This window comes from Enterococcus sp. BSD2780061688st2 D3 (genome assembly GCF_005844145.1).
Classification (GTDB): Bacteria; Bacillota; Bacilli; order Lactobacillales; family Enterococcaceae; genus Enterococcus_B; species Enterococcus_B durans.
In genome coordinates this window covers 1-84,988 of record NZ_SPHN01000014.1, presented here as the reverse complement: position 1 = coordinate 84,988, position 84,988 = coordinate 1, and the positions used below count along the sequence as shown (strand labels likewise).

Genomic DNA, 84,988 nt, shown 5'->3' with positions numbered 1-84,988 from the left:
GATTGAACGGTATAAGCTTCGTCCGCATGTGCAGATGTACCCATAAAGAATAGAGCGCCGGCAGCCAAAGTTGTTCCAAAAAGTAATGTTTTAAGTGATTTCATGTAAAATCTCCTTCGTCGTTTTAAAAAGTATTTGTTGTGTTCAACGAGGAATACTTTAACACGTGGAAATATTTCATAGGTAATAGCTTCATGACACTTTGTGACAAATCTACGTTTTTTGTAACAAACAGGTTATCGGAAAATGTGAATTAAAATGAGAAAAAAGTCATAAAGTTTTATTATAGGGGCGGATGTAGGCTATTAAAATTAGAAAGTAAATAAAGATAAAAGTTCAATAAAACACTTTTTTTCTAAAAAAAATGAGTAAAAATAGTCAAAACAGCGTATTTTTTTTTTAATTTGAAGGAGGATGTTACAATGAAAGAAACAAGGAGGCGATGATATGAGTAATAGATATTCAAAGATAATGGTAGCGGTGGATGGATCAAAGCAAGCGGAAAAGGCATTTTTGGAAGCCCTTGATTTAGCGAAAGATAATGAAGCAGAGTTAATCATTATTTCAATTATCAACAAAGTGGAGTTGACTCATAGTGCTTATGCCTTCTCAAAGATCTATGCAGAAGAGAAACAAAAGATCGAAGTTGAAATGTTAAAAAAAATCCACGATGCAAAAGAATATGGTTTGACTGAAATCCATGCAATTGTTGAGACAGGTGATCCACGACACTTGATTGGTACTGTTTTTCCAACACAAGAAAATGTGGATTTGATCGTGATGGGGGCTACTGGAAAAGGTGCAATCCAACAAGCATTGGTGGGATCGACAGCTTCCTTTGTCGTTGCTCATGCCTCTTGCAGTGTATTAGTAGTGAAATAAAAGAGGGAGGGAACTATCATGGTACGTCCACAAGAAGTAAAGGCACCAAAGGAAAAAATCGAAGTGCTTGCTATTTTAGAAGATGGGACGAAAACGAGAAAAGGCTATTCCGTTGCTTTAGTCAAATGGTATGCAAAAAAAGCAATCGCTATAAGATGGGATGGGGAGGATGCACAGGACAAAGGATTCCCAGTAACAGTAAATGGGTACCATCCTGCATGGTTCGTTTTACCAGATAAATTAACGGAACTTTATAGTAAAGATTACAAAGAATTGATCAGTACGATGCGATTTATTGAGGATTTGGACAAATAGAAAAGAAGAATGTGGGACAAATCTAAAAATCAGGTTTGCTACAGATTCTCGAATAAACGGTGGGAGCAGAAGCAACTCCTTCGGGAATAAGCCAAAATTCACAAAAATTTGAAAAGCATTTTTCGTGAATTTCTTCTTATTTCTCGGAGTTAAACACTTCTGTCCCAACCTCGCTCTTTCAGGAGTAAAAAATGAAAAAAGGTTATTTGGGATGAGTAAACTATATGAATCCAACCTTAAATCTAGCTTAAAAAGAGTTCGTTTTAAGAATGAAAAAATCTATTGTTATACGTAAAAAATAGTTAGATGTCTTGGATCAAACAGGCCCATCCAACTATTCTTTGAATTTGATATATATTACTTTTGCTGTTTATATAAGTAGTAAATCCAAAGAATCAGAAGTAAAGAAGATATCAATAGTCCTGCGGTATTCTTCATCAGGACAATGGGCGTTTCCCAATGTCGAAAGGAAAAGATTTGATAAGTGAAGTAAGCGCAAGGGAGGCTGGCAATTAAAATGGAAAATTTTTTCTTCGTCCATTTTATGTAGTAAAAAAGGATGCTCAACATGATAAAAAAAGGAATATAAAATATCAGTTGTCCGATTGCAATCATATAACGCCTCCTATTATTTAAAATCCCTGATACAAAATAACACTTTGTGAGATTATACGCAAGCGATACGTGGAAGTTTTCTTTATAAATGTTGTTTTTTTCATTCTTTTGATTATCTCCTCTGTTCTTGCTATAATTGTGTCGAAAGAAAGGATGAAAATTTCATGGATCAAGTAATGTTAGAAGTCGATTTACATTTAGTAAACAATATCCGCGTCATTTACTATCTTGTAAGTAACAGCGTAGAAAAGAGAGTATTAATCAACAAAATCAACGGGATATTAGCAAAAAAAGATGTTCATCATTTTAGTAATGGAGAAGATAGCTATTATAGTATTCCAGTTGAGAAAGTACTTTACACAACGGTGAATGTAAGGAAGGATCTCGACACAAAAACAGTCCACGACCCAATTTTTACCACTTATTGATGGGGAACGGAGGAAAACGATGAATCCATATGAAGCACTTATCCAGGATTTGATTGATGGGAAAATTGAGAAAATAGATGTCAATAGAGAAGATGTCATGCTCTTTCGTGAAGCATGGCTTAAATTAGAGGATCGTAAATATGTTGTAGGTAAAGCGCTGCTCAATGGCAATGTAACTTATCATTATGATCCAACACGTTTATACTAAGTAAGCTGCTCGAAATAATCAGTACGAAAAAAGAAGATCCAACTGCCACAAAATGTTTCCTAATTTGTGGCAGTTGGATCTTTTTTGTGGAGATCGGGTTGTACATCTGTCTGTTTTTTGTTCTATTTCATCATACACACCATCTTTTTGACAACAAACATCTGAATACATTTGTTTTTTTATGGAGTATCTGCTATTTTCTGAGCCAAAGTATGAGAGAAAATTACAACCATAGACGGATGAGCCTTTGCTTTTTTATTTATATAATGGAAAAGTAATCAACTAGGAGGGAAAAAATGAAGGTATTAAAGATTTTAGTCGGCATTGCTTGTATGGCTGGTGTTATGTTATTTGGTTTAAAAATATATACGCAACATTCTCATAGCGAGATGGCAGGAGTAATGGATCAGCTAAATCCCCTTGTGACTAGGGGAGAAGTATATGTGAAAACCACGAAACCTGAAGAGGTCAACTCTTACGGTACAGCTAAATATGTCCAGACGGCTGCCGACAGTGACGGAAATGAACGGACAATCGAATATAATGGCATTTCCGTTTTAAAAGAGAACTGCTATTTAAAAATCACGAATAAAGGCGCACACGTTGAAACATACGAAGAAATAGACAAACAAGCAGTACCAGAAAAAGCATTAGCAATTATTGGATAAACTATATTTTTATTATGTAAACCTATGGATGGGTAAATCATAAAATCGTTGTTTTTTGAAAAAACAAGCCAGATCATCTAAGAAATAGACGAAGCTATTTCGGATGATCTGGCTTGTTTCGCGTAGTGGTGTGTTTTTCACTATTTTTATTGGGATGGCAGGGTTCGAACCTACAATTGCTTGATTCAGAGTCAAGTGCCTTACCAGTTTGGCTACATCCCATTCAATCAACAAAAATAGTTTAGCACTTAATTAAAAAAACGCAAGTTATTAATCTTTTGTGTAGAGCACTTCTTTAAGTAGGACTACTCGTTTCTCTATTTTTTTGATCAAACTGGACGGAAGAGAAATCAACGTTGCTGCAGATAATACTGTAGTAAGAAGCAGATATTCTTCCTGTTGGTTGCCGAGTATTTGATAAATTGTAGCTAAGCGTTCAATATACTCAAAGCGCGTATAACCAGTTCGAGTGATCAAAAATTTTAAAAGATCGATCGCTTTTGAATAGTCTTTCTCAGAATAATAACTGAGAGCTTGACGATAAAGTTTTATTTCCAGCTCATTGAGAGAAGCAGGGCTATAGCGGTTTGTCCATTCTTTTACTGATACTTTTCGTTGAACATTCCCTTTGGTATCTCTAACAAAAATAATCGGCATGTCATTTGGGTCTATCTTTTTATGAATAAATCGTTCCATTTCCCTTGCTCCTTTCTCTTTTTCTTTAGCTAGAGTATAAGATACTTTCAAAAAAAATACTAGCTTTTCTTTAAAGTCAGCATTTGGCCGCCCATTGCCGTAAAAATTTTATTAAAATCGTTTATTGGAACAGCTCGATTTTTTTCTCCATAAGGATCATTGACATAGATCGTTGTATCGTCATAACCTGTGACCACACAAGCGTGTATCAAAGGGGTTACTTTGACTTCACCATTATTGGTTGTCCATGTTGTGAAATCACTGTCAGTAGGTACCTGAAAATCAATAGTGACAGAAGTCCATACAGGTTCTTCTTTTTGCAACGCTTTTCTGATATCTTTTAAGGTCGCATCTGTTTTTGGTTCAGTATAATAATCTGTGCCGACGATTTCTTGAGCTAAAGCAGCAATAGGAGGAACATAGACGCCCATTGCCCAATCGCCGCCAGTAATATCACCAACGAAGCCTTCATTTGGATCACCGTGAGTACCGTCTGCATTGAAGACAGGGACATAAGTCAACTGATCTGCTAATTGGTTTTTCGTCGTAGTGTATCCATAATAAGCTAAAAGCATCGAAAGGGAAGTTACTTCACATCCATTTTCTAAAGCGGGTGCATCAAATTGATTTTCTAAAGGAACATCAAGCAAGACTTCTTTTTTTTCTTTTGAGGAGGAACTGCTGACTTGTTCTGCTGTGGAGAGAGAGGCTTTCTCACCCTCGTTTCGATGCAGAACATAGTACGTGCTAGAAAGAAAAATCAATGCTAGACTACCTAAAAACATGATTTTTTTTGCGTGTTTTTTTTTCATTAGAATACTTCCTTCGTCTAGTCTGTCCTATAGTATAATGGTTTTTATTTAAAAACAAATGAAATTTGACTTTTCTAATTAAAAAAGAACAAGTTTCCCTTAAGAAATAACGATTGTTCTGTAAAATAAATAAAATATTTTGACTTGCCAACTGTTTTAATTGTGAAAACGAAATCAATACGCTATAATGCCAATAAGGTTAAAGAACAATTAATAAAAAACGAACTTTTAAAGACAATGAAAATTGAGATAGTACTACTACTTTTTTTGAGGATTATTCGTCTGTAAGAGTTTTAGCAGTTTAGGAGGATTTTGATGACGGAAGAAATGATCAATTTAGGAGAGCAATACTCATGTAAGCCAATCGGGTTTACACAGACAGTCGTTGGCGAAGTAGTTTCAAAAATGACAAACTGTGCCGTAGTCAAAGTTGCTCAATGCGCTTCTGAGGACCAAGATTTACTAGAAGAAAAAGCCAGTATGGTTGTGGCAAAATATGATACATTTGAATAAGAAAGAAAATATGGACATGCAACAACAGGTTTGATGCTGCAAGTCCTTTTACTATGTAGAGGTTTATTTCTTTTTCTGGATGTGAGAAAAGGAAAGAGGTGTAGGTAAATGATTAGTCTATTTACGATATTATTGTTTTTGTTTGTACTAGCGATGTGCTTGTTTCTTTGGCTTGTCCGCAGAGAAATCATCTATAAGACAGTTAGAAATCGCTGGGTATATTTAGTGGTGCCTTTCTTAGCTATATTAGTGTTATGGTTTACACTTATCAGTGAACCAAGTGTAGATGATTTAGCGAAAGGGATTTTATCAGCATTAGTCTTCATCAGTTTTCTACTCGATAGTCGGGGGATAACGGAAGAAGGGTTAGTGTTAAATAGTTTTGATAAGCGAGGAGTGCCGTTTTCTGAGATCAACAAGATTGTTCTTTATCAGCCCAAAGGTTCAAACGAAATCAAAATGAACTTTTTTCGTAATGGTTGGCGGGGTCCACTAATGAAATTCTCTGTTTCGATGGAAGAATTAGTTTCTTTTTTAGCGCAACATCTAAATGAGGATGCTGAGATCGATATCATGATCGATTCAGATGAAGGATAGTGTGTTGTTGTGAACAAGCATAGAAGAGATCATGATTTAGAAATGACCTTAAAAAAGCTAGGTAGTTACGGTTTTCGTAACTACCTAGCTTTTCTTTAGGATGCTTGTTTAGTCAAATACGCGGAAACGATCTTCGTCATTCATGTATTCTTTTTCGCCAGCAGGTGTTTCTGGTGAACCGAATACTAATTGAGCGCGTAATTTCCAATTTGAAGGGATGTCCCATTCTTTAGCTACAGCATCATCAATTACTGGATTGTAATGTTGTAAGTTAGCGCCTAGTCCTTGGTCTGCTAATGCAACCCATGTATTTGCAGTAGCGATCCCGTTTGATTGTTCTGACCAATCTGGGAAATTATCTGCATATAATTCAAATTGTTCTTGAAGTCCTTTGACTACATCAGTGTCTTTAAAGAATAGAACAGTTCCGTATCCGTTTTTAAATCCGGCTAATTTGTTTTGTGTGTTTGGGAATGCTTCAGCAGGTGTCAATGGACGAAGTGCTTCTTCCGTCATTTCCCATAGTTTTTCATGTGCATCGCCAAAAAGAATCACTGCACGAGTAGACTGTGCGTTGAACGCTGTTGGGCTTTCTTTGATTGCTTCTTTGATCAATGCAGTTAATTCGTCATTAGATAAAGTGACATTACGTCCTAAATGATAGATAGAACGACGGTTTTTCAATGTATTTGTAAAAGTTGTCATGTTAAAATCTCCTTTGATTGCGTAGTGCATATTTTTTATGAGTACAAAAAGGAGTATATCATCTTACAAAAAGTAAGTAAAAAGAAATGCTCAGTAAAAAGAAATAAATTTTTTCTCTATGAAAAATGAATCGAACACAATAAATAAGGGAACGGTTACATTGCGATTAAACGAACTTCAATTCGCTTTTTCAAGATTGACATCTATATAATTATTAAATTCGTATATGTTTTTTCTTATTATTTTCCAATCGTTTTTTACTGATTTTTATAGAAAATAAGTATATATTTCTAAAATAAGTTTTTTAGCTATTTTTTTCGGGAAGTGTATATGTTATTTTCTGAAAATTTAAAGAATTGGGGTATAGATTATGGAAAATCAGCAAGACAAAGGCTTCTTCGGCCAGCCGAAGGGGTTGTCAACACTGTTCTTTACTGAAATGTGGGAACGATTTAGTTATTATGGTATGCGTGCATTACTTATCTACTATATGTACGATACTGTTACAAACGGGGGCCTTGGATTACCTCGTGCGTCAGCATTGGCGATCATGTCCATTTATGGTTCATTGATTTATATGTCAAGTATCGTTGGTGGTTGGGTTTCTGACCGCGTTCTAGGTGCGAAACGGACAGTGTTTTTCGGTGGTATCTTCATCATGCTTGGACACATCGTTCTTGCTTTGCCATTCGGAGTTTCTACATTGTTTATTTCAATGGCTTTGATCATTATTGGTACAGCCTTTTTGAAACCAAATGTTTCGGGAATGGTTGGGCATCTCTATTCGAAAACAGACTTGCGTCGTGATGCAGGTTTCTCTATTTTCTACATGGGGATTAACTTAGGTGCGATGATCGCTCCAATCATTGTAGGAACGCTTGGTCAAAATTATAACTACCATTTAGGTTTTTCACTAGCTGCTATCGGTATGTTCTTCGGTTTGTTGCAATATGTGATCCAAGGACGTAAAACGTTGGATGGTGTTGGAACAGTCGCACCAAATCCGTTGTCTCAAGAAGAACGTAAAGGATTTATCCGCAACTTAGTGATTGCGTTGATCGTTATCGTAGCTATTTTTGGTGGTGCACAAGTTACAGGACATTTAACAATTGATTTCTTTATAAATACAATCAGTGTCTTAGGTATTTTGTTGCCGTTGTACTACTTTATCAAAATGTTGACTTCAAAAGATGTAACAACAGATGAAAAACCAAAAGTTTGGGCATACATCCCACTATTTATTGCAGCAATCATCTTCTGGTCACTACAAGAACAAGGTTCTTCGATTTTAGCGTTGTTTGCTAGTGAACGTACACAATCTACATTGTTTGGAATGACTATTCCAGCAAGTTGGTACCAATCATTGAATCCGATCTTTATTTTTGCACTAACACCAGTATTCGTTACGTTATGGACAAAATTAGGGAATCGTCAACCGTCCACTGTGGTTAAATTCTCTTTAGGACTACTATTTGCAGGGTTGTCTTTCTTATTGATGATGCTTCCAGGTATGCTTTATGGAACATCTGGTAAAGTTAGCCCATTATGGTTGATCGGTAGCTTCTTGATCGTGGTTATCGCTGAATTATGCTTATCACCAGTCGGTTTATCTGCGACAACAAAACTTGCACCAAAAGCATTTGAATCGCAAACGATTGCCATTTGGTTCTTAGCTGATGCTTCATCGCAAGCAATCAATGCGCAAATCGCTCGTTTCTACACACCAGGTACAGAATCAATGTACTTTGGAATTGTCGGTGTGGTAGCAATCGTTGGAGCTGTTTTACTCTTTACGATCAAAGAACCAATCAAAAAATTGATGGGATCAATCCGTTAATCCATAAACATTAAAAAAAGAGGCAGTCGTTTATCGATTGTCTCTTTTTTTATTGTTCAAAATAGAGATGAAAGAACAAATGTTCACTCATTTTTGCTATAATAAATAAGAAACGGAATTCGATCATTAAGGAGGAGGAAAATGACTTTACAATTTATTCTTGGAACGAATCGGAAGGATCATCGCGCCACGTTGATCGCCGAAGCGGTGGAGTGGCTGGCGCAAGAAAAAGACCATCAAGTATTTTTCCTTGTACCTAATTATAATAAATTTGAACAAGAGCAAGAGATTTTGGCGCAGTTGCGTAAAGAAAATGGCAAGGAAACTTTCAGCACAACGAACGTTCAAGTCTTTAGTTTTTATCGTTTAGCTTGGTATCTGTTAGCACAAACGACTCTATTGTCTGGCAATGAGCTTTCAGAAGCGGGGTCGGCAATGATCTTACGGCAAATATTGGAAAAAAACGAAGAAAAATTAACGATTTTTCGTGGGGAAATCAATAAAAAAGGCTTTATTCAACAATTGCAGGATCTTTACAATGAAATGCGTGTGGGAAATATTTCTCCAAGCGATCTAGTTCTTTTCAAAGAGGAGAGAACACCAAAGGAAGAAGACCAGCAATTGAAATTAAAAGACCTCCAGCTTATCTTCTCTGAGTTCGAGGAGGAATTGATGAAGCGGGCGCTAAAGTTTGAAGATACTTTGACTGTTTTAGCGAGTTACATGAAGACGCTAGATATGAAAAATGTCAAATTTATCATCAGCGGTTTTTCTCGATTGAACGCACAGGAATACCAATTGTTGCAACTCATGATGGAAAAAGGGCATTTAGTCGTGGATCTGGTACTTGATCGGCCTTATATTGCCGAGATGCCAGAAGTACTGACTTTATTCCATGAAACTGGAAAACTGTATTTTCAGTTGATCACTAGCGCAAAAGAACGAAAAGTGCCGGTTTTTGTTGAAAAATATGCTGTCGATCGAGCACTGCCACCTGCATTGCAGAGTGTATTAACGGTCTGGGAAGATACTTCAAGCAATAAAAAAGCCAAGCCGATAAAACTGGGGCAGCAAGAAGACTTGCATATATGGGAGGCTGAGAATCCAACTGAAGAAGTCAGACAATTAGCTGTTGAGATCCGCCGATTAGTCAGTGAAGAAAATTATCGTTATCGCGATATCCAAGTCTTGACGAAGGAGATGGGGCTTTATGCGAATCTGCTGCAACCTATCTTTAAAGAAATGGCGATCCCTTACTATGTCGATGAAGATCAGCTGATGGAGAATCATCCGCTCATTGAATGGATCAATAGTTTGTTTGCATTAGATCGTTATGCGTATCGTTTGAATGACATCATGCGTTTTTTCAAAACAGAGCTGTTCATCTGCCGACAAGATGAGGTACTTGATTTAAAAAATTGGCAGGTGATGCGAAACCAATTCCGCACAAAACTGGATGTGACAGAAAACGTTGCATTAGCATATAACTATCAGGGAACTTATTGGACGAAAGAAAAGGACTGGCAATTTGTTTCCTATGATTTTGAAGCGGAACAATTAGAAGACGTTCAAAAGTTAGAAAAACAATCAAACGAGATCCGCCACTTCTTCAAAGAAATGGTTCCTCCTTTTTTTGAAAAAATCAAAGAATGTAAGACTGGACAAGAAGGTGCGTCCGTCTTTTACCAATTTTTAGTTCAGAGTGGTGTCCAGCAGCAATTACTGTTTTGGCGCAATCAGGAAATCGAACGTGGGAATCTAGCAGAAGCAAGGAACCATGAACAAACATGGGAAGCATTGATCGATCTATTGGATGAATATGCGTTGATCTACGGAGAAACACCATTTGATTGGAGCTTGTTCCAAGAAATCATGTCTAGCGGATTAGAGAATTTAAGCTATGGGAAGATCCCAACGGCAATCGATCAGGTCAGAATCAACCGTTTGGAACTTGTTCGGCCAAACCAGGCGAAAATCACTTTTGCCATTGGCCTAAATGATCAAGTTTTCCCTGATCGTCATGAAACGAAAGGACTGCTTTCAAGTGAAGAAAGAGAAACACTGAACGCAAGATTGGGAGAAGAACAGTTTCTATTTGATCCAGCTAAAGAAACGATGTCCTTCGAGCCTCTACAAGCCTATTTCGTCTTTTCTTCTGCTACGGAACGTTTGTACTTGAGTTATGCGGAAAGTTACGATACGAATACATTGAAAATGTCTCCGTATCTACGTCGTATCCTTGAATATTTAACGATCCCAATCGAACGAAAAGAACATCTCCACTTGGATGGCGATCCTAGTTGTTATGTCGGCACGTATCGAAGTGCGATCAATATCATCAATGGTGTCTATCGTTTAGCTAAAGAAGAGAAACAACCACTTGCTGCTTACTGGCAGGAGTTGCGGACTGTCGTCTTACAGTCGAGATGGCGTAATTTTGCTTTGCGTATTTTCGAAAGCCAAGATCATTTAAACGTACCTGTCTCACTGCCGCAAAAGATGGCAGAAGAGCTTTATGGCAAGGAAATCTATACGTCGATTTCCAGAATGGAGAACTTCTATAATTGCGAGTACAAATACTTTGTACAGTTTGGGCTGAAACTCAAAGAACGGATGGTTTATGGCCTAACGCCAGCGGCTACTGGAGATTTTTACCATGAGTCGCTAGACCGTTTCTTCAAATTGCTTTTCTCAAATCAGTTGTCATTAGTTGAAATGACGGACAAACAGCGAAAAGAATTTACGGAAAAAGTACTGCAGGAAGTGTTTGGCGAATTACGTTTTGAGATTCTGGATAGTTCTGCCCGTATGAATTACATTCGTTATCAATTGGGGCAAACGATTCAAAAAGTAGCTTGGGCGTTGCAAAAACAAAGTAGAAATACTGGGTTGAAACCATTGCAGACAGAGATTTTATTTGGTCAAATCGCAGGTGCAAATGGTATCCCTGGCTTAGAACTTCCGTTGAACAATGGCGGGAAATTACATGTACGTGGAAAAATCGATCGAGTGGATGTCGCTGTTGAAGAAGCAGAAACATGGTTGAGTGTCGTTGATTATAAATCTAGTGGTCGTTCCTTTGATGTGACGGAAGCATATTATGGGATGGCAATGCAATTATTGACCTACTTAGATGTGGCATTGATGGATGCGGTCCGTCTCACAGGCAAGGCAGCTGTTCGTCCTGCAGGTTCCTACTATCTGCATGTCCATAATCCGGTACTGACGGATACTAACGAAGTAGAAAAAGACACATTGAAGAAATTCAGCTATGATGGTGTGTTTGTCGATGATCCAGGACTGTTGGAAGTGTTGGACCATTCTTTAGAAGCTAAAGAAAATTCTTTGATCTACCCAGTGAAAAAGAATGCGAAGGACGAATATCAAAAAGGAAGTTTCAGCAAAGATAAATTCTATACAGAAGAAGAGTTGCAGCTTTTTATGGCGCATAACCGAGCGAATATGCGTTTAGCGGGAGACAAGATCACATCTGGTGAAATCAAGCTGAATCCAGCATATAAGGACAAAGAACGAATTGCTTGTCAATTTTGTCCGTTTAGAAGTGTATGCACATTTGATGTGATGCTGAAGGAAAACAACTATCACCGCTTAGAAAAATTGAACAAAGAAGAAGCACTGCGTAGAATACTAAAAAGGAGCGAAGAAGAGTGAATCAAATTCCTTTAAAACCAGAAAATGAAAGATTTACCGATGAACAATGGCAAGCTATTTTTGATCAAGGAGACAACTTGCTTGTTTCAGCTTCAGCAGGTTCTGGGAAAACAACAGTACTTGTACGCAGAGTCATCGAGAAATTGAAGATGGGGGTCAATCTGGACGAGTTGCTGATAGTGACGTTTACCGAGGCGGCCGCACGAGAAATGAAGGAACGAATCCAGGAGGCACTACAAGAAGCAGTCAATACAGAAAGTGATCCCATTCGACAACAGCACTTCACTAAGCAGTTGGTCCTATTGCCAACGGCCAATATCTCAACATTGCATGCGTTCTGTCTGACAGTGATACGCCGTTATTACTATTTGATCGACATTGATCCGGTTTTTCGAATGTTGACAGATGAAACCGAAACGATCTTGATGAAAGAAGATGTCTGGGATGAATTACGAGAGGCGTTCTATGCTGAAAATAGGGAAGAATTTTTCCGATTGACGATGAATTTCTCGAATGATCGTTCAGATGATGGCCTAACCAATCTGGTCTTTTCACTTTATGAATTTGCTCGTGCGAATCCTGATCCAGAAGAGTGGTTAACAAAGTTAAGTGAGAGTTATCGCTTAGAGAATGGACTCGCTGATTCTGACCTATACAAAACACAGCTTCGTCCGCTGATTTTAGCTGATATGCATCAATGCGTGCAACTGTATGAGGAAATGGTGCAATTAGCACAGGAAGAAGGTCTTGAAAAAATGTACGATCAGGTATCTGGTGAAAAAGGCCAGATACAAGTGATCTATGAATATCTGTTACAAGACAAGATTCCAGAAGCCTACTCTGGATTAGAGGCGCTGACATTCACAACGTTTAAAAGTAGTCGGAAAGCCGAATTGAAAGAACGCTCTGCTGAGGTCAAAGAGTTAAGAGACCGTGCAAAAAAAATCATTCAGCAACTTGGTAAAAACTACTTTCCTGTGTCACCAGAACAAATGGAAGAGTTGACCCAAAAAGCATATCCGTTAGTGAAAGAAATGACAAAAGTCACAAAGGCATTTATGAATGGTTTTAGCCAGCGTAAACGTGAAAAAGGGCTATTGGATTTCAATGATCTAGAACACTTTGCTTTACAAATATTAACGAAAAAAACCGATGATACATGGTTGCCTAGCGAAGCCTCCGATCATTATCGCAAGCAATTCAAAGAAGTCATGGTGGATGAGTATCAAGATGTCAATCAGTTACAAGAAGCCATTCTTTACTGGTTGCGTGAACCAAATGAAACAAACGGTAACATGTTTATGGTAGGGGATGTCAAACAATCCATTTATTCGTTTCGTTTAGCAGACCCGAGCCTATTTATCCAAAAGTACGAAGCCTTTTCTAAAACAGAAGGCGGACGCCGTATCGTTTTAGCAGAAAATTTCCGTTCCAGAAAAGAAGTACTTTCATTCACAAATTTAGTCTTTGAACAAATCATGGACCCAGTAGTAGGTCAGATTTCGTATGATGATGCGGCAAAACTTGTTCTTGGTTTTCCTGATTTTCCAGAAACTGAACAATTTGAACCAGAAATATTGATTTACGAAAAAGAACAGGAAGAAACGACGATCGAATTGCCAGTGGATGATATTTTAGAAGACAAAACAGAAGGCGAATTGTTCATGACTGGATTGAAGATCCGCCAATTGATCGATGAAAAATTCATGATCTATGATAAAAAAATGAAAAAAAATCGACCTATCGAGTATAGAGATATCGTTCTTTTGACCCCTACAAAGAAAAATAATCTGACGATTTTAGAGATATTCAAGACATTTGATATCCCTTTGGAAATGAATGACGCCCAGAACTATTTTCAAGCAACAGAGATCCGAACGATGGTCTCTTTACTGCAATTGATCGATAACCCTTATCAGGACATTCCTTTAGCATCTGTTTTACGTTCACCGATCGTTGGATTGATCGAACCAGAACTTGCTCGAATTCGTTTAGCAGATCGGTCACATACGTATTATGAAGCTGTTCTTGCCTATCAAGCTGAACATACAGACGAACTTGCAGATAAGCTGAATCATTTTGGTGAACAGTTGGAGATATGGCGCGAACTAGCCCGCCGTTCTTCCATTACAGATCTTTTATGGTCTATCTATTATCAGACAGGTTACTTAGAATATGTAGCTGGGTTGCCAGCCGGGGCGCAACGCCAAGCAAATCTCTATGCGTTAGTCGATCGGGCAAAATCTTATGAAAAAAGCTCATTCAGAGGTCTTTATCAGTTTGTACGATTCATCGAAAAAATGCAGGAAAAAGACAAAGATCTTGCAGAGCCAGTTCTTGCATCTGTAGATAATGCAGTGCGTGTCATGACGATCCATGCAAGTAAAGGGTTGGAATTCCCAGTTGTTTTTCTATTGGATATGACAAAACAATTCAATCTCCAAGATTTAAGAAAAAGATATGCTTTTGAAGAAAAACTAGGGGCAGGTATCCGATACATGGATCCTGATACGCGCGTTCTCTACGACACATTGCCCTATCAAGCAATAAAATTAGCCAAACAAAATAAATTATTGTCTGAAGAAATGCGTAAATTATATGTAGGATTGACACGTGCCGAACAAAAACTGTTTATCGTGGGTTCTTACAAAAATAAGGAAGAAACGTTGAAAGTCTGGTCAGAAGTGGCTAACCAGACCTCCCTTGTTTTAGAGCCGTCGACTCGTTTGAAAGGAAAAGGCAGTTTGCTGAACTGGATCGGTTACAGCTTGATGCGTCATCCTAAAATGAAGGAATACGCGGAAGATACAACGGTCCATAATCAGTTGGGACAGTCGGAAAGCCGCTTTTCGATCACATGGATGAAGCAACAAGATATTGTAGAGAACCGCCAATCATTGGCAAGTGAGACGAAGAAAGAACTTGAATCAGTGAAGGTAGATCAAACACCACTTCAAGAATCATTGAAAGCCCGTTTAGCTTACAGTTATCCTTACAAAGCATCGACCCAGACAACAAGTTACCAATCCGTTTCAGAAATCAAGCGTTTATTTGAAGATCCAGATGATACGTCTGATTCCAAACTAGTTTGGGAAAACAATGAAAAACGGAGATATAATCAGCAATTCCGTTACACACAAGACACTTTGGCTGAGCCGAAATTCTTACAAAAAAGCCAAAAAATATCTGCTGCTTCTATTGGAACAGCTACGCACTATTTATTGCAGTTGCTTCCATTAGAGATGCCAACGAACGACTCCATCCGTTCTCTCTTAGAAGAGTTGGTCGCTAAACGGCTAGTCGATGAAAAAGTCGCTAAAAAAATCGATCTTTCTGGTATTTTGTGGTTTTATCAGACTGACCTTGGGAAACGGTTGGTGCAACATAGCGAACTAGTGAAACGAGAACAGCCATTTTCGATGCTCTTGTCTGCTGATCAAGTGTTCGATCAGTATCCAAATGAAGACGATGAATTGCTGATCCATGGGATCGTCGATGGCTACATCGAATTTCCAGAGTTTATCGAGTTGTATGATTTCAAAACTGACTATATTTCAAATGGTGAAAATCAAGCGGAAATAGAAAAAATCGTCCAAAAATATCAAGGACAATTGAATTTATACAAAAAAGCTTTGTCAGAAGCACTAGACAAACCAGTGACAAATGTGTATCTTATTTTATTGGGTGCGAAGAAAATAATAAATCTTAATAAATAATAATAATTGAGCAACTGCGACTTACACTTTGTAAGTAATATGCTATACTCTAAAAAAGAGGTGAGTAAGATGGAGCTAACACAGACAGAATTCACTCTATGTCCTAAATTTGAAAAAACTTTTTCGATATTAGGAAAAAAATGGAATGGGTTGATTATCGATGTATTGCTCGAAAACGGTCCGCAACGCTTTGTTGATCTCGCAGCGAAAATACCTATGGTGAGTGATCGCGTTTTAGTTGAACGATTAAAAGAGCTCGAACGAGAACGAATCGTCACAAGAAACCTTTCATGTAATGATTCTGGTCGTTCTGAATATATGCTGACTGAAAAAGGCGCAGATCTCCAAAAAGCAATGGTCCAATTGCAAGTTTGGAGTGAGAAGTGGGTCACTGAGGAAGAATGCAGTTGATTTTGTTTAGAAAATCTTGTAAACTAACGTTAGTTGAATAGATAAAGAACGATGACGAAAAAGAGTAATTTGGATAAACCTGACCAGGGAGATCTGTCATAGACTGTAAGCAGATCCTGTGTTTGAAAAATGAAGTTCACTTTCCGAGTTCGTCTGATGATCCAGACCGGCAATTGTCGTTAAAGAAAGTAAGTGTACGGTTTCGACCGTAAATTAGGATGGTAACGCGAAGACCTCGTTCCTTTACAGGAATGAGGTCTTTTTTTGTATTTGAATTTTGAAGGAGGAAACAGGCAAATGTCTTTACAAGCACAACTAGAAAGCTTGAAAGAAGCTACAATCGTTAAAATCACGACTGCACAAGATTTGAAAGAATTAAATCAAATCCGTATAGAAACTTTAGGAAAAAAAGGACCCATCACTGAAGTCTTACGTGGAATGAAAGATCTTAGTCCAGAAGAACGTCCTAAAGTAGGGAGTTTTGCAAACGAGATCCGTGACCTCTTAACAGCTGAAATCGAGCGTAAAAAACAAGAATTAGAAGAAGCTGCATTAAATGCTGCATTAGAAAAAGAAACGATCGACATTACTTTACCAGGTCGTCAGGTAAAACAAGGAACACGTCATATTTTGACACAGATCATGGAAGAAATCGAAGATATTTTTGTGGGAATGGGTTACCAAATCGTTGAAGGAAATGAAGTGGAATCAGACCATTACAATTTCGAACGGATGAATTTACCGAAAGATCATCCAGCCCGTGACATGCAAGATACTTTTTATATTTCTGAGGATATTTTGATCCGTACGCATACTTCACCTGTCCAAGCACGTACAATGGAAAAACATGATTTCTCTAAAGGCGCACTTCGAATGGTCTCTCCAGGAAAAGTTTTTCGTAGAGATACAGATGATGCAACCCACAGCCACCAGTTCCATCAAATTGAAGGACTAGTAGTTGATAAGAACGTTACGATGGGTGACTTAAAAGGAACATTAGAAGTCGTAATGAAAAAAATGTTTGGAGAAGACCGTGAAATCCGCTTACGCCCAAGCTACTTCCCATTTACTGAACCTTCTGTAGAAGTAGATGTGAGCTGTTTCAAATGTGGTGGTGCTGGCTGTAATGTCTGCAAACACACTGGCTGGATCGAAATCTTAGGTGCAGGGATGGTTCACCCGAATGTCTTGGAAATGTCAGGAATCGACCCAGAAGAATACTCTGGCTTTGCTTTTGGCCTTGGACCAGATCGAGTGGCAATGTTACGTTATGGTGTCAATGATATCCGTAATTTCTATCAAAATGACTTACGTTTCTTAAGTCAGTTCAAAGGGGAGTAAAAAAGCATGTTAGTTTCTTATAAATGGCTAAATAAATATATCGATCTATCAGCAGTTTCACCAAAAGAACTGGCTGATAAAATGTCTGTGACAGGGATCGAAGTAGAAGGAATCACTGTTCCAGAAGAAGGTTTGAAAAAAATCGTCGTTGGTGAAGTCATGGAGTGTGTGCCACATCCAGATTCTGACCATTTGTCGATCTGCCAAGTAGATATCGGTGAAGAAGAACTGTCACAAATCGTCTGTGGTGCACCAAATGTGAAAAAAGGGATTAAAGTGATCGTTGCTTTACCAAATTCACGCATTGCAGGAAATGTAAAAATCAAAAAAGGAAAAATGCGCGGACAAGTATCAAATGGAATGATCTGTGCGTTACAAGAAATTGGTTACTCTGATAGCGTCGTTCCTAAAGAGTATGCAGAAGGAATCTATTATTTGCCTCAAGATGCGGTCAATGGAGAACCAGTCTTTTCTTACCTTGATATGGACGATGCGATCATTGAGCTGTCGATCACACCAAACCGTGCAGATGCGTTATCTATGCGTGGAGTTGCCTATGAAGTGGGAGCAATCTATCGTCAAACACCGAAATTTGCAGATGAAAAACTAGTTGAAGTTGCGCGTAAAGCAGCCGATAAAATCGATGTAACCGTAGAGGATCAAGAATTAGTCCCTGCCTACCAGATTCGGATCATTGAAAATGTCAAGATCCAACCAAGTCCGCAATGGTTGCAAAATCTATTGATGAATGAAGGCATTCGTCCAATCAATAATGTCGTGGATGTCACAAATTATATCTTGCTCTTATTTGGACAACCGCTTCATGCATTCGATTATGATAAATTAGGTTCTAAAGAAATCGTTGTTCGCCATGCAAAAGACGCAGAAACAATGGTCACATTAGATGGAGAAACTCGTAATTTGACACCAGATAATCTAGTGATCACAAATGGAAAAGAACCAGTTGCATTAGCTGGTGTGATGGGTGGCCTTGACTCTGAAATCACAGAAACAACGACAACAGTCGCACTGGAATCTGCCTTGTTTGATCCAGTTTCGATCCGTCGTACAGCAAAACAATTCAATTTGCGCAGTGAATCTTCTGCACGCTTTGAAAAAGGAATCAACAAAGCAACGGTTGGTGAAGCAAGTGATGTTGCTGCTGCCATGATCCAGTCACTAGCAGGAGGAGAAGTACTAGAAGGTGCTGTCAAAGGTTCTGAATATCAAGCAAATGAAGTAGAAGTATCGATCACATTACCGCGAATCAACCAATATCTAGGAACAGCATTAACAGTAACTGAAGTGAATGAAATTTTTGAGGCATTAGGTTTCGGTTATCAAGTGACCGGGGAAACTTATATGGTCGTTGTTCCACCTAGACGCTGGGATATTCAAATCGAAGCTGACATCATCGAGGAAGTTGCTCGGATTTACGGCTATGATCGTTTGCCTTCTACATTGCCTAGCGGAGCAACTGTCGCAGGAAGTTTGACGAGTGAACAAGCAGCTACACGTAAGATCCGTACTTTATTAGAAGGTAGCGGATTAAGTGAAGCAATCAGCTATGCATTGACAACAGAAGAAAAATCTCGCCAATTCACAACAAAGGAATCACAGATCACAAGACTGGACTGGCCAATGAGTGAAGAACGTTCTGTCTTAAGAATGAATTTGATCAGTGGTCTATTGGATAATGTCAACTACAATGTGGCAAGAAAGAATAGTGATGTAGCGTATTATGAAGTAGGTCGTGTCTTCTACCAAGAAAATGATCCGTTGACACACTTGCCACAAGAAGTGAAACATGTTGCTCTAGCCTTGACAGGGACATGGCAGGAAAAGAGCTGGCAAGAAAAACCTGAAACAGTTGATTTTTATACGATCAAAGGTGTATTGGAAAACTTGTTTGAACAACTAGCAGTGGCAGATGAAATCTCTTATCAGCCAACTACTACCATGAAAGACATGCATCCCGGAAGAACTGCGGAAATCTATCTAGGAGAAACGTATCTTGGTTTTGTCGGTCAAGTTCATCCAAACACAGCAAAAGCATATGATATTCCAGAAACATATGTAGCGGAATTCGATTTGTCTTCAGTAGTTTCAGCCGCTCAAAAAGGGATCACCTTCCAAGCAGTGACGAAATTCCCAAGTGTGACACGTGACATTGCAATGTTAGTGAAAGAAACAGTAACAAATCAAGAAGTAATGACTGTCATTCGTGCAGCAGCAGGGAAATTTTTAACGAATATCCAATTGTTCGATGTCTATCAAGGACAAAATATCGAACCGGGATATAAATCGTTGGCGTACAGTTTGACGTTTACGAACCCAGAAGCCACAATGACTGATGAAGAAATCAATCAAGCGATGGCTAAAGTAGAGAAAAAACTGACCGAAACAGTCCAAGCAAATATTCGATAATAAAAAAACAATGACTAAATCAGTACGATTTAGTCATTGTTTTTTTGTTTATCCGATTAATTGAAGTAGTTGATACCCATTGCAGTTTTGACTTCTGCTAATGTTTTCGCTGCTACTTTTGCGGCTTTTGCGCTTCCTTCACGAAGAATCGCCATGACCGCATCTGGATCTTTGGCTAACTCTTCACGACGGGCGCGGATCGGCGCGAATTCTTCTTCTAAAACATCGATCAAGTAACGCTTGATCTTCACATCACCAAGTCCGCCACGACGATAATGAGCTTTCATCTCTTCGATTGCTTCTTTATCTTTTCCAAAGACATCTAAATAAGTGAAGACCATATTTCCTTCAACTTGTCCAGGATCTTCGACATGAATATGATTTGGATCAGTATACATACTCATAACTTTTTTCTTCACAACATCAGCAGGATCAGAGATGTAGATTCCGTTGCCTAATGATTTACTCATTTTTCCGTTACCATCAATACCAGGTAAGCGACCCATTCCTTTAGGTGGAAAAACACCTTTTGGTTCAACTAAGACATCACTGTACGTATGATTGAAACTTTGCACGATTTCTTGTGTTTGTTCCAACATTGGTTTTTGGTCTTCACCTACAGGAACTAGATTTGCTTTGAAGGCTGTGATATCAGCTGCTTGAGAAACGGGATAGATGAAGAACCCAGTGGGAACACTTTCACCGAATTTCTTTTGTTCAATTTCTGTTTTGACTGTAGGGTTACGACGCACACGACCTACGCTGACTAGATTCAAATAGTACATCGTCAACTCTGCTAATTCTGGTATTTGAGATTGAATAAAGAGTGTAGATTTTGCTGGATCAAGTCCTACTGCTAAATAATCGAGTGCAACCTCTAAGACATTAGAAGATACTTTTTCTGGGTTTTTAGCATTATCAGTCAATGCTTGCATATCAGCGATCATCACAAATAGTTGATTGTTCTCATCTGCTTGCATGTCGACACGTGTTTTTAATGAACCAACATAATGGCCTAAGTGTAATTTTCCTGTTGGTCGATCGCCTGTTAAAATAATATTTTTCAAAAAAGACACCTCTTTACGATTTCTAAGACTAAGCACTTCATATCTTACCGTTTTTTAGAGGAAGACACAACAGTTGCCAATCAAAATTCAAGTAAAATAGAGAAAAAAACGGTAAGATAGTCAAAGACTTGCTGGAAAAAGTATCTAGGAAAGTTTCAAAGAAACTTTACAAGTTGCTTACCTATCAGATATAATATGTTCTATTATATATCTTTAAAGGAAATCTTACTAAATAATAATGGGAGTGTAATGTGATGGCAATGATTAAATTTGATAACGTAGAGAAATACTACGGCAAATTCCAAGCTTTGAAAAACATAAACCTTGAGTTTGAGAAAGGGGAAGTCGTCGTTGTCATTGGTCCTTCTGGATCTGGGAAGAGCACTATGCTTCGATGTATCAATGGATTAGAAATGATCACTTCTGGAAAGCTGTTGATCAATGATATCGATCTACATGATAAAAAGACAAAGTTAACAGAAGTACGTAAAAATGTTGGGATGGTTTTTCAACATTTCAATCTTTATCCAAATAAAACTGTGTTAGAAAATATCACTTTGGCACCAATCAAAGTGTTGAAACAAGATCAGGCAAGTGCTGTAAAAAATGCAGAAAAATTTTTGAAGAAAGTCAATATGTTAGATAAAAAAGATTCTTATCCATCAATGTTGTCTGGTGGTCAACAACAGCGTGTAGCGATTGCTCGCGGACTTGCGATGAATCCTGAAATGCTGCTTTTTGACGAGCCAACTTCTGCACTTGATCCAGAAATGATCGGTGACGTTTTGGATGTTATGAAAAAATTAGCACATGATGGCATGTCAATGATCGTGGTTACTCACGAAATGGGATTTGCTAAAGAAGTAGCAGACCGCGTGATTTTCATGGCTGATGGAGAAGTGTTAGAGGACAGTCGTGATGTGAAGAATTTCTTTGAAAATCCAAAAGAAGAGCGAGCAAAACAATTCATCAGCAAAGTAATCAATCATTAATCATCAGTAGGAGGAATAAGATGCGTAAAAAATCGATTATTCGTTTATTTTTCCTTTTAGGGCTCATGTTTCTGGTATTGACTGGCTGTAAAGGAAAAAGTGTTGCAAATGAAAACATATTAGAACGTAGTAAAAAAACAGATACGATCGTTTGGGGCGTAAAATATGATACCCGATTGTTTGGTATGATGGACATCAAAAGCAGCAAAGTAGAAGGCTTTGATATTGATATTGCTAAAGCAATCACTGAGAAGATTCTAGGCAAACAAGGGAAAGCGGAATTTGTGGAAGTGACATCTAAAACACGTATTCCCCTATTGAAAAATGGGAACATTGATGCAATTATTGCGACGATGACGATCACGGATGAACGAAAAAAACAAGTTGACTTTTCGGAAGTCTATTTTGATGCAGGGCAGTCATTACTTGTTAAAAAAGGAAGTCCAATCAAAAGTGTGGATGATTTGAACGCGGATACAACGGTATTAGCGGTTAAAGGTTCAACTTCGGCCATCAATATCCGAAAACATGCGCCAGATGCAAAGATCCTTGAACTAGAAAACTATGCAGAAGCTTTTACAGCGTTGCAGTCAGGTCAAGGGGATGCGATGACAACAGATAATGCTATTTTATTAGGGATGGCAGATGAAAATCCTGAGTACACTTTAGCTGGAGGAGCGTTCACGAATGAGCCGTATGGGATTGCGATCAATAAAGGGCAGAAGGATTTCTTGGATGCTGTCAACAAAGCGTTGAAGGATATGCTTGCAGATGGCACGTATGAAAAAATCTACCAAAAATGGTTCCCAGGTTCAACGCAAGGGAAAGTGGATTAAGGAGGAAAAAGAATGGGTGAATTGATACAAACATACGGATCCACCTTCGTAGATGGATTTAAAATCACGATTTATTCAAGTATCTTAGCCTTGTTATTCAGCTTGATCATCGGTACATTGATGGCAATTTTCCAATTGTCGAAAAACAAACTAATCAGCGGTTTAGCAAAAGCTTATGTTGAATTTTTTAGAAATATTCCATTATTGATCATTGTGATGTTTTTCTATGTCGTTGTTCCTCTCTATTGGATCAGCTTTGATGGATTCCAAGCAGGAACGATCGGTTTGACAATCTACACATCTGCATTTATTGCAGAAACAGTGCGTTCAGGGATCCAAACAGTGCCAAAAGGTCAAACAGAGGCTGGATTGTCCGCGGGTCTTACTTATTCGCAGACGATGCGTTATATCGTTTTGCCTCAAGCATTTAAGATCGTGGTACCGCCGCTTGGCAACCAGTTTATCAATTTAGTAAAAAATTCTTCGATCTTGGCCATTGTTGCCGGCTTGGATCTAATGTACCAAGGAGACTTGATTGCGAGTGAAACATTCAATACATTCGATACGTATATCATTGTTGGGCTCTTTTACTTAGTGATTACTTTGCCATTGTCTTATTTGATGGTTTATCTTGAAAAAAAATGGGCAGTTCGTTCATAGAAAGGGGAGAACAGAATGGATTTTAGTGGCGCTTTTTCATGGATGAATATCCGCTTTTTATTAGAAGGACTAAAAGTCACGGTAGAAGTATCGTTGTTCTCGATCGTTTTTAGCTTTTTGATTGGCGGTTTGACGGGGGTCATCCGTTTCTCGAATATTCCTTATTTTTCAAAAATCTTAGGATTTGTGATCGATATCATACGAAATCTACCGTTATTGCTGATCATCTTTTTCACGTATTTTGCTTTACCGCAGATTGGAATTCAAATGAATATCTTCTGGTCAGCTGTTGCAGCATTAACGATTTTTGAATCTGCCATGTTATCAGAAATTTTTCGTGCCGGGTTGAATGCTGTTCCTAAAGGACAAATGGAAGCGGGGCTTTCTACAGGACTGACTTATGTTGAAACCATGAGAACCATTGTCTTACCGCAAGCCTTTAAATCAATGATTCCTGCTATCGTCAGCCAATTGATCTCATTGATCAAGGACACTTCTTTAGCGGTGATCATTTCATTACCTGAATTGACACACCAAGCACGAATCATCTACGGGCAAAACACGAATTATGTCTTACCGATGTTCGTCGCGATGACATTCATGTACTTCGTTGTTTGTTATGCATTATCATTGCTTTCTTCTTATCTAGAAAGAAGCAAATACAGTTATTAAACCAAAATCTAGGCTACCACAAGCTTTAAAGAGAAGCATAAATGCACGATCATTAGAAAAAACCGCTATTCGTAAAACGGGTCATTTTACGAGTAACGGTTTTTTTTGAATGAAACACATGTGAAATTTACTTTAGTAGCGACAAAAGTTATTTTGCAGTCAAGCTTAAGTTATCGATTTTTCTTAATAAGTTTTGTTTTGACATCTTTTCTAAAAAAGTAAGTAGCATTATCTCTGATAAAATGGCAGAATATAACCAAAAAGCGATCAGAGATTTCACTAAGTCTAATTGGATGTGAGGAGAAGCAGAAATGGAGATACAGACGAAGCGTCTCAGCATACGGAAGTTTGTTTCTGGAGACATCGATAGCTTTATGGACTATCGAAACAATGTTGACTGGATGCGTTATCAAGGGTTTAAAGGAAAGTCAAAGGCGTTCTACGAAGCTGAATTACTTCAGGATGTCTCTTTGGAAAAAGGGCTGCAGCTTGCAATCATTCATACAGACAAAAAGCAGTTGGTGGGGGATATCTATTTGAGAAAGGAAAATGATACCTATTGGATCGGGTATACTATTCATCCACAATATGCCAGAAACGGCTACGCATCAGAAGCAGTGACTGGAACCATAAATTGGGTCATCGATCAAGGAGGCAAGGTGATCAAGGCGGGTGTTTTACCAGAAAATGATGCTTCAATCAGATTGCTTGAGAAACTTGATTTTACTTATGAGACGAAAATAGAGGACGAATTGATTTATACCTATAACTTGTATCAGCGGTGACCAAAATCTATATCTAACCATGTTATATGTCTGTTGGCAAACCTGATTTTTAGATTTGTCCCACATTCGGTTTTCAAATAATAACTATAGAAATAGCGGACACCAATCAAGAATGTAGGACTTGAAAAATAAGGGCAAAAAGTCCACAATAAGGAAGATAGAATTTATTGAAAAAAGGATGATACGAGTGACTGATAAGCGCCCAATCGGTTTTATTGATTCAGGGGTCGGCGGCTTGACCGTAGTGAAAGAAGCCTTGAAACAATTGCCAAACGAAAATATTTTATATATGGGAGACACTGCACGTTGTCCTTATGGTCCAAGGCCCGCAGAGCAGGTCATCAAGTTTACGTGGGAAATGACAAACCATCTGGTGGAGCAAGGAATCAAGATGTTGGTGATTGCTTGCAATACAGCGACAGCGGTTGCGTTGGAAGAAATCAAAGAAACGCTTCCCATTCCAGTTATCGGAGTGATCCTACCTGGAACAAGAGCGGCAGTGAAGAAAACAAAAAATAAAAATGTTGGTATCATTGGTACACTAGGAACGGTAAAAAGTGGTGCGTATGAAACAGCCCTTAAAGAAAAAGTACCGGAATTAGTAGTGACTAGTTTGGCTTGTCCGAAATTTGTTTCGGTAGTCGAAAGTAATGAGTACCATTCATCAGTGGCAAAAAAAATAGTAGCGGAAACCTTGACACCGCTTCTCTCTAAAAATATCGATACGCTTGTTTTAGGATGTACACATTATCCATTGTTGCGTCCGATTATTCAAAATGTCATGGGAGAGAATGTTACACTGATTGATTCAGGAGCTGAAACAGTAGGTGAAGTATCCATGTTATTAGACTATTTTGAAATCAGTAATTCGCCAAAAAATGGCAGAGAGATTTGTCGATTTTATACAACAGGTTCTGCGAAACTTTTTAAAGAGATTGCAGAAGACTGGTTGCCGATCGACCATATAAAAGTAGAACATATTGATCTAGGAGGAGTATGAGACATGCGTCATGATGGAAGACAGGCACAGGAGTTAAGAAAAGTAACGATCCAAACAAATGTTTTTAAACATCCGGAAGGTTCTGTTATGATCAGGTTTGGTGATACGACTGTTGTATGTTCTGCAACGGTTGAAACCAGTGTTCCTCCTTTTTTGAGAGATACCGGTACAGGTTGGGTCACTGCTGAATACAGCATGCTTCCTCGTGCGACGAATACGAGAAACCGCAGAGAGAGCAGCAAAGGAAAATTATCAGGTCGAACGATGGAGATCCAACGTTTGATCGGTCGTTCTTTGCGAGCAGTCGTTGACCTAGAAAAACTAGGAGAACGTAGTATCATTGTGGATTGTGATGTTTTACAAGCAGATGGCGGGACGCGTACAGCAAGTATCACAGGTGCGTTTATAGCATTGAAACTAGCTGTCGACAAATTGCTTCAAGAGAAAAAATTAAAAGAAGACCCTATCAAAGAACACTTAGCAGCAATCAGTGTAGGGATTCTTCCAAATGGAACCTGTGCAACGGATTTAGATTATGAAGAAGACTCTGCTGCATTGGTGGATATGAATCTCGTGATGACTGAATCAGGAAAGTTTGTGGAGATCCAAGGGACTGGTGAAGAAGCCACTTTTGATGGCGAACAATTGAATGAAATGCTTTTTTATGGAAAAAGTGCGATTGAACAGCTGATCTTGGAACAAAAAAACAGCTTGTTTACTCCAGAAGTGTCAGATACTTTGGAAAAAGACAAGACAATCGTCATCGCTACTAGAAATGCAGGAAAAGCAGAAGAGTTCAAAGCGATGTTCGGTAAAGAAGGATACGAAGTGAAGACATTGTTCGACTATCCAGAGTTGCCAGATGTGGAAGAAACGGGTTCGACATTCGAAGAAAATGCACGCTTGAAAGCGGAAACGATTGCTCATTTACTGAATCAACCTGTGTTAGCAGATGATTCTGGATTAAAGGTGGATGCTTTAGGGGGAATGCCAGGCATCTATTCGGCACGCTTTGCAGGGGAACATAAAAGTGATGCTGGAAACAATGCAAAACTCCTTTATGAATTGACAGAAGTACCAGATGAAAAAAGAACTGCCCAATTTCATTGTACGTTGGTTTTTGCTGCACCAAACAAGGATAGTTTAGTAGTGGAGGCAGAATGGCCAGGGAAGATCGTTAGGATTCCGCAAGGTGAAAATGGGTTTGGTTATGATCCGTTATTTCTACCAGATGGGTCTGATAAAACAGCAGCAGAATTACCAAGTGAAGAAAAAAATAAAAAAAGCCATCGTGCGCAAGCGATGAAAAAACTAAGCAAACAATGGAAAACATGGCTGGAAGGTGGGAAATAAGTGCGGTATTTAGTAGTAAGTGATAATCATGGCGATCGAGATATCTTAGTACAGCTGGTCGAACGTTACCAAGGAAAGATAGATCATTTCTTCCATTGTGGGGACTCAGAATTATCAGCAGAAGATGTGTTGTGGAATGTTTTTAATGTCGTTCAAGGTAATTGTGATTTTGGTCCAGGATACGAAACAAAGCAATTTATCGATACAGGGGTCGATAAAATATTGATTACTCATGGACATCTAGCGAATGTCCGTTTTGGCCTGACTCAGTTAGCGATGGCAGCTAAAGAACTAGGAGCAAATATGGTCTTTTTTGGACATACTCATCAAATCGGTTGTGAATTTGACCAAGGCATTCTCTATTTAAATCCTGGCAGTATTTCACAGCCTCGTGGCCCAATCCAAATCCCATCGTATGCAATTATTGATAGTACAGCAACCAAAATAGAGGTACAGTACTATAATCGTGCACACCAACCAGTAGAGGAATTGGCATTTACGTATGCACGCTAACTTAAAATTCTCTAATTTTTGCTAAAAAATCAATTGATTTTATGATTTGTGCATCCGTTTTCGGTAAAATAAGATTGTTGAGTGAAATAGAAATGGAGGGCATCCGATGATTGGACCTATTGTAAGAGATTTATTACTACAAAATCAGGAGACTTTTTTGATTCCTGCTGAAAATGTAGCAAATGTGATGTATCAACATCCTTTATCACATGGGTTGCTCGTTTTATCGAAAGTTGGCTACACGAAGATCCCTGTTTTAGGAAAAGATGACCGTTTTGTTGGATTAGTTAGTCTATCCGATGTGGTGAACAAGATGATCGACCTTCAAACGATCAGTATGGATCCTTTAGAAGGGTTGACAGTAGCCGATGTGATGGAGACAAATGTTCCAACGATCGACGAGAACTGGGAACTAGAAGATGTCTTGCATTTGCTGGTGGATTCGCCATTTTTACCAGTTGTGACAGAAGAAAAAGTCTTTAAGGGGATCATTACCAGAAAAGAATTATTGAAGGCTGTGAACTATATGGTTCATGAATTAGAGCGTCGGAACATCGTCTCTCCTAAAGTAGAAGAATTAAAAGAGAAAATCAATATCGTCAGTTAGACGAATGAGTAAAAATAAGGCAGTCGACTTTCTACCTTAAATGAAAAGTGTTTCAAAAGCACCCACTGAGAAGCTGATTCTCTGAAAAAGTAACTTATTTCAGAGGATTCAATTTTCTCAAAGCGCTTTTGAAACACTTTTTTGGTATAAAGATGAGTGAGGCAAGAGTAAAGTCACGTTTTTGCTTAAGCTGCTTTTACTAGAATGACAAATCTAGATTATTTTAAAACGATCGGTGTATTAGGGATCGTAAAGCCAGCAGCAGTGAGCTCTTTGACATAAGAGCTTAGAAATTCTTCTTTTAACGCAAACTGTTTCCCATTTAACACGTAGCAAACCGTGCGGATCGCAAAGTTACTGTTCCCTAGATCAACTAGACCAAAAATCTCTGGTTGTGTTTGTAGTTCATCATTGTATTTTTCTGCTAAACGTGTATTTACTTGTTCGATGATACCGTAGATACGGTCATATCCTTCTTCTGGAACGATCCGAATATCTAATAAAACTTGCATATTTGCCCGTGAAAGATTGCTGATCGTTGTGATATTACGGTTAGGAATAAAATGGACTGTTCCATCCGTTGCTTTTAGCTGCAATGTTCGAATACCGACAGAAACAACTGTTCCTTCAATCGTCAAGTTCGCCAATTTTACATAGTCACCGACATCCATTTGCTGTTCCATAATAATGAAAAAGCCTGTGATGACATCGCTCATAAATCCTTGCGCACCTAACCCGATAGCAACCCCGGCAATTCCAGCTCCTGCTAATAGTGAGCCAATTGGAACACCGATCACTGATAAAATCGCATAGATGAAGAAGAAACCCATCGTATAATGAAAAATGGTATTTAAAAGACTGTGTAACGTTTTTAAACGACTCTCGTTAAGAACCGTCTTTTTAGCATACTGTTTAAATGATTTATCCATCAGATATTTTCCGATCCGATTGATTATGCCAAATAAGATGATCAAAAAGACTAAATAAAGTCCTTTTTGGATAAGTGTGGCTAGAATCCCATCCCAATCGATCCCGTTCCAAAAACGTTGAAAGGCATTTACCTGGTTTGCTGCCTGTTCCGTCAATGTTTCTCCTGTAGAAGTGGTAGATGAAGCAGTAGCTAATTGTAAAAGCATAAAATCCCCTTTTCTATACTATTTGATGTACTTGTATTGTAACAATAACTGACACAAAAGAAAATCTCCATGAAAATATTTTAACGGGATATCTTAATTTCAGAAATTCACAAAAATTCAAATGACAAATAACAGTGATAGTGCTAAAATATTCAAAAAGCAATGATTGGTGGAATGAATATGCAATTGGATTGGAATAATTTGGGATTTTCATATATTAAAACTCCTTGGCGCTATGTAGCAAAATGGAAAGATGGGCAATGGGAAAAAGGGGAGTTGACAGAAGATAATTATTTAACAATCCACGAAGGTTCTCCAGCGCTTCATTATGGACAACAATGTTTTGAAGGATTGAAAGCTTACCGAAGAAAAGATGGAAAAGTAAACTTGTTCCGTCCAGACCAAAATAGTCAACGTTTGAATCAAAGTGCAAGACGGCTATTGATGCCGATGGTACCAGAAGAAATGTTTATCGATGCGGTCAAACAAGTCGTTAAGGCAAATGATGAATTTGTGCCTCCATACGGTACAGGAGCCACTTTGTATTTACGTCCCTTATTGATTGGGGTAGGAGAAAACATTGGCGTCCATCCAGCACCAGAGTACTTGTTTGTTGTCTTCTGTACACCAGTAGGCGCATATTTCAAAGGTGGATTGAAACCAACAAAATTTATCGTATCTGATTATGATCGTGCTGCGCCAAAAGGTACAGGAGCTGCTAAAGTGGGCGGTAACTATGCCGCAAGCCTGTTACCAGGAACTGAAGCGCAGGAATTGGATTATTCTGATTGTGTCTATCTTGATCCTGCTACCCACACAAAAATCGAAGAGGTAGGGGCTGCGAATTTCTTTGGGATCACGAAAGATGGTCAATTCATTACGCCACAATCACCATCTATTTTACCAAGTATCACGAAATATTCTTTGTTGCAACTAGCAGAAGAACGTTTGGGCTTAAAAGCCGTTGAAGGGGATATCTTTATTGATCAGTTGGATCAATTTGCAGAAGCAGGCGCATGTGGTACAGCAGCTGTCATCTCGCCAATCGGTGGTATTTACTACGAAAACAATCTTCATGTTTTCTATAGTGAAACGGAAGTCGGGCCTGTGACAAGACGCTTGTATGATGAATTGACAGGCATCCAATTTGGCGATGTAGAAGCGCCAGAAGGGTGGATCCAAGTGGTGGGATAAACCATTTGAAAAAAAATCTAATAAAAAAGGAAAGAATCCGCATCATACGGATTCTTTCCTTTTTAGTTAGATGGCTAAGATAAATGAACACCTTTATCAACATAGATGATATCACCGATCATCCCGCTTGAAAGGGGACTGATCAAGAAGGCGCAGGCGTTCCCAACTTCTTCGATCGTAACACCTTGTTGGTCAGGTGTACGTGATTCAGATAACTGGATCAGTTTTTGGTAATCTTTCACACCAGTAACGGCTAATGTTTTGATTGCTCCCGCAGAAATGCCGTTGACACGAATCCCTTTAGGTGAGAATTCTGCTGCCAAGTAACGGATAGCGGCTTCTAGTGATGCTTTGGCGATCCCCATCATATTGTAATTTGGTATCGCACGTTCTGATCCTAGATAAGACATGCTGACGATTCCACTGTTTGGTGCAAGATACTTTTGCGCATATTTTGAAACAGCAATCAAAGAATAACTGCTGATATCTTGCGCTAATTGATAACCATCTCTGGAAATATCAGATACGTTACCTGATAGTTCTTCTTTATTGGCATAGGCGATGGCATGCACCAATCCATGGATCTCTCCAGCGTATTCACCGATCGCGTTCATCGCTGTTTCGATACTTTCATCACTTGCCACATCACATTCAACCGTAAATGCGTCTTCACCGACTAACTTAACCAATGATTTTTTCATTCGTTCATTTTGATAAGTATAGATGATTTCCGCACCTTGTTTCATCATCGCTTCAGCACAGCCCCAAGCAATACTACGCTTATTGGCAACTCCCATGATGACGATTTTCTTTCCTTCTAAAAAAGACATATTGACACTCCTTTGATCCTAGAAAAATTTGATAGGTCGTAATAATGAAAAAATAAATGCAATAAATAACCTCTTGATTTTCTATTATTAGGCAAAATGCTTTGATTGTCAAACTATTTTTTTACAGAATAAAAAAAGATTGCTAAAACTTTAAGAATATGATACTTTGATAATCAAAGTAATAAACTAGGCGTTTAGCCGGAAGAGGGAGTAATTTATGTCTTACGTATTATCAGCCACAGAAGTGATGGACTTGATTCCTAATCGCTATCCAATTTGTTATATCGACTATGTAGATACTTTGGAACCAGGGAAAAAAATCGTTGCCACGAAAAATGTAACGATCAATGAAGATTTTTTCCAAGGACATTTTCCAGATAATCCAGTAATGCCAGGCGCATTGATCTTAGAAACCTTAGCGCAAGCAGGCTCTATCCTTATTTTGAAATCGGAAGAATTCTTGGGTAAAAGAGCGTATATCGGAGGGATCAATAAAGCGAAATTCCGTCAAAAAGTAGTCCCAGGTGATGTGATGAAATGCCACTTTGAGATCACAAAGATGAAGGGTGCGGTGGGAACAGCGTTATCCGCAGCATATGTCGATGACAAAAAAGTATGTGAATGTGAATTTACATTTATCGTTAATAAAGATGCTTAAGTAAATAATAAATTTTTTTAAAGAAAAAGATAGGAATGGAAAGAGGAGTGTCAAAAAATAAGAAAGTAATTGTAGAAATGAGATATTTGTTTTTATGAATACGACTTATTATTGGCATAATTTCTTCTAGTTCTGTCATCACATTAGATTGAAAAAGGGTGGGTCCAAAGCAATTTTGCTTTTGACCCACCCTTTCGTTTATTTTGCTTCTTGTAAAATATTGATTTTCTCGATCTTGATATCTTCCTTCGGTTTATCCGAACTATCTGTTTCAGTAGCGGCGATCGTGTCAACGACATCCATGCCTTCAATTACTTGTCCGAAGACAGTATATTGACCATCTAATGTAGGGTAGCCACCTTTTTTATAAGCATCGATGATTGCTTGAGGATAGTCATCTTTTAAAAGTCCGTCATGGACATCGTCAGAGTTTTGGACGATAAAGAATTGACTGCCGTTGCTATTCGGGTCTTGGCTGCGAGCCATTGATAGGGCACCACGGATATTGTAAAGCTGGTTTGAGATCTCTGTTTCAAAGCCTTTGCCCCAAATGCTTTCACCGCCAGTACCGTCACCTTTTGGATCGCCTCCTTGGATCATAAAGTCTTTGATGACTCTATGGAAAGTCAACCCGTCATAATAGCCATCTTTGGCATGGGTCATAAAATTTTCTACGGCTTTAGGTGCAAGTTCTGGGAATAGTTTGATTTTGATCGTCCCTTTATTTGTGACCATCTCAACCAAATCTTCATTAGTTGCTACTTCATTTGTCAATTGTGGCAAAGTCAAAGAATTAAGATCTACGCTTTCTTTCGTGCTAGTTTCTGTTGTTTTTTCAGTGGAGTCATTTGTAGTTGAAGAAGAACTCTCTGAATTATTTTGTGTACAACCTGCGAAGAATAGTAAGGTTGCTGCTAATCCAATGCTTAAAAATACTTTTTTTGCTTTCATTTTTCTTTCCTTTCAAGTTGAAATTATTGTTATCTATAATGATAACAAACTATGGTACGAATACCTATCTTTTTACCTATAAAATTTTCGTTAAATTTTCTTTTAGAGGAAAGGTGTAGACCATTTGAAGCGCTTTTGTTATAATGTAAGTGGATACAAAAAGAAAACACAGGGGGATTTTATTGATGGGAAAATTAGGTATTTCGATCTATCCAGAACGTTCAACTTTTGAAAAGGATAAAGCCTATCTTGATTTAGCACATAAATATGGCTTTAAACGTGTTTTTACAAGTCTACTTCAAATCGATGGAGATAAAGAGCAAGTCTTAGCTGATTTTACTAAAGTCGTGGAGTATGCTAACAGCTTAGGAATGGAAGTAATGGTGGATATCAATCCAGCCTTATTTGATCAACTTGAGATATCATACGATGATCTATCTTTCTTTGATAAGATGGGCGCTTATGGCATTCGCTTGGACGTAGGATTTACTGGTGCTGAAGAAGCGAAGATGACGCGTAATCCTTATGGCATAAAAATTGAGATCAACATGAGCTCAGGAACGAACTATGTGGACAACATCATGAGCTATTCACCAAATACTTCAAACTTGTTAGGTTCCCACAATTTCTATCCTCATCGCTATTCTGGGTTAGGGTATGATCACTTTGTTTACTGCTCAGAAAAGTTCAGAAAGTATAATTTAAATACAATGGCTTTTGTGAACTCACAGGCTGCTGATTTTGGGCCATGGCCAACACAAGATGGTTTATGTACGCTAGAAGATCACCGCGACTTAGAGATTTCTACACAAGTCAAACACTTGATCCTGACAGGACTGATCGACGATATCTCTATTGGAAATGCTTACGCAAGCGAGGCTGAACTACAGGTGATGGCAGAAGCATTCCAAGCAGATTATCCTACATTGAAAGTTGATGTGGCAGAAGACATCACAGAAGATGAACGAATTTGTTTGTTCGACAATCTGCATAGTTATCGCGGTGACCGTTCGGAATATATCCTACGATCAACGATGACTCGTGTATATTACAAAGACAAACCGTTTCCTGCGCATAATACTCGTGATATGACCCATGGAGATGTATTGATCGATAACGTAGGGTATGGCCAATATAAAGGGGAAACACAAATTGCGCTGAAAGAAATGAAAAATGATGGACGCGTGAATGTTGTTGGGCGCATTGCTGATGATGAATTGTTCTTGTTAGATTTCTTGAAACCATGGTCAAACTTCAAATTGATCGAAAATAAATAGTTGGCTTTGATACGAAAAAACAACCGCCAATGGACGATTAAAATTATACAATTCATAGTCCGGCCTTCACTAAAAAATGGATAGAATAGATGAAAAGGCATCTCATGTTATCCCTACGATCAAAGTGGGTGTATCATGAGGTGCCTTTTTTAGGAGAATAGCTACTGGGAGGAAGGCATCTAGCGGTCCTCTTTTTGCGAAAACAACTGTTTTTCATAGTTTTTTTCTAGTTGTGCGTTTTGCCAACGTGTTTCAAAGGCCTTTCTTTTTAGTACATGTAAATTATTTTTTTGATAAAAGAGGAAAAAGTTTTTCATCTGATTTCTGATTTCATCGCTTAAACGGGGGTTATTCATCATTGTTTCACTAATTTTTTGATGCATGGTTTTTGTAGAAATGGGCCAAGTGATGATGTTTGTTTTTTTAGTATTTCTTGCCCAGAGTGCATATTGCAAGCCAAATTGGGATTGTTTAAGGTAGCAATTTCCGACCTTTTGTTCTTCTTTGAATAGGTAATCCAGTGGTCTGTGGGATTGGGCAATCTTGAGTAATTTCTTCTGGATAAAAAATTTCTCGTCGTGTTTTAAGTCGGGCATAAAAGCACTAGCGTTTAAATAAGTTGCTAATTGATGGATCTTTTTCATTGGAATAATAAAACGATGAACCGGAGCTGTGTGCTTCAAAGGATAACTTAGGTGATACCGTGCCAGAGTATCAACAAGGTCGACATGTAATGATTCATTCTCTTTCTTTGTACAAACGAAGCAACAAGTGTGACCACTGTATTTTGATACATTGAATCCTGCTGGAAAAAGTAGGAAGGAATGTTTGTTTTCCGAATCTAACTTGGAAAGTGCTTTTTTTAAAAGCTGAACACTAGGATATACAGAAATACTTCGATAAATTGACTTAGCCACGGTCAACCGATTTTTTTTCTCGACAAACTTTCTTGAGTGATCATTCTTAATTATATTAAAATAGATAGAATAAAGTTCTTTGAGATCATCTGGGTGAGGGGTTAGTCGATTTTCTACTAGATCAAGAACTTGGTTATGTATTTCCAGCATTCGGTAACTATAATTGGGATCTTTGCGATAGGTGGCAGTAATGGTTTCGTTCCACGCAGTCGCGTCAGTTAATTTAGTATCCATAAGATCACTCCTTTTTATTCTAGCTTAACACCAAAAGAAAAGCGGGCAGAACTTTCTTTGATAAAAAACGAAGAATATGATCTATCTGTTATCAAGCTATCTGATTTTATTAGGTAGGCTTGCATCTATGGGGCTGATTATTTATACTGATTTTAGAAAAGAGTGTTGGAACATTGAAATAAAGGAAGGTATGACATGAAACTTTGGATCAAAATAGCCATAGGAATCATCATAGTGATTATCGTGGCATTATTATTTGCAGGAAATTATTTTTATAATTACGCAGTCGTACCATCTGAAAAAGATTTTTTAGAAGACGACACACCAGGTACATCACAGGTAGTGAAGGAAACAGAAGCACAAAAATGGTTCAATGACAAAGAAAATCGCAGTTATTGGCACCTTACTTCAAAAGATGGCTTGAAACTTTCAGCCATTTATCTACCGGCAGCAACAAAAAGTGAGAAAACAGTGATTGCCGCTCATGGCTATATGGGCAACGCAGAAACAATGGCAAATTACGCAAAAATGTTCCATGATTTAGGCTATAACGTGTTAGTCCCAGATGCCCGCGGCCACGGAGAAAGCGAAGGAGATTACATTGGATTTGGCTGGCCAGAACGAAAAGATTATGTCCAGTGGATCCATCAAATCATAGAAAAAGAGGGGCCATCGCAAAAAATCGTTCTTTATGGTATCAGTATGGGAGCAGCTACTGTTATGATGACTAGCGGGGAGAAACTGCCTAATAATGTAAAAGCAATCATTGAAGATTGTGGATATTCTTCCGTTAGCGATGAACTTAGCTATCAATTAGATGACATGTTTCATCTGCCGGCATTCCCATTGATCCCAGTGACGAGTTTAATGACGAAAGTCAGAGCAGGGTATTTCTTTGGCGAAGCTAGTGCGGTCGATCAGTTAGAAAAAAATAAGCGACCAATGTTATTTATTCATGGGGATGCGGACACCTTTGTTCCTTATGAAATGTTGGACAAAGTATATGATGCAACGAAAGGGCCAAAAGAGAAATACGTAGTCAAAGGTGCTGAACACGCAAAGGCGTATTCGATCGATCCAGAAAAATACCAAACGGTTGTAAAAGACTTCTTAAATAAATATGTCCAATGATTTTCAGTTAAAATAAAATTTTTGTAATCCGTGTGCTTGAACGGAATAAACGAAAGTTTCTCCTAAAATCAACAAATGGTACTAAGCCGAATGATCCCAAGAATGTTTCTTTTTGGTGATTGTTCGGCTTATTTTTTTATAGTTGAACACTTCATCGAGATGCGCAAGAAATGAGGTGGAGACAAAAGTCGTTTAGATCTGTCCCACTCTCGTAGATCAAATGAAACTGAGATTGGTTCGATCTGTCTGTGATATATATAAAAGAAACATGTATAATCAAACTTATTTTTACTCCATACAAGACGTTTTTTTATGTGTTAAGGATATTTTTAACATGAACAGTCACTTTGTTGTTATTCTTTTAGTATAAAAATAGAAAGCGAGGGGGGATCGAGTGGGAGAAACTCAAAGAAATAAATTGTCGGCGGTGTAGAAAGTGTCAAACAATCGCACTATGGGGATAAGTGTGAAGAGTAGAATTCGAGGGATTCGGTAAAAAGTCGACTAGTTGCTGTTGAGTGGCTAATCGTACGATCGGATGAGGAGAAAATCGTTGAAGGGTAAAAATTTCAACGATCCGATTCGATCAAGATAAAAAAAGTGAAATAGTTAAAATACTGGTTACTTAGTTGTTTATCACTAGCAAGCTTTACGTTGTAGACAAAAGTATCGATTTATTTTCTTGCGAAGAAGATAAGTAGATGCCTTTGTCTTTTTTTGTATGTACTCCAACCAAGGTGTTTAAGAAATGATCATAGCTAGTAACTGTTTCTAGTAGTCGATCGTCTATTTTTCCATAGGTTATCTGCTAGGCTTATTCAAGGTGTAGCTTCTAGAGAAAACTAAATTTCCAGATGAAAATAAAAAAAGGACTATTTGTTTGGTATTACAAGATAAACTAGTAGTCAGAAAACTACATTAAACGTTGGAAAATATGCGAAGTATACTAGTGGTCATGATTGAAGGAACAGCGAGCCACTGATAAAATATAGAGGAGGATCCAAATGGATGAGAAACCTTTGTTAGGAAAAAATTATCAAGTATCGGAAAAAAGACAGAAAAATATAGAAAAAGAATCCTTGAAAGAAAAATATCAGTATCAAAAAGCTTTAAATAGAAAAACTATCTCTCGCGAACAGAGGAAAGCGGAGGAGGAAACAAGGCTTTTTTTTACTGAATTATTCCAGAAGGATGAAGGACCTGAGAAAATCGAGCAGTATCATGCGAGAATGGTAGGTTTAGCGTGTAGTAAAAGTGAGAAGCAATCGTTTGTTAACGAAGAGTTTAAATCTTATTTATCCTATTGGGCAACTCTATTTAAAAACGGTAGCTTAACAAAAGACGCACTAAATCCGATGAATACTCCAAAAATATTGTTTCACCTATTGAGTGTTTCGCTAGAGAAGAGTGCAACGTTTTTAACAAGTAAATATGGAACCATTCGTTCTTTATATGAATTGAGTGCAAATACCAAATCTTCATTTTTAGTTTATCCAGCTTTTTTCACGTCTGAAAATACTAACAGGGGGAAAGTAGGTGGCGTCGTTATCCGTAAGATCGATGCCATCAACTATGAAATAATTGTCATAGATAAACATAATACTTATTTTAAGGATATAAGGAACAAAGAGTTAGAAAAATTTTTATCACAGGGACCTAATGTTGCTCTAACTAGGTATCTTGTTCCAACCGTTAGAACACATCTTATAGCAGATCTGTTAACGTCAACAAGACAGAGCAATAATAAGTTTTCTACATATGATGGATTGGATAAGATAAGCGTACAGAAAGAATTTCGAAAATACGAAGAGGTAGATACCGTGGATAAAGGCGATATCAAAAATTTTGAATGTGCAGTAAATTATGCAGTTTGTTCGGCGATTTTTAATGAGGAGTTGGTAAAAGAACCGCAGATGCTTTCTCTTCCAGAAAACATTCAAATCATCCATCAACTAGTTATTGATCATCTTACAGGCATCGAAAAAAATTCCCCGACATTTACAAGCAAACAGAAAAATAATCTAGCAGCAGCGATAAAAAATATAAAGGCATCTGATCTTTCGTATGAAAAATCCTTTAGTATTCATGAAAAAAAGCAAATAGAGGAGAAAAAACTTAGTGCATTCCAAAAAAGTATGAACACAAACAAAAAACATCGGAAGTTGCCTGCTAAGTCAGGTGGAATAGACAATCCAGCCTTTTATGAAAAAGCACATTCAAGTGATTCACCTACTATTTAGTAGAGGAAAATGAACAGGCAGAACAAGCAGACAATCAGCAAAAAAAGTAGCGTTTCTACACAAAGTCAGGTTATAAAAAAAAGATCAGTCAGTATTAGTGTAAAAAAAAAGAGTGCGTGTGACAAAACTAAAAATCAGTTTTGCCACAGACTCTCGAATAAACGGTGGGAGCAGAAGCAACTCCTTCGGAAATAAGCCGAAATTCACAAAAATTTGAAAAGCAATTTTCGTTAATTTCTTCTTATTTCTCGGAGTTAAACACTTCTGTCCCAACCTCTCTGTTTATGTCATTATTCAATTAAAATTAAAGGTTTGCAAATTTTTCTAATAGACGAATCATTTGGCAAGTGAAGCCATATTCATTGTCGTACCAAGCAACTGTTTTCACTAATTGGAAATCACCTGCTGTAGTTACTTCAGTTTGTGTTGGGTCAAAAATTGAACCTTGAGTCGTTCCGATAACGTCACCAGAAACGATTTCGCGATCGTCATACCCAAATGAAGGATTATCAACAGTATGTTTCTTGATTGCTTCGTTGACTTCTTCAGCAGTTACTTTTGTTTTTAAGATTGAAACTAATTCTGTTAATGAGCCATCAACGACTGGAACACGTTGTGCATGTCCTTGAAGTTTTCCTTGTAATTCAGGAATAACTAAGCCGATAGCTTTTGCAGCACCAGTTGAGTGAGGGATGGTGTTATCTGCTGCAGAACGAGCAGCACGTAAGTTACCACCTTTTACTGGGCCGTCTAGTAACATTTGTGTAGAAGTATAAGCATGGACAGTTGTCATTGTTCCTACTTCAATTCCAAATTCATTATTTAAAAAGTAAGCCATTGGTGCTAAGCAGTTTGTTGTACAAGAACCAGCAGAAATGATTTTGTCATTTGCATCTAACGTATCATCATTTACGTTATAAACGATCGTTTTCATTGCTCCAGCTGGTGCAGAGATCACGACACGTTTAACGCCTGCGTTCAAGTGGGCTTGTGCTTTTTCTTCAGAAGTGTAAAAACCAGTACATTCTAAAACAATATCGACACCATTTTCTTTAACCCAAGGGATCTTACTTGCATCAGGTTCAGCATACACGCGTGTAGTTTCACCATCAACTACGATTGAGTCTTCTGTTGCAGTAACTGTACCTGGATACGTACCGTGTGTTGAATCAAATTGTAACAATTGAGCCAACATCGTTGGGCTAGTTAAGTCATTGATTGCTACTACTTCAATATCATCTGATACTTCTTTGATACGGCGGAACGCCAAACGTCCAATACGTCCAAATCCATTAATACCTACTTTTACTGTCATAATCAAAAGTTCCTCCTTTATTTGGAGATTGTCGAATGCCCAATCTTCATTAATACATCTATTATTTTCCTCCTGTTGTTTTCATTTGTCAAAAAATTATACTTACAAAAGTAAAGTAACCTTAATTATTTCCGTTTTTGAGTCTTCGCAAGTAAGTAGGCAAGTCAAATCAGAGATAAAACAGACAAAAGGGAGAAACTTTGGCTGAAAAGATGGACAAAATGGCTTTTCACCGATAAAATAAATAGGACTTTTGTTTATTGTGGAAATTCAGGCAGTCAAGTAATTAAATATAAATAAATTAATAGGAGGACTTAAAGATGTCCATGTTTTTAGATCAAGTGACGATCGATGTGAAAGCCGGTAAAGGCGGCGACGGAATGGTGGCATTCCGCAGAGAAAAATATGTACCTGATGGTGGTCCTGCTGGCGGTGATGGCGGACACGGAGGTGCGGTGATCTTAGTTGTTGACGAAGGATTACGCACATTGATGGATTTTCGTTTCAACCGTCATTTTAAAGCTCAACCTGGAGAAAACGGGATGAGTAAAGGCATGCATGGCCGTGGATCAGAAGATACGTATGTCAAGGTGCCACAGGGAACAACAGTGAGAGACGCAGAAACAGGCGCTTTACTAGGTGATTTGATTGAAAATGGTCAAACGCTTGTTGTAGCAAAAGGTGGCCGCGGCGGTCGCGGAAATATCCGATTTGCTTCACCAAGAAATCCAGCACCTGAAATCGCCGAAAATGGCGAACCAGGTCAAGAAAGAAAAATCGAATTAGAATTGAAGGTACTGGCTGATGTAGGTTTGGTTGGTTTTCCTTCTGTAGGTAAATCTACACTTCTTTCAGTGATTTCTTCAGCTCGTCCGAAAATCGGTGCGTATCATTTTACGACCCTTGTTCCGAATCTCGGCATGGTTACAACTAGCGATGGCAGAAGTTTTGCAGCCGCTGATCTACCAGGTCTGATCGAAGGAGCTTCTCAAGGCGTTGGGCTGGGAACTCAATTTTTACGTCACATTGAACGTACGCGCGTTATCCTACATGTGATCGACATGAGTGGAATGGAAGGAAGAGATCCATACGAAGATTATTTAGCGATCAATCATGAATTATCTTCTTATAATCTACGTTTACTCGAACGTCCACAGATCATTGTTGCAAATAAAATGGATATGCCAAACGCTGAGGAAAACTTGGCAAAATTCAAAGAGCAATTGAACAAAGAAAAAACAGACGAGTTTGCAGATGACATTCCTGTTTTCCCAATTTCAGGCGTGACTAGAAAAGGAATTGATCCATTATTGAATGCAACAGCGGATCTACTTGAGGTTACACCAGAATTTCCTCTATATGATGAAGAAATCGAGGAAGAAACAGTACAATATGGCTTTAATCCAGATGAGCCAGAATTCAAGATCGACCGTGATCCAGATGCAACTTGGATCTTATCTGGTGAAAAGATCGAGAAATTGTTCCAAATGACAAACTTCGACCATGATGAAACAGTCATGCGTTTTGCCCGTCAATTACGTGGAATGGGTGTCGACGAAGCATTACGTGCTAGAGGAGCTAAAGATGGCGACCTTGTAAGAATCGGCGAATTTGAATTTGAATTCGTTGAATAATGATAGATTGTTTCAAGTAATAAAATAATAAAAGTTTGTTTTTGAGTATCTAAAGAGTGAGAGAAAAGTAGATTTGCTTTTTTCTTGCTCTTTTTTGTTATTTTTAAAGGGTATTTCTTTTGTTTTTTTGAAATAAACGGTAGAATGAATAAAAAGAAGAAGGAGTGTTTTCGATGAATAAACGAGTAATCATTTTAAATTTTCCTGTAGAGAGTCAAGCCTATCAAGCGTTTTCTGAAATCAAAAAATTCCATGCTGCTCGTTCGATCAAAGGAGAGCAAATGGCAGTCATCCGTCATGAACCAAACGGGGCCCATCAATTCAAAATTGAAGATTTTCTAGATTTTACAGGCAACAACAAATCATCCACTGGCGGATTGATCGGCATGTTGGTTGGCATTCTGGGAGGACCACTAGGGATTCTGTTAGGCTGGTTTGCTGGCGGAATGATCGGAGCAACACAAGACGCGAAAGAAATCAAAGATGCACAGACAGTTTTCGATTTTGTAGGAAGTAAAATCGGTGAAGGTACGACTGGGCTGATTTTGATTGCTGAAGAAGAAGACAACCGTCCATTGAATCAATTAGTGACAATGGAATTAGGGGGAGAAATCACTCGTTTGGACTACGATGATGTAGAAAAAGATGTCCATGATGCCCGAGAAGTCGAGGATAAAGCAAAAGAAGCTGCCAAGAAAAACTGGCAAGACAAACATCCTCAACAGGATGCTGATTCCGATCATCCAGCTGAATAACGATGAATGTGAGACAAATCTAAAAATCAGTTCTGCTACAGACTCTAATTCTGGATAAACGGCGGCCAAAAGTCAGGTTTTCGGAAATTTCAAATAAAACGAGAGTGGGACAAAAGTAAGAAACACTTTTGTCTCATTCTTTAAAAACGAATAAACGGTGGGAGCAGAAGCAACTCCTTCTTAAATAAGCCGAAATTCACAAAAATTTGAAAAGCAATTTTCGTGAATTTCTTCTTATTTCTCGGAGTTAAACACTTCTGTCCCAACCTCGTTTTTTTCTCCAATTTCTCAAACCTAAACGATTTTTGTCTCGACCTCCTTTTCGATTTTGGTTTATTTCTTATGTTTATTGAAGCATTTCAGACTTTCGGTTGATTATCAGTTGATTTTCCCATAAAATTAATAGGGAACTTAAAGAAAGTCAGGTAGATTATGGAATTACAATTTTTAGGAACAGGAGCAGGAGTACCTGCTAAACATAGAAATGTGACAAGTATTGCATTAAAACTCTTAGATGAAAGAAATGAAGTTTGGTTATTTGATTGTGGGGAAGGAACACAGATGCAGATCTTGCGTACGAGTATCCGCCCACGAAAAATCGAAAAAATATTCATCACCCATTTACATGGAGATCATATTTTTGGATTACCTGGTTTACTTAGCAGCCGCTCTTTTCAAGGGGGAGATACACCGCTTGAAATATACGGACCTAAAGGAATCGAAACGTTTATCAAAACTTCTTTAGCTGTTTCGCAAACTCGATTAGGTTATGCGTTGAAATTTATTGAATTGACTGAGGATCAGCCAATCTTTGAAGACCAACAATTTTCTGTTTATACAAAGAAACTGGATCATGGCATCGATAGTTTTGGCTACCGGGTCGTGGAGCATGACCATAAAGGAGAATTGCAAGTCGACAAACTGAAAGAATTAGCTATTCCAGCTGGACCGATCTATGGTAAGCTAAAAAAAGGTGAAACAGTCACTCTTGATGATGGACGGACCATTGATGGCAAAGCATTTGTGGGACCGGATAAAAAAGGTAGGATCGTCACGATTTTAGGCGATACTCGAAAAACAGGTAATTCTGTCCTTCTTGCTCAGGATAGTGATGTACTCGTTCATGAAAGTACATTTAACAAAAATGAGGAAAAAATGGCGCGTAATTATTACCATTCAACTACGCATCAAGCAGCGGAAATCGCGAAGGAAGCAAAAACTAACAAATTATTATTGACACATATCAGTGCTCGTTATTTAGGCAAAGCAGCATTGGAACTTGAAAATGAAGCAAAAGAAATCTTTCCTAATACGTTGATCATGAAAGATTTTGAAACAATTGAAGTACCGTTTCGTGAGGAGGAATAGGTGTGAATCTAGAAGATAAAGTAGTGCTAGTAACAGGTGGTTCTGGAGGATTAGGCGCTCAAATTTGTTATGAAGCAGCAAAACAAGGGGCAATCGTCATCACATGTGCGAGAAGGATCCAGATGATCGGCGAAGTAAAAGAAGAATGCAAAAGATTGAGTGGAACAGAGGCTTATGCTTTTCAAGTAGACGTCAGTGATCCCGATAGTGTCGATGCATTGTATGAAAAAGTAATGGATGAAGTCGGTCGAGTCGATGTGTTAGTCAATAATGCTGGCTTCGGTATTTTCGAAGATTTTCTAAGCTTTGATTTAGGTAAAGCGTACGACATGTTTGAAGTGAATGTGTTGGGAATGATGGTCTTGACTCAAAAATTCGCACTTGATATGGCTGAGCGAAGACAAGGGCATATCATCAATATCGCTTCGATGGCTGGCAAAATGGCTACGGCTAAATCAACGATCTATTCCGCTACGAAATTCGCTGTTTTGGGATTTTCCAATGCATTGAGATTAGAATTGAAACCATTAGGCGTAGCCGTTACTACTGTCAATCCTGGGCCTGTCGCTACAGATTTCTTTGATAAAGCAGATCCTAGTGGCAGCTATTTAGAAAAAGTAGATCAACTTGTTTTGGATCCAACCAAATTAGCGAAAGCAATCGTTCGTAATATGAAATATCCGAAACGTGAAATCAATAAACCAGTGATCCTTGAAATCGCAGCTAAATTTTACACGCTCTTCCCAACAATTGGCGATTATTTAGCGAGTGGTATTTTCAATAAGAAGTAGGTGAAGAAAAGTGAAAAAACAAAGTGGTGTGATCATCGGGTTTCTCCTTGTTTTAGTCATCGTACTATTTGCGGTATTGAATAACAAAAACGTGCCTGTTAGTTTTGGTGTTGCTTCGTTTTCTGCACCGCTGATCCTAGTCATCATAGGTTCTGCGATCATCGGCGCATTGATTGTTTTTGTCACCGCCTCAACGACATTATGGCAACAAAAAAAACAAATCAAACAGTTGACACAAGAACTAGCTGAAGCCCAAAAAGATGTGGAAGCAAAAGTGAATGAGGCAAAAGAAGAACAACAGCGTGAATTCAGAAATGAACGCGCAGAACTTGAAGCTGCTTATCAAGCAGAACTGCAAGCAACGAAAGACCAACTGCAACAGTTGCAAACACCAAAGGAAAATAATACGCCATCACCTAAACAAAGCTATAATTATTTTGATTGATCGGTTTTATCATGAATGTTTAGGCTAAGAAAATTGATAAAGACTATTTCTTGTGAGGCCCGAAAAAGTTTTAGGATTCCTTCCTCTTTTCGGGCTTTCTTTTTGTTTCTTTCTTCTTTTTTTTAGCGTTTTCCTTTGCTATAATAACTAAGTTAGGAGTGAGAACGTGAGACAAGCAAACTATGATTGGAAGTTAAGTGATACGGAGCCTTCCGCATCCTTTCTCCAAATGATCGAAAAACAAGGTATCTCTCCTTTTATCGGCAAGTTGCTATGGCAACGCGGTTATCGAGAAGAAAAGGAATTACAACGATTTTTAAATCCAAAAGAACAATCTCTTTATGATCCTTACTTGATGCACGATATGGACAAAGCCATCAGTCGGATTCAAAAAGCTGTGATCGAGGGAGAAAAAATCTTGGTTTACGGCGACTATGATGCAGACGGAATCACTAGCACGACAGTGATGAAAGAGACATTAGAATTATTAGGGGCCGATGTCGAAACGTTTTTACCCAATCGTTTTCTCCATGGATACGGTCCAAATCCTACTGTATACAAAGAAAAAATCGAAGCAGGAGTCCAATTGATCGTCACTGTCGATAATGGCGTAGCAGGGAATGAGGCTGTTTCCTATGCACAGGAAGCTGGGGTGGATGTGATCATTACAGACCATCACGAGTTACCTGATCATTTACCAGAGGCCTATGCCATCGTGCATCCCCGTCATCCAGAAGGAAATTATCCTTTTCCGGATCTTGCTGGAGTAGGTGTAGCTTTTAAAGTGGCCACTGCTCTACTAGAAGAACCTCCGGCTGAATTCTTAGATTTAGTTGCTATCGGTACGATTGCCGATCTGGTTTCGCTGACGGATGAAAACCGTGTGCTAGTTTCTCTAGGTTTGGATGCTATCAAGTACTCTGAACGCATCGGATTACAAGCACTTTTCTCAGAAAGTGGCGTGAAGGCGAAAGAGGCAGATGAAACAATGATCGGTTTTTCGATTGCACCTCGATTGAATGCCATCGGTCGTATGGGTGATCCAAATCCAGCTGTGGAATTATTGGCTACTTTTGATGAAGAAGATGCAGCGAGACAAGCCAAGAAACTAAATGAAATCAATGATCAAAGAAAAAAAATAGTGGATGACATCGCTCAGGAAGCACTAGGGATGATCGACGAAACGAATCAGATCCATTTACTTGCACACCCTGGCTGGCATGAAGGTGTTTTGGGGATTGTAGCTGGTAAAATCATGAACCAAACAGGCAAACCAACTATTGTTCTGGGTATAAAAGAAGATGGAACAGCTAAAGGGTCTGGTCGCAGTGTTGACGCGCTGAATCTATATGAAATGTTGGATAAGATGCGTGATTTATTTACATTCTTCGGAGGGCACCATGCAGCTGTCGGTCTAACGATGCCAAAAGAAAATATCTCAGCTTTACAAGAACGCATGAATCATTATGTTGTAGAACAAGGAATCGATTTAACTAAGGGTCCTGCTTTAAGGATTGATGAAATCTTGACACCAAAGGATGCAACAGTAGAGTTGATCGATGCCTTGAAGTTACTCGCACCATTTGGAACGGATAATCCGGTTCCGCAGTTTCTATTCCGTCAGACTTCAGCTGAAAATGTAAAAAGGATCGGTACAGCGCAACAACATTTAAAATTAACGTTAGTAGACGATGGTGCACAATTGGATGCTGTTGCCTTCGGATTTGGTAGTGAAGAAAACGAACTATTGAATAACTCCATTGATGTGGTGGGGAAACTTTCAGTCAATGAATGGAATGGCCGCAAGAAACCGCAGTTGATGGTGACGGATTTTGGCGTCAATGGTTTCCAGATATTCGATTGGCGTTCAAAACGGTATAGAACCCTAACCGAATTCAAAGAAGATATCTTTTACTTGGCTTTTGAAAAAAATTCTCTTAAAGAGTTGAACAAGGAAATAAGAGAGAAGATCATACTCTTTGAAAGCCTTGAAAAGACGAAAGAGTTAATTGAAGGAAAAAATTACCACGCATTGCTGCTCGTTGATTGTCCCACTGATCTCCTTGTTTTGGAAGAAATCCTTACGTTTGGTTCATTTGATCGAATGTATTTATTAGGGGTTTCCCATGATGAAGCGTATTTAAATGGTGTCGGTACAAGAGAACAGTATGCGAAATTGTTCAAATTGATCCATACGCAAGATAAAATCGATATCCGTTATAAGTTAGAAGCAATTTCAACCTATTTGAAAATACCACAAAAATTATTAATTTTTATGATTCAGGTGTTTTTTGAGTTGAAATTTGTTACAATAGAAAATGGCGTTTTACAAAAAGTCGAAAAACCTGAAAGTCATCCATTGACTGAAAGTCCGCTTTATCAGCGGCGACTTAAGAAGATCAAAGTGGAGGAATTTTTACTATTGAGTGATATTCCAACTATTAAAAAAAGGTTAACAACCTAGGAGGAAACAAAGAGTGGATTTAAAAGATTATATTGCAAGCATTCCTGATTACCCATCAAAAGGAATCATTTTTCGGGATATCTCCCCACTTATGGCAGATGGAGATGCCTACCGCGAGGCCACAAAACAAATCGTGGACTATGCAAAAGAAAAACGAATTGACATGGTAGTTGGACCTGAAGCTCGCGGATTTATCGTTGGTTGTCCGGTAGCCTATGAAATGGGCGTTGGTTTTGCTCCAGTACGTAAGAAAGGCAAACTTCCTCGTGAAACGATCGAAGTAACTTACGGTCTTGAATACGGTACAGATACATTGACGCTCCACAAAGATGCAATCAAACCAGGGCAACGCGTATTGATCTGCGATGATCTACTAGCGACAGGTGGTACGATCAAAGCAACGATCGACTTAGTGGAAGAACTAGGTGGTGTTGTAGTTGGCTGTGCATTCTTGATCGAATTGATGGAACTAAAAGGCCGCGAAAAAATCGAAGGCTATGACATGATCACATTGATGGAATACTAATCTGATCGATCATTTCATGGCTCATGAGAAGGCATTATTTCTTTATTTGACCTTTAAGATAGCTTATCCTGAATAGGATAAAAACAATGCTCTCTGAAATAAGTTAGATCGTCTGAAAATAGGTTGTGCTATTTTTAGACAGTCTGGCTTATTTTTTTTGATGATCAATAAGGATCGCAGTCTTTATTTCAGATAAAACCATGAAAATAAAGGATTTTAGTAATTCATTGCTTGTAGATTCATTTACGTAGCAACACTTATAGAAATCAAAATAGCAAGTGAAACAGTGCTTGTTTTTTCCCAGAAAATAATCTAAATTTAAAGAGAAGTGTATGGCTCTGATCATGAATGGAAACTAAGGTGAATCAGGGGCTATGTAAAGGTCGGGATGTTTCTAAACCCATATCAATGAAAATAAAATCTAGATAATGAAAGGAGACTCTATGAAAAGATCGAATTCCAAATCTATAATAGCCATATTCGTTGGTTTGTTCCTTTTGATAGGAGTGATAGAATTTGTGTTTAAAAGAAATCATTCATTTATCCTTTATACTAGTTATTTTGAGTATTGGCTAGGCTTTACCGCTATGAATGCTCTGCCTATCGGTAAAGGCTGGGAAAAGTTGAGATATGTCATTTTAGTCTTCTTAAGTTTTTATCTGCCGTTAAAGATAGGCAGTTTTTTAAATATTACTGGATTAACGATCACGTTGAATGTGTATCTGGTTGTTTTGGGAATCGTGCTTTTGGTATTTGGTGGCCTATTTTTTCAGCGTAGAATGCATAGAGCCAGTTGACGCTATTTCATAGTATTGGTAGGTATATATAGAAGTAGCTTCGGATATGTACAGCTTCATAAAGACGTAAAAGATACTATGAAAAGAGATCGTGCATGGGAAAACAGATTCGAGTAAAGTAACGTGAAAGTAAATTCACTTAATATGTAAACAGGAAATGAATCCATGTCTAAGTGTTAAAAAAGGATCTCACGAAACAGCTAAAATGACTGTTTCGTGAGATCCTTTTTTTCTCTGCGATGCAAAGAGAAGACCTGATAATACAAGAGACTTTCCTAAAAGAATAAGCCTACTTGGTTCATTAGGAGTGTCTGGAACTGTAGTAGGATTCTTGATAAAAGGGATCATCATGATGCCGACGTCGTTCAGACTGACGGTATTTCTTTTCATCCCACAACATGAACCACAAAGCAAACAACGGAACAAACACTAAAAGTGCTGGTCGAATACCAAAGTTACCAATAACAATACCTAAGAATAATACCATTAATACCAAGCCAAGACGTCTCATTGATTTCATGATTTCTCACCTCATTATTTTATGCGAACAAAAGTTCGTATTTATAGTATACGAACTTTTGTTCGATTTGTAAAGAGGGAAGTTGAAAAAATGAGCTACACCTTTTTACGGCACAGCTCATTGCTTTTATCTATTTCGAAAATTCATAGCATTCTAGTAAATATGACTGCGGTAAAGACCTACTACGCGGCCGAGAATGGACACTTGATCCAAAATGATCGGTTCTAACAAATCATTTTCTGGCTGTAGTCGGAAGTGGTCTTTTTCCTTGTAGAATCGTTTGCAGGTTGCTTCATCTTCTGCTGTCATGGCAATGACGATATCACCGTTTTGTGCAGTTTCTTGTTTACGGACGATCACGTTGTCTCCGTCTAAAATGCCTGCATTGATCATACTTTCGCCACGGATCTTTAACATGAACAAACTTCCTTCTTCAGAAGAAAGATTAGGCGGTACAGGGAAAAAATCCGAAGCATCTTCGACTGCTAAAATCGGCTCCCCAGCAGTAACCACCCCAAGTACGGGAATCGTGGAAGGTCGAACCCCGATTTTTGCCAATCCTTGTTTTGTCAATTCGATTGCACGAGGTTTTGTTGGGTCTCTTTGGATAAAGCCTTTTTTTTCAAGCCTTGCTAAATGGCCATGTACAGTAGAGGTAGAAGAAAGCTGAACGGCTTCCCCGATCTCTCTTACAGTTGGTGGGTAACCTTTTCGAGACACTTGTTCATGGATATATCGTAAGACTTCGATTTGTCTAGTTTCAGTTTGTCGGGCCACAAGGTACACCTTCTTTCAATTAATAACTAAATCATATCATATAAAAGGTCTTGTTTCAAACAAATGTTCGTATTTATATTAGTTTATCTAGTTGTTTTTTTTCCGTTTTTTATATAATATGAAGTAGAGTAAAAGGAGGTCTCCATATGCTATCACCCGAAAAAATCGAGCGAATCAACGAATTGGCTCGGATAAAGAAAGAAAAAGGCTTATCAGAAGCGGAAAAAAAAGAACAATTAGAGTTAAGAGAAGAGTATTTAAATGCCTTTCGCTCGGGAATGAGACATCATATTGAAGGAATGAAAATCGTCGATCCTGAAGGAAATGATGTCACACCAGATAAATTAAAAGAAATCCAGAAGAAAAAAGGCTTACACAACCGGAAAAACAACTTTTAGTAAAAAATACTAAAAATCATTGCTTTTTCTAGTGGTATCTTATAAAATGGTATGTGAGTAATAAAGGTAAAAAAAACCTAAATTAATAGGAGGGGTTATTTTGTTTGACAAAATCGACCAACTTGGCGTAAACACGATTCGTACATTAAGTATTGAAGCAGTTCAAAAGGCAAATTCTGGACATCCGGGGCTACCGATGGGGGCAGCACCAATGGCGTATGCACTATGGACAAAACATTTGAAAGTAAATCCGACTACTTCTAAAAACTGGGCGGATCGTGATCGATTCGTATTATCAGCTGGTCATGGTTCTGCGATGTTGTATAGCTTATTGCATCTGGCTGGTTATCAAGTTTCGATTGATGATTTAAAACAATTTCGTCAATGGGATTCAAAAACACCAGGACATCCTGAAGTGAACCATACAGACGGTGTCGAAGCAACTACTGGTCCATTAGGTCAAGGTATTGCGATGGCTGTAGGGATGGCAATGGCAGAAGCACACTTAGCAGCAACATATAACAGAGAAAACTTCAACATCGTGGATCATCACACCTACGCTATCTGTGGTGACGGCGATTTGATGGAGGGCGTTTCTCAAGAAGCTAGCTCAATGGCTGGTCACATGAAACTAGGAAAATTGATTGTTTTGTATGATTCAAATGATATTTCTTTAGATGGCCCAACGTCAAAAGCTTTCACGGAAAATGTAGGGGCTCGCTATGAAGCATATGGCTGGCAACATATTTTAGTCAAAGATGGCAATGATCTTGAAGCAATCTCTAAAGCAATCGAAGCTGCTAAAGCAGAGACAGACAAACCGACATTGATCGAAGTAAAAACAGTGATCGGGTATGGATCTCCGAAAGAAGGTACTTCAGCAGTTCACGGAGCGCCAATCGGTGATGAAGGAATCAAGATGGCAAAAGGCGTCTATGGTTGGGAATATCCAGACTTTACAGTTCCTGAAGAAGTAGCTGCTCGTTTCCACCAAACAATGGTGGAGGAAGGCCAAAAAGCAGAAGCTGCTTGGCATGAAATGTTCAAGAACTATAAACATGCGTACCCTGAATTAGCGCAACAATTTGAAGATGCGTTTGCTGGGAAGTTGCCTGAAAACTGGGATGCTGACTTACCATCTTATGATGAAGGTAGCAGTCAAGCAAGTCGTGTATCAAGTAAAGAAGTGATCCAAGAGCTTTCTAAAGCAGTACCAAGCTTCTGGGGCGGTTCTGCTGATCTATCTGGTTCAAACAATACGATGGTCGCAGCAGACAAAGATTTCACTCCTGAACACTATGAAGGACGTAACATTTGGTTTGGTGTACGTGAATTTGCAATGGCATCAGCGATGAATGGTATCCAATTACATGGAGGCACACGTATCTATGGTGGTACATTCTTCGTATTCGTTGATTACTTGCGTCCAGCCGTTCGTTTAGCAGCTATCCAGAATACACCGGTAATTTATGTGTTGACACATGATTCAGTTGCTGTTGGTGAAGATGGACCAACCCACGAACCAATCGAACAATTGGCATCTGTAAGATGTATGCCAGGGGTTCACGTGATTCGCCCAGCTGATGGAAATGAAACTCGTGCAGCTTGGAAAGTCGCAATGGAATCAACGGATACACCAACGATCTTAGTATTGAGTCGTCAAAACTTACCTGTACTTCCAACGACAAAAGAAGTTGCGGATACAATGGTGAAAAAAGGTGCATACGTGTTATCACCAGCAAAAGGAGAAACCCCTGAAGGTATCTTGATTGCTACTGGTTCCGAAGTAGATTTGGCTGTAAAAGCACAAAAAGAACTTGCTGATGCTGGCAAAGATGTTTCTGTTGTTTCAATGCCAAGTTTTGATCTTTTTGAAAAACAATCAGCGGAATACAAAGAAAGCGTCTTGCCAAAAAATGTCAAGAAACGCGTAGCAATTGAAGCTGCTGCTTCCTTTGGTTGGGAACGTTATGTCGGCACAGAAGGAACAACGATCACGATCGATCATTTTGGTGCGTCTGCTCCAGGAAATAAAATTCTTGAAGAATTTGGCTTCACTGTTGAAAATGTCGTTCGTACATTTGAACAATTATAAAAAATACTGTCATATATTTGGCTCAAAAATAATCCGTGTTTGAATCCTCTATTTTCTAATGTGTTTTAGAATGATGAGTTGACGTCCAAACACTGAGAAAAAACTATCGACCGAGATTCTGCACAAATCCTCGGTCGATAGTTTTGTGTTCATAAGGAAAGAGTCATCAATGTAGTTCTTGTGTGCGAGTAGATGATCAGCAAGGGTGGCTCGTGTGAGAATCAAGAAATGGTGAAAACGGCATGATTGGAGATGGCAAAAAACAGGAAAACTTTGTTCATCAAGGGAGCCGAATACTAGAAAACTTGACAAATGCTTCAAATTAGATTAAGTTGTTTCTTATCGCATCAACAGAAGGTGTTCGGTATTCTGTTTTACGATCGATTTATATTACGGAATATTTCGCTAATGTTACTTAAAGATTACAAAAAGTAAATTTATTAAGATTAGTTTGAGTTTCCTGAAATTTAAAAGTATAATTTAATTAATTAAGTTTGTTTAAAGATAGAAAATTTTATTTAGAGTTTTTTATTTTTTTGAGGAGGAATTCGAATGCAAGAGCTGAAAACCCGCAGTGCCCGACACCAGAAAAGTAAAAGAACTTTGGTGATCAATAAAAAGGCAATTGCTCCTTTAGTAGGAACAACATTGCTCGTTGGGCCAATGATGGTTACAGCAGCACCACAACATGTACGTGCAGACGAACAAGCGCCGCAAAATACAACTGATCCTCAAGCGTTTATCAATCAAATTGGTTGGTCTGCTTCAGAAGTGGCTGCAAGTAATGACTTGTACGCTTCTGTAATGATAGCCCAAGCATTATTGGAAAGTGCTTATGGAACTTCAGGATTATCCAGTGCTCCGAATTATAATCTATTCGGTGTAAAAGGTAGTTATGGTGGGCAGGTTGTTTATATGGCTACGCAAGAATATATTGATGGACAATGGGTAACGATGAATGAACCTTTCCGCAAGTATTCTTCTTATTGGGAGTCTTTCCAAGATCATGCGAATGTTTTACGTTCGACTAGTTTTTCAACTGGCGATTATCATTATTCTGGCGTATGGAAAAGCAATACGACTAGTTTCTATGATGCGACTGCCTATTTGACAGGTAGATACGCGACTGATCCTGATTATGGTACAAAATTGAACTCATTGATTAATACGTATAATTTAACTCGTTTTGATACACCATCTACTGGATCAACATCGTCTTCAACAAGTACTACGACGACAACAAGTACAACCACAACGACGACAACGAGTAGCAAATCAACTGCATCTTCTGGTGGTACTTATACGGTCGTTTCAGGGGATACTTTATGGGATATCGCCCAAAAGTACGGAATGTCTGTTGACGATCTAATGGCCAAAAATGGAATGTCGATGTCCAACTATTCTTTACTAGTCGGTCAAGAGTTGAATGTGTAGCTTTACTTATTATTTATAAGCAAAGAAATATCTAAAATGATATTTCTTTGCTTTTTTGTATTATAATAGGAAAGACGAATTATTCGCCAGAAGCTTCTGATTTGTATTATGATAAAGAAGAAGACGAGATGAGGAGGAATATACACATGACACAATTATATCATTCAATTACAGAGTTGATTGGGAGAACCCCAATCGTCAAGCTAAACCACATGGTTCCTGAAGGGTCAGCAGAAGTTTATGTGAAACTTGAATTTTTTAATCCTGGCGGCAGTGTAAAAGACCGGATCGCATTAAGTATGATTGAAAAAGCAGAACAAGATGGAATACTGAAACCTGGAGATACGATCATTGAACCAACCTCAGGTAATACTGGTATTGGTTTAGCCATGGTAGGGGTAGCTAAAGGGTATAAAGTGATTATTGTCATGCCTGAAACGATGAGTATGGAACGTCGGTTATTGATGAAGGGCTATGGAGCAGAATTGATTTTGACTCCAGGATCAGAAGCAATCAGTGGGTCGATCAAAGAAGCAAAACGCTTAGCAGAAGAACACGGCTATTTCATGCCACTTCAATTTGAAAATCCAGCGAATCCAGCGATCCATGAAAAAACAACAGGACATGAAATCCAAGAAGCTTTTGGCGTCAATGGACTAGATGCGTTTGTAGCTGGGATCGGTACAGGTGGAACAATCACTGGGGCAGGTAGAGAGTTAAAACGAGTATATCCATCAATTGAAATCGTTGGAGTCGAACCTGCTGAATCTGCTATCTTAGAAGGGAAAGCAGCGGGACCACATAAAATCCAAGGAATCGGTACAGGTTTTGTTCCTGGTACACTAGATACCTCTGTTTATGATAAGGTGGTTGGCATCAAAGGTGACGAAGCAATGGAGACTGCGAGACGTGTTGGGAAAGAAGAAGGCATTTTAGTCGGGATTTCTTCTGGAGCAGCAATTGCAGCGGCACTCAAAGAAGCTGCACTTTTAGGAAAAGGCAAAAAAGTATTGGCTATCGTTCCTGATAATGGAGAACGTTATTTGTCTACACCGTTGTATCAAGAACTTTAATAAAAAAGATAGTTGATGATAAATAAGTGTTTAGGATAAAATAATAGAGTCAAAGGCGTAAAAAGAGGGATTCATTCTTGATTTACGCCTTTTTTCGCAATATTTTAATTATTTTGAAATTTCTTTTCACGAAAAGTAGATTTTAAAAAATAAAAATAGTATGATAAGACGAGAATAACAACTTTGGGGTGTTTAAAAAATGGAGAACAAAATAGTCGAAGAAGCAATTGGTAAGTTAAAAAAAGAAAATATACGAATTACACCTCAGCGGTACGCGGTGCTAGAATACCTGATCGAACATCATTCTCATCCAACAGCCGATGAGATTTATCGAGCTCTGGAGCATCGTTTTCCAAATATGAGTGTCGCAACTGTATATAACAATTTGAGATTGTTTACCTCAATCGGGTTCGTACAAGAGATGAAATATGGGGATGCATCTAGTCGATTCGATTTCAGTTCAAAACGTCATTATCATGTCATTTGTGAAAACTGCGGGAAAATCGTGGATTTCCATTATCCTGGCTTGGAAGATATCGAAATGGCGGCAAGTCGCTTAACTGACTTCGAAATCAAAGAACATCGTTTAGAATTATATGGTCTTTGCCCAGAATGCAAGGGGAAGTAGTTTTGGGTTGCTTAGGACAGTAAACAAATATGGATGAACCAAGTTAAAAAAGCTAGTTTGACAAAAAAGTCACTAGCTTTTTTTATTTTTTTCTTAATCATTCACAAACTAAAGGACGATTGTGTGTTTATTCACATAAGTAGAGCTATTAAATCAGTGTTTATCTAAAAGAATGCTTGCAATACAACAAGCTTATCCTTGTGAATTCACAAGCATTAAACTGTTGTATCCGTTTTATTTTTGATATAGTGAAGCTTGTCAAAGGACAAAACGTTAATCGGAGGGATTCACATATGAAAGTTGTAGTAATTGGCTGCACACATGCAGGAACAGCAGCCGTAAAAAGTATCTTAAAAAATCATCCAGAAGCAGATGTTACGGTATATGAGCGAAATGACAATGTTTCATTTTTATCCTGTGGGATCGCATTATATGTTGGTGGTGTAGTAAAAGACCCAGCCGGTTTATTCTATTCTAATCCTGAAGAGCTTCATTCTTTAGGGGCAACTGTAAAAATGGAACATGATGTCACTGATGTAGATACTGAAAATAAAAAAGTGACAGCGAAAGATTTGAATACGGGAGAAGTTGAAACCGTTTCTTACGATAAATTAGTCATGACTACAGGTTCATGGCCAATCATTCCACCAATCAAAGGAATCGAATCAGAAAACATTCTGTTATGTAAAAATTATAATCAAGCGAATGAGATCATTGCCAAGGCTGAAGAAGCAAAACGCGTAGTGATCGTAGGTGGAGGCTACATCGGGATCGAATTGGTCGAAGCATTTGTTGAATCAGGTAAACAAGTGACATTGATCGATGGACTTGATCGTATTCTTAACAAATACCTTGATAAACCATTCACAGATATCCTTGAAAAAGAACTTGTCGATCGAGGTGTCACATTAGCCTTGGGAGAAAATGTTTCTGAATTTATTGCAGATGACAACGGCAAAGTAAAACAAGTTGCAACACCAAAAGAAACATTTGATGCAGATATGGTTATTCTATGTGTTGGGTTTAGACCGAATACTACTCTGATCAAGGGTAAAGTAGATACATTGCCAAATGGTGCCATTAAAGTGAACGAGTACATGCAAACGAGTGACCCAGATATTTTTGCGGCTGGAGACTCTGCGGTAGTGAATTACAATCCAAGTGGAACACAAAACTATATTCCTCTTGCTACGAATGCAGTACGTCAAGGTTTGCTTGTAGGGAATAATCTAACGGAACATAAAATGGCTTATCGTGGTACACAAGGTACGTCAGGACTTTATCTATTTGGGTGGACGATTGGTTCAACCGGTGTGACAAAAGAAAGTGCACCTATGAATAATCTTGATGTAGAAGCAACTGTCTTTGAAGACAATTATCGTCCTGAGTTTATGCCAACGACTGAAAAAGTCATGATGGAATTAGTTTATGAAAAAGGAACGAACCGTATCGTTGGCGCTCAATTTATGTCTAAATACGATATTACGCAATCTGCGAATACGATGTCGTTAGCTGTTCAAAATAAAATGACCGTCGAAGATCTAGCACTTTCTGACTTTTTCTTCCAACCGCATTTTGATCGCCCTTGGAACTACTTGAACTTATTAGCTCAAGCAGCTCTTGGCGAAATTGAAACAGCACAATAGTTAGAAGGCACCTGTGTATTTTTTCGTTTTAGTTAATGATGAAGGGAGGCTAGGACAGAAGTGTTTAACTCCGAGAAATAAGAAGAAATTCACGAAAATTGCTTTTCAAATTTTTGTGAATTTCGGCTTATTTCCGAAGGAGTTGCTTCTGTTCCCACCGCTTATTCGTTTTTAAAGCATGAGATAAAAGTGTTTCTTACTTTTGTCCCATGCTCTTCTTTTTTTAAAATCAGGGGAGTGTGACGAATTAGTTGTTTTCTAAAGGATTTTCTGCCAAAATAAGTAGAGAAAGACAACTCATGGATAAACGAACATGGATCGTCAAGAATGATTGATGGGGAGGAATAGTAAGATGGAAAAAGAATATTTTGTACAACAAGAGGCATTTATGGAGGATTATCAACAATTAGCGGCGCAAAAAGATGTGACGATTGAGTCGCTAGCGGATAAGATAATCAACCAATTGAATCAGACACAAGAAGATTATTATGAGATGCCTGCAGAAGAAGCAAAGGATGGCGTATCTCACCGCTTCCCATTTTCTCGCCGTATCTATTCAGATGAAAATGATGGAACGTTGAACACAGAATATACTTACGAAGGCGAGCCCTATATTTTACAAACGGAAGATGATTTTTAAAAATAATGCTTTTAGCTATAGCTAAGCTAGGGAATCGATTGACCCATCTATTTCAAAAAAACTTTTGAAATAGATGGGTCAATTTTTATAGAAATCAGAACAACAAATCCATTTTATTTATTCCGAAAAGTGAAAAGGTGCAAAATAAAAACAAAAAAATTAAACACATTAACCAAGGGGATGGTCACTTGCTTCATTTAATTTTTTTACGTATACTGAGAATGAAGCGGAGGAAAAACCATGTTGAACTTAGAAAATTATTTAAAATCAGGTCAAACGATCATATCGAATTTATTGCTAAAAAATTATCATCGGATTGGACTCCAGTCAGAAGAATTTTTATTTATATTGCAGATACACATGGCACAGCTAGAAGGTGATTCATTTCCAGATCTGCAGATGATTGCTCTAAACATGGGTGTCAAGCAAGACCGTATTTATCAACTATTGAATCGATTAGTCAGCAATGGCTTTATAAATATCAAAACAGAAACGATCGATGGAAAGAAAGTGGATCGCTATGACCTTTATCCGATATATGATGTTCTGGGAGATTTTTTGGAAAAACAAAGTCGAAAACTAGAAGATATGAGTCAGGAGAAAGAAGTCCAGTCTGTCTACCAGATGTTTGAACAAGAGTTTGGGCGGCCTCTGTCTGCGATTGAATTTCAGCGGATCGGTCAATGGCTTGAAGAAGATCATTACCAACCGGAGATCATCAAACTAGCATTGCGTGAAGCTGTCTTGAACCAGGCGTACAGTTTCAATTATGTAGATCGGATTTTGTTGTCTTGGGAGCGTAAAAATCTCAAGACAAAACAGCAAGTAGAGGAAGATCAAAAAAGAAGAAAGCAACAGCTTTTGCAAAAAGAAGTGGACTCATCAAATCAACAAGAAGAGGAGCTTCCCAAAGTATCATTGAAAAACTGGTTGGAGGACTAATATGTTAAGTAAGCAGAAAACCATGGAAGCAATTGAAAAAATGTATCAGATGTTTCCTGAGGCTCATGGTGAATTACAACATAACAACCCTTATGAATTACTGATAGCAGTCATCTTGAGTGCCCAAGCCACTGATGTTTCTGTAAATAAAGCAACTCCTGCCCTGTTTGAGGCATTTCCTACGCCTGAAGACTTAGCGGCTGCTTCGGTTGAAGAAATCATTCCTAAAATCAAGACGATCGGCCTTTATCGAAACAAAGCAAAAAATATCAAAGCATGCGCACAACAACTGATCGAAAACTTTGGCGGTCAAGTGCCAACTACTAGAGAAGCATTGGTATCACTGCCTGGAGTAGGACGGAAAACAGCCAATGTTGTCCTTGGGGATGCATTCGGTATCCCAGCGATTGCTGTCGATACACATGTCGAACGAGTGTCAAAACGTCTGAGAATCTGTAAGTTGAACGCTTCGGTACTAGAAGTAGAAGAAACGCTCATGAGAAAAATACCAGAAGACTTGTGGGTGAAAACACACCATACCTTGATTTTTTTTGGCAGGTATCATTGTACGGCAAGAAACCCGCGTTGTGAAGTATGTCCGCTACTGGATATGTGCCAAGAAGGTAAAAATAGGATGAAGTTGCATAATAAAGCTAAGTCATGAAGATCGAACGATAAAAATCGAAGGAATGTGGGGCAAATCTAACAATCAGGTTTGCTACAGACTCTCGAATAAACGGCGGGAGCAGAAGCAACTCCTTCGGAAATAAGCCGAAATTCACAAAAATTTGAAAAGCAATTTTCGTTCATTTTTTCTTATTTCTCGGAGTTAAACACTTCTGTCCCAGCCTCTCTCAAATAAACGGCGTCCAAAAGTCAGGGTTTTCGGGAATATCAAAAAAAGAGGTTGGGACAAAAGTAAGAAACACTTCTGTCTCAACCTCTTTTTTTCTCCAATTTCTCAAATCGAAACGACTTTTGTCTCGACCTCATTCGATTTGCATAAACAGTAGCAACAGACTTATTGAAACCATGTTGTCTGCTTACCTTATATGTAGAGCAAAATCCAGGGATTCGCATTGTTTTTTGCGAATCCCTGGATTTTATTAAGCATATCATCCAGCTGAACTGCCACTAGCTTGTGATTCATTCGCATTACTTGACGGCGTCGTTGGCTCAGAGGACTCTTGTGGTGCCGATGAGCTAGATGCCGGCGGAGTGCTGCTTGATGATGAAGGTGCAGTACTTGATGATGTTTCACTACTACTTGATGACTCAGAACTCTGACTAGATGTCGTGCTTTCTGTTGAACTTTGAGTCGTAGTACTTTCAGTAGTAGAAGATGTTGAACTTTCTGGTATTGTAACAGTCGAAGATGGAACTGTACTTGACGGTGTGGTTCTTCTTTGCGTATTGTTCACTTGATCTCGATAGTATAACTCGCCACCATAGCGAACAAGTCCACTTGGCATTTCCCAATCTTCATTTGTCACATTTGCCGATACATATTTCATCAATTCTCTATAAACATCTGAAGCTACATGAGAAGATTCGGATGTTACAGGCGTTAGCTTCTCGTTGTATCCAGTCCAAACAGAAATCGCATAATTTGGTGTGTAGCCGGCAAATAAAATATCAGGATACACGCCACTCGAAAGACCTATTTTTGCATATTCCTCATCGGTATAGTTAGATGTCCCAGTTTTTCCAGCTTGGAAAAGTCCAGGGATGAGTGCATTCGATCCAGTTCCTTGTGTAATCGTATCTTTTAGGATATCAGTGACCATATAGGCTGTTTCTGGTGACATGGCAGTTTTTCCTTCAGGTTCATACGTTTGTTCAGTACCATCTTGGAAGACGATCTTATTGACATATTGTGGTTTATAATAGGTTCCGCCGTTGGCAAAAGCAGCGTAGGCAGCAGCCATTTTCAGTGATGATGCACCATATTTTGTCCCATCTTGTTTTTCTGTGTTACTTGAGATTGCATTTGACTGATGGATCGTACTGTACTCGATGCCCAGATCCTTCAAGAATGAGCTTACTTTATCAGAGCCGACTTCATTAAATAGTTTTACGGCAGGAACGTTTCTAGAAAGATATAATGCTTGTCTTAATGTGATTGTACCTAGATAGCTGTTATCCCAGTTACCAACAGGAGTCGAAGTTCCTTCGTAGTTATAAGGAGCGTCAGTAATCATTTTTCCAGTTGAGTATTTTAAATACTCGAATGCAGGGCCGTAATCAGTGACAGGTTTCATTGTAGAACCGAAATCGCGTGAAGTATTCACTGCTAGATTCATTCCAAGAGTCACGTCATCTGCAACATGGCGGCCACCGATCTGTGCTTTCACTTCTCCGGTTTTGGTATCGATCAGTGTCGATGCAACTTGCATTTTGTCGTCCGGGTAATTGACGTATTCATCCGTATTCACAATGTTATAAAGTTGTTTTTGTGCATCTAAATCTAAATTCGTATAGATATCTAGACCGTCAGTATAGACATTCTTATCCGTTTTTTCTTGGACCTCATTAATGACTTCTTTTACGTAGTTATCAACGATTTTTGAATTATCTGCCTCTTTTTTCAATTCTTGGAGACCTTCATTTATCGGTGTATTGACCGCATTGTCATAATCGGTTTGAGAAATCTTGTCATTTTGCAACATCGTGTACAAAACAGTATCACGACGCTTCTTTGCTTGCTCAGGATACTGATAAGGGTCATAAGCAGATGGTGCTTGCGGCATTCCAGCCAATAATGCAGTTTGTGGCAAAGATAAATCGCCTAGCTTCTTACCAAAATACATCTCTGAAGCAGTTTCCATGCCGTATAGTCCATTTGACATATATACTTTGTTCACATAATAAGTCAATATTTCTTGTTTTGATTTTTTCTGTTCTAACCTCACAGCCATCCAAGCTTCTTGTGCTTTTCTTTTTAATGTTTGGTCAGAAGCGTTTGTCGAGAAGTAAGAAAGTTTGATCAATTGTTGTGTCAAAGTACTACCTCCTTGCAGTCCGCCAGAAGTAAAGTTTGAGACAGCAGAACCAATGATCCGTACAGGGTCGATCCCGATATGTTTATAAAATCTTCGGTCTTCGACAGAAACGATTGCATTTTCTAGCGTCTTTGGTAATTCATTTGCAGAAATCTTTTCGCGTTTTTCTGCACCTAGGTCTTCGAACAGTTCACCATCTTGGGTATAAAGTTTAGAAGAGACGGTGGCGTCTAACGCATTGTCAGTCAATGCAGGTGCATCCTTTGCGTAGAACCAGAAAAGTCCGACTCCCGCTAAAAATGCTACGCATACTAGTGACAGCACGATCAGAAAGATTCGTGCAATCAGGCTTTTCGTATTTTTCCTAGGTTTTTTTCCAGACTTCTTCGGTCCTTTTTTAGAAGAAGGGGTATTGCTACGTCTGGAAGTTCTAGTTTGTTCATTTGCCATTCTTGTGTTCTCCTTCAATAGTTAGTGTTGAGAGATACTGATCGACTGCATCTAAATAAGGGATACGTGGCGAAAAGCCAGTTTGGATCTCGATCCCCACATTTTCTATCAAAGAGAGCGGCAGAGATTTCCTACCGTTTTCCTTTTGAGCATGCCAATAGTCGATCAGGTGTGTACTATTTAAATAAAAGCAGCGCTTCAAAGATGAAAACCATAATAAGACAAAACAAATCCCATTTTGTTGCAGACAAGCTTCCATATGGCTGATTTGATGCGCATGAAAGTTTTTAAATGGAAAAGAAGTTTTATTCTTCGTTTCTTTTGCTTCAAAATCCAAATAGAAACCTCGATATACACCGTTATAATCTGTTGTGGAAGCTTGGGTGAAATATGCTTCCTTAATAACAGCGGCGCTACGTCGAGGATAATCTACTTTAACGATTTGTATTGGTGTTGGTTTTTTATGGATAACAGCTATTTGGCGTGCAAGGTAATACTCATTACTTTCGTTGATTGCTTCTTCAAAACGCATACCTCGATTGCCGAATTCTATCGGTGCTTTTCTTTTTTCTTGAATTTTCTCTTCTAAAGAGGCATTCTTATGGTATGGTTGGCCATTCGGATAGCGTAAAACCATTTTAATCACACTCCTAGGCCATATTATAGCAAAAAAGGCGAGAGAAAGAAAAGGAAACTGAGATGGATAGTGTAAAAGTCATTTACTTTTCGGGATATCGGAGTTTTGAACTTGGTGTATTTAAAGAAAATGATCCCAAAGTAGCAGTTATTAAAAAAGTCTTAAAAAGAGAGATCCAGCAATTAGCAGAAGAAGGCTTGGAATGGATCATTGTAAGTGGGAACCTTGGTGTGGAATTGTGGGCAACGGAGATCGTAGCAGAATTGAAACTTGATTACCCCGAGTTGCATCTAGGGATCATTTATCCTTTCATGGCATTCGGTAGCAATTGGAATGAAAACAATCAAGAGAAGAAAAGACTAGCAGAACAACTTTCTGACTATGTTGAAGCTGTAAGTCATCAGCCCTATCAGTCGCCAAGTCAATTAAGAAATCACACCCGTTTTCTCCTTGAACACACAGATGGTTGTCTATTGATTTATGACGAAGAATTTCCTGGGAAAACCCAGTATTTTTTAAGGGATGCAGAAAAATATCAAGAAGAACATCCCTATGAAATTCGTTTGATCAGTATGGACGATTTACAAAATTTCAGTGAATAAATGAGATAGTGTTTGATTTATCAATATTTTTCCGATACAATGAGAAAGTAGAAATGTTATTATGTAAATGAGAACTAGAGGTGTAAATATGGCGAACTTGGTTTATAGTCCTAAAGACATTTTACAACAAGAATTTAAAACAAAAATGCGTGGATATGACCCCATTGAAGTCGATGAATTCTTAGACAATATTATCAAAGATTATGAAACTTACAGCAAAGAACTCCTTGCTTTACAAGAAGAAAACGATAAGTTGAGCGCAAAAATCGCTCAATTATCAAAAACTCAAGGAGCTGCTCCAACACGGGTGCAACAAACTGAAACACCTAAGAGCACAGCAGTAACGAATTTCGATATCTTGAAACGTTTGTCAAATCTTGAACGTGAAGTTTTTGGAAAAAAATTGGATCAACAAGCAGCAGTAAAAGTTTCCCAACCAAATCCAAATAACTACACAAATGTAAGTGATGACGATGATAATGAAAAAACTCGTCAATTCTAACAAATGAACGATCTTTGCGGTTTTCGGGTAATCGCGGTCTGACTTGATCAGGCTGAGGAAAGTCCATGCTCGCACAGACTGTGATGTCTGTAGTGTTCGTGCTTAGCGAAAAAATAAGCTAAGGTACTCTTTCGGGAGTAACGGCAGGAAAACGGGCTAAGGTCATATGACTATGCTTTAGTATCCTTGAAAGTGCCACAGTGACGAAGCGAATAGGGAAACTTATTCGGTGGAACGCGGTAAACCCCTCGAGCGAGCAACCCAAACAACGGTAGGGGCGCTTTTTGTCGGGGAATTAAGAACGAGACAAAAGGGCAGGTTAACTGCAGATAGATGGTTACCACGTTCTCCTTTCTTCCCTGAAAAGGAGGACGTACAAAACATGGCTTACAGAAAACCGCAATAAAACAGGGAATACCTTCCAACCATGTTGTGAAGGTTTTTTTAACATTTGAGATTAAACTTTCGTTTTGATTTTTCAAAAGCTGGACGAATCGTTCAGCTTTTCTTATAAATAAGGAGAATGATATGGACATTAATAGAGAATTTAATCTTGTGGCGACGGCTGCAAGCGGCCTAGAAGCATTGGTCGGAAAAGAGTTACGTGATTTGGGAATCGAGTGCGAAGTCGAAAATGGGAGAGCCAGATTCAAAGGAACGATGGAAACGATCGCGACAGCCAATTTGTGGTTGAGAACTGCGGATAGAGTAAAAATCGTTGTTGGTGAGTTTGATGCGTTTACTTTTGATGAATTGTTCGAGAATGTGAAAGCTTTACCATGGGAAGACTTTCTTCCACTAGATGCCGAATTCCCAGTGGCGGGCAAATCGATCAAATCGAAGCTTTACAGTACCCCCGATTGTCAGGCAATCACTAAGAAAGCCATCGTTGATCGTCTACGTACGTACTATCATCGACCAGCTTCAGTGCCATTAACGGAAACAGGTGCGCATTTTCAATTAGAGGTTGCGTTGTTGAAAGACCATGTGATGATTACTTTAGATACGACTGGACCAAGCTTGTTTAAAAGAGGCTATCGTTTGGAAAAAGGTGGCGCGCCGTTAAAAGAAAATATGGCAGCTGCCCTAGTGATGCTGACGAATTGGAGAAAAGACCGTCCATTTTATGATCCCGTTTGTGGTTCTGGAACGATTTGTATCGAAGCAGCATTGATCGGTCACAATATCGCACCTGGATTCAACCGAGAATTTGCCTGTGAATCATGGGATTGGTTCAGCAAAGAAGTAATGAAAAATGTACGAGCTGCAGCAGAAGAAAAAGCAGATTATGACATCGAACTAGATATCACTGGCTCAGATATCAATGGCCGAATGATCGAAATTGCTCAGGCAAATGCTGAAGAGATCGGTTTAGGGGATTCAATTACCTTCAAACAGCGAGCAGTGAAGGATTTTAAGACTGAAAAAGAATATGGCGTGATCGTTGCAAATCCTCCGTACGGGGAACGTCTTGGAGAAGAAGAAACAGTTAGACGTTTGTATGAAGAAATGGGCGATGTTTTCCGACCACTCAAAACATGGAGCAAGTATATTTTGACAAGTGATCTTGCCTTTGAAGAATATTACGGACAAAAAGCAACAAAAAAACGTAAATTATATAATGGTGCTTTGCGTACGGATCTATTTCAATATTGGGGAACGCGTCCTCCAAGAAAAAGTAAAGAAGCGTAAAAAATAAAAATGGATGTTTGGAGGAATTAGTAATGAAGGAAAAGGAATTGCTACAAGAACTAAAAGAAATCAATCTACTGCAACAAGCCTTAGGGATTTTGGATTGGGATATCCAAACAGGGATGCCTGAAAAGGCAAGTAATGAGCGAAGTGAAGTAAATAGCTATCTCTATAGTATTTATTTCTCAAAAAAAATCGGTCCTAAAATCAAAGAAGCCATTCATTACTTTTCTGAACATCCTGATGAATTGTCTGAAACAGGAAAAGTCATCTTTGAAAAAGTGAAAGAAGACTATGAGTTAGAATATAAAGTGCCAGAAGAACTGATGACGGCATTAACTGCTGCAACTTCTAGCGCTCAAGTTCAATGGCAAAAATCTCGTGAATCGAAAAAATTTACGGATTTCCAACCAGCGCTAACAAAGAATATCGAATTGACAAAAGAATTGATTCCTTATTGGAAAAAAGACGAAGCAACGGACTATGACGTTTTGTTGAATCAATATGAACCAGGGATGACCGTTGAGATCTTAGATCGGGTATTTGATCAGTTAAAAGCGGGAATCCTCAAGATTCGTCAAACCATAAACGAAAAAGGACAAGAACCACGAACGGATTTCCTTACGCGTAAAATGACAAAGGCACAACAAGAAAAATTCGTAGTCGGTGTCATTGAGCAATTAGGCTATGATTTTTCAAGAGGCCGTTTAGATGATACGATCCATCCTTTTATGCTTGGTATCAATCATAATGATGCACGGATCACTACACGTTGGAATGAGCATGATTTCAAAATGGCAGTTTTTGGTGTGATCCACGAAGCTGGTCATGGGATGTATGAACAGGATATCGATGAAAAATATGCATATACGCCAATTTATCAAGGTACATCTATGGGAATCCACGAGTCACAATCCCTTTTCAATGAAATCATTATTGGAAGCAACCGCAATTTCTGGGAGAAACAGTATCCATTTTTCCAAGAATGTGCAGAAGGTACATTTGATGATATCTCCTTTGATGATTTTTACCGATCATTGAAAAAAACACAATCTAGTTTAATACGGATCGAAGCAGATAGCTTAACTTATCCGTTGCATATCATTATTCGTTATGAAATCGAGAAAATGATCTTTAATGAAGGGGTAGCCATTGAAGAATTACCAGAAATTTGGAATGATAAATATGAAGAATATCTGGGTGTTCGTCCTGAAAATGATGTAGAGGGTATCTTACAGGATGTCCATTGGTCAGGGGCTAGTTTTGGCTACTTCCCATCTTATGCATTAGGCTATATGTATGCAGCACAATTGCTACATGCAATGGAAAAAGAACAATCAATTGATGAAATCTTAGCTTCAGATGATTATTCACCGATCAAAGAATGGATGAAAGAGCATATCCATCAATACGGTGCGTCACGTAAACCAACTCAATTGATCCAGGATGCTACAAATGAAGGATTGAATCCTCAATATTTGATCGATTACATGGAAAAAATTTATTTTTCTGTCTACCAAGTCGATTAAAAACAAGGAGAAGTATCGTTTATGGAAAAACTAGCTCAAATTGCTGAATATAGTATGAATCAGTTGGCAAATGATCAGACGGGTCATGGAAGTGACCACACGAAACGGGTGGTCAAGTTAGCTAAAAAGATCCTAGTGACTGAACCTCAAGCTGATCCATTTATCACGCTTGCTTCTGCTTATCTGCATGATACGATCGATGATAAAGTTGTTCAAGATGAACAAGTGGCGAAACAAGAATTAAAACATTTTCTAATAGCAATCGATTTAAAAAAAGAAACGATTGATGCAATTTTCTTCATCATTGAAAATATGTCTTTTTCAAAAGGGATATCTGAACAGGCGCCAGTGCTATCACTAGAAGGTCAAATCGTTCAGGATGCAGATCGGATCGAGGCATTAGGAGCGATCGGCATTTTGCGAACAGCCTATTTTGGTGGAGGACATGGCCACCCGATTTTTGATCCAAAAATCCAGCCGACAAATTATACCAATAAAGCCGACTACCGTAAGGGATCAACTGTTATCAATCACTTTTACGAAAAGCTCTTCTTATTACCAGATTTGATGAATACAGCATATGGCAAAGAAGAAGCGAAGCGCCGAGAACGTTTTATGCGTGATTTCTTAGTCGAATTTTTTAATGAGTGGGGCATTGATGATCCGGATTTTACACCGGATAATTGGGTAAAAAAGTCATACTGATGAAGAGCATGTCAAAAAAAGCCGAAACAAACCTCGGCTTTCAACTTTGTTTTTAGAATTATCTTGCTGGTTGCCAGTATAATTGTGAAAGCTATTTGAATCTTGGACAACGATGCTGATACACAAGAAACAAGATGGATTTTACGGACACGACATTTCAAATGGTTGAGTATTTTTTTCAAATGAGTGTCTCTGTTCCCACCGTTTATTCGTTTTAAAGAGAGGTTGGGACAGAAGTGTTTAACTCCGAGAAATAAGAAGAAATGAACGGAAATTGCTTTTCAAATTTTTGTGAATTTCGGCTTATTTCCGAAGGAGTTGCTTCTGATACCACCGTTTATTCGGATTTAGAGTCTGTGGCAAAACTGATTTTTAGTTTTGTCCCACGCTCTCTTTTTTTTGAAATTTCCGAAAAAACTGACTTTTGGATGACGTTTATTCGAGAGTCTGTAGCAAAATTGATTGTTAGATTTGTCCCACATTCAGCTTTTTTAAGTATAAAGAAAGTATGAATTTTTTTCTTGTTGTTAAGAGCAGAACGAGTTCATTCAGTTTCTCTAAGGTAGCCTTGCCAAGAATCCATTTCTAATTTTTTGAGGTTTTCAGCGCTATAAGCAATGCGATAACCAGCGTTTTTATGGGTATAAAAAGAAATTGGTTCGCCCCGATAAAGAAAGTCGATTATCAATGTAGAATTTAGCCCATCTTTTACCGAAAAATTAGTTATGTCACTTTTGTTATAAGTTGTAACGGATGCTTTTCCCGAAATTTTTATTGCAACTATTTTATCTTTTATAAATACTAGGCAATAAGGTTTTTCAAACAGATTGGTGATAATTGAGGTTCGAGCTGATAAAAACAACCAAGTAGCGGATTTAGCAACAGGATTCATTCGACTGCTAGCAAGAATGTAATTACTATGGGGGTGCAAGTTATTCGCCAAAAGTAGTTCTTCAGCTTTTGTTTTATTAGGTGGTAAAAAGGCCATGAATTTTTCTCCTTTTGATTATAGTCTAAAATCATAAATTCATTGGTTGGCTCACAAAATCTGTTCCCACCGATCTTGCTCCTTACAAGTGGCTATTTAAGCATAAAGTTTTTCACAAGAGGGTATTCTTATTTGATAAAACAATGCTTGCATTTCAATCGGAGAGCGGTATGAAAGATATTGAATGTTCAATTGTTATGAACCATGTTTTTTAAGTCCTTTTACATCACGGATGGTTGTATAAATATCATATAGCATAAATAGAGTTGCAAAAGCATAAGCAATCCCTATCATAAAAGTATTCGTTACATATCTTATTCCAAATAATACGAATAGATAGACCGATAACTTCACACCGATACCTAATTTCTCACGTTTCACCCTATGTCCTCCTATGTTCGCTAGTTTGTTAAATAAACAATAAACTAAAAATAATCGCTGAACAAGTCTTATTTGTAATCTGCTATTTTTTTTACGAGATATCCTGCAAAATTTTCTTACATAGAGCATGCCTCACACAAAAATTTTGCATTGCAGACGGAATATGAGAAAACACTAATAAAAACGATGATTAATTGTTTTTTTATCACGTCAAGAAGAAGTGATTTAGTATTTAAATTACAAAAAAATTCAGAAAATAGTTACTATTTTTCTCTCTATTGCCTTAACAGCATTTCTATACAATGTAGAAAAAAATAAACTAAAAATAACTTGGAATAAAAAAATTAAATAAGTTGGTTGGATAATAATCGTTTCATAATAAAACGTTATGTTTAAAAAAAGCGGTTAAATAACTCTCATTATTAATGTAAGCGTTACCAATAACAGGCATAATAACAGACGGGAGGATACTGTTTTATTCTGCATATAGTGAATCCCTAGGTTTTTGTTTCAAAAAAATGGAGGTGGCGAAATGTCTTCAGAAATACTGTCAGATTATTTGGATCGCGAGTTATCTTTATTAAAGGACCAAGGATTGTACAATACGATCGACATTCTAGAAGGAGCGAATGCAGCAATCATCAATGTTGAAGGACGGCGGTTGATCAACTTAGCATCTAACAATTATTTAGGATTTGCCAACCGTGCAGAACTAAAGGATGCATGTATCGAGGCTACTATAAAGTATGGCGTTGGTGCTGGAGCAGTTCGGACGATCAATGGCTCGTTAAAGATTCATCAAGAGTTAGAAAATAAAATTGCCGAGTTTAAAGGAACGGAAGCAGCGATTGCTTTTCAGTCTGGTTTCAATTGCAATATGGGTGCAATTTCAGCAATCATGACGAAGGATGATGCTATATTATCAGATGAATTGAATCATGCTTCGATCATCGATGGTTGTCGATTATCAGGGGCGAAGATCATTCGAGTGAAGCATCAGGACATGACCGACTTAGAAGAAAAAGCCAAGACAGCAGTGGAAAGTGGACGTTATAAAAAAATAATGTATATCACGGACGGCGTTTTTTCAATGGATGGGGACATCGCTAATTTGCCAGATATGATACCTATTGCGGAAAAATATGGCTTGATTACTTACGTAGATGATGCCCACGGATCTGGAGTAATGGGTAAAGGAGCTGGTACAGTGAAGCATTTCGGTTTGAATCATAAAATCGACATGCAGATGGGAACATTATCAAAAGCAATTGGTGTGGTTGGCGGTTATGTGGCAGGCTCGAAGTTACTGATTGATTGGTTAAAATCGCGCAGTCGCCCATTCTTATTTTCGACTTCTCTTACACCAGGAGCCGCTGGCGCAGCCTTAACTTCTATTCAACTGATGCAAGATCATCCCGAATTAGTTGATAAAGTATGGGAAAACGCAGAATATTTTAAAAATGAGTTGAAAAAAATCGGGTATGATATCGGCGTTTCACAGACACCGATTACCCCAGTTATTTTAGGTGATGAAACAATGACCCAACGTTTTTCAAGCAAATTGATTGAACAAGGGATCTATGTGAAGCCAATCGTTTTTCCAACTGTACCATTAGGAACTGGGCGGGTCCGCAATATGCCGACTGCGGAACATACAAAAGAGATGTTAGACCAAGCAATCGCTGTTTATTTGAATGTGGGAAAAGAGATGGGAATCATTTAAGAAAAAATTATTTCCCTCATTTGCCGTAGCTATTCAACGAGAGCCACTAATCAATTTGCTTTCGCTAAATAAGAATAGAAAAAATAATTTGCAAAGGAGCCTTACGATGAAAAGAGTGTTAGTTACTGGATGTTTAGGACAAATTGGATCAGAGTTGGTTACGCGTCTCAGACAAGATCTAGGAAAAGAAAACGTCATTGCCACAGATATTCGTTTACCTGAACAAAGTACGGATGATGAACTATTCGAAATTTTAGATGTCATGGATTATGAAAAGATGCGTAGCTTAGTAGAAACCTATCAAGTAGATACGTTGATCCATTTGGCAGCGTTATTGTCCGCTGTCGCTGAAGCAAAGCCGAAATTTGCTTGGGATCTTAATATGGTAGGTTTAGTCAATGCTTTAGAAGTAGCACGCGAATTTGATTTGAAGTTTTTCACGCCAAGTTCGATCGGCGCGTTCGGTCCGGATACTCCGAAAAAAAGTACACCACAAGATACACTCCAACGCCCTACTACGATGTATGGAGTAACAAAAGTCGCCGGTGAATTGCTTTGTGATTATTATCATACGAAATACGGGGTGGATACAAGAGGTGTTCGGTTCCCTGGTTTGATCTCGTACAAAACTCTACCAGGTGGAGGTACGACAGATTACGCGGTGGACATTTATTATTCAGCGATCAAAGAGGGGAAATACACTTGTTTCATTGGTCAAGGTACCTCAATGGATATGATGTATATGCCAGATGCGATCGAGGCGATCATCCAATTGATGAATGCTGATCCAAAGAAATTGATTCATCGCAATGCATTTAATATCTCAGCAATGGCGTTTGAACCAGAGGAAATCAAGGAAGCAATCCAAAAGTTCATCCCTGATTTTGAAATGACTTATGAGGTAGATCCTGTTAGACAAGCCATTGCTGAGTCTTGGCCAGACTCATTGAATATTAGTTGTGCACAAGAAGAATGGGGCTTCTGTCCGAAATATGATCTACACGCGATGACACAAGATATGTTGACGAAACTTCAAGAAAAATTAGCGACCACAGTCTAACCCCTTCAAAAAATATAAAAAGTGGCTGGGACAGAAGTGTTTAACTCCGAGAAATAAGAAGCAATTAACGGAAATTGCTTTTCAAATTTTTGTGAATTTCGGCTTATTTAAGAAGGAGTTGCTTCTGCTCCCACCGTTTATTCGTTTTAAAGAATGAGACAAAAGTATTTCTTACTTTTGTCCCACGCTCAGGGAGGAAAAGGGAGATGGAGAATAACGAAGTAGTACAATTAAATATCGAAGAAAACGAAGAAGGTTTAAAAAGAACCATGGGCTTTTTTACTGCTCTATCCACTGTGATGGGTACGGTGATCGGAGCTGGAGTTTTCTTTAAAGAGGCAAGTGTCGCCGAAGTGACGGGCTCTGTCAGCTTACATATGTTCTCATGGTTTTTAGGAGGAGTGATTTCAGTTTGTGCAGGATTGACTGGTGCAGAATTAGCAGCAGCGATACCTGAAACAGGCGGAATGATCAAATATATCGAACGGATCTATGGAAAAACTGCTGCATTTTTACTAGGTTGGGCGCAAGTAATCATTTATTTTCCCGCAAATGTCGCCGCACTATCCATTATTTTCGGTACGCAATTCGTCAATCTTTTTGGCTTGACAAATTCCTTGATCGTGCCAGTCGCTATCATTGCAGCTGTAACGATCATGTTGATCAATTTTCTAGGATCAAAAGTGGGCGGCGCCTTTCAGTCGATCACTTTAGTTTGCAAATTGATTCCCTTACTGTTGATCGTTTTATTTGGACTATCTCGCAGTGGTGGAGTGGAATTTCAGCTTTTCCCATTTGAAGCAGGGAAAGATCTTCCGTTGTTTTCGGCACTAGGAGCGGGACTTTTAGCGACGATGTTTGCTTATGATGGGTGGATTCATGTGGGGAATCTTGCAGGTGAATTGAAGAAGCCGGCCAAAGATCTTCCTAAAGCTATTTCTATAGGAATCATTGGTATCATGGTGGTTTATTTATTAGTCAATGCAGTCTTTTTAAAAACTGCTTCAATCGAAGGTATCAGTGGCAACAGCAATACAGCTAGTGAAGTAGCAACAATGATTTTTGGTGGTTTTGGCGGTAAGTTAGTCACGATCGGTATCTTGATCTCTGTTTATGGAACAATCAATGGCTATACGTTGACTGGTATGCGCCTTCCATACGTGATGGCGAAAGAAAAACGGTTACCATTTAGTCAGTATTTGGGCAAATTGACCAATCAGACGAAAATACCTTTAGTAGCAGGTATCTTAGAACTGAGCATTGCTGTAGGGATGATGATGGTTGGTGGGTTTGATATGCTGACAGATATGCTCGTCTTCGTTATCTGGATATTTTACACGATGGTCTTTATTGGCGTGATTATTTTAAGAAAAAAAGAACCAGACCTGAAAAGGCCCTATAAAGTACCAATCTATCCAGTGATCCCACTGGTCGCAATCGTGGGCGGGATCTTTATCGTTGCTAGTACCTTAGTAACCCAAACAGTGCTAGCAGCTAGCGGGATCGCAATAACATTAGCAGGCATTCCAATTTATATCTATTTGAAGAGAAAACATGGATCAGGAGAGAGAACATGACAGATAAGTATTCGAGTGTCTTCGATATTATCGGGCCGATCATGGTTGGTCCTAGTAGTTCCCATACAGCAGGTGCTGCAAGGATCGGAAAGTTTGCCAGAGAAATGTTCCAGGAAAAACCGACAGAGGTCGATATCTATTTATATGGTTCTTTTGGGAAAACCTATCGTGGACATGGGACAGACGTTGCCTTAGTGGGTGGACTCCTCGGAATGCTGCCTGATGATCCTAACTTAGGAGAGTCGTTTGCACTAGCTTATCACGAAGGAATCGAGGTATGCTTTATTCCTTCAAAAAAAGAAATGGATCATCCCAATACAGTGAAAATCATCTTAAAATCGATCAATAAAAGTGTAGCTGTCACTGGTATCTCAATTGGTGGTGGAAACATTGAGATCTGTAAAACAGAAGAATATAACGAAACAGGGACGATCCAACACATATAACTATGAATCATCAGGAGGTTACTATGAAAATCAATTGGCAAAATGAAGTAGAGTCAATAAAAGAAGAATTAATGAATGATCTAAAAGAACTTTTGGCTATCGATAGCGTACGAGACATTGAACATCGAACGGCAGAATATCCCTTAGGACCTGGACCAGCTTTAGCATTACAAAAAGTATTAGCGTTTGGTGAAAGAGATGGATTCAAAACGAAAAATATCGGTAATTTAGCTGGACATATCGATCATGGACCTGAAGAAGCAGAAATGTTCGGGATTCTTGGACATGTCGATGTAGTTCCTGCTGGTCAGGGGTGGGACACCGATCCTTTTGAGCCGGTCATCAAAGATGGAAAACTATTTGCCCGAGGGTCAAGTGACGATAAAGGACCTTCACTTGCTGCTTATTACGCTGTAAAATTGATCAAAAAATTGAATCTGCCGATCAATAAAAAAATCCGCTTTATTTTCGGAACAGATGAAGAAAGTGAATGGACAGGAATCCATCGCTATAAAGAAGTAGAAGAACTACCAAAAGTTGGCTTTTCACCAGATGCAAACTTTCCGATCATCAATGGAGAGAAGGGTATCATCTCCTGTGAATTATCGTTTGAAAGTCAAAAAAGTGAAGCGAGTAAGCTGAAATTGGCAAGTTTTACTTCAGGGTTACGTTCAAATATGGTCCCTAGTGAGGCTGTTGCGGTCGTAAATATAATAAAACTAGAGTTGATCGATATACTGGCACATGATTTTGATCGTTTTTTGGAAGAAAACCAGTTGAAAGGTACATTTGAATTGGCGGAGGATATCGCAACATTCAAAATTACTGGAAAAGCAGTCCATGCGCAAGACCCTAAACAGGGAATCAATGCTGCTACTTATTTAGGTGAATTTTTAAACCGTTATCAATTTGATGCGGATGGGTCAAATTACCTTTCTGTGATTGCCAACTATCTACATAAAGATTTCAATGGACGTTTGCTTAATATTTATTGGGAAGATGAAGTGATGGGTCAAGTGACTTCAAGTGCCAATGTATTCAGATATGATACTGATGAAAAGCAAATCATTATCAATATTCGTCATCCAAAAGGAACAACAAATGAAAAAATTTTACAAGAGATAAGTGAATTGTTACAACCATTCGCTGTTTCAGCAAAAATCATTGGGGATATCAAACTGCCCCATTATGTTTCTGCAGAAGATCCTTTTATTAAAACATTATTGGAAGTTTATGAAGAACATACAGGTGAAAAAGGAGACGAGTGCACGATTGGTGGGGGTACTTATGGCAGAGTTCTAGAAAAAGGTTGTGCTTTTGGCGCTCTTTTCCCTGGCCGTGAAAATGTAATGCATCAACCAAATGAATATATGTATGTCGAAGATATCTATCAAGCGACTGCTATCTATGCAGATGCTATTTACCGTTTAGTCCAATAGAAAGTGTGATATCGCTGACAGTGAGGGAGAATAAAAGAATGGTAACAATAGCTGAACTGATTTCTCTAGCAGCTGATAGTAGTCTGGCTGAAGTGATGATTGATTTAGAAATGAAAGTAAGCGGACGGACAAAAGAAGACATCTGGGGATAAATGGCGAGAAATTTAGTGGCAATGGAACAAGCAGTAGAAAAAGGTTTGACTGGTGTAGCCTCTATGACGGGATTTTCAGGTGGTGATGCACCGAAGCTCACTGATTATTTAGAAAAAATGTCGCCTTTTAGCGGGAAAAATACGCTGCAAGCAGCAAGGAACGCTATTGCAACGAATGAATTAAACGCATCGATGGGTGTGATCTGCGCAACTCCAACCGCTGGAAGTGCCGGAGTATGTGCTGGCGTCATTACAATGATGAAAGAAGTCCATGGGGTGAATGGAAATCAGCAAGTCAACTTTTTGTTTACTGCAGGAGCAGTAGGATTAGCAATTGCCAATCAGGCGTCCATTAGTGGTGCCCAAGGAGGCTGTCAGGCAGAAGTTGGTTCTGCTAGTGCAATGGCAAGTGCAGGCCTTGTTGAGCTTGCTGGGGGTACCCCTGAACAATGCGGTCATGCCGTAGCACTGACTTTGATGAACACGATGGGGTTAGTCTGTGATCCGGTCGCAGGACTAGTGGAGATTCCCTGTATCACACGAAATGCAATGGGGGCGTCACTTGCTTTGTTAACGGCAGATATGGCCTTAGCAGGTATCAAGAGTGCGATTCCCGCAGATGAGGTGATACAAGCGATGGATCAAGTGGGAAGAAAGATGCCAACCATGTTCAAAGAAACGGCAGAAGGTGGATTAGCGGATACGCCAACTGGTAGAAAAATTGCAGCACAATTATTTGGAAAACAATAAAAAGAATGGATAGATGAGCTGGTTGGTATAGCGGGTAGACGATCAAGTCCTTTTTATGATGGGCACTATTCATTTGATATGTTTCATTCAAATGAAGCTATTCCTATAGGGATTACTATCAAGTAAGTTTGTTCATCAGTTTAAGGAAGAGTCAACTTCTTTGCCAACCGGCTACTTTTAAAGGAGATAAAAATAATGAAAGAAGGCGTAAAAAAGAATCATTCAAAATTAGATAAAATTTTAGATGGTGTAGAGAAACTGGGGAATCGTGTACCACATCCCGCAATTATTTTCTTGATGCTCATCGTGTTTGTGGCTGTACTATCGCAAATTTTTCAAATGATGGGGCAGAATGCCACTTATGAAGTATTTAATTCAGATAGTGGACAGTTGGAATCAACGACAGTTCACGTAAAGAGTTTGTTTAGCGGAGAAGGTATTCGCTTTATCTTAACTTCAACGGTTTCAAATCTAATGAGTTTTCAAGCACTTGGTGTGACTTTAGTGGCAATGGTAGGCGTAGGTTTTGCAGAAGAAGTTGGCTTGATCGGTGCAATGATCCGCAAATTAGTGAAAGTTGTTCCTAAATCATCTTTGACTGCAGTCTTAGTTTTACTAGGAGTTATGTCAAGTATCGCTTCTGATGCGGGTTACTTAGTTTTGATCCCACTAGGCGCAGCAGTCTTTTATAAAGTGGGACGGCATCCTTTAGCTGGTCTATCGGCGGCGTTTGCTGGTGTTTCAGGCGGGTTCGGTGTCAATCTTGTCATTACACCGATAGACGGGATGCTTACTGAGATTTTGAATGATGCTGTACATATTATAAACCCGGGATACTCTGTTGATTTGATGGCTAATTTTTATTTTTCGATTGTTTCTAGTGTGTTGATCGTCATCGTTTGTACACTGATCAATGAAAAATTGATCGAACCACGTTTAGGAACATTCAAAGAAGAGGAAGCCATTGCAAATGACGAACTCGAGGATGAATCAAAAGGGTTGCGTTGGGCGTTGGTCGGCTTTTTAGTTGTATTGACATTTATTTTACTGATCACGATCCCAGAAGGAGCAGCGTTGCGCCATCCAGAAACTGGAGAATTGATTGGTTCTACGCCTTTCATGGATAGTTTGATTTCATTGATCCTGATCGTCTTTTTGGTTCCAGCTATTTGCTTTGGAAAAGCAATTGGCAAGATCAAATCAAGTTTAGACGTCGTTATGCCAATCATCAAAGTATTTAGTAACTTAGGTGGGATGATCTTCTTGCTATTGATCATCAGCCAATTTATTGCTTACTTCAATTTTACCAATCTAGGAACGGTTTGGGCAGTAAACTCGGCGACGATCATCGAAGGAATGAATTTAAGTAGTTTGTCATTGTTGCTCAGTTTCTTAGCGTTAGTATTATTGCTTGACTTTGTATTGGTAGGAGCTGTGCCTAAATTTGCAATCTTAACGCCTATTTTTGTTCCATTATTGTATCAATTGGGGATTGCGCCAGAAGCTGTTTTAGCCGCTTACCGTGTAGCAGACTCTCCAATCAATATTATTACACCATTAATGCCTTATTTTGCACTGATCGTGACATTTGCGGCAAAGTATCAGAAAAAAACGGGTGTGGGAACGATCATCTCGATGATGTTGCCTCACTCAGTCGGTTTGATTATTACATGGGTGATTTTGTTCATTCTTTTCTATGTATTCAATATTCCATTAGGACCTGGTATCGAGATGAATCTGCACTGATCACATTGCACTAATCAAAAATAGAACGACCTTGAGTATTAGGAAGCTGCCTAATCACACAAAGTCGTTTTTTTATGTTTTGTTTTTTAAGTAGTTGAAGCGGCGAAACGCCCGCAAAAGGTTGAGTATGATCAAAAAAATCGCAATGATAATTGGTACCCAAATCAGATAGATCGGATAACCTACTCTTTCAGAAAGAGCTTTTACTGAGAATTGATCCAATTCTTGTAAGGCCTGTTGCCACGTTTGAAGGTTGAAAACCAGCATAAATCCTGAGATGATCAGGAGGATAAAACCTAGATAGTGGATAGTCGTTTTTTTGCGTATGTACGCAAAAACAAAATAAAGGATCAATAAAAACATAGGAACCCCAAAAACAAAGTAGATATTCAACATTGTTCATTCCCCCTTCATGTTTATCATACTTCAATTGATTTAATTTTAAAAATAATACCTCCATTACTTGCATGTTTTGTAACGGTACTGATAAGATAAATATACATCTGGTGGGGGGGATTTTTATGTCAAGTTATATTGAACCGATACGATTTGCGCTGATTGTTTTTCCGTTTTTAGCATTAGCGATCTCATCGGTTTTCTTTATTTATGAATATCGAAAGTATGGAACATTTATTTTAACGAGAGCAATTGTTTTGTACTCATTTGTCTTTTATTTACTCTGTGCATATTTTTTGGTGATCTTGCCATTACCTACGAAAGAAGCTGTGGCACAGATGACAGGGCCAAAAATGGAATTGCACTTATTCGCTACTTGGGAACATTTTAGACAAAATACAGTCTTAGTTTTATCCGATCCAAGTACGTACTTGCCCGCGATGAGACAAAGTGTTTTCTTAGAGCCAGTGTTCAATTTATTACTGATTGTGCCTTTTGGTATCTATTTAAGGTACTATTTCCGTTTTTCTTTTATCAAAACTGTCATTGCAAGCTTTTGTCTCTCATTGTTTTTTGAGTTGACACAGTTGAGTGGTCTTTATTTTATCTACCCTAGACCATATCGTTTATTTGATGTAAATGATCTTCTCACAAATACCCTCGGTGGCGCATTGGGCTTCATCATCGAACCAGTTTTCACCTTTATGTTACCAACTAGAGCACGAATGGATGAAATCTCATATGAAAAGGGGAAGACGGTTTCGCTTACTAGACGGTTGGTCGCCTATTTGATTGATTGGGGTTTCTTGTCTGTTTTGACTTTTATCATTACGTTGTTATTGCAAGCGGCTTTTAAAATAGGAAGTATCACTTCAAGTGGTGGATGGATATTTATTGAAGTCATTTTATACTTTATGCTAGTACCTTATTTGACTAATGGGCGAACTCTAGGGAAGAAAATCGTTCGTATAAAGATCGTAGCAGATGATAACTCAAAACTTAGCTTCAAATCATTGTTTGTCCGCTATGCGTATCTCTACTTTATTTTCTATGGTTTAAGTTGGATCTCGCAGTTGTTACAAATTGTTTTTGATTATACAACGGGTGTGACTCAGATGACTTCAGTATTTATATATCTTGGGATTTTGTTTGCACAATTTATTTTCGTTTTGAACATCATTCTATCTTTTATCCGAAAAAAACGAGTCTTATTTTATGAGAAGGCAAGCCATACGCATACGATCAGTACGATTGAAGACAAGCATAAACAATAAGTTTCAGGGAGGCAGAGCTTGAAATAAGGAAGCAAAAAATGCCCGTATGTGTTATAATTCGAAAGTCGTGAAAAAATGAAAGAGAAGAGGTGCTAAAATGAGTAATTTTGAACAATTCCATTTTAAACCATATATCAATGAAGCATTGATGGAAAAAGGGTTCAAACAACCCACTGAAGTCCAAGAACGATTGATCCCATTGATCGCTAAAGGGAAGAATATCATTGGTCAATCACAAACTGGCTCAGGGAAGACACACACATTCCTATTGCCATTATTTGAAAAAATAAATGCTGAAAAAGAAGAAGTTCAAGTGGTGATCACTGCCCCTAGTCGGGAACTTGCAACGCAAATCTATGATGCTGCTAGTCAGATTGCGAAATTTTCAAGTCCAGAAGTCCGTGTATCAAATTTTGTCGGCGGAACAGACAAGCAACGTCAATTGAATCGTTTGCATCACCAACAACCCCATGTTGTAGTTGGTACACCAGGTAGAATTTTAGATATGATGAATGAGCAAGCGTTGAAGATCCACACAGCTTTTGCTTTTGTAGTGGATGAAGCGGATATGACATTAGATATGGGCTTTTTGAATGAAGTCGATCAAATTGCCAGTCGTTTACCTGAAAAACTGCAATTCTTAGTGTTCTCAGCAACGATTCCTGAAAAACTACGTCCATTTTTACGTAAATATATGGTCAATCCAATCATTGAAGAAATCAAACCGAAAGCAGTCATTTCTGAAGATATTGAAAATTGGTTGATTTCAACTAAAGGGAAAGATAAAAATCGAATGATCTATCAATTGCTAACGATCGGTCATCCTTATCTGGCAATCGTTTTTGCAAATACTAAGCAAAATGTGGATGAAATTGCGGACTACTTAAAAAATCAAGGTCTTAAAGTCGCAAAAATCCATGGGGGAATCACACCTCGAGAAAGAAAACGTGTGATGCGTCAGGTACAAAATTTAGAGTATCAATATGTTGTTGCTACGGATCTAGCTGCTCGTGGAATCGATATCGAAGGAGTGTCCCATGTCATCAATGCAGAAGTTCCTGATGATTTAGATTTCTTTATCCATCGCGTTGGTCGTACAGGACGTAATGGGCTGAAAGGAACAGCAATCACGTTATATTCTCCAAGTGATGAACAAGCAATCGATGGTATTGAAAAAATCGGCGTGACGTTTGAACCGATGGAGATCAAGAATGACGAAATCGTTAAAACGTATGATCGAAATCGTCGAACGAAACGTGAAAAATCAAAAGATACACTTGATCCAACATTGATTGGCCTTGTGAAAAAGAAAAAGAAAAAAATCAAACCAGGATATAAGAAAAAAATCGATTGGGCAATTGCGGAAAAGAACAAACAAGAACGCAAGATTGAACGAAGACAACAAACAAGAACTGCTAAGAAGAACAAGAAAAATTCACATAAATAAAACTTCAAAAGTGAGCTAGTCATCCTGGCTAGCTTTTTTCTTGTAAATCTAACTATCATCAAGCTAGGATAAATAGATTGAATCAATAATACTGAGCGTTAGTGTTGTGTTATCTAGATTTTAAATACCAATTTACGTTGATTTGACAGGGATTTTACTGTTGTTTTGGGTAAATCTAAGGCTGTTGCATTTCTTGATGAATAGTAAGCTTGCGTTCTCTTTTTGAAATGATTTCTTGTGATTATAATCTTTCAAGGCTATTTGAACAAAAAATGTTTATGGAACAAGGAAAGAAATCTTCGAGAGTTGTTGACAGAAGAAATGAGAATACGTATACTAATAAGGTACGAAAAGGACATGGTTTGTTTGTTCAAAGACTGACAGAAAATTCTTTCTAGGCTGGAAAAAGAATAGTCTACATCCAAATTGCTCCCTTTTTTCTCTTGATAGCAATATCAACGCTACTCAGCGTTATCGAGTTTAAGAGGTAATGATCGAACATCATTGCAATCAAGGTGGTACCGCGAGTTTTCGTCCTTGGCTGTGATGGTGTTTTTTTGTACTTTAAAATCAAGGAAGAAGGTTATGAAATGAAACAATTAAGTAGTGCGCAAGTTCGACAAATGTTTTTAGATTTCTTTCAATCAAAAGGGCATACAATCGAACCGAGTGCATCGTTAGTTCCAGTGAATGATCCAACTTTATTATGGATCAACTCTGGGGTTGCAACATTAAAAAAATATTTTGATGGTTCAGTCGTACCAGAAAATCCAAGAATCACAAATGCGCAAAAATCGATTCGTACGAACGATATTGAAAATGTTGGGAAGACAGCTCGCCACCACACGATGTTTGAGATGTTAGGGAACTTTTCAATCGGGGATTACTTTAAAAATGAAGCAATTCACTGGGCATGGGAATTTTTAACTGGTCCTGAATGGATGGCTTTCGATCCTGAGAAACTATATGTGACTGTTTATCCCAAAGATACAGAAGCAAAACGTATTTGGCATGAAGAAGTTGGGTTACCAATGGATCATATCATTGACGTGGAAGATAATTTCTGGGATATCGGTGCTGGTCCATGTGGTCCAGATACAGAAATCTTCTATGATCGTGGAGAAGCTTATAATGACTTAGCAGAAGATGATCCTGAAAATTATCCTGGTGGGGAAAATGAACGATACCTAGAAATCTGGAATCTTGTTTTTTCTGAATTCAACCACAAACCAGATAATACATTTGAACCATTGCCACATAAAAACATTGATACGGGGATGGGGCTTGAACGGATGGTTTCCATTGTTCAGGATGCTCCAACGAACTTCGAAACAGATTTATTCTTACCGATCATCCATGCGGTAGAAAAATTAAGTAAGCAAGTAAAATACGGTGAAAATCCTGTTACAGATATTTCTTATAAAGTTATTGCCGATCATATTCGTGCATTGTCTTTTGCTATTGGAGACGGGGCTTTACCATCTAACGAAGGACGTGGTTATGTACTACGTCGCTTACTACGTCGTGCTGTGATGCATGGTAAAAAATTAGGGATCGAAAAAGCATTTTTATATGACCTTGTGCCAGTTGTTGGAGAGATCATGGTTAGTTATTATCCTGAAGTCCTTCAACAAAAAGAATTCATTGAAAAAGTGGTTCGGACAGAGGAAGAACGATTTAATGAAACAATCAATGAAGGATTGGAAATCCTGAATCAAGTCATCGCGGATGTCAAAAAAGAAAACGGCACAACGCTTTCTGGAAAAGATATCTTCAAACTTTATGATACCTATGGATTCCCAGTTGAATTAACAGAAGAAGTGGCGGAAGATGAAGGGCTAAAAGTAGATCATGCCGGCTTCGAAAAAGAAATGGAAGCACAAAGAGAACGTGCCCGCTCTGCGCGTAGCACTGAAAAGTCTATGGGCGTACAATCTGCTTTATTGACGGATATCAAGGTTGAAAGTAAATTTGTCGGCTATGATCATATTGAATCAAATAGCGAACTTTTGGTGATCGTCAAAGGTGAAGAACTTGTAAGCGAACTTACAGAAGGTGAAGCACAACTTATTTTTGCTGAAACACCATTCTATGCGGAAATGGGTGGACAAGTAGCAGATACTGGTTGGATCATTGATGCCTCTGGTGATATTGTGGCAAATGTCGTTGACGTGCAAAAAGCGCCAAATGGTCAATTTATGCATACGGTTGAGGTTCTTTCAACGATCAAAGAAGGACAAGTCTACCATTTATTGATCGATGCACCTAGAAGAAATCGAATCATCAAAAATCATACAGCGACCCATTTATTGCATAAAGCATTAAAAGAAGTATTAGGAGAACATGCGAATCAAGCAGGTTCATTAGTTGCTCCAGGCCACTTACGTTTTGACTTTACTCACTTTGGTCAAATCACAACAGATGAATTGATCAAAATGGAAAAAATCGTCAATGAAAAAATCTGGGAAGCTATTCCAGTCGAAACGATCGAAACGGATATTGATACGGCTAAAAACATGGGAGCTATGGCGCTATTTGGTGAAAAATATGGTCGTGAAGTCCGTGTAGTCAATGTGGGTGATTGGTCGATCGAACTTTGTGGTGGAACGCATGTAGCAAATACTGAAAATATCGGGATATTCAAAATCGTTTCTGAGTCTGGTATTGGTGCAGGTGTTCGTCGTATTGAAGCAGTAACAAGTAAAGAAGCATATGAACTTCTTGAAGAAGAAGAACAACAGTTGAAAGATGTCGCTGCAATCGTAAAATCTCCTCAGTTGAAAGAAGTAGTGTCTAAAACAGAACAATTGCAACAACAACTGAAAGAACTGCAAAAAGAAAATGAACAATTGGCTAGCAAGTTGGCAAATCAACAAGCAGGCGATATATTCAAGAATAGCGAAACAATCAATGGAAAAACAATAATCACAGCTCAAGTCAAAGTGAAAGACATGAACCAATTGCGTCAATTAGCAGACCAATGGAAACAAAAAGCGATTTCCGACATCCTTGTTCTAGCAAACGAACAGGATGGAAAAGTCAGCTTATTGGCTGCGATGACAAAAGAAATGAATGAAGCTGGTTTGAAAGCTGGCGATTTGATCAAAGCAATCGCACCAAAAGTTGGCGGCGGTGGCGGTGGTCGACCTGACATGGCTCAAGCAGGCGGAAAAAATCCAGCGGGTATTCCAGATGCATTGTCAGAAGCGAAAGCATGGTTGGCGAATCAATAAGAACAGTTACCTAATTTGAATGTGCAATACTAAGAGAGTGGGACAAAAGTAAGAAACACTTTTGTCCCACTCTTTAAAAACGAATAAACGGTGGGAGCAGAAGCAACTCCTTC

Annotated in this window: 75 protein-coding genes, 1 tRNA gene, 1 other RNA gene and 6 pseudogenes; 61 read left to right on the top strand and 22 right to left on the bottom strand. The window is 38.5% G+C overall.

Annotated features, from left to right (window positions below; translation table 11 throughout):
- Positions 1–104: pseudogene (locus tag FGQ66_RS15715) on the bottom strand (aggregation-promoting factor); the annotation flags it as partial.
- Positions 105–447: 343 nt separating this feature from the next.
- Between FGQ66_RS15715 and FGQ66_RS11475 the strand changes: the two are divergent.
- On the top strand, positions 448–882 hold the full coding sequence (locus tag FGQ66_RS11475; protein WP_005877054.1) for a universal stress protein: 435 nt from the start codon (positions 448–450) through the stop codon (positions 880–882).
- Positions 883–900: 18 nt separating this feature from the next.
- Complete coding sequence (locus tag FGQ66_RS11470; protein WP_138302462.1) at positions 901–1,197, top strand: hypothetical protein; 297 nt, start codon at positions 901–903, stop codon at positions 1,195–1,197.
- Between the two features lie 48 nt (positions 1,198–1,245).
- Here the strand turns inward: FGQ66_RS11470 and FGQ66_RS15710 are convergent.
- Together FGQ66_RS15710 and FGQ66_RS15440 are read right to left on the bottom strand one after the other, a co-directional pair.
- Positions 1,246–1,365 (bottom strand): annotated as a pseudogene (locus FGQ66_RS15710) (DUF3788 family protein); the annotation flags it as partial.
- A gap of 189 nt (positions 1,366–1,554) precedes the next feature.
- Positions 1,555–1,812: a glucose uptake protein gene (locus tag FGQ66_RS15440; protein WP_138302461.1), complete on the bottom strand. Its 258-nt coding sequence runs from the start codon at positions 1,810–1,812 to the stop codon at positions 1,555–1,557.
- A gap of 164 nt (positions 1,813–1,976) precedes the next feature.
- Between FGQ66_RS15440 and FGQ66_RS11460 the strand changes: the two genes are divergently transcribed.
- The 3 genes from FGQ66_RS11460 (at position 1,977) to FGQ66_RS11450 (ending at position 3,116) form a co-directional block, all read left to right on the top strand.
- Entirely contained in the window at positions 1,977–2,240 is a 264-nt protein-coding gene (locus FGQ66_RS11460; protein WP_005877059.1) for a hypothetical protein, read from the top strand.
- A gap of 19 nt (positions 2,241–2,259) precedes the next feature.
- Complete coding sequence (gene ykzS / locus FGQ66_RS11455) at positions 2,260–2,448, top strand: protein YkzS (protein ID WP_005877061.1); 189 nt, start codon at positions 2,260–2,262, stop codon at positions 2,446–2,448.
- A gap of 296 nt (positions 2,449–2,744) precedes the next feature.
- A complete protein-coding gene (locus tag FGQ66_RS11450) occupies positions 2,745–3,116 on the top strand; it encodes a YxeA family protein (protein ID WP_005877063.1) in 372 nt (123 codons plus the stop codon).
- 149 nt (positions 3,117–3,265) lie between these two features.
- Here FGQ66_RS11450 and FGQ66_RS11445 read toward each other — a convergent pair.
- The 3 genes from FGQ66_RS11445 to FGQ66_RS11435 form a co-directional block, all read right to left on the bottom strand.
- Positions 3,266–3,338 (bottom strand) — tRNA-Gln (locus FGQ66_RS11445).
- A 48-nt stretch (positions 3,339–3,386) separates the two neighbouring features.
- Positions 3,387–3,812: an outer membrane protein assembly factor BamD gene (locus FGQ66_RS11440; protein ID WP_005877064.1), complete on the bottom strand. Its 426-nt coding sequence runs from the start codon at positions 3,810–3,812 to the stop codon at positions 3,387–3,389.
- Between the two features lie 59 nt (positions 3,813–3,871).
- The gene (locus FGQ66_RS11435) at positions 3,872–4,624 is read right to left on the bottom strand and encodes a C39 family peptidase (RefSeq protein ID WP_171024608.1); all 753 of its coding nucleotides are present in this window, start codon (positions 4,622–4,624) and stop codon (positions 3,872–3,874) included.
- 315 nt (positions 4,625–4,939) lie between these two features.
- Between FGQ66_RS11435 and FGQ66_RS11430 the strand changes: the two genes are divergently transcribed.
- Together FGQ66_RS11430 and FGQ66_RS11425 are read left to right on the top strand one after the other, a co-directional pair.
- Positions 4,940–5,137, top strand: coding sequence for a hypothetical protein (locus FGQ66_RS11430; protein ID WP_005877067.1), 198 nt, complete (start codon positions 4,940–4,942; stop codon positions 5,135–5,137).
- A gap of 108 nt (positions 5,138–5,245) precedes the next feature.
- Positions 5,246–5,734, top strand: coding sequence for a hypothetical protein (locus tag FGQ66_RS11425; protein ID WP_081133477.1), 489 nt, complete (start codon positions 5,246–5,248; stop codon positions 5,732–5,734).
- 108 nt (positions 5,735–5,842) lie between these two features.
- On the opposite strand, the gene FGQ66_RS11420 is transcribed toward FGQ66_RS11425, so the two are convergent.
- On the bottom strand, positions 5,843–6,439 hold the full coding sequence (locus FGQ66_RS11420; protein WP_081133478.1) for a nitroreductase family protein: 597 nt from the start codon (positions 6,437–6,439) through the stop codon (positions 5,843–5,845).
- Between the two features lie 370 nt (positions 6,440–6,809).
- Here FGQ66_RS11420 and FGQ66_RS11415 point away from each other — a divergent pair, with 370 nt between their 5' ends.
- The 6 genes from FGQ66_RS11415 (at position 6,810) to pheT (ending at position 19,843) form a co-directional block, all read left to right on the top strand.
- Positions 6,810–8,276 (top strand): peptide MFS transporter, encoded by a 1,467-nt coding sequence (locus FGQ66_RS11415; RefSeq protein ID WP_081133479.1) that lies wholly within the window; start codon positions 6,810–6,812, stop codon positions 8,274–8,276.
- A 141-nt stretch (positions 8,277–8,417) separates the two neighbouring features.
- A complete protein-coding gene (locus FGQ66_RS11410) occupies positions 8,418–11,948 on the top strand; it encodes a PD-(D/E)XK nuclease family protein (RefSeq protein ID WP_138302460.1) in 3,531 nt (1,176 codons plus the stop codon).
- Entirely contained in the window at positions 11,945–15,664 is a 3,720-nt protein-coding gene (gene addA / locus FGQ66_RS11405; RefSeq protein ID WP_138302459.1) for a helicase-exonuclease AddAB subunit AddA, read from the top strand. Before FGQ66_RS11410 ends, addA begins: the two co-directional genes overlap by 4 nt.
- Positions 15,665–15,733: 69 nt before the next feature.
- Positions 15,734–16,075, top strand: coding sequence for a winged helix-turn-helix transcriptional regulator (locus tag FGQ66_RS11400; RefSeq protein ID WP_005877078.1), 342 nt, complete (start codon positions 15,734–15,736; stop codon positions 16,073–16,075).
- Positions 16,076–16,372: 297 nt separating this feature from the next.
- Positions 16,373–17,416, top strand: a complete 1,044-nt coding sequence (gene pheS / locus FGQ66_RS11395; protein WP_005877080.1) for a phenylalanine--tRNA ligase subunit alpha — start codon at positions 16,373–16,375, stop codon at positions 17,414–17,416.
- A gap of 6 nt (positions 17,417–17,422) precedes the next feature.
- Entirely contained in the window at positions 17,423–19,843 is a 2,421-nt protein-coding gene (pheT, locus tag FGQ66_RS11390) for a phenylalanine--tRNA ligase subunit beta (RefSeq protein WP_138302458.1), read from the top strand.
- A 56-nt stretch (positions 19,844–19,899) separates the two neighbouring features.
- Here the strand turns inward: pheT and trpS are convergent, their stop codons facing one another.
- On the bottom strand, positions 19,900–20,910 hold the full coding sequence (gene trpS, locus FGQ66_RS11385; RefSeq protein WP_005877083.1) for a tryptophan--tRNA ligase: 1,011 nt from the start codon (positions 20,908–20,910) through the stop codon (positions 19,900–19,902).
- A gap of 254 nt (positions 20,911–21,164) precedes the next feature.
- Here trpS and FGQ66_RS11380 point away from each other — a divergent pair, with 254 nt between their 5' ends.
- The 9 genes from FGQ66_RS11380 (at position 21,165) to cbpB (ending at position 28,328) form a co-directional block, all read left to right on the top strand.
- The gene (locus tag FGQ66_RS11380) at positions 21,165–21,902 is read left to right on the top strand and encodes an amino acid ABC transporter ATP-binding protein (protein ID WP_016176731.1); all 738 of its coding nucleotides are present in this window, start codon (positions 21,165–21,167) and stop codon (positions 21,900–21,902) included.
- Positions 21,903–21,922: 20 nt separating this feature from the next.
- Positions 21,923–22,738 carry a transporter substrate-binding domain-containing protein gene (locus FGQ66_RS11375; protein WP_005877086.1) on the top strand — a complete coding sequence of 272 codons (816 nt, stop codon included), beginning with the start codon at positions 21,923–21,925 and terminating at the stop codon, positions 22,736–22,738.
- 12 nt (positions 22,739–22,750) lie between these two features.
- A complete protein-coding gene (locus FGQ66_RS11370; protein WP_016176730.1) occupies positions 22,751–23,398 on the top strand; it encodes an amino acid ABC transporter permease in 648 nt (215 codons plus the stop codon).
- Between the two features lie 15 nt (positions 23,399–23,413).
- Positions 23,414–24,070, top strand: a complete 657-nt coding sequence (locus FGQ66_RS11365) for an amino acid ABC transporter permease (RefSeq protein ID WP_005877089.1) — start codon at positions 23,414–23,416, stop codon at positions 24,068–24,070.
- Between the two features lie 311 nt (positions 24,071–24,381).
- A complete protein-coding gene (locus FGQ66_RS11360; protein WP_081133484.1) occupies positions 24,382–24,855 on the top strand; it encodes a GNAT family N-acetyltransferase in 474 nt (157 codons plus the stop codon).
- A 178-nt stretch (positions 24,856–25,033) separates the two neighbouring features.
- Positions 25,034–25,855, top strand: coding sequence for a glutamate racemase (gene racE / locus FGQ66_RS11355; RefSeq protein WP_113845509.1), 822 nt, complete (start codon positions 25,034–25,036; stop codon positions 25,853–25,855).
- A 3-nt stretch (positions 25,856–25,858) separates the two neighbouring features.
- Complete coding sequence (gene rph / locus FGQ66_RS11350; RefSeq protein WP_053111861.1) at positions 25,859–27,208, top strand: ribonuclease PH; 1,350 nt, start codon at positions 25,859–25,861, stop codon at positions 27,206–27,208.
- The gene (locus FGQ66_RS11345) at positions 27,209–27,721 is read left to right on the top strand and encodes a metallophosphoesterase (RefSeq protein WP_005877099.1); all 513 of its coding nucleotides are present in this window, start codon (positions 27,209–27,211) and stop codon (positions 27,719–27,721) included.
- A 106-nt stretch (positions 27,722–27,827) separates the two neighbouring features.
- On the top strand, positions 27,828–28,328 hold the full coding sequence (gene cbpB, locus FGQ66_RS11340; RefSeq protein ID WP_005877101.1) for a cyclic-di-AMP-binding protein CbpB: 501 nt from the start codon (positions 27,828–27,830) through the stop codon (positions 28,326–28,328).
- A 218-nt stretch (positions 28,329–28,546) separates the two neighbouring features.
- Here the strand turns inward: cbpB and FGQ66_RS11335 are convergent, their stop codons facing one another.
- Positions 28,547–29,464: a mechanosensitive ion channel family protein gene (locus tag FGQ66_RS11335; RefSeq protein ID WP_138302457.1), complete on the bottom strand. Its 918-nt coding sequence runs from the start codon at positions 29,462–29,464 to the stop codon at positions 28,547–28,549.
- A 180-nt stretch (positions 29,465–29,644) separates the two neighbouring features.
- On the opposite strand from FGQ66_RS11335, the gene FGQ66_RS11330 reads away from it, so the two are divergent.
- Positions 29,645–30,658, top strand: a complete 1,014-nt coding sequence (locus FGQ66_RS11330; protein WP_016176727.1) for a branched-chain amino acid aminotransferase — start codon at positions 29,645–29,647, stop codon at positions 30,656–30,658.
- A gap of 74 nt (positions 30,659–30,732) precedes the next feature.
- Here the strand turns inward: FGQ66_RS11330 and fabI are convergent, their stop codons facing one another.
- On the bottom strand, positions 30,733–31,488 hold the full coding sequence (gene fabI / locus FGQ66_RS11325) for an enoyl-ACP reductase FabI (protein WP_005877106.1): 756 nt from the start codon (positions 31,486–31,488) through the stop codon (positions 30,733–30,735).
- A gap of 217 nt (positions 31,489–31,705) precedes the next feature.
- Here fabI and fabZ point away from each other — a divergent pair, with 217 nt between their 5' ends.
- A complete protein-coding gene (fabZ, locus tag FGQ66_RS11320) occupies positions 31,706–32,146 on the top strand; it encodes a 3-hydroxyacyl-ACP dehydratase FabZ (RefSeq protein WP_005877108.1) in 441 nt (146 codons plus the stop codon).
- A gap of 198 nt (positions 32,147–32,344) precedes the next feature.
- Here the strand turns inward: fabZ and FGQ66_RS11315 are convergent, their stop codons facing one another.
- Positions 32,345–33,097 carry a peptidylprolyl isomerase gene (locus FGQ66_RS11315; RefSeq protein WP_005877549.1) on the bottom strand — a complete coding sequence of 251 codons (753 nt, stop codon included), beginning with the start codon at positions 33,095–33,097 and terminating at the stop codon, positions 32,345–32,347.
- A gap of 185 nt (positions 33,098–33,282) precedes the next feature.
- Between FGQ66_RS11315 and FGQ66_RS11310 the strand changes: the two genes are divergently transcribed.
- Positions 33,283–34,374 (top strand): DUF871 domain-containing protein, encoded by a 1,092-nt coding sequence (locus tag FGQ66_RS11310; RefSeq protein WP_138302456.1) that lies wholly within the window; start codon positions 33,283–33,285, stop codon positions 34,372–34,374.
- Positions 34,375–34,553: 179 nt separating this feature from the next.
- Here FGQ66_RS11310 and FGQ66_RS11305 read toward each other — a convergent pair whose 3' ends face one another.
- The gene (locus FGQ66_RS11305; RefSeq protein ID WP_138302455.1) at positions 34,554–35,525 is read right to left on the bottom strand and encodes a hypothetical protein; all 972 of its coding nucleotides are present in this window, start codon (positions 35,523–35,525) and stop codon (positions 34,554–34,556) included.
- Between the two features lie 195 nt (positions 35,526–35,720).
- On the opposite strand from FGQ66_RS11305, the gene FGQ66_RS11300 reads away from it, so the two are divergent.
- Both FGQ66_RS11300 and FGQ66_RS11295 read left to right on the top strand, forming a co-directional pair.
- A complete protein-coding gene (locus FGQ66_RS11300; RefSeq protein WP_081133491.1) occupies positions 35,721–36,656 on the top strand; it encodes an alpha/beta hydrolase in 936 nt (311 codons plus the stop codon).
- A gap of 1,004 nt (positions 36,657–37,660) precedes the next feature.
- Positions 37,661–38,896: a hypothetical protein gene (locus FGQ66_RS11295; RefSeq protein WP_138302454.1), complete on the top strand. Its 1,236-nt coding sequence runs from the start codon at positions 37,661–37,663 to the stop codon at positions 38,894–38,896.
- Positions 38,897–39,049: 153 nt separating this feature from the next.
- Here FGQ66_RS11295 and FGQ66_RS15840 read toward each other — a convergent pair.
- A pseudogene (locus FGQ66_RS15840) lies at positions 39,050–39,169 on the bottom strand (DUF3788 family protein); the annotation flags it as partial.
- 31 nt (positions 39,170–39,200) lie between these two features.
- Entirely contained in the window at positions 39,201–40,211 is a 1,011-nt protein-coding gene (gene gap, locus FGQ66_RS11285) for a type I glyceraldehyde-3-phosphate dehydrogenase (protein WP_081133494.1), read from the bottom strand.
- A gap of 320 nt (positions 40,212–40,531) precedes the next feature.
- Between gap and obgE the strand changes: the two genes are divergently transcribed.
- The 8 genes from obgE (at position 40,532) to FGQ66_RS11245 (ending at position 48,991) form a co-directional block, all read left to right on the top strand.
- Complete coding sequence (gene obgE, locus FGQ66_RS11280; RefSeq protein ID WP_016176722.1) at positions 40,532–41,845, top strand: GTPase ObgE; 1,314 nt, start codon at positions 40,532–40,534, stop codon at positions 41,843–41,845.
- A 173-nt stretch (positions 41,846–42,018) separates the two neighbouring features.
- On the top strand, positions 42,019–42,600 hold the full coding sequence (locus FGQ66_RS11275; protein WP_113845517.1) for a DUF1269 domain-containing protein: 582 nt from the start codon (positions 42,019–42,021) through the stop codon (positions 42,598–42,600).
- Between the two features lie 432 nt (positions 42,601–43,032).
- Positions 43,033–43,968 (top strand): ribonuclease Z, encoded by a 936-nt coding sequence (rnz, locus tag FGQ66_RS11270; protein ID WP_081133497.1) that lies wholly within the window; start codon positions 43,033–43,035, stop codon positions 43,966–43,968.
- 2 nt (positions 43,969–43,970) lie between these two features.
- Positions 43,971–44,759, top strand: coding sequence for an SDR family NAD(P)-dependent oxidoreductase (locus tag FGQ66_RS11265; protein ID WP_005875872.1), 789 nt, complete (start codon positions 43,971–43,973; stop codon positions 44,757–44,759).
- A 10-nt stretch (positions 44,760–44,769) separates the two neighbouring features.
- On the top strand, positions 44,770–45,204 hold the full coding sequence (locus FGQ66_RS11260) for a LapA family protein (RefSeq protein WP_138302452.1): 435 nt from the start codon (positions 44,770–44,772) through the stop codon (positions 45,202–45,204).
- Positions 45,205–45,370: 166 nt separating this feature from the next.
- A complete protein-coding gene (gene recJ / locus FGQ66_RS11255; RefSeq protein ID WP_138302451.1) occupies positions 45,371–47,668 on the top strand; it encodes a single-stranded-DNA-specific exonuclease RecJ in 2,298 nt (765 codons plus the stop codon).
- A 13-nt stretch (positions 47,669–47,681) separates the two neighbouring features.
- Entirely contained in the window at positions 47,682–48,194 is a 513-nt protein-coding gene (locus tag FGQ66_RS11250) for an adenine phosphoribosyltransferase (protein WP_005875866.1), read from the top strand.
- Positions 48,195–48,712: 518 nt separating this feature from the next.
- Positions 48,713–48,991, top strand: coding sequence for a hypothetical protein (locus FGQ66_RS11245; protein ID WP_228098526.1), 279 nt, complete (start codon positions 48,713–48,715; stop codon positions 48,989–48,991).
- Positions 48,992–49,292: 301 nt separating this feature from the next.
- Here FGQ66_RS11245 and FGQ66_RS11240 read toward each other — a convergent pair whose 3' ends face one another.
- Positions 49,293–49,511: a hypothetical protein gene (locus FGQ66_RS11240; RefSeq protein ID WP_005875860.1), complete on the bottom strand. Its 219-nt coding sequence runs from the start codon at positions 49,509–49,511 to the stop codon at positions 49,293–49,295.
- Positions 49,512–49,664: 153 nt separating this feature from the next.
- Positions 49,665–50,288: a transcriptional repressor LexA gene (gene lexA / locus FGQ66_RS11235; RefSeq protein WP_171024607.1), complete on the bottom strand. Its 624-nt coding sequence runs from the start codon at positions 50,286–50,288 to the stop codon at positions 49,665–49,667.
- Between the two features lie 146 nt (positions 50,289–50,434).
- On the opposite strand from lexA, the gene FGQ66_RS11230 reads away from it, so the two are divergent.
- The 9 genes from FGQ66_RS11230 to nth all read left to right on the top strand — a co-directional run bounded on the left by FGQ66_RS11230 (position 50,435) and on the right by nth (position 59,808).
- Complete coding sequence (locus FGQ66_RS11230; protein WP_081133500.1) at positions 50,435–50,686, top strand: DUF896 family protein; 252 nt, start codon at positions 50,435–50,437, stop codon at positions 50,684–50,686.
- Between the two features lie 100 nt (positions 50,687–50,786).
- Entirely contained in the window at positions 50,787–52,781 is a 1,995-nt protein-coding gene (gene tkt, locus FGQ66_RS11225; RefSeq protein ID WP_113845519.1) for a transketolase, read from the top strand.
- 552 nt (positions 52,782–53,333) lie between these two features.
- Positions 53,334–54,215 (top strand): glucosaminidase domain-containing protein, encoded by an 882-nt coding sequence (locus FGQ66_RS11220; RefSeq protein WP_005875853.1) that lies wholly within the window; start codon positions 53,334–53,336, stop codon positions 54,213–54,215.
- 146 nt (positions 54,216–54,361) lie between these two features.
- Positions 54,362–55,288 carry a cysteine synthase A gene (gene cysK / locus FGQ66_RS11215; protein ID WP_113845520.1) on the top strand — a complete coding sequence of 309 codons (927 nt, stop codon included), beginning with the start codon at positions 54,362–54,364 and terminating at the stop codon, positions 55,286–55,288.
- A gap of 199 nt (positions 55,289–55,487) precedes the next feature.
- Positions 55,488–55,916 carry a Fur family transcriptional regulator gene (locus FGQ66_RS11210; protein ID WP_005875849.1) on the top strand — a complete coding sequence of 143 codons (429 nt, stop codon included), beginning with the start codon at positions 55,488–55,490 and terminating at the stop codon, positions 55,914–55,916.
- Positions 55,917–56,209: 293 nt separating this feature from the next.
- Positions 56,210–57,562, top strand: a complete 1,353-nt coding sequence (locus tag FGQ66_RS11205; RefSeq protein WP_081133503.1) for an NADH oxidase — start codon at positions 56,210–56,212, stop codon at positions 57,560–57,562.
- Between the two features lie 352 nt (positions 57,563–57,914).
- Positions 57,915–58,202, top strand: coding sequence for a DUF5960 family protein (locus tag FGQ66_RS11200; protein ID WP_005875845.1), 288 nt, complete (start codon positions 57,915–57,917; stop codon positions 58,200–58,202).
- Positions 58,203–58,442: 240 nt separating this feature from the next.
- Positions 58,443–59,144, top strand: a complete 702-nt coding sequence (locus tag FGQ66_RS11195) for a DnaD domain protein (RefSeq protein ID WP_005875843.1) — start codon at positions 58,443–58,445, stop codon at positions 59,142–59,144.
- A 1-nt stretch (position 59,145) separates the two neighbouring features.
- Positions 59,146–59,808, top strand: a complete 663-nt coding sequence (gene nth, locus FGQ66_RS11190) for an endonuclease III (protein ID WP_005875840.1) — start codon at positions 59,146–59,148, stop codon at positions 59,806–59,808.
- A 64-nt stretch (positions 59,809–59,872) separates the two neighbouring features.
- Here the strand turns inward: nth and FGQ66_RS15705 are convergent.
- The 3 genes and pseudogenes from FGQ66_RS15705 to recU form a co-directional block, all read right to left on the bottom strand.
- Positions 59,873–59,992 (bottom strand): annotated as a pseudogene (locus FGQ66_RS15705) (DUF3788 family protein); the annotation flags it as partial.
- A 267-nt stretch (positions 59,993–60,259) separates the two neighbouring features.
- Complete coding sequence (locus FGQ66_RS11180; RefSeq protein WP_138302448.1) at positions 60,260–62,596, bottom strand: PBP1A family penicillin-binding protein; 2,337 nt, start codon at positions 62,594–62,596, stop codon at positions 60,260–60,262.
- The gene (gene recU / locus FGQ66_RS11175; protein WP_113845523.1) at positions 62,586–63,233 is read right to left on the bottom strand and encodes a Holliday junction resolvase RecU; all 648 of its coding nucleotides are present in this window, start codon (positions 63,231–63,233) and stop codon (positions 62,586–62,588) included. The genes FGQ66_RS11180 and recU overlap by 11 nt, the downstream gene beginning before the upstream one ends.
- 62 nt (positions 63,234–63,295) lie before the next feature.
- Here recU and FGQ66_RS11170 point away from each other — a divergent pair, with 62 nt between their 5' ends.
- The 7 genes from FGQ66_RS11170 to FGQ66_RS15230 all read left to right on the top strand — a co-directional run bounded on the left by FGQ66_RS11170 (position 63,296) and on the right by FGQ66_RS15230 (position 68,775).
- The gene (locus tag FGQ66_RS11170; RefSeq protein ID WP_113845524.1) at positions 63,296–63,835 is read left to right on the top strand and encodes an SLOG family protein; all 540 of its coding nucleotides are present in this window, start codon (positions 63,296–63,298) and stop codon (positions 63,833–63,835) included.
- An 88-nt stretch (positions 63,836–63,923) separates the two neighbouring features.
- On the top strand, positions 63,924–64,337 hold the full coding sequence (gene gpsB, locus FGQ66_RS11165; protein ID WP_081133507.1) for a cell division regulator GpsB: 414 nt from the start codon (positions 63,924–63,926) through the stop codon (positions 64,335–64,337).
- Positions 64,338–64,356: 19 nt separating this feature from the next.
- An RNA gene (gene rnpB / locus FGQ66_RS11160) (RNase P RNA component class B) lies at positions 64,357–64,732 on the top strand.
- 133 nt (positions 64,733–64,865) lie between these two features.
- Entirely contained in the window at positions 64,866–66,029 is a 1,164-nt protein-coding gene (locus FGQ66_RS11155; protein WP_113845525.1) for a THUMP domain-containing class I SAM-dependent RNA methyltransferase, read from the top strand.
- A 32-nt stretch (positions 66,030–66,061) separates the two neighbouring features.
- Complete coding sequence (locus tag FGQ66_RS11150; protein WP_138302447.1) at positions 66,062–67,558, top strand: carboxypeptidase M32; 1,497 nt, start codon at positions 66,062–66,064, stop codon at positions 67,556–67,558.
- Between the two features lie 21 nt (positions 67,559–67,579).
- Positions 67,580–68,263: an HD domain-containing protein gene (locus tag FGQ66_RS11145; protein WP_005875826.1), complete on the top strand. Its 684-nt coding sequence runs from the start codon at positions 67,580–67,582 to the stop codon at positions 68,261–68,263.
- 263 nt (positions 68,264–68,526) lie between these two features.
- A complete protein-coding gene (locus tag FGQ66_RS15230) occupies positions 68,527–68,775 on the top strand; it encodes a hypothetical protein (RefSeq protein WP_171024606.1) in 249 nt (82 codons plus the stop codon).
- Positions 68,776–68,807: 32 nt separating this feature from the next.
- Here the strand turns inward: FGQ66_RS15230 and FGQ66_RS11140 are convergent, their stop codons facing one another.
- Positions 68,808–69,251 (bottom strand): hypothetical protein, encoded by a 444-nt coding sequence (locus FGQ66_RS11140; protein WP_113845528.1) that lies wholly within the window; start codon positions 69,249–69,251, stop codon positions 68,808–68,810.
- Positions 69,252–69,446: 195 nt separating this feature from the next.
- Entirely contained in the window at positions 69,447–69,632 is a 186-nt protein-coding gene (locus tag FGQ66_RS11135) for a hypothetical protein (RefSeq protein WP_138302446.1), read from the bottom strand.
- 532 nt (positions 69,633–70,164) lie between these two features.
- Here FGQ66_RS11135 and FGQ66_RS11130 point away from each other — a divergent pair.
- The 7 genes and pseudogenes from FGQ66_RS11130 to FGQ66_RS11100 all read left to right on the top strand — a co-directional run bounded on the left by FGQ66_RS11130 (position 70,165) and on the right by FGQ66_RS11100 (position 78,525).
- Positions 70,165–71,355 carry a glycine C-acetyltransferase gene (locus FGQ66_RS11130; protein ID WP_138302445.1) on the top strand — a complete coding sequence of 397 codons (1,191 nt, stop codon included), beginning with the start codon at positions 70,165–70,167 and terminating at the stop codon, positions 71,353–71,355.
- 106 nt (positions 71,356–71,461) lie between these two features.
- Positions 71,462–72,415 carry an L-threonine 3-dehydrogenase gene (locus tag FGQ66_RS11125; protein ID WP_113845531.1) on the top strand — a complete coding sequence of 318 codons (954 nt, stop codon included), beginning with the start codon at positions 71,462–71,464 and terminating at the stop codon, positions 72,413–72,415.
- 206 nt (positions 72,416–72,621) lie between these two features.
- On the top strand, positions 72,622–73,992 hold the full coding sequence (locus FGQ66_RS11120) for an APC family permease (protein WP_138302444.1): 1,371 nt from the start codon (positions 72,622–72,624) through the stop codon (positions 73,990–73,992).
- Positions 73,989–74,390, top strand: a pseudogene (locus FGQ66_RS11115) (serine dehydratase beta chain); the annotation flags it as partial. The gene FGQ66_RS11120 and the pseudogene FGQ66_RS11115, both read left to right, overlap by 4 nt.
- Positions 74,391–74,461: 71 nt before the next feature.
- Entirely contained in the window at positions 74,462–75,877 is a 1,416-nt protein-coding gene (gene pepV, locus FGQ66_RS11110; protein ID WP_113845534.1) for a dipeptidase PepV, read from the top strand.
- Positions 75,878–75,915: 38 nt separating this feature from the next.
- Positions 75,916–76,779: pseudogene (gene sdaAA / locus FGQ66_RS11105) on the top strand (L-serine ammonia-lyase, iron-sulfur-dependent, subunit alpha).
- A gap of 195 nt (positions 76,780–76,974) precedes the next feature.
- Positions 76,975–78,525: an AbgT family transporter gene (locus FGQ66_RS11100; protein WP_081133518.1), complete on the top strand. Its 1,551-nt coding sequence runs from the start codon at positions 76,975–76,977 to the stop codon at positions 78,523–78,525.
- 72 nt (positions 78,526–78,597) lie between these two features.
- Here the strand turns inward: FGQ66_RS11100 and FGQ66_RS11095 are convergent, their stop codons facing one another.
- Positions 78,598–78,921: a hypothetical protein gene (locus tag FGQ66_RS11095; protein ID WP_081133519.1), complete on the bottom strand. Its 324-nt coding sequence runs from the start codon at positions 78,919–78,921 to the stop codon at positions 78,598–78,600.
- Positions 78,922–79,046: 125 nt separating this feature from the next.
- Between FGQ66_RS11095 and FGQ66_RS11090 the strand changes: the two genes are divergently transcribed.
- The 3 genes from FGQ66_RS11090 to alaS all read left to right on the top strand — a co-directional run bounded on the left by FGQ66_RS11090 (position 79,047) and on the right by alaS (position 84,875).
- Positions 79,047–80,195, top strand: coding sequence for a VanZ family protein (locus FGQ66_RS11090; RefSeq protein WP_138302442.1), 1,149 nt, complete (start codon positions 79,047–79,049; stop codon positions 80,193–80,195).
- A 97-nt stretch (positions 80,196–80,292) separates the two neighbouring features.
- A complete protein-coding gene (locus FGQ66_RS11085; protein WP_005879118.1) occupies positions 80,293–81,642 on the top strand; it encodes a DEAD/DEAH box helicase in 1,350 nt (449 codons plus the stop codon).
- A 590-nt stretch (positions 81,643–82,232) separates the two neighbouring features.
- The gene (gene alaS, locus FGQ66_RS11080) at positions 82,233–84,875 is read left to right on the top strand and encodes an alanine--tRNA ligase (RefSeq protein WP_081133648.1); all 2,643 of its coding nucleotides are present in this window, start codon (positions 82,233–82,235) and stop codon (positions 84,873–84,875) included.
- The last annotated feature ends 113 nt before the right edge of the window (positions 84,876–84,988 follow it).

Bases quoted from the DNA above. Each gene is read 5' to 3' on its own strand.
- FGQ66_RS11475 (WP_005877054.1), top strand. From the start codon at position 448: ATGAGTAATAGATATTCAAAGATAATGGTAGCGGTGGATGGATCAAAG.
- FGQ66_RS11470 (WP_138302462.1), top strand. From the start codon at position 901: ATGGTACGTCCACAAGAAGTAAAGGCACCAAAGGAAAAAATCGAAGTG.
- FGQ66_RS15440 (WP_138302461.1), bottom strand. From the start codon at position 1,812: ATGATTGCAATCGGACAACTGATATTTTATATTCCTTTTTTTATCATG.
- FGQ66_RS11460 (WP_005877059.1), top strand. From the start codon at position 1,977: ATGGATCAAGTAATGTTAGAAGTCGATTTACATTTAGTAAACAATATC.
- ykzS (WP_005877061.1), top strand. From the start codon at position 2,260: ATGAATCCATATGAAGCACTTATCCAGGATTTGATTGATGGGAAAATT.
- FGQ66_RS11450 (WP_005877063.1), top strand. From the start codon at position 2,745: ATGAAGGTATTAAAGATTTTAGTCGGCATTGCTTGTATGGCTGGTGTT.
- FGQ66_RS11440 (WP_005877064.1), bottom strand. From the start codon at position 3,812: ATGGAACGATTTATTCATAAAAAGATAGACCCAAATGACATGCCGATT.
- FGQ66_RS11435 (WP_171024608.1), bottom strand. From the start codon at position 4,624: ATGAAAAAAAAACACGCAAAAAAAATCATGTTTTTAGGTAGTCTAGCA.
- FGQ66_RS11430 (WP_005877067.1), top strand. From the start codon at position 4,940: ATGACGGAAGAAATGATCAATTTAGGAGAGCAATACTCATGTAAGCCA.
- FGQ66_RS11425 (WP_081133477.1), top strand. From the start codon at position 5,246: ATGATTAGTCTATTTACGATATTATTGTTTTTGTTTGTACTAGCGATG.
- FGQ66_RS11420 (WP_081133478.1), bottom strand. From the start codon at position 6,439: ATGACAACTTTTACAAATACATTGAAAAACCGTCGTTCTATCTATCAT.
- FGQ66_RS11415 (WP_081133479.1), top strand. From the start codon at position 6,810: ATGGAAAATCAGCAAGACAAAGGCTTCTTCGGCCAGCCGAAGGGGTTG.
- FGQ66_RS11410 (WP_138302460.1), top strand. From the start codon at position 8,418: ATGACTTTACAATTTATTCTTGGAACGAATCGGAAGGATCATCGCGCC.
- FGQ66_RS11400 (WP_005877078.1), top strand. From the start codon at position 15,734: ATGGAGCTAACACAGACAGAATTCACTCTATGTCCTAAATTTGAAAAA.
- pheS (WP_005877080.1), top strand. From the start codon at position 16,373: ATGTCTTTACAAGCACAACTAGAAAGCTTGAAAGAAGCTACAATCGTT.
- pheT (WP_138302458.1), top strand. From the start codon at position 17,423: ATGTTAGTTTCTTATAAATGGCTAAATAAATATATCGATCTATCAGCA.
- FGQ66_RS11380 (WP_016176731.1), top strand. From the start codon at position 21,165: ATGGCAATGATTAAATTTGATAACGTAGAGAAATACTACGGCAAATTC.
- FGQ66_RS11375 (WP_005877086.1), top strand. From the start codon at position 21,923: ATGCGTAAAAAATCGATTATTCGTTTATTTTTCCTTTTAGGGCTCATG.
- FGQ66_RS11370 (WP_016176730.1), top strand. From the start codon at position 22,751: ATGGGTGAATTGATACAAACATACGGATCCACCTTCGTAGATGGATTT.
- FGQ66_RS11365 (WP_005877089.1), top strand. From the start codon at position 23,414: ATGGATTTTAGTGGCGCTTTTTCATGGATGAATATCCGCTTTTTATTA.
- FGQ66_RS11360 (WP_081133484.1), top strand. From the start codon at position 24,382: ATGGAGATACAGACGAAGCGTCTCAGCATACGGAAGTTTGTTTCTGGA.
- racE (WP_113845509.1), top strand. From the start codon at position 25,034: ATGATACGAGTGACTGATAAGCGCCCAATCGGTTTTATTGATTCAGGG.
- rph (WP_053111861.1), top strand. From the start codon at position 25,859: ATGCGTCATGATGGAAGACAGGCACAGGAGTTAAGAAAAGTAACGATC.
- cbpB (WP_005877101.1), top strand. From the start codon at position 27,828: ATGATTGGACCTATTGTAAGAGATTTATTACTACAAAATCAGGAGACT.
- FGQ66_RS11335 (WP_138302457.1), bottom strand. From the start codon at position 29,464: ATGCTTTTACAATTAGCTACTGCTTCATCTACCACTTCTACAGGAGAA.
- FGQ66_RS11330 (WP_016176727.1), top strand. From the start codon at position 29,645: ATGCAATTGGATTGGAATAATTTGGGATTTTCATATATTAAAACTCCT.
- fabI (WP_005877106.1), bottom strand. From the start codon at position 31,488: ATGTCTTTTTTAGAAGGAAAGAAAATCGTCATCATGGGAGTTGCCAAT.
- fabZ (WP_005877108.1), top strand. From the start codon at position 31,706: ATGTCTTACGTATTATCAGCCACAGAAGTGATGGACTTGATTCCTAAT.
- FGQ66_RS11315 (WP_005877549.1), bottom strand. From the start codon at position 33,097: ATGAAAGCAAAAAAAGTATTTTTAAGCATTGGATTAGCAGCAACCTTA.
- FGQ66_RS11310 (WP_138302456.1), top strand. From the start codon at position 33,283: ATGGGAAAATTAGGTATTTCGATCTATCCAGAACGTTCAACTTTTGAA.
- FGQ66_RS11305 (WP_138302455.1), bottom strand. From the start codon at position 35,525: ATGGATACTAAATTAACTGACGCGACTGCGTGGAACGAAACCATTACT.
- FGQ66_RS11300 (WP_081133491.1), top strand. From the start codon at position 35,721: ATGAAACTTTGGATCAAAATAGCCATAGGAATCATCATAGTGATTATC.
- FGQ66_RS11295 (WP_138302454.1), top strand. From the start codon at position 37,661: ATGGATGAGAAACCTTTGTTAGGAAAAAATTATCAAGTATCGGAAAAA.
- gap (WP_081133494.1), bottom strand. From the start codon at position 40,211: ATGACAGTAAAAGTAGGTATTAATGGATTTGGACGTATTGGACGTTTG.
- obgE (WP_016176722.1), top strand. From the start codon at position 40,532: ATGTCCATGTTTTTAGATCAAGTGACGATCGATGTGAAAGCCGGTAAA.
- FGQ66_RS11275 (WP_113845517.1), top strand. From the start codon at position 42,019: ATGAATAAACGAGTAATCATTTTAAATTTTCCTGTAGAGAGTCAAGCC.
- rnz (WP_081133497.1), top strand. From the start codon at position 43,033: ATGGAATTACAATTTTTAGGAACAGGAGCAGGAGTACCTGCTAAACAT.
- FGQ66_RS11240 (WP_005875860.1), bottom strand. From the start codon at position 49,511: ATGAAATCAATGAGACGTCTTGGCTTGGTATTAATGGTATTATTCTTA.
- FGQ66_RS11230 (WP_081133500.1), top strand. From the start codon at position 50,435: ATGCTATCACCCGAAAAAATCGAGCGAATCAACGAATTGGCTCGGATA.
- FGQ66_RS11220 (WP_005875853.1), top strand. From the start codon at position 53,334: ATGCAAGAGCTGAAAACCCGCAGTGCCCGACACCAGAAAAGTAAAAGA.
- cysK (WP_113845520.1), top strand. From the start codon at position 54,362: ATGACACAATTATATCATTCAATTACAGAGTTGATTGGGAGAACCCCA.
- FGQ66_RS11210 (WP_005875849.1), top strand. From the start codon at position 55,488: ATGGAGAACAAAATAGTCGAAGAAGCAATTGGTAAGTTAAAAAAAGAA.
- FGQ66_RS11205 (WP_081133503.1), top strand. From the start codon at position 56,210: ATGAAAGTTGTAGTAATTGGCTGCACACATGCAGGAACAGCAGCCGTA.
- FGQ66_RS11200 (WP_005875845.1), top strand. From the start codon at position 57,915: ATGGAAAAAGAATATTTTGTACAACAAGAGGCATTTATGGAGGATTAT.
- FGQ66_RS11195 (WP_005875843.1), top strand. From the start codon at position 58,443: ATGTTGAACTTAGAAAATTATTTAAAATCAGGTCAAACGATCATATCG.
- nth (WP_005875840.1), top strand. From the start codon at position 59,146: ATGTTAAGTAAGCAGAAAACCATGGAAGCAATTGAAAAAATGTATCAG.
- FGQ66_RS11180 (WP_138302448.1), bottom strand. From the start codon at position 62,596: ATGGCAAATGAACAAACTAGAACTTCCAGACGTAGCAATACCCCTTCT.
- recU (WP_113845523.1), bottom strand. From the start codon at position 63,233: ATGGTTTTACGCTATCCGAATGGCCAACCATACCATAAGAATGCCTCT.
- FGQ66_RS11170 (WP_113845524.1), top strand. From the start codon at position 63,296: ATGGATAGTGTAAAAGTCATTTACTTTTCGGGATATCGGAGTTTTGAA.
- gpsB (WP_081133507.1), top strand. From the start codon at position 63,924: ATGGCGAACTTGGTTTATAGTCCTAAAGACATTTTACAACAAGAATTT.
- FGQ66_RS11155 (WP_113845525.1), top strand. From the start codon at position 64,866: ATGGACATTAATAGAGAATTTAATCTTGTGGCGACGGCTGCAAGCGGC.
- FGQ66_RS11150 (WP_138302447.1), top strand. From the start codon at position 66,062: ATGAAGGAAAAGGAATTGCTACAAGAACTAAAAGAAATCAATCTACTG.
- FGQ66_RS11145 (WP_005875826.1), top strand. From the start codon at position 67,580: ATGGAAAAACTAGCTCAAATTGCTGAATATAGTATGAATCAGTTGGCA.
- FGQ66_RS15230 (WP_171024606.1), top strand. From the start codon at position 68,527: ATGAACGGAAATTGCTTTTCAAATTTTTGTGAATTTCGGCTTATTTCC.
- FGQ66_RS11140 (WP_113845528.1), bottom strand. From the start codon at position 69,251: ATGGCCTTTTTACCACCTAATAAAACAAAAGCTGAAGAACTACTTTTG.
- FGQ66_RS11130 (WP_138302445.1), top strand. From the start codon at position 70,165: ATGTCTTCAGAAATACTGTCAGATTATTTGGATCGCGAGTTATCTTTA.
- FGQ66_RS11125 (WP_113845531.1), top strand. From the start codon at position 71,462: ATGAAAAGAGTGTTAGTTACTGGATGTTTAGGACAAATTGGATCAGAG.
- FGQ66_RS11120 (WP_138302444.1), top strand. From the start codon at position 72,622: ATGGAGAATAACGAAGTAGTACAATTAAATATCGAAGAAAACGAAGAA.
- pepV (WP_113845534.1), top strand. From the start codon at position 74,462: ATGAAAATCAATTGGCAAAATGAAGTAGAGTCAATAAAAGAAGAATTA.
- FGQ66_RS11100 (WP_081133518.1), top strand. From the start codon at position 76,975: ATGAAAGAAGGCGTAAAAAAGAATCATTCAAAATTAGATAAAATTTTA.
- FGQ66_RS11095 (WP_081133519.1), bottom strand. From the start codon at position 78,921: ATGTTGAATATCTACTTTGTTTTTGGGGTTCCTATGTTTTTATTGATC.
- FGQ66_RS11090 (WP_138302442.1), top strand. From the start codon at position 79,047: ATGTCAAGTTATATTGAACCGATACGATTTGCGCTGATTGTTTTTCCG.
- FGQ66_RS11085 (WP_005879118.1), top strand. From the start codon at position 80,293: ATGAGTAATTTTGAACAATTCCATTTTAAACCATATATCAATGAAGCA.
- alaS (WP_081133648.1), top strand. From the start codon at position 82,233: ATGAAACAATTAAGTAGTGCGCAAGTTCGACAAATGTTTTTAGATTTC.